97 protein-coding genes, 2 tRNA genes, 1 other RNA gene and 1 pseudogene (2 of these 101 only partly in view) are annotated in these 114,360 nt (G+C 73.0%); 57 read left to right on the forward strand and 44 right to left on the reverse strand.

Features of this window, described 5'->3' with window-relative positions; translation table 11 throughout:
• Positions 1-73 carry the end of a transglycosylase domain-containing protein gene (locus tag ACIGG8_RS02470; RefSeq protein WP_396545010.1) on the forward strand. The gene continues 2,276 nt to the left of window position 1, outside the view, so 73 of the gene's 2,349 nt are visible here — the last part of the coding sequence; its start codon lies off the left edge, out of view; it ends in the stop codon at positions 71-73.
• A 186-nt stretch (positions 74-259) separates the two neighbouring features.
• Here the strand turns inward: ACIGG8_RS02470 and ACIGG8_RS02475 are convergent, their stop codons facing one another.
• Positions 260-712 (reverse strand): GatB/YqeY domain-containing protein, encoded by a 453-nt coding sequence (locus tag ACIGG8_RS02475; RefSeq protein WP_350519790.1) that lies wholly within the window; start codon positions 710-712, stop codon positions 260-262.
• A gap of 610 nt (positions 713-1,322) precedes the next feature.
• On the opposite strand from ACIGG8_RS02475, the gene ACIGG8_RS02480 reads away from it, so the two are divergent.
• The 3 genes from ACIGG8_RS02480 (at position 1,323) to ACIGG8_RS02490 (ending at position 5,049) form a co-directional block, all read left to right on the forward strand.
• A complete protein-coding gene (locus ACIGG8_RS02480) occupies positions 1,323-2,585 on the forward strand; it encodes a helix-turn-helix domain-containing protein (RefSeq protein ID WP_396545236.1) in 1,263 nt (420 codons plus the stop codon).
• 213 nt (positions 2,586-2,798) lie between these two features.
• A complete protein-coding gene (locus tag ACIGG8_RS02485; RefSeq protein ID WP_350519788.1) occupies positions 2,799-3,968 on the forward strand; it encodes a class I SAM-dependent methyltransferase in 1,170 nt (389 codons plus the stop codon).
• 67 nt (positions 3,969-4,035) lie between these two features.
• Positions 4,036-5,049, forward strand: coding sequence for a class I SAM-dependent methyltransferase (locus tag ACIGG8_RS02490; protein ID WP_396545013.1), 1,014 nt, complete (start codon positions 4,036-4,038; stop codon positions 5,047-5,049).
• 91 nt (positions 5,050-5,140) lie between these two features.
• Here ACIGG8_RS02490 and ACIGG8_RS02495 read toward each other — a convergent pair whose 3' ends face one another.
• The gene (locus ACIGG8_RS02495) at positions 5,141-5,716 is read right to left on the reverse strand and encodes a hypothetical protein (protein WP_396545015.1); all 576 of its coding nucleotides are present in this window, start codon (positions 5,714-5,716) and stop codon (positions 5,141-5,143) included.
• 303 nt (positions 5,717-6,019) lie between these two features.
• Between ACIGG8_RS02495 and ACIGG8_RS02500 the strand changes: the two genes are divergently transcribed.
• Entirely contained in the window at positions 6,020-6,355 is a 336-nt protein-coding gene (locus tag ACIGG8_RS02500) for an acyl carrier protein (RefSeq protein ID WP_396545017.1), read from the forward strand.
• 205 nt (positions 6,356-6,560) lie between these two features.
• On the opposite strand, the gene ACIGG8_RS02505 is transcribed toward ACIGG8_RS02500, so the two are convergent.
• On the reverse strand, positions 6,561-7,820 hold the full coding sequence (locus ACIGG8_RS02505; protein WP_396545019.1) for a beta-ketoacyl-[acyl-carrier-protein] synthase family protein: 1,260 nt from the start codon (positions 7,818-7,820) through the stop codon (positions 6,561-6,563).
• A gap of 44 nt (positions 7,821-7,864) precedes the next feature.
• On the reverse strand, positions 7,865-8,881 hold the full coding sequence (locus ACIGG8_RS02510; protein WP_350519783.1) for a ferritin-like domain-containing protein: 1,017 nt from the start codon (positions 8,879-8,881) through the stop codon (positions 7,865-7,867).
• Positions 8,882-9,083: 202 nt separating this feature from the next.
• Here ACIGG8_RS02510 and ACIGG8_RS02515 point away from each other — a divergent pair, with 202 nt between their 5' ends.
• Entirely contained in the window at positions 9,084-10,820 is a 1,737-nt protein-coding gene (locus ACIGG8_RS02515; protein ID WP_396545022.1) for an acyl-CoA dehydrogenase family protein, read from the forward strand.
• Between the two features lie 100 nt (positions 10,821-10,920).
• Here ACIGG8_RS02515 and ACIGG8_RS02520 read toward each other — a convergent pair whose 3' ends face one another.
• The 4 genes from ACIGG8_RS02520 to ACIGG8_RS02535 form a co-directional block, all read right to left on the reverse strand.
• Positions 10,921-11,697, reverse strand: coding sequence for an SDR family NAD(P)-dependent oxidoreductase (locus ACIGG8_RS02520; protein WP_396545024.1), 777 nt, complete (start codon positions 11,695-11,697; stop codon positions 10,921-10,923).
• A gap of 146 nt (positions 11,698-11,843) precedes the next feature.
• The gene (gntD, locus tag ACIGG8_RS02525; RefSeq protein ID WP_396545026.1) at positions 11,844-12,902 is read right to left on the reverse strand and encodes a guanitoxin biosynthesis L-enduracididine beta-hydroxylase GntD; all 1,059 of its coding nucleotides are present in this window, start codon (positions 12,900-12,902) and stop codon (positions 11,844-11,846) included.
• Positions 12,903-13,045: 143 nt separating this feature from the next.
• A complete protein-coding gene (locus tag ACIGG8_RS02530; protein WP_396545028.1) occupies positions 13,046-19,507 on the reverse strand; it encodes an amino acid adenylation domain-containing protein in 6,462 nt (2,153 codons plus the stop codon).
• On the reverse strand, positions 19,504-25,824 hold the full coding sequence (locus ACIGG8_RS02535; RefSeq protein ID WP_396545030.1) for an amino acid adenylation domain-containing protein: 6,321 nt from the start codon (positions 25,822-25,824) through the stop codon (positions 19,504-19,506). Before ACIGG8_RS02535 ends, ACIGG8_RS02530 begins: the two co-directional genes overlap by 4 nt.
• Positions 25,825-26,100: 276 nt before the next feature.
• Between ACIGG8_RS02535 and ACIGG8_RS02540 the strand changes: the two genes are divergently transcribed.
• Complete coding sequence (locus ACIGG8_RS02540; protein WP_396545032.1) at positions 26,101-27,720, forward strand: AMP-binding protein; 1,620 nt, start codon at positions 26,101-26,103, stop codon at positions 27,718-27,720.
• Positions 27,721-27,773: 53 nt separating this feature from the next.
• On the opposite strand, the gene ACIGG8_RS02545 is transcribed toward ACIGG8_RS02540, so the two are convergent.
• Positions 27,774-28,166: a hypothetical protein gene (locus tag ACIGG8_RS02545; protein ID WP_396545034.1), complete on the reverse strand. Its 393-nt coding sequence runs from the start codon at positions 28,164-28,166 to the stop codon at positions 27,774-27,776.
• A 491-nt stretch (positions 28,167-28,657) separates the two neighbouring features.
• On the opposite strand from ACIGG8_RS02545, the gene ACIGG8_RS02550 reads away from it, so the two are divergent.
• From ACIGG8_RS02550 to ACIGG8_RS02575, 6 genes are all read left to right on the forward strand, one after another.
• Positions 28,658-35,164 (forward strand): amino acid adenylation domain-containing protein, encoded by a 6,507-nt coding sequence (locus tag ACIGG8_RS02550; protein ID WP_396545036.1) that lies wholly within the window; start codon positions 28,658-28,660, stop codon positions 35,162-35,164.
• A gap of 161 nt (positions 35,165-35,325) precedes the next feature.
• A complete protein-coding gene (locus ACIGG8_RS02555; protein ID WP_396545038.1) occupies positions 35,326-35,544 on the forward strand; it encodes an MbtH family protein in 219 nt (72 codons plus the stop codon).
• A complete protein-coding gene (locus tag ACIGG8_RS02560; RefSeq protein WP_396545040.1) occupies positions 35,541-36,800 on the forward strand; it encodes a beta-ketoacyl-[acyl-carrier-protein] synthase family protein in 1,260 nt (419 codons plus the stop codon). Before ACIGG8_RS02555 ends, ACIGG8_RS02560 begins: the two co-directional genes overlap by 4 nt.
• A 145-nt stretch (positions 36,801-36,945) precedes the next feature.
• A complete protein-coding gene (panD, locus tag ACIGG8_RS02565; protein WP_350519772.1) occupies positions 36,946-37,317 on the forward strand; it encodes an aspartate 1-decarboxylase in 372 nt (123 codons plus the stop codon).
• A gap of 310 nt (positions 37,318-37,627) precedes the next feature.
• The gene (locus tag ACIGG8_RS02570) at positions 37,628-38,572 is read left to right on the forward strand and encodes a metallophosphoesterase (RefSeq protein ID WP_396545042.1); all 945 of its coding nucleotides are present in this window, start codon (positions 37,628-37,630) and stop codon (positions 38,570-38,572) included.
• Positions 38,573-38,672: 100 nt separating this feature from the next.
• Positions 38,673-38,746 (forward strand) — tRNA-Pro (locus tag ACIGG8_RS02575).
• Positions 38,747-39,190: 444 nt separating this feature from the next.
• Here ACIGG8_RS02575 and ACIGG8_RS02580 read toward each other — a convergent pair.
• The gene (locus tag ACIGG8_RS02580) at positions 39,191-42,043 is read right to left on the reverse strand and encodes an ATP-binding protein (RefSeq protein ID WP_396545044.1); all 2,853 of its coding nucleotides are present in this window, start codon (positions 42,041-42,043) and stop codon (positions 39,191-39,193) included.
• Positions 42,044-42,282: 239 nt separating this feature from the next.
• On the opposite strand from ACIGG8_RS02580, the gene ACIGG8_RS02585 reads away from it, so the two are divergent.
• The 4 genes from ACIGG8_RS02585 to ACIGG8_RS02600 all read left to right on the forward strand — a co-directional run bounded on the left by ACIGG8_RS02585 (position 42,283) and on the right by ACIGG8_RS02600 (position 47,165).
• Positions 42,283-42,660 carry a nuclear transport factor 2 family protein gene (locus tag ACIGG8_RS02585; protein ID WP_350519769.1) on the forward strand — a complete coding sequence of 126 codons (378 nt, stop codon included), beginning with the start codon at positions 42,283-42,285 and terminating at the stop codon, positions 42,658-42,660.
• Between the two features lie 140 nt (positions 42,661-42,800).
• Positions 42,801-44,360 carry an MFS transporter gene (locus ACIGG8_RS02590; protein ID WP_396545047.1) on the forward strand — a complete coding sequence of 520 codons (1,560 nt, stop codon included), beginning with the start codon at positions 42,801-42,803 and terminating at the stop codon, positions 44,358-44,360.
• Positions 44,361-44,616: 256 nt separating this feature from the next.
• Positions 44,617-46,479, forward strand: coding sequence for a S9 family peptidase (locus tag ACIGG8_RS02595; RefSeq protein ID WP_396545049.1), 1,863 nt, complete (start codon positions 44,617-44,619; stop codon positions 46,477-46,479).
• Entirely contained in the window at positions 46,476-47,165 is a 690-nt protein-coding gene (locus tag ACIGG8_RS02600; protein ID WP_396545050.1) for a hypothetical protein, read from the forward strand. The genes ACIGG8_RS02595 and ACIGG8_RS02600 overlap by 4 nt, the downstream gene beginning before the upstream one ends.
• A 67-nt stretch (positions 47,166-47,232) precedes the next feature.
• Here ACIGG8_RS02600 and ACIGG8_RS02605 read toward each other — a convergent pair whose 3' ends face one another.
• From ACIGG8_RS02605 to ffs, 10 genes are all read right to left on the reverse strand, one after another.
• Positions 47,233-48,045, reverse strand: coding sequence for an SURF1 family protein (locus ACIGG8_RS02605; RefSeq protein ID WP_396545052.1), 813 nt, complete (start codon positions 48,043-48,045; stop codon positions 47,233-47,235).
• Between the two features lie 128 nt (positions 48,046-48,173).
• Positions 48,174-49,490: a hypothetical protein gene (locus tag ACIGG8_RS02610; protein WP_396545054.1), complete on the reverse strand. Its 1,317-nt coding sequence runs from the start codon at positions 49,488-49,490 to the stop codon at positions 48,174-48,176.
• Positions 49,483-50,028: a SigE family RNA polymerase sigma factor gene (locus tag ACIGG8_RS02615; RefSeq protein WP_350519763.1), complete on the reverse strand. Its 546-nt coding sequence runs from the start codon at positions 50,026-50,028 to the stop codon at positions 49,483-49,485. Before ACIGG8_RS02615 ends, ACIGG8_RS02610 begins: the two co-directional genes overlap by 8 nt.
• 277 nt (positions 50,029-50,305) lie before the next feature.
• Positions 50,306-51,376 (reverse strand): aspartate-semialdehyde dehydrogenase, encoded by a 1,071-nt coding sequence (locus ACIGG8_RS02620; protein ID WP_396545057.1) that lies wholly within the window; start codon positions 51,374-51,376, stop codon positions 50,306-50,308.
• A 28-nt stretch (positions 51,377-51,404) separates the two neighbouring features.
• Entirely contained in the window at positions 51,405-52,685 is a 1,281-nt protein-coding gene (locus ACIGG8_RS02625) for an aspartate kinase (RefSeq protein WP_350519761.1), read from the reverse strand.
• Positions 52,686-53,077: 392 nt separating this feature from the next.
• Complete coding sequence (locus ACIGG8_RS02630; protein WP_350519760.1) at positions 53,078-53,740, reverse strand: DUF5063 domain-containing protein; 663 nt, start codon at positions 53,738-53,740, stop codon at positions 53,078-53,080.
• On the reverse strand, positions 53,733-54,332 hold the full coding sequence (recR, locus tag ACIGG8_RS02635) for a recombination mediator RecR (protein ID WP_350575393.1): 600 nt from the start codon (positions 54,330-54,332) through the stop codon (positions 53,733-53,735). Before recR ends, ACIGG8_RS02630 begins: the two co-directional genes overlap by 8 nt.
• Positions 54,333-54,561: 229 nt before the next feature.
• Positions 54,562-54,900, reverse strand: coding sequence for a YbaB/EbfC family nucleoid-associated protein (locus ACIGG8_RS02640; RefSeq protein WP_148644036.1), 339 nt, complete (start codon positions 54,898-54,900; stop codon positions 54,562-54,564).
• A gap of 173 nt (positions 54,901-55,073) precedes the next feature.
• A complete protein-coding gene (locus tag ACIGG8_RS02645) occupies positions 55,074-57,266 on the reverse strand; it encodes a DNA polymerase III subunit gamma and tau (RefSeq protein WP_396545061.1) in 2,193 nt (730 codons plus the stop codon).
• A gap of 81 nt (positions 57,267-57,347) precedes the next feature.
• Positions 57,348-57,438: signal recognition particle sRNA small type (ffs, locus tag ACIGG8_RS02650), an RNA gene on the reverse strand.
• 110 nt (positions 57,439-57,548) lie between these two features.
• Between ffs and ACIGG8_RS02655 the strand changes: the two genes are divergently transcribed.
• Positions 57,549-57,633 (forward strand) — tRNA-Ser (locus tag ACIGG8_RS02655).
• 144 nt (positions 57,634-57,777) lie between these two features.
• Here ACIGG8_RS02655 and ACIGG8_RS02660 read toward each other — a convergent pair.
• A complete protein-coding gene (locus tag ACIGG8_RS02660) occupies positions 57,778-58,284 on the reverse strand; it encodes an ArsI/CadI family heavy metal resistance metalloenzyme (protein ID WP_396545063.1) in 507 nt (168 codons plus the stop codon).
• A gap of 88 nt (positions 58,285-58,372) precedes the next feature.
• Between ACIGG8_RS02660 and ACIGG8_RS02665 the strand changes: the two genes are divergently transcribed.
• Genes ACIGG8_RS02665 through ACIGG8_RS02680 form a run of 4 tightly spaced genes read left to right on the forward strand, consistent with a single transcriptional unit; the run spans position 58,373 to position 60,443 of the window.
• Positions 58,373-58,753: an ArsR/SmtB family transcription factor gene (locus tag ACIGG8_RS02665; protein WP_396545065.1), complete on the forward strand. Its 381-nt coding sequence runs from the start codon at positions 58,373-58,375 to the stop codon at positions 58,751-58,753.
• Positions 58,750-59,496 (forward strand): aquaporin, encoded by a 747-nt coding sequence (locus ACIGG8_RS02670; protein ID WP_396545067.1) that lies wholly within the window; start codon positions 58,750-58,752, stop codon positions 59,494-59,496. Before ACIGG8_RS02665 ends, ACIGG8_RS02670 begins: the two co-directional genes overlap by 4 nt.
• A 30-nt stretch (positions 59,497-59,526) precedes the next feature.
• Positions 59,527-59,946 carry an arsenate reductase ArsC gene (locus tag ACIGG8_RS02675; protein ID WP_396545069.1) on the forward strand — a complete coding sequence of 140 codons (420 nt, stop codon included), beginning with the start codon at positions 59,527-59,529 and terminating at the stop codon, positions 59,944-59,946.
• A complete protein-coding gene (locus ACIGG8_RS02680) occupies positions 59,943-60,443 on the forward strand; it encodes a GNAT family N-acetyltransferase (protein ID WP_396545071.1) in 501 nt (166 codons plus the stop codon). Before ACIGG8_RS02675 ends, ACIGG8_RS02680 begins: the two co-directional genes overlap by 4 nt.
• An 86-nt stretch (positions 60,444-60,529) precedes the next feature.
• Here ACIGG8_RS02680 and ACIGG8_RS02685 read toward each other — a convergent pair whose 3' ends face one another.
• From ACIGG8_RS02685 to ACIGG8_RS02695, 3 genes are all read right to left on the reverse strand, one after another.
• Complete coding sequence (locus tag ACIGG8_RS02685; RefSeq protein ID WP_396545074.1) at positions 60,530-61,774, reverse strand: tyrosine-type recombinase/integrase; 1,245 nt, start codon at positions 61,772-61,774, stop codon at positions 60,530-60,532.
• Between the two features lie 14 nt (positions 61,775-61,788).
• Positions 61,789-61,998, reverse strand: coding sequence for a helix-turn-helix domain-containing protein (locus ACIGG8_RS02690; RefSeq protein WP_396545076.1), 210 nt, complete (start codon positions 61,996-61,998; stop codon positions 61,789-61,791).
• 544 nt (positions 61,999-62,542) lie between these two features.
• The gene (locus ACIGG8_RS02695; RefSeq protein WP_396545078.1) at positions 62,543-63,052 is read right to left on the reverse strand and encodes a helix-turn-helix domain-containing protein; all 510 of its coding nucleotides are present in this window, start codon (positions 63,050-63,052) and stop codon (positions 62,543-62,545) included.
• Positions 63,053-63,460: 408 nt separating this feature from the next.
• Here ACIGG8_RS02695 and ACIGG8_RS02700 point away from each other — a divergent pair, with 408 nt between their 5' ends.
• The 5 genes from ACIGG8_RS02700 to ACIGG8_RS02720 all read left to right on the forward strand — a co-directional run bounded on the left by ACIGG8_RS02700 (position 63,461) and on the right by ACIGG8_RS02720 (position 69,406).
• The gene (locus ACIGG8_RS02700) at positions 63,461-64,783 is read left to right on the forward strand and encodes a DUF3631 domain-containing protein (protein ID WP_396545080.1); all 1,323 of its coding nucleotides are present in this window, start codon (positions 63,461-63,463) and stop codon (positions 64,781-64,783) included.
• Positions 64,784-65,251: 468 nt separating this feature from the next.
• Positions 65,252-66,055, forward strand: coding sequence for a DUF2637 domain-containing protein (locus ACIGG8_RS02705; RefSeq protein ID WP_396545082.1), 804 nt, complete (start codon positions 65,252-65,254; stop codon positions 66,053-66,055).
• Positions 66,056-66,305: 250 nt separating this feature from the next.
• Positions 66,306-67,190, forward strand: coding sequence for a hypothetical protein (locus ACIGG8_RS02710; protein WP_396545085.1), 885 nt, complete (start codon positions 66,306-66,308; stop codon positions 67,188-67,190).
• Positions 67,180-68,928: a relaxase/mobilization nuclease domain-containing protein gene (locus tag ACIGG8_RS02715; RefSeq protein WP_396545087.1), complete on the forward strand. Its 1,749-nt coding sequence runs from the start codon at positions 67,180-67,182 to the stop codon at positions 68,926-68,928. The genes ACIGG8_RS02710 and ACIGG8_RS02715 overlap by 11 nt, the downstream gene beginning before the upstream one ends.
• 151 nt (positions 68,929-69,079) lie before the next feature.
• Complete coding sequence (locus ACIGG8_RS02720) at positions 69,080-69,406, forward strand: hypothetical protein (protein ID WP_396545089.1); 327 nt, start codon at positions 69,080-69,082, stop codon at positions 69,404-69,406.
• Between the two features lie 203 nt (positions 69,407-69,609).
• Here ACIGG8_RS02720 and ACIGG8_RS02725 read toward each other — a convergent pair whose 3' ends face one another.
• Positions 69,610-70,752, reverse strand: a complete 1,143-nt coding sequence (locus tag ACIGG8_RS02725) for an alkene reductase (protein WP_396545091.1) — start codon at positions 70,750-70,752, stop codon at positions 69,610-69,612.
• Positions 70,753-70,908: 156 nt separating this feature from the next.
• On the opposite strand from ACIGG8_RS02725, the gene ACIGG8_RS02730 reads away from it, so the two are divergent.
• From ACIGG8_RS02730 to ACIGG8_RS02790, 13 genes are all read left to right on the forward strand, one after another.
• Positions 70,909-71,475 (forward strand): TetR/AcrR family transcriptional regulator, encoded by a 567-nt coding sequence (locus tag ACIGG8_RS02730; RefSeq protein ID WP_396545093.1) that lies wholly within the window; start codon positions 70,909-70,911, stop codon positions 71,473-71,475.
• A gap of 9 nt (positions 71,476-71,484) precedes the next feature.
• The gene (locus tag ACIGG8_RS02735; protein WP_396545095.1) at positions 71,485-71,769 is read left to right on the forward strand and encodes a YciI family protein; all 285 of its coding nucleotides are present in this window, start codon (positions 71,485-71,487) and stop codon (positions 71,767-71,769) included.
• Positions 71,766-72,413, forward strand: coding sequence for a DNA-3-methyladenine glycosylase I (locus tag ACIGG8_RS02740; protein ID WP_396545097.1), 648 nt, complete (start codon positions 71,766-71,768; stop codon positions 72,411-72,413). Before ACIGG8_RS02735 ends, ACIGG8_RS02740 begins: the two co-directional genes overlap by 4 nt.
• A gap of 289 nt (positions 72,414-72,702) precedes the next feature.
• Positions 72,703-74,082 (forward strand): helix-turn-helix domain-containing protein, encoded by a 1,380-nt coding sequence (locus ACIGG8_RS02745; RefSeq protein WP_396545099.1) that lies wholly within the window; start codon positions 72,703-72,705, stop codon positions 74,080-74,082.
• Positions 74,083-74,461: 379 nt separating this feature from the next.
• The gene (locus ACIGG8_RS02750) at positions 74,462-75,202 is read left to right on the forward strand and encodes a hypothetical protein (protein WP_396545101.1); all 741 of its coding nucleotides are present in this window, start codon (positions 74,462-74,464) and stop codon (positions 75,200-75,202) included.
• 2 nt (positions 75,203-75,204) lie between these two features.
• Entirely contained in the window at positions 75,205-76,509 is a 1,305-nt protein-coding gene (locus ACIGG8_RS02755) for a UDP-N-acetylglucosamine 1-carboxyvinyltransferase (RefSeq protein WP_396545104.1), read from the forward strand.
• 2 nt (positions 76,510-76,511) lie between these two features.
• A complete protein-coding gene (locus ACIGG8_RS02760; protein ID WP_396545106.1) occupies positions 76,512-77,555 on the forward strand; it encodes a serine hydrolase domain-containing protein in 1,044 nt (347 codons plus the stop codon).
• Between the two features lie 11 nt (positions 77,556-77,566).
• Complete coding sequence (locus ACIGG8_RS02765; protein WP_396545108.1) at positions 77,567-78,601, forward strand: UDP-N-acetylmuramate dehydrogenase; 1,035 nt, start codon at positions 77,567-77,569, stop codon at positions 78,599-78,601.
• Positions 78,602-79,395: 794 nt separating this feature from the next.
• Positions 79,396-79,752: a MarR family transcriptional regulator gene (locus ACIGG8_RS02770; protein WP_396545110.1), complete on the forward strand. Its 357-nt coding sequence runs from the start codon at positions 79,396-79,398 to the stop codon at positions 79,750-79,752.
• A 91-nt stretch (positions 79,753-79,843) separates the two neighbouring features.
• On the forward strand, positions 79,844-80,257 hold the full coding sequence (locus tag ACIGG8_RS02775; RefSeq protein ID WP_396545112.1) for an STAS domain-containing protein: 414 nt from the start codon (positions 79,844-79,846) through the stop codon (positions 80,255-80,257).
• Between the two features lie 137 nt (positions 80,258-80,394).
• On the forward strand, positions 80,395-80,529 hold the full coding sequence (locus ACIGG8_RS02780; protein ID WP_396545114.1) for a hypothetical protein: 135 nt from the start codon (positions 80,395-80,397) through the stop codon (positions 80,527-80,529).
• Between the two features lie 114 nt (positions 80,530-80,643).
• Positions 80,644-81,948: an ATP-binding protein gene (locus ACIGG8_RS02785; protein WP_396545238.1), complete on the forward strand. Its 1,305-nt coding sequence runs from the start codon at positions 80,644-80,646 to the stop codon at positions 81,946-81,948.
• A 209-nt stretch (positions 81,949-82,157) separates the two neighbouring features.
• Positions 82,158-82,499 (forward strand): DUF5994 family protein, encoded by a 342-nt coding sequence (locus ACIGG8_RS02790; protein WP_396545116.1) that lies wholly within the window; start codon positions 82,158-82,160, stop codon positions 82,497-82,499.
• 40 nt (positions 82,500-82,539) lie between these two features.
• On the opposite strand, the gene ACIGG8_RS02795 is transcribed toward ACIGG8_RS02790, so the two are convergent.
• Positions 82,540-82,791 (reverse strand): hypothetical protein, encoded by a 252-nt coding sequence (locus ACIGG8_RS02795; protein WP_396545118.1) that lies wholly within the window; start codon positions 82,789-82,791, stop codon positions 82,540-82,542.
• A 394-nt stretch (positions 82,792-83,185) separates the two neighbouring features.
• On the opposite strand from ACIGG8_RS02795, the gene ACIGG8_RS02800 reads away from it, so the two are divergent.
• Positions 83,186-83,662: an STAS domain-containing protein gene (locus ACIGG8_RS02800; protein WP_396545120.1), complete on the forward strand. Its 477-nt coding sequence runs from the start codon at positions 83,186-83,188 to the stop codon at positions 83,660-83,662.
• An 88-nt stretch (positions 83,663-83,750) separates the two neighbouring features.
• On the opposite strand, the gene ACIGG8_RS02805 is transcribed toward ACIGG8_RS02800, so the two are convergent.
• Positions 83,751-84,959: a PP2C family protein-serine/threonine phosphatase gene (locus tag ACIGG8_RS02805; RefSeq protein ID WP_396545123.1), complete on the reverse strand. Its 1,209-nt coding sequence runs from the start codon at positions 84,957-84,959 to the stop codon at positions 83,751-83,753.
• 105 nt (positions 84,960-85,064) lie between these two features.
• Between ACIGG8_RS02805 and ACIGG8_RS02810 the strand changes: the two genes are divergently transcribed.
• Positions 85,065-85,499 carry an ATP-binding protein gene (locus ACIGG8_RS02810; RefSeq protein WP_396545125.1) on the forward strand — a complete coding sequence of 145 codons (435 nt, stop codon included), beginning with the start codon at positions 85,065-85,067 and terminating at the stop codon, positions 85,497-85,499.
• Between the two features lie 24 nt (positions 85,500-85,523).
• On the opposite strand, the gene ACIGG8_RS02815 is transcribed toward ACIGG8_RS02810, so the two are convergent.
• Entirely contained in the window at positions 85,524-85,949 is a 426-nt protein-coding gene (locus ACIGG8_RS02815; protein ID WP_396545127.1) for a CBS domain-containing protein, read from the reverse strand.
• A gap of 254 nt (positions 85,950-86,203) precedes the next feature.
• Between ACIGG8_RS02815 and ACIGG8_RS02820 the strand changes: the two genes are divergently transcribed.
• Positions 86,204-86,650, forward strand: a complete 447-nt coding sequence (locus tag ACIGG8_RS02820) for a DUF5994 family protein (protein ID WP_396545240.1) — start codon at positions 86,204-86,206, stop codon at positions 86,648-86,650.
• Positions 86,651-87,008: 358 nt separating this feature from the next.
• Positions 87,009-87,602 (forward strand): DUF5994 family protein, encoded by a 594-nt coding sequence (locus ACIGG8_RS02825; protein WP_396545242.1) that lies wholly within the window; start codon positions 87,009-87,011, stop codon positions 87,600-87,602.
• A 45-nt stretch (positions 87,603-87,647) separates the two neighbouring features.
• On the opposite strand, the gene ACIGG8_RS02830 is transcribed toward ACIGG8_RS02825, so the two are convergent.
• The 4 genes from ACIGG8_RS02830 to ACIGG8_RS02845 all read right to left on the reverse strand — a co-directional run bounded on the left by ACIGG8_RS02830 (position 87,648) and on the right by ACIGG8_RS02845 (position 90,097).
• Complete coding sequence (locus ACIGG8_RS02830) at positions 87,648-87,893, reverse strand: hypothetical protein (RefSeq protein WP_396545129.1); 246 nt, start codon at positions 87,891-87,893, stop codon at positions 87,648-87,650.
• A gap of 58 nt (positions 87,894-87,951) precedes the next feature.
• Entirely contained in the window at positions 87,952-88,443 is a 492-nt protein-coding gene (locus tag ACIGG8_RS02835; protein ID WP_396545131.1) for a DUF5994 family protein, read from the reverse strand.
• Between the two features lie 621 nt (positions 88,444-89,064).
• Positions 89,065-89,631 (reverse strand): putative toxin-antitoxin system toxin component, PIN family, encoded by a 567-nt coding sequence (locus ACIGG8_RS02840; RefSeq protein WP_396545133.1) that lies wholly within the window; start codon positions 89,629-89,631, stop codon positions 89,065-89,067.
• A 1-nt stretch (position 89,632) separates the two neighbouring features.
• Positions 89,633-90,097: an excisionase family DNA-binding protein gene (locus ACIGG8_RS02845; protein ID WP_350519757.1), complete on the reverse strand. Its 465-nt coding sequence runs from the start codon at positions 90,095-90,097 to the stop codon at positions 89,633-89,635.
• A gap of 454 nt (positions 90,098-90,551) precedes the next feature.
• On the opposite strand from ACIGG8_RS02845, the gene ACIGG8_RS02850 reads away from it, so the two are divergent.
• Positions 90,552-90,830, forward strand: coding sequence for a type II toxin-antitoxin system prevent-host-death family antitoxin (locus ACIGG8_RS02850; RefSeq protein ID WP_355201984.1), 279 nt, complete (start codon positions 90,552-90,554; stop codon positions 90,828-90,830).
• Positions 90,827-91,093, forward strand: a complete 267-nt coding sequence (locus tag ACIGG8_RS02855) for a Txe/YoeB family addiction module toxin (RefSeq protein ID WP_380369816.1) — start codon at positions 90,827-90,829, stop codon at positions 91,091-91,093. Before ACIGG8_RS02850 ends, ACIGG8_RS02855 begins: the two co-directional genes overlap by 4 nt.
• Before the next feature lie 349 nt (positions 91,094-91,442).
• On the opposite strand, the gene ACIGG8_RS02860 is transcribed toward ACIGG8_RS02855, so the two are convergent.
• Entirely contained in the window at positions 91,443-92,105 is a 663-nt protein-coding gene (locus tag ACIGG8_RS02860; RefSeq protein WP_396545136.1) for a hypothetical protein, read from the reverse strand.
• Positions 92,106-92,216: 111 nt separating this feature from the next.
• On the opposite strand from ACIGG8_RS02860, the gene ACIGG8_RS02865 reads away from it, so the two are divergent.
• On the forward strand, positions 92,217-92,846 hold the full coding sequence (locus tag ACIGG8_RS02865) for a TetR/AcrR family transcriptional regulator (RefSeq protein ID WP_396545138.1): 630 nt from the start codon (positions 92,217-92,219) through the stop codon (positions 92,844-92,846).
• Between the two features lie 88 nt (positions 92,847-92,934).
• Complete coding sequence (locus ACIGG8_RS02870) at positions 92,935-94,488, forward strand: serine hydrolase domain-containing protein (RefSeq protein WP_396545140.1); 1,554 nt, start codon at positions 92,935-92,937, stop codon at positions 94,486-94,488.
• 177 nt (positions 94,489-94,665) lie between these two features.
• Here ACIGG8_RS02870 and ACIGG8_RS02875 read toward each other — a convergent pair whose 3' ends face one another.
• Positions 94,666-95,049, reverse strand: a complete 384-nt coding sequence (locus ACIGG8_RS02875; RefSeq protein ID WP_396545141.1) for a MerR family transcriptional regulator — start codon at positions 95,047-95,049, stop codon at positions 94,666-94,668.
• Positions 95,050-95,190: 141 nt separating this feature from the next.
• Between ACIGG8_RS02875 and ACIGG8_RS02880 the strand changes: the two genes are divergently transcribed.
• Both ACIGG8_RS02880 and ACIGG8_RS02885 read left to right on the forward strand, forming a co-directional pair.
• Positions 95,191-95,856: a class II aldolase/adducin family protein gene (locus tag ACIGG8_RS02880; RefSeq protein ID WP_350519752.1), complete on the forward strand. Its 666-nt coding sequence runs from the start codon at positions 95,191-95,193 to the stop codon at positions 95,854-95,856.
• A complete protein-coding gene (locus ACIGG8_RS02885) occupies positions 95,853-96,257 on the forward strand; it encodes a carboxymuconolactone decarboxylase family protein (protein WP_396545143.1) in 405 nt (134 codons plus the stop codon). Before ACIGG8_RS02880 ends, ACIGG8_RS02885 begins: the two co-directional genes overlap by 4 nt.
• A 256-nt stretch (positions 96,258-96,513) precedes the next feature.
• Here ACIGG8_RS02885 and ACIGG8_RS02890 read toward each other — a convergent pair.
• Positions 96,514-96,696, reverse strand: a pseudogene (locus ACIGG8_RS02890) (AraC family transcriptional regulator); the annotation flags it as partial.
• A gap of 242 nt (positions 96,697-96,938) precedes the next feature.
• Here ACIGG8_RS02890 and ACIGG8_RS02895 point away from each other — a divergent pair.
• From ACIGG8_RS02895 to ACIGG8_RS02905, 3 genes are all read left to right on the forward strand, one after another.
• Positions 96,939-97,868, forward strand: coding sequence for an NAD-dependent epimerase/dehydratase family protein (locus tag ACIGG8_RS02895; RefSeq protein ID WP_396545145.1), 930 nt, complete (start codon positions 96,939-96,941; stop codon positions 97,866-97,868).
• 97 nt (positions 97,869-97,965) lie between these two features.
• The gene (locus ACIGG8_RS02900) at positions 97,966-99,171 is read left to right on the forward strand and encodes a hypothetical protein (protein ID WP_396545147.1); all 1,206 of its coding nucleotides are present in this window, start codon (positions 97,966-97,968) and stop codon (positions 99,169-99,171) included.
• Between the two features lie 243 nt (positions 99,172-99,414).
• A complete protein-coding gene (locus tag ACIGG8_RS02905) occupies positions 99,415-99,729 on the forward strand; it encodes a hypothetical protein (protein ID WP_396545149.1) in 315 nt (104 codons plus the stop codon).
• 471 nt (positions 99,730-100,200) lie between these two features.
• On the opposite strand, the gene ACIGG8_RS02910 is transcribed toward ACIGG8_RS02905, so the two are convergent.
• On the reverse strand, positions 100,201-101,739 hold the full coding sequence (locus ACIGG8_RS02910; RefSeq protein WP_396545151.1) for an MFS transporter: 1,539 nt from the start codon (positions 101,737-101,739) through the stop codon (positions 100,201-100,203).
• Positions 101,740-102,028: 289 nt separating this feature from the next.
• Here ACIGG8_RS02910 and ACIGG8_RS02915 point away from each other — a divergent pair, with 289 nt between their 5' ends.
• Positions 102,029-102,814, forward strand: coding sequence for a TetR/AcrR family transcriptional regulator (locus ACIGG8_RS02915; RefSeq protein WP_396545154.1), 786 nt, complete (start codon positions 102,029-102,031; stop codon positions 102,812-102,814).
• Between the two features lie 58 nt (positions 102,815-102,872).
• Here ACIGG8_RS02915 and ACIGG8_RS02920 read toward each other — a convergent pair whose 3' ends face one another.
• Together ACIGG8_RS02920 and ACIGG8_RS02925 are read right to left on the reverse strand one after the other, a co-directional pair.
• Entirely contained in the window at positions 102,873-103,667 is a 795-nt protein-coding gene (locus tag ACIGG8_RS02920) for an isocitrate lyase/phosphoenolpyruvate mutase family protein (protein ID WP_396545156.1), read from the reverse strand.
• 89 nt (positions 103,668-103,756) lie between these two features.
• Positions 103,757-105,223, reverse strand: coding sequence for a hypothetical protein (locus tag ACIGG8_RS02925; RefSeq protein WP_396545158.1), 1,467 nt, complete (start codon positions 105,221-105,223; stop codon positions 103,757-103,759).
• A 64-nt stretch (positions 105,224-105,287) separates the two neighbouring features.
• Between ACIGG8_RS02925 and ACIGG8_RS02930 the strand changes: the two genes are divergently transcribed.
• Positions 105,288-106,052 (forward strand): winged helix-turn-helix domain-containing protein, encoded by a 765-nt coding sequence (locus tag ACIGG8_RS02930; protein ID WP_350519740.1) that lies wholly within the window; start codon positions 105,288-105,290, stop codon positions 106,050-106,052.
• Positions 106,053-106,156: 104 nt separating this feature from the next.
• Here ACIGG8_RS02930 and ACIGG8_RS02935 read toward each other — a convergent pair whose 3' ends face one another.
• The 4 genes from ACIGG8_RS02935 to ACIGG8_RS02950 form a co-directional block, all read right to left on the reverse strand.
• Complete coding sequence (locus tag ACIGG8_RS02935; RefSeq protein WP_396545160.1) at positions 106,157-106,669, reverse strand: DinB family protein; 513 nt, start codon at positions 106,667-106,669, stop codon at positions 106,157-106,159.
• An 88-nt stretch (positions 106,670-106,757) separates the two neighbouring features.
• Positions 106,758-107,555, reverse strand: coding sequence for a VOC family protein (locus ACIGG8_RS02940; protein ID WP_396545162.1), 798 nt, complete (start codon positions 107,553-107,555; stop codon positions 106,758-106,760).
• Positions 107,556-107,700: 145 nt separating this feature from the next.
• Complete coding sequence (locus ACIGG8_RS02945; protein ID WP_396545164.1) at positions 107,701-110,106, reverse strand: germacradienol/geosmin synthase; 2,406 nt, start codon at positions 110,104-110,106, stop codon at positions 107,701-107,703.
• Between the two features lie 318 nt (positions 110,107-110,424).
• The gene (locus ACIGG8_RS02950) at positions 110,425-110,772 is read right to left on the reverse strand and encodes a DoxX family protein (protein ID WP_396545166.1); all 348 of its coding nucleotides are present in this window, start codon (positions 110,770-110,772) and stop codon (positions 110,425-110,427) included.
• A 263-nt stretch (positions 110,773-111,035) separates the two neighbouring features.
• On the opposite strand from ACIGG8_RS02950, the gene ACIGG8_RS02955 reads away from it, so the two are divergent.
• Positions 111,036-111,680, forward strand: coding sequence for an HhH-GPD-type base excision DNA repair protein (locus ACIGG8_RS02955; RefSeq protein ID WP_350519735.1), 645 nt, complete (start codon positions 111,036-111,038; stop codon positions 111,678-111,680).
• Positions 111,681-111,851: 171 nt separating this feature from the next.
• Here the strand turns inward: ACIGG8_RS02955 and ACIGG8_RS02960 are convergent, their stop codons facing one another.
• Positions 111,852-112,073, reverse strand: coding sequence for a KTSC domain-containing protein (locus ACIGG8_RS02960; protein ID WP_396545168.1), 222 nt, complete (start codon positions 112,071-112,073; stop codon positions 111,852-111,854).
• Between the two features lie 106 nt (positions 112,074-112,179).
• Positions 112,180-113,658 carry an MFS transporter gene (locus ACIGG8_RS02965; RefSeq protein ID WP_396545170.1) on the reverse strand — a complete coding sequence of 493 codons (1,479 nt, stop codon included), beginning with the start codon at positions 113,656-113,658 and terminating at the stop codon, positions 112,180-112,182.
• Between the two features lie 111 nt (positions 113,659-113,769).
• Here ACIGG8_RS02965 and ACIGG8_RS02970 point away from each other — a divergent pair, with 111 nt between their 5' ends.
• Positions 113,770-114,360, forward strand: the 5' portion of a protein-coding gene (locus ACIGG8_RS02970) for a helix-turn-helix transcriptional regulator (RefSeq protein WP_396545172.1). 387 nt of this gene lie beyond the right edge of the window; the window shows 591 of its 978 coding nt (coding positions 1-591); it begins with the start codon at positions 113,770-113,772; the stop codon falls past the right edge of the window.

A 114,360-nucleotide genomic window follows, 5' to 3' on the forward strand; every position in this document is an offset into this window, starting at 1 on the left:
GTTCACCTTCCCGCCCGGGATGATCGGCGGCGGGAACGGCGGCCGGCACGGCGGCGGCAACGGCAACGGCTGACCGCGCCACCCGGCACGAGCCGCGCAGCAGTGACGAAGGGGCGCCCTCCGGTTCGGAGGGCGCCCCTTCGACGTCGTGTTGCCGGGTGACGGGTCGTCGGGGCCGCGGGAGCCCCTCGCGGGCCCTACAGGGCCGCTCGATTCCGGCCAGAGCCGGCTTGACCCGACGGACCCGGGCGGTCCGCGGTCAGGACAGCGCGGCCTTCACGGCGGCGGCGACCCGGCCGCCCTCGGCCAGGCCGTCGACCTTGGGCTTCACCAGCTTCATCACGGCGCCCATCGCCTGCGGGCCGGTCGCGCCGCTCTCGGCCACGGCGTCCGCCACGATCGCGGCGAGCTCCTCGTCGGAGAGCTGCTTGGGCAGGTAGGTCGCCAGCACCTCACCCTCGGCCCGCTCCCGGGCGGCCTGGTCGGTGCGACCCGCCCCGTCGAAGGCCTCGGCGGCCTCCCGGCGCTTCTTCGCCTCGCGGCCGATCACCTTCAGCACGTCGGCGTCGGACAGCTCGCGCTTCTGCTTGCCCGCCACCTCCTCGCTGGTGACGGCGGCCAGCGTGAGCCGAATGGTGGACGCGCGAAGCTCGTCCCGGACCCTGATGGCAGCCGTGAGGTCCTCCTGCAGCTGCTCCTTGAGCGTTGTCATTTCCTCTTCTTATCCTTCGGCTGTGGGCGGTCTCAACCAGGTTTCCACCGGGTATCCACTGCGGTCTGCGCAGGTGAACGAGTATGCCGTGTCAAGAGCGGGCGGTCGTCGCCTGACGCCCCGCCGGCCCGACGGTCGATCACGGCCGGGAAGGGGCAGTGTGATCCGGCCAACCTGGCCGACAATGCCTGCATACTCTCGGCAGAACAGCCGGATATTGCCGGGGGCACCGGGGAGTTGCCGGTGTCAAAAGGGGCAAATCGAACGTAGCGGCAGGTTCGCAGAAATAGTCCGCGTAGTACACTCGTTCACATGTAGCTTGAGTAGCCTAACGGGCTGTGGTCACCTCACCCTCAAAGGCCGCTCCCGAGCAGCAGCGGAACGTCCTCGACTCATTTTTCCACGGTTCTGACACATCACGACCCACGCTCGGCGCGGGCGCTCTCGCATGCGCTCCGCCATGACCGCGCGGCACGTAATGATCGTCCTGGAGTGATTGGCGCCGCAAGTCGGCGTGTTAAGTTCTGACTTGAATTCTGCTCACAACAGCAGGAAGCGCGGGGGAATGGACAACAATCAGCTTCGCTCCATGTTAGTAACCCAACGGAAGATGGTCGGCTGGAGCCAAGAGCAGTTAGCCGAGCATTCCAATGTCAGTGTGCGGACCATTAGGAATCTGGAAACCGGGGCCATCAAGAATCCGCGGCGCAGCTCCGTGGAACTCCTGGTCGGCGCCCTGCTGTCCGCGGCGACCAGCCAGGACACGCTGATGTCCCACGTGGCCCGTCCGGGCACCCCGACCGGCATGCTCTCCTCCCGCCTGGAGCCCGGTCTGCTGACCAACGTCGTCGAGGTCCCGGACAATGCCCGGTGGCAGGGGCTGCGCCCCAAGACGGACATCACCGTCGGACGCCAGGCCGACCTGCTGCACGTGGTGACCACCCTCCGGCCGGGCCGGCCGCTGGTGCTCACCGGCCCGGCCGGCGTGGGCAAGACCCGGCTGGCCCTGGACTCCGCCGCGCACCTGCTCGACCGCTTCCGGGACGGCGTGGTGGTGCTCGAACTCGGCTCGGTGACCCCCGAGAGCGTCGACGCCGCCGCGGCCTCGGCGGAGGTGCAGCGCTCGCTCGACACCCTGCTGCACGGCTACGAACGGGACCCGAGGACCAACCCCGAACTGCAGATGATGGTCGTCATCGACAACGCCGAGCACGTCATCGGCGCGGTGACCAGGCAGGTCAGGATGATGCTGGAGCGGCATCCCGCGCTCCACATCCTGATCACCTCGCTGCGGGCGCCCGCCTCCATCCCGGCGGACCTGTGGGAGGTGTCGCCCCTGTCCGTCGACTACCCCGAGGGCAGCTACGGCTGCCCGCCCGCCGCCGAGCTGTTCTGCCGCCGGGTGCACTCCGTCGTCCCGACGCTGGACCTCGGCGACCAGATGCCGCAGGTGGTCGAGCTCTGCCGCCGGCTGGGCGGTCTCGCGCTCGCCATCGAGAACGCCGCCTTCCGGATGCGCTCGGTGCCCCTGCACGTCCTGGTGGACGAGTGCCAGGTGCTGCCGATCCTGGGTCAGGACGAGGTGGGCGGGCTGTCCCACCACCGCTCGCTGCACCGCAGCCTCGCCTGGGCCTACGGACTCCTCGACGACCGGCAGCGCCGGGCCCTCAGACAACTCTCCCGCTTTCCCGATGAATTCTCCATCGACGATGTCCGGCAGGAACCGGTCGACGGCGGCCGGGAGCCCTCCCGCAATATCGATGTGCTGGCCGATCTCGTGGACTTCTCCGTCGTCCAGGTGAAACGTGGCCACCAGTACGCGTACCGGGTCCCCCGGATGATGCGCGAGTACGTCAACGCCATTCCGGCCTGAGGCCGGCCCGCACGCACACCGTCCGCTCGTCGGGGCGTTCTCCGTCGCGTCGGCCGCACTGTCGTGCCCGGAATCGGTTCCGGGTGCGACCCGGCCGACGGGCGATCGAATTCGATCGAATCGACGGGTTAATTTCTCCGGTCCATTCGGGAAACTCCTCCGCGGGTCATTCAGCACTGCCCGGCTTAATGCCTTGAGCGCAAATGGGGATCGATGACCACGATAGACGCCTCCGTCCACGACGACAGAACCGGCGAAACGTCGGACGAGAACACTCCGCTGCCGGACACCGGTGTGGCGCCCCTGGTGGACGGTTCGAAACTGATCGGCGATCCCCGGGACGGCGCCGTCGTCCGGGCCTCGCATCGCGTCTACGAACACCTGATCGCGATGTTCGCGCCCGGCATGATCGAGGCCGCGTTCGACCTCGGCGTCTTCGTCGCCCTGGCGGACGGACCGGCCACCCCGGCCGACCTCGCCGCCCGGCTGGACGCCGACGCCCACGGCCTGCGGGTGCTGCTCGACGGCCTGTACTGCTACGAGATCGTCCAGCGGGTGCGCACCGAGGACGGTCAGGACGTCTACCGGCTGGTGGACGGCATGGCCGAGTGCCTGCTGCCCGGCGGCCTCTACAGCCTGGCCGGCCGGATCGGCTACGACCGGGCGATCGGCTGGGACGTGTGGCGCAACCTCGCCGACCACGTCAAGCGGCCCGCCCGCGGCGCGGACGGCGACTACCAGGCCAACCAGCTGTCCGCCGAGGACTACGAGCAGGTCGCCCGCGGGATCAACTTCTGGGCCCCGCCGATCGTCGAATCGCTCGCCAACCTCCTTGCGGAAGAGGAGGGTTGGAAGGGCGAGGCGGACCGTTCGATGCTCGACGTCGGCTGCGGCACCGGCATCTACAGCCAGCTGCTCCTGCAGCGCTTCCGGGGGCTGCGGGCCACCGGCCTGGACCACCCGCGGATCGTGCCCATCGCCCGCGGACAGGCGGAACGGCTGGGCGTGCAGGACCGGTTCGAACCGGTGGAGCGCAACTTCTTCACCGAGGAGTGGAACACCGGTCAGGACCTCGTCCTCCTGGTGAACATCTTCCACCTGCAGACCGCCGAGGGCTCCGAGGAGCTCATGCGACGGGCGGCGCAGGCGGTGCGCGAGGGCGGTGTGGTCGCCGTCGTCGACCACATCGTGGACGACGAGACCGACGCCCAGTCGATCCAGAACCGCTTCTTCCGACTGTTCGCCGCGTCGATGCTCGTCACCGGCGGCGGAGACTCCTTCTCCCTGGCGGACTACGACCAATGGCTCGACCGGGCCGGCCTGGTGAGGACGGCGCTGGTCGACACCCCGATGCACCGGATCCTGCTCGCCCGGCGCCCGTGATCACCACCAGCCCGGCCGGACCTCCCGTCCGGCCTGCCGGATTCCATTCCTCAGAGGGGACCAGGACGTGACCGACAACCTCGTGCTCGGAGCGGCGAGAATGACCGCCGCCGACATCTTCAACGCCACCGTCGCCTCCTCGGCGATCGGTGCCGCCTGGGAGGCCGGGGCGCTCGAAGAGCTGGCGGACCAGGACAAACTGGACGTCGCCGAGTTCTCCGAACGCAACGGCCTCGACCAGTACGCGGTCGAGGGGATGTTCCAGGCCCTGGCCAGCGTCCGCGTCGTCCAGCGGCAGGGCACCCTGATCACCACCGATGTGAACTTCGCCGAGGTGTACCGCGCCAAGGCCTTCTACCACTGGCTGTCCCGCGGTTGCGCGGCGCTCTTCGCCGACATGCCCGCCGTACTGAAGAACGAGAACCGGGTCGGCAGCTTCTACCGCCGTGACTCCGCCGCCATCGCGATCGCCTGCCGCGACATCAACGCCAACTTCTTCGACCCGGTGTTCAAGAAGGCCCTCGGCTCGGTCGGCGGGTTCCGCAAGATCGCCGACCTCGGCTGCGGCAGCGGCGAGCGCATCATCAGCGTGCTGCGGCAGAACCCGGACGCGACCGGCCTCGGCATCGACATCGCCGAGGGCGCGCTGGGCGTGGCCCGGGCCTCGACCAAGGAGGCCGGCTTCGAGGGCAAGGTGTCCTTCGTCAAGGACGACGCCACCAACCCCCAGCCGCACCCGGAGTTCGCCGACGTCGACCTCCTGACCTCCTTTCTGATGGGCCACGACTTCTGGCCGCGGGAGAACTGCGTCACCTCCCTGCGCGGGCTGCGCGAGGCGTTCCCCAACGTCAAGCGCTTCCTGCTCGGCGACACCGCGATGACCACCGACATCCCGGACTCCGAGATCCCGGTCTTCACCCTGGGCTTCGAGGTCGCGCACCGCATGATGGGTGCCTACCTGCCGACCCTCCAGGAGTGGAACGGGGTGTTCGAGGAGGGCGGCTGGCGCCTGGTCGAGGCGCACCGCGTGGTGACCCCGGCGGACAGCGCGATCTTCGAGCTCGAACCGCTCGCCGACTGACGACACGGAAAGTGCTCCGGGGCCGTGGGCCTCGGAGCACTTCTCGCTACGCGCGGTGAATCGGCCCGCGGCCGGCCGGTACGGCCCGCGGTCAGTTCGTCCGGACGTCGGGCTGCTCGACCGCGGGCACGGTGCGGCCCGGACCGGTGGGCCGGACCTCGGTGATGCCGGGAGCGCGGCGCATCATCACGGCCTGCTGGACGGCCAGCGTCACACCGACCCCGAGCCAGACCCCGTTGCCGTTGAACCGGCCGTGGAAGAACACCGCTTCGACACCGCCGACGACCAGGCGCTCGGCCAGGTTCGCCACCCACAGCTTGGCGGTGGTCCGGCCGCCCTTGCGCAGCAGCCGGCCGGTCTGGTCCCGCCACATGGGCATCGTCAGACCGCGGTAGTAGCCGAAGACCAGTGAGAACGCCAGGCCGATGACCAGGAAGACGACGCTGGTCGCCGTCGCCTCGGCGGGGCCCGGCGGCAGGAAGCCGCGCAGCACGAGCATCGCGACCCACAGGAAGGTCTGGGCCCTGACGTCGCGGACGCTGAACTGGGAGACGAGGACGATCGCCGTGATGAGGACGATGAACGCCACGTTGATCACGGCGAAGAGCGTGTCGTCCGCGGGCGAGGGCTGAGCGGCCAGGGATCCCCAGGATGCCAACAGCGTCATAGAGCCACCTCGGTGGTGTCAGGGGTGATGGTCGGGCCACGTGCCGTGCGGCAGGCGGACCCCCCGCAGTCGCCGCCGCCGAGCCCCAACCGGGTTGACCGTCAAGACTGTTGACGGTGACTCAGAGAGCGCACGGATGCCCATGCTCCGAGCATAGGGGGCCGACCCGGCCGGTCCCCAGGCAAACCGGCGGCAATCCGGTCACCCGCCGGGTCGGCGCGGTCACCCAAGGTGCGATCTTGCCGAGTCGTTGCCGGAGGCGATGCCTGGAATGTCGGACCCCCGCGCGGCGACGATCCCTGTATGACCGACATCGCCTCCGACCAGATCCCTGATGTGATCAGCCAGCTGGTCCTCCTCATCGCGCCGACCAAGAAGGACCCGATCGGTCCGGACACCAAGCTCGTCAGCGAACTGGGCTACCACTCGCTCGCGATGGTCCAGTTGGGCCTCACCATCGAGGACGTCTTCGAGTTCGACGGCCTGCCCCAGGAGCGGGCCTCCTCGCTGGAGACCGTCCACGAGCTCGTCGAGCTCGTCCGGGAGCTGCTGGACGAGGGCGAGGGCGCGCTGCCGACCGTCGACCACCTGGAGTCCATCGTCGTCCCGCTCGGCGGCGACTGGCCTCCGGCGTCCTGACCGCGGGACAGCCCGGGAACACCGCACGCACCCGCCCGCCCCGCACCGCACCGCACCCACCCGCACGCCCCGCCACCGCCCCCGGGCCAGGAGAGCCGACCTGGCCGGGGGCGGACTCATGCCCGGTACGGGCGCACGTCCGGTAGCGGGCGCACGTCCGCTACGGGCGCACGCCCCTTGCCGCCTCGCGCGCGGTGCGGGGGGCTCACGCCCCGGCGCGGAAGGCCAGCACGGTGTTGTGCCCGCCGAAGCCCGCGCTCTGGGTGAGCGCCGCCAGCGGACCGGCGGGCAGCGGGCGGGGCGCGACTCGGACCACGTCCAGGTCGATCGCGTCGTCCAGGTCGTCCAGGTTGATGGTGGGCGGCGCGGTGCGGTGGTGCAGGGCCAGCACGGTGGTCAGCGCGGCCAGTGCGCCGGAGGCGCCGATCAGGTGCCCGGCGGACGACTTGACCGCCGACACGGCCGGCCGCACGCCGTCCAGCGCGGTCCGGATCGCCAGCGCCTCCGCCGCGTCGCCCACCGACGTGGAGGAGGCGTGCGCGCTGACGTGGCCGACCTCGGCCGGCTCCACCCCGCCGTCCGCGAGCGCGCGCCGGATGGCCCGCGCCATCCCCTCGCCCTCCGGGTGCGGACGGGTGATGTGGTGCGCGTCGGCGCTCGCCCCGGCCCCGGCGAACCCGGCGTAGACCCGGGCCCCGCGCCGCCGGGCGTGCTCGGCGGACTCCAGCACCAGCACCGCCGCGCCCTCGCCCAGGACGAAGCCGTCCCGCTTCTTGTCGAAGGGCCGGGAGGCACAGGCCGGGGCGTCGTTGTTGCGGGACAGCGCCTTCATCGCCGCGAAGGCGGTGATCGCCATCGGGTTGATGACCGCCTCGGTACCGCCGGCCACCACCACGTCGGCCCGGCCCAGGCGGATGAGGTCCAGCCCCGCCGCGAGGGCGTCGGCGCCGGCCGCGCAGGCCGTCGAGGGCGCGTGGGCCACCGCCGTGGCGTTCAGCTCCAGCGCGCACAGCGCGGCCGCGGCGTTGTTCATCAGCATCGGCAGGGTGAACGGCGAGACCCGGCGGGTGTCCCCGGCCCGGATCAGGTCGTGCGCCGGCAGCAGGGTGCTCAGGCCGCCGATGCCGCTGCCGACGACCACCGCGAGCCGGTCCGGTTCGGGGTGCCCCGGTGCGCCCGCGGCGGCGCTGAAGCCCGCGTCCTGCCAGGCCTCCCGCTGCGCCAGCAGCGCGAACTGCGCGGAACGGTCGGTGCGCCGGGCCTGGACCCGGTCGATCAGCGGGCCCGGCTCCACGGCGGCCGGGGCGGCGATCCGCACCGGCAGTCCCTCGGCCCAGGGCTCGGTGATCGCGACCGCCGCCGAGACCCCGTCGAGCAGTGCCGTCCAGGTGGACCGGGCGTCGCCGCCCAGCGGCGTGGTGGCGCCGAGCCCGGTGATGACGACGTCGTCGCGCTGCGCAGGCACGCGGCTCCTCCGATTCGTTCTCGTCCTCGTTCTCGTCGTCCGGGTCAGTTGACGCCGACGAAGGCTTCCGGCTTGGCCAGCTGCTCGCTCAGGAACAGGTCGCGCAGCTTCGGGCTGAGCAGGCCGACCTGCCGCAGGATGTGGATCACCTGCTGGAACAGCAGCTGGCGGTAGCCGAACATCATCGGGTCGTTCATCGCGAAGGTGATGCCGGCCTCGACGTCCAGCTCCATGCGCTCCCACACCTCGCGCAGCAGGAACCGGCGGGACATCAGGAAGATCGACTCCAGCAGGAACTCCTCCCGCTCCGCGCGCTCCTTGCTGTTCATCTGCTCGTACATTCCGGTGAGCGAGACCACGCCGAAACCGATGTGCCGCGCCTCGTCGCGGGCGATCATCCGGGTGATCTGGGTGATGATCGGCTCGCCGAATCCGGTGCCCGCCAGTCGGGTCGCGGCCAGGGCGAGGCCTTCGACGATCACCTGCATGCCGAGGTAGACGATGTCCCAGTCGGATTCCGAGAGCAGGTCGCGCAGCAGCGACTTGAGCCCCGGATTGATCGGGTAGCAGTTGCCCAGTTTCTCGTCGATGTACTTGGCGTACGCCTCGACGTGCCGCGCCTCGTCGGCGACCTGGGCGGCCGCGTAGATCTTGGCCTCCATGTCGGGCACGGTCTCCACCAGCCGGGCGGTGGTCACCAGCGCGCCCTGTTCACCGTGCAGGAACTGGCTGATCATCCAGGACAGGTACTCCCAGCGGAACTGGTTGATCAGCTCCTCGGGCACCGGGCTGCCCGGCCCGCGGAAGTTCTGCAGACCGGTGCTCTGGCCCTCGTCCAGGAGCGCACCGAACCGGACCTCGTGGTTCCAGTCGATGTCGGTCGCGGCATTCCACTGCGCGATCTTGCTCTTCTCGTACAGCGCCCACAGCCGGTTGTTGCGCTCGCCGTAGTTCCAGTTGAGATTGGCCTTGAACGCGGCGTCGACCTCCATCAGACTCTCCCTGGTCCGGTCCAGGGTGAACAGCACGGTTTCCCGTTCGTCGTGGAATTCGGTGTTCATCGCCGCCGGGCTCCTTCGGATTGACGTACTGCCACACCGGATACTCTCGGACGGACAACCCGCAGAACCTAGGCACTCACTGGGCAACTTGCAGGCATGACGAGTTGCCTGCGCCGCTGCCTGGAAATGCGGAAGACCTCCTGACGACACTGCACCGGAACACGCTGGGCGTTCCGTATTCCCGTGCACAGGAGCCAGTCGTATGGAACCGAATTCCGTTCCCCGCCCGACCCGTCGGCTGACCGCGGAGCTGGAGGGGCTGCTGGGCGACCCGCTGGCCGCGTCCGGCCCGTTCGCCTTCGCCGAGGTCGTGGAGCACGAGGAACTCGGTGAAGTCCCGCCCGGCGCCGAGCAGTTGCTCCTGGACTGGGGCCTGCCGGAGCGCCTCGTCCCGGCGGTGGCCGGCGGGCGGATGCTCAACCTCGAATCGGTGCTCGCGGTGACCCGCTCGCTGGCCCGGCGGAACCTGACCACGGCGGTGATGTTCGGCTCCAGCATGCTCGGCTGCCAGCCGGTCTGGCTGTGGGGAACGCCCGACCAGCAGAAGCGGATCGCCGAGGCGGTGACCGCCGGGGACAAACTGTGCTTCGCCGTCTCCGAGGCGGAGGTCGGCAGCGACCTCACCACCACGGCCACCACCGCCGTGCCCGACGGCGAGGACTACGTGCTGGACGGCGAGAAGTGGCCGGTAGGCAACGGCAACCGGGCCCGCTTCTACACCGTGCTGGCCCAGGGCCCGCGCGGACCGGTGCTGCTGCTCGTCGACCGGCGGGAGCTGGACCCGGACAGCGTCGAGCCGAAGCCGATCGTCCGCGCCCTCGGCCTGCGCGGCCACGACGTGAGCGGCATCCGGTTCACCGGCTCCCGGGTGCCCGCGGCCGGCGCGGTCATCGGCCGGCCCGGCCGCGCACTGATCGACACCGTGCGCACCCTGCAGATCACCCGCACCGCGATCGGCGGCATGTCCCTCGGCAGCATGGACGCCGTGCTGCGGATCGGGCTGGACTACGCGCACGAGCGCCGGCTCTACGGCGCCGCGATCCACCGCCTCCCGGTGGTCCGCCGGCACCTCGTCGACGCGCACCTGGACCTGCTGGTCGCCGACTGCGTGACGATCCCGGTGGCCCGGGCGCTGACCCTCGCCCCGGCACGGCTGGCGCTCTGGTCCTCGGTGGTGAAGTACCTGGTGCCGGTGATCGGCGAGGAGACCATGGAGCAGATGTCCAAGGTCCTCGCGGCACGCGGCTACCTGCGCGAGCTGGTCGCCTCCGGCGCCTTCCAGAAGATCCGCCGGGACCACTGCATCACCTCGATCTTCGAGGGCACCACGCACGTCAACCTGTTCAACATCGCGACCCAACTGGCGGCGCTGGCCCCGCTCGTGGAACGGGCCGCCGAGGGCTCCGAGGAGCTGCTGGAGCGGCTGTTCGACCTGTCCGTCGAGGCCCCGGTCTGGGAGCCGGACGGCAACAGGCTGGCCCTGGCGACCAACGGGCAGGACGAGATCACCCGGGGCTGGCGCACCGCGGTGGAGCGGCTGGACCGGGTGGCCGCGGCCGAGTGCGCCCCCGGGCAGGCCCGCGACCTGGCCGAGGCGGTCGCCGAGCTGGACCGCCGCCGGGCCGCGCTCTACGGCCGCGTCGCCGAGCACGGCATCGACGCGGCCTCGGTGGCCGGCTCGCGCACCGCGGAGGACCACTGCGTCTTCCACGCCGCCGCCTCCTGCGTGCACGTCTGGCTGCACAACCGTGGCTCCGCTCCGGACGCGGGCTGGCTCGTCCTGGTGCTCCGGCGACTGCTGCAGCGGCTGGACCGGGACGTGGTGCTGGACGAGCAGGAGGCGTACCTGCCGGGGCTGGAGGCCGTCATGGAGGAGTGCCGGGTCAGCCGGCGGTACTTCGGCCTGGAGGCCGTGCTGGAGCACGGCGCGCGGGTCTGAGCAGGGCCGGCGGGCCGGGCCGGAACGGCGGGAAGGACAACAGCAGGACGGCGGAGGGCGGTGCCGGGGTCGGCACCGCCCTCCGCCGTGGTGGACGTCCCTAGACCTGCGCCGAGCCGGGCGCGAGGGGGCCGGGGAAGAACGCGGTGGTGGCGCCGGCCGTCTCGCCGCCGTCCACCACGAACTCCTGGCCGGTGACGAACTTCGCCCGGTCGGAGGCGAGGAAGTGGAAGACCTCGGCGATCTCCTCCGGGGAGGCGTGCCGGCGCGCCGGGATGCGCTCGTTGACCTCGTCCAGCATGGCGTCGGTGTACTCGGCGCGCTGCATCGGGGTCAGCACCGCGCCGGGGGTGACGCACGCGGTGCGCACCAGCGGGCTGAGCTCCATGGCGAAGGTCTGGCAGAGCGAGGCCACACCGGCTTTGGTGGCGTTGTACGGCGCGTAGAGCGGGTAGCCGCGGCTGCCGTTGACCGAGGCGGTGGCGAGCAGCACGCCGTGGCCCTGGCCGAGCAGGTACGGGGCCGAGTGCCGCCACAGGGCCAGCACGCCGACCAGGTTGACGTCGACGGCGCGGCGCACGTCGGCCTCGGTCAGTTCGAGCACGCCGCTGCGGATGCTGATGCCGGCGTTGGCGATCACCACGTCCAGGCCGCCCCGGGCGGCGTGCACGGTGTCGACGGCCTCCTTGACGGCCTGCCAGTCGGCGACGTCGACCTCCAGGAAACTCACCGACCCCGGGCCGCCGTCCAGGCCCGCCGCCGGGGCCGCGGGCTCGGTGATGTCGAGGTTCACCACGTGGTCGCCGGAGGCGGCGAACCGCTCGGCGGTGGCCTTCCCGATGCCGCTGGAGGCGCCGGAGACGATGACTGTGCGCATGGACGGGGGCCTTTCGGAGGACGCCGGGCCCGGCCGCCGGAGCGGCCGGGTCCCGGCTGGGTGTGCGGGTGCGGAGCGGGTGCGGAGCGGGCGGCGGGTGCGGAGCGGGTGCGGAGCGGGCGGCGGGTGGGGGCCCGCTGCCCGGATCAGACGATGACCCGGTGCCGGTCGGGGGCGTAACCGGCCATGTTGCGGCGGAGGTTGCGACTGACGGTGATCTTCTTCAGCCAGCGGTCGGTGCCGTCGTACCGGGCCTTGAAGGAGCGCCGCCCGTGCGCGGCCTGGTAGTTGTCCACGACCAGCAGGGTGCCGGGGCCGACCACCACCTCCTGCTGGACCCGGGTCAGCTCCGCCATCAGCCGGTCCAGGGCCTCGACGGCCTCCGGGTCGTCCCCGACGCAGCGCATGAACGGCAGGTCGATGCGCAGGTACGGGGAGAGGCCGTCGCCGAACAGCGCGCTGGTCGGCGTGGGGTCGTCGGCCATCCGGCGGAGCTTGGCGAGCGCCGGGTGGTCCGGGTCGGAGGTCTCCAACTGCCGGATGTGCTCGGTGTCCGGGAGGATGTGGAAGCGGTCCTGGGCGAGCACCTCCCGGGTGCGGTCGTCGAGTTCGACGTCCCGGACGGAGGCGACGATGGTCGGCACGCGGTCGGCGTTGCGCAGGCCGAGCAGGATCAGGTAGTCGCAGCGGTTGGGGTGGAAGCCGTCCTCGGTGTGGAACTCCAGCAGGGCCTCGCTGCCGTAGCCGCTCTGCCGGTCCTCGTCGCCGCGGATCGGCAGGACGTTCTGGATGATGCTGCCCTCCTGGAGGGTGGCCCAGCCGAAGGGCTCGCCCAGTGCCAGGCCGACCAGCGCCAGCATGGCCTCCTGGGTGCGGGCCGTCTCCGCCGCGATGGCGTCGCGCCAGTGCGCCGGGGTCGGGCCGAGCTCGACGTCGTCCACTGGGAGGCCGTGCACCAGGCAGGCGGCGGCGGGCTCGCGGCGGCGGAAGTCGGCCAGGAAGGACTGCAGGCCGACCGGCAGCATCCGGTCGAACTGCCAGGCGCGGTCGTAGAACTCCTCGTCCAGCGGGTTGCCGCAGTCGTCGGCGATCTTGTGGGCGGCCCGGGCGAGCTCGGCGGCCTCGTCCGGGCTCAGGGCGTACTCGGCCAGGCGGCCCTCGAACGGGGTCGGAGCGGTGGCAGTGGACGGTTCTTGACGGAGCATCAGGCGTTCCTTTGCTGTTCTCCGACCGGTTCGGCCGGGTGGGCGGGCGGATGGTCCTGTGCCGTCGGCGCGGGGCGGGCGGCGGGCGGTGTCACGGGCGGAGGGCCGAGCAGGGTCCCGGCTGGCTCCTCCGCCCGGGTCGGTCAGTCCTCGTCGGCGAACCTGGCGACGAACTCGTCGAGTTCGTCCCGGTCGAGGTCGACGAGCGGCTCCTCGGCCTCCTCGGCTGCCCCGTCGGCCTCCGGCGCCGATTCGCCGGCCACGGCGGCCAGTTCGGCGACGGTCTTGTGGGTGAAGACGTCCCGCGGGGAGATCTCCAGCCCGGCCTGGCGCGCCGCGGTGACCAGCTTGATCGACATGATCGAGTCGCCGCCGAGCGCGAAGAAGCTGTCGTCGATGCCGATCCGCTCGACCCGGAGCACGTCCACGAAGAGCTGCCGCAGCAGCTCCTCGCGCGGGGTGCGCGGCTCCCGGCCGCCCTCGGCGCCGGCGAAGCGGGGGGCGGGCAGCGCGGCGCGGTCCAGCTTGCCGTGCGGGGTGGTGGGCAGCTCGGGGATCTCGACCACGGCGGCCGGCACCATGTACTCGGGCAGGTGGGCGGCGACCAGCTCGCGCAGCGCGGCGGGGTCGGTGCCGTCCGGCCCGGCCGGGACGACGTACGCGACCAGCTGCCGCGCGCCGGGGGTGTCCTCGCGCAGCTGCACGGTGGCGTGCCGCACGCCCGGGTCGGTGGCCAGCACGGCCTCGATCTCGCCCGGCTCGATCCGGAAGCCGCGCAGCTTCACCTGGTCGTCGGCCCGGCGCACGTAGTCGAGGCGGCCGTCCGGCAGCCAGCGGGCGATGTCGCCGGTGCGGTACATCCGGGCGCCGGGCCCGCCGAAGGGGTCTGCGACGTAGCGGCTCGCGGTGAGGTCGGCGCGGTGCAGGTAGCCCCGGGCCAGGCCGGCTCCGGAGATGTACACCTCGCCGGACACCCCGGCGGGCAGCGGGCGCAGGCAGTGGTCCAGGACCCGGATCCGGGCGCCGACGACCGGGGCGCCGATCGACACGGCGACGCCGGGCTCCAGCGGGCCGCCGACCGTCGCGATGATCGTCGTCTCGGTCGGGCCGTAGATGTTCAGCATCCGCCGGCCCGGGGCCCAGCGGGCCACCAGCTCGGGCGGCAGGACCTCGCCGCCGGTGACGATCGTGATCCCCTCCGGCAGGCTGCCGTCGGCCATCGCGGCCAGCGAGGACGGCGGGACGGTCAGGGTCTGCACCCCGGTCCGGGCCACCCAGTCGGCCAGCGGCTGCCCGGGGAGCATCTCCTCGTAGCTGCCGACGACCACGCAGGAGCCGCTCAGCAGCGCGGTGTTGAGCTCGCCCATGGCGCCGTCGAAGCTGGGCGAGGCGAACCACAGCACCTTGCGGCCGGGGCCGAGGTCCAGGTGCCGGCGCTGGGTCGCCAGGAAGCTCGCCAGGCCGGCGTGGGTGACCAGGACGCCCTTGGGGCGGCCGGTGGAGCCCGAGGTGAAGATGACGTACGCGCCGCAGCCGGGCAGCAGCGGGCGGCCGCGCTCGGCGTCGGTCACCTCGCCGGAGGGGGTGTCCGCCGGGGCGGCGAGCCGGTCGGTGGTGACGACCCGGTCGCGCAGTCCGGCCGGGATCTTCGCGACGGCGTCGGGCGCGGCCAGGATCAGGTCCGGCCGGGCGTCGCTGAGCATGAACTCGATCCGGTCGGCCGGGTAGTCGGTGTCCACCGGCATGTGGACGGAACCGCTCTTCCAGATCGCCAGGATGGTGGTGACCAGCTCGGCACTGCGGGGAAGCAGGACCGCGACGATGCGCTCCGGGCCGGCCCCGTGCGACAGCAGGACGCGCGCCGTCCGGTTGGCCCGGGCGTCGAGTTCGGCGTAGCTCAGCTCCTCGGTGCCGGTGAGCACGGCCGGTGCCCCGGGGTGCTCGGCGACCCGCCGGGCGAACAGCGCCGGGATGGTGGCCGCGGGCGCGGCGGGGGCGGTCGCGGCCCACCGTTCCAGGACGGTCTCCCGGGTGGTCGCGGACAGCAGGTCCAGTGCGGCGAGCGGGGTCCGCGGCGCCTCGGCGAAGGTCTCCAGCACCCGCAGCACCGAGGCCAGCAGGTCGCCCGCCTCGGCCTCGCCGTAGAGGTCGGTGCGGTAGTGGAGCTTGAGGTCCAGGTGCTCGCCCGGGCGTGCCAGCAGCCGCAGCGGGTAGTGCGCGGAGCCGGGGACGGACGGCTCGCGCAGCCCGATGTCCAGTCCGGGCACCGGCCGGCGCGCCTCGGGGTGGTGGATCCCGGCGTTCTCGAAGCCGACGATGGTGTCGAAGAGTTCGCCGAGGCCGACGGCCCGCTGGATCTCCGGCAGCCCGAGGTGGTGGTGGGCGATCAGCTCGGACTGCTCGGTCTGCATCCGGACCAGGGCGTCGGACAGCGGCTCCGCCGGATCGAGCACGGCCCGGAACGGCACGGTGTTCATGACCAGGCCGATCGTGTCCTCGACGCCGGGCAGCTCGGGCGTGCGCCCGGACACCGCGGCGCCGAAGACGACGTCGCCGCGGCCGGTCAGCCGCTCCAGGGCGATCGCCCAGGCGCCGTTCACCAGGGTGTTCACGGTGATCCCGGCGGCGCGGGCCGCGGCGGTGATCCGGGCGGAGGCCTCCGCGTCCAGGACCTGGTGGACGGTGCCCTGCCCGGCCAGCACCGACAGGTCGGCGTGCGGGGCGACCAGCGTGGGCTCGTCCAGGCCGGCCAGGGCACCGGCCCAGGCCGTGCCGGCCGCCGCGCCGTCCCGGCCGGAGAGCCAGGCGAGCACCCGGCGGAACGGCACCGGCTCCGGCAGCCCCTCCGCGGAGCCGCCGGCGGCGTACGCGGCGAAGACCTCGCGGAAGAACAGCGGCACCGACCAGCCGTCCAGCAGGATGTGGTGGTCCGTCACGACCAGCACGTGGCGGTCGTCGGCGAGCCTGACCAGCAGCGCCCGCAGCAGCGGGGCGGAGCCCGGCGGGAACGGGCGGTCGTGCTCCTCGGCCACCAGCTCCTCGACCCGGCGGGCCTGCTCCGGGGCGGCCTGGCCGCCGAGGTCGACCTCCTGCCACGGCACCCCGACCCGCTCGGGGATCACCTGCACGGCCCGGCCGGAGCGCAGCCGCACGAAGCGGGCCCGCAGGTTGGCGTGCCGGGCGAGGACGGCGTCGAGGGCGGCGCGCAGGACGGCGGGCGTCACCTCGCCGTCCAGGTCGAAGACCTGCTGGGTGACGTACGGGTCGACCCGGTCGGGCGCGAGCAGGGCGTGGAAGCTCATGCCCTGCTGGAGCGGGGTCAGCGGCCACACGTCGACGGCGTCGGGGTGGGCGGCCTCGATCTCGGCGCGCTCCTCGGCGGTCAGGTCGAGCAGCGGGCCCTCGGGCAGCGGCTCGCCGGCGGCACCGGCGGCGGCGGTGACGTCGCCGGACTCCGGGTCGGTGTCCCGGGCGGCGGCGACCAGGGCCGCCACCGTGCGGTGCAGGAAGACGTCCCGGGGGCTCAGCGCCAGCCCGGCCCGGCGGGCCAGCGCGGAGAGCCGCATCGACAGCAGCGAGTCGCCGCCCAGGTTGAAGAAGTTGTCGTGGATGCCGATCCGCTCGACCCGCAGCACCTCGGCGAACAGCCCGCGGAGCAGTTCCTCCTGCTCGTCGCGCGGCTCGCCGCCCTCGCCGCCGCCGTCGAAGCGGACCGCGGGCAGCGCCGCCTTGTCCACCTTGCCGTTGACGGTCACCGGCAGCTCGTCCAGCACGACCACGGCGGACGGCACCATGTAGCCGGGCAGCACCTCGGCAGCCCGGGCGCGCAGCGCCGCGCCGTCCGCGGTGGCGCCGGGCGCGGCGACCACGTAGGCGACCAGCATCGGGGAGCCGGGGCCGTCCTCGCGGGCCACCGCGACGGCGTGCCGCACGGCCGGGTCGGCGGCCAGCACGGCCTCGACCTCGCCGGGCTCGACCCGGAAGCCGCGGATCTTGATCTGGTCGTCGGTGCGGCCGAGGAAGACCAGGGTGCCGTCGTCGTCCCGCTGGGCGCGGTCGCCGGTGCGGTACATCCGGGCGCCCGGCTCGCCGAACGGGTCGGCGACGAAGCGCTCGGCGGTGAGCACCCGCTGTCCGAGGTAGCCGCGGGCGAGGCCGGCGCCGGCCAGGTACAGCTCGCCGGTGACGCCGGGCGGGACGGGCCGCAGCGCGTCGTCCAACAGGTGGGCGCGCAGGTTGTCGGCCGGGCCGCCGATCACCGGGTGCTCGTGCGCCGCGAGGCGGGCGTACATCGGGTCGACGGTGCACTCGGCCGGGCCGTACAGGTTGTACGCGGACAGGCCCTCGGCGGCGCGCAGCCGCTGCCACAGCGGCTCGTCGACGGCCTCGCCGCCGAGCGCGAGCACGCGGACCGTACGGCCCTCGTCCAGCAGTCCCTCGGCGATCAGCTGGCGGGCGAAGCTCGGCGTGGTGTCGAGCACCTCGATGCCGTGCCGGGTGACGTGGTCGAGCAGGGCGTGCGGGTCGGCCCGCAGCTCCTCCTCGATCATGTGCAGCTCGTGCCCGCCGACCATCCACAGCAGCTGGCTCCACGAGGCGTCGAACACCAGCGAGTTGGTCAGCGCGGCGCGCAGCGGCCGGCCGGCCGCGGCCTGCTCGGGCTCGAACAGGTGGTTGCGGTGGCTGTGGAACATGTTGGCCAGCGACCGGTGCTCGACCGCCACGCCCTTGGGGCGGCCGGTCGAGCCGGAGGTGTGGATGGTGTACGCCAGGTTCTCCGGGCGCAGCGGGGCGATCCGCTCGTCGTCGGTGAGGGCGGTGCCGTTGGGCTCGTGCGGCAGTTCGTCCAGCAGCACCCGCTCGGTCCCCCCGGGCAGCCGGGCGGCGGACGCACCGGTGGTGACCACGAGGTGCGGGCGCAGTTCGGCGAAGACGGCGGCGATCCGCTCGGCCGGCTGTTCGAGGTCCACCGGGACGTACACCGCGCCGGACTTGAGGATCGCCAGCAGGGTGACGACGGCCCGGGCGGTGCGCGGCAGGGCCATCACCACGGGCCGCTCGGGGGCGGCGCCGCGGGCGACCAGCTGCCGGGCCAGCCGGTTGGCGGCGGTGTCGAGCTCGGCGAAGGTGAGCCGCTCGGTGCCGCAGCCGACCGCGGGCGCGTCCGGGGTGCGGGCGGCCTGCTGCTCGAACAGCTCGACCAGGGTGCCGGGCGGTGTGGCGACCGGGGCCGGAGCGGCGGCGCGCTCGATGCGGCGCCGCTCCTCCCCGGTGAGCAGCGGGAGCCGGCCGACCGGGGTGTCCGGCCGCTCGACGGCGTGCCCGACCAGCAGGCCCAGGCGTTCCAACAGCGCCTCGGCCCGCGCCCTCGGGTACAGGTCGGCGCGGTAGTTGAGCTCGAAGACGGTGGTCGGGCCGGGGAAGACGGCGAGGCTGAGCGGGTAGTGGGTGCCCTCCGGCACCTCGTCGACGGCGTCACCGGCGAGCGCGAGGCGCAGGCCGGCGACCTCGACGCCGCGGGCGGAAGCCGGCAGCGGGAAGTTCTCGAAGGCGAGGGTGGTGTCGAAGAGGCTGTCGTGCCCGCTGATCCGGTGGATGTCGGCCAGGCCGAGCCAGGAGTGCTCGGCGAGGGCGGCCTGCTCGTCCTGGACGCGGTCGAGCAGTGCGCCGAACGGCTCGGTGCGGTCGATCCGCACGCGGGCCGGGACGGTGTTGATCAGCAGGCCGACGACCCGGTCGACGCCGGGGACGGCGGCCGGGCGGTCGGCCACGGTGCAGCCGAAGACCACGTCGTCGCTGCCGGTCATCACCGCGAGCAGCAGCGACCAGGCGCCCTGGATCACGGTGTTGACGGTGAGGTTGCGGCCGCGGGCGGCCTCGGCCAGCGCGCGGGAGCGCTCCTCGTCCAGCTCCAGGCGGATCCGGTGCTGGGCGACGTCGCCGCCGGCGAGTTCGGCGCCGCGGCCGAGCAGGGTGGGGCCCTCCAGGCCGGCCAGGGCCTTGCCCCAGGCGGCCTCGGTGGCGTCGCGGTTGCGGGTGCTCAGCCAGCCGAGGTAGTCGCCGACGGAGACCGCGGGGTCCAGGGCGGTGGCGTCGCCGCCGTGGTGGAGGATCCGGAACAGGTCCTCGACGACCACCGGCATCGACCAACCGTCCATCAGGATGTGGTGGTTGGTGAGGACGAGGACGTGCCGGTCGGCGGCCAGCGCGACCAGGGTGAAGCGCAGCAGCGGGGGCTGGGTCATCTCGAAGCGGCGGTGGCGCTCCCCGGTGAGCACCTCCCGCAGCCGGCGCTGCTGCTCGGCGGGGTCGAGGCCGGTGAGGGGGACCTCGGCCCACGGCAGCTCCACCCGGGACGCCACGGCCTGGAACGGTTCGCCGGAGCGGCGCTGGAGGAACCCGACGCGCAGCGCGGGGTGCCGGGCCACGACCAGTTCGCAGGCGCGGCGCAGCGCGTCCCGGTCCAGCGCTCCGGTGAGCTCGATCGGGAGCTGCATGTTGTAGTGGTCGACGCCGTCCTGCCCGCCGTCGTACAGGGCGTGGAAGAGCATGCCCTCCTGCAGCGGTGTCAACGGCCAGATCGCGTCGAACGAGGTCGGCTTCATTTCCCACTTCTCCAGTGCGCTTCGAGTTCGGCGAGCTCGTCGGCGTCGAGTTCGAGCTGCGGCGCCGCGGGCGGGGCGACGGCCGCCTCGGGCTCGATCCCGGTGGCGACCTCCGCCAGGGCCGCCACGGTGCGGTGACGGAACACGTCCCGTGGGGTGAGGGACAGGCCGGCGATCCGGGCCCGCCCGGCCAGCCGGGTGGAGGCGATGGAGTCGCCGCCCAGGTCGAAGAAGTTGTCGTCGATGCCCACCTGCTGTCCGTCGAGCACCTCGGTGAAGAGGCGGCACAGCAGGCGCTCGCGGTCGGTGCGCGGCTCGCGCCGCTCCCGCCGGCCGGCCTGCGGGGCGGGCAGCGCGGTCCGGTCGAGCTTGCCGTTGGGGGTGCGCGGCAGGGCGGTCAGCGACACGATCGCGGACGGGACCATGTACGCGGGCAGTTGTTCCGCGACCTGCTTGCGGGCGGTCTCCAGATCGGGCAGCGCCCCGGGGTCGGGCACCGCGTACGAGACGATCCGCGGGCTGCCGGGGACGTCCTCGCGGACGACCGTGGCGACCTGCCGGATGCCGTCCACCGCGGACAGTGCCGAGTCGATCTCGCCGAGCTCGATCCGGTGGCCGCGGATCTTCACCTGGTGGTCGGCGCGGTCGAGGTAGCGCACGGCGCCGTCGGGGCGGCGCAGGCCGAGGTCGCCGGTGCGGTACATCCGGGTGCCGGGCGGGCCGAAGGGGTCGGGGACGAACCGTTCGGCGGTCAGCAGCGGCCGGCGGGTGTAGCCGTCGGTCACGCCGGTGCCGGCGATGTAGATCTCTCCGGGCGTGCCGACCGGGACGGGGCGCAGCGCGCCGTCCAGCAGGTACACCCGCAGGTTGTCGGCCGGGCTGCCGACGGGGACGTCGGCGGTGCCGGTCTCCGACCCGGCCTGCCAGCTGGTGGTGTAGATCGAGACCTCGGTCGGGCCGTACAGGTTGTGCAGGTCGGCGTCGCTGGCCTTGCGGAAACGTTCCACCAGACCGGCGGTCATCTTCTCGCCGCCGCAGAACACCTGGCGCAGGCTGTCGCACGCGGCGGCGCCGGGCTCCAGCAGGAACAGCTCCAGGGTGGACGGCACGAACTGCGCGGTGTGGATGCGCTCGGTGCGGATCAGTTCCGGCAGGTAGCCGGGGTGCTGGTCGGCCTCCGGCAGCGCGACCACCATCGTCGCGCCGACGTGCAGGGTCCAGAAGATCTCCCACACCGACGGGTCGAAGCTGATCGAGGTGCGCTGCAGCACCCGGTCGCCGGGCGTCAGCGGGAAGCGGCGCTGCATCCAGCGCAGGTAGTTCACGATGCCGCGGTGGGCGACCACGATGCCCTTGGGGCGGCCGGTGGACCCGGAGGTGAAGATCACGTACGCGGTGTGCACCGGGTCGACCGCGCGGTCCGGCGCCGGGCCCGGGGCCTCGCGCGCCGACAGCTCGGCGAAGCTCCGCTCGTCCAGGGTGAGCGCCGGGCGGGCGTCCTCGGTCATCGCCCGGACCCGCTCCGGCGGGTACTCCGGGTCCAGCGGGAGGTAGGCGGCGCCGGTGCGCAGCACCGCGAGCAGCGCCACGACCAGGTCCGCGCCGCGCGGCAGCGCCACCGCGACCACGTCGCCGGGGCCGATCCCTTCGGCCGCCAGGGTGGCTGCCAACTCCCCGGAGAGCGCGTCGAGTTCGGCGTAGCTGACCCGGCGCTCGCCGTACACCACGGCCTCGGCGTCCGGGGTGCGGCGAGCCTGTGCGGTGAACAGGCCGTGCAGGGTGCCCCCCTCGTGCGGCACGGCCGTCGAGCCGCCGTCCCCGACCAGCGCGCGGAGCTCCTCGTCGTCGACCAACCCGACGCGCCCGAGCGGCAGTTCGGGCGAGTCGACGAAGGCCTGCAGATACCGCTCCAGCCGGCCCAGCAGCGCCTCGGCCTGCTCGCCGGAGTACAGGTCGGGGCGGTGGGTCAGCTCCAGGCGCAGCTGCGGACCGGGGTGGACGATCAGGCTGAGCGGGTAGTGGGTGACACCGGTGCGGTCGGACTCGGCGACGGCGATCTCCACCCCCGGCAGGGCGCGGCGGATCGCCTCGCGGTCGGCCGGCGCGTTCTCGAACACCATGGTGGTGTCGAAGAGTTCGCCCAGTCCGAGGCCGCGCTGGATGTCGGCCAGGCCCAGGTGGTGGTGCGCGCCGAGCGCGGCCTGCTCGGCCTGCACCTCGGTGAGCAGCTCGGCCAGGGTCCGCTCGGCGGAGAGCCGGACCCGCACCGGGACGGTGTTCATCACCAGGCCGACCAGGTCCTGCATCCCGGCCAGCTGCGGCGGCCGGGCGGAGACCGAGGTGCCGAAGACCACGTCGTCCCGGCCGGTCAGCTGCCCGAGCAGGGCCGCCCAGGCGCCCTGGAGGACGGTGTTGACGGTCAGGCCGGCCGTCCGGGCGGTGCGGGCCAGGTCCGCGGAGAGCTTCCCGGACAGCGCCCGGCGGGTCAGCGCGGGCATCCCGGTGGTCAGCGCGGCCCCGGGGGCGACCAGGCAGGGCTGCTCGACCCCGGCCAGCGCGCGCTTCCAGGCGTCCGCGGCGGTCTCCTTCGGCTGGCGGTCCTGCCAGCGCAGGTAGGCCGCGAAGGACACCTGCTCGGACGGCTCCAAGACCTCGGAGTAGGCCGCGAACAGGTCCTTCAGCATGATCCCGACGGACCAGCCGTCGAAGAGCACGTGGTGGCTGGTGAAGACCAGCAGGTGCCGGTCGTCGGCGGTGCTGACCACCGCGAACCGCAGCAGCGGCGGCCGGGCCAGGTCGAAGCGGGTCGCCTTGTCGGCGGCCAGCAGCTCGGCCGTGCGGGTGCGCTGCTCCTCGGCGTCCAGCCCGCGCAGGTCGTGCTCGGCCCACGGCACCGTGACCCGGGCCGGAACGCTCTGCCGGGCCTCGCCCAGCTCGTCGAGGTCGAAGCGGGCGCGCAGCGCGTCGTGCCGGGCGACCAGGGCGTCGCAGGCGGCGTGCAGCCGGTCGAGCGCGACCTCGCCGGTCAGGTCGAACACCATCTGGCCGATGTACGGGTCGGCGCCGGTGTCGTCGGCGTACAGCGAGTGGAACAGCATGCCGCGCTGCAGCGGGGTCAGCGGCAGCCCCTCCGCCGGGCCGCCGGCGTCGGTCAGCAGCGACCGGTCGAGGTCCGCGGCGCGGCCGCCGTCGGCGACCGCGGCCATGGTGGCGGCCGTGCGGTAGGTCAGGACGTCCTGCGGGGTGAGCGCGAGCCCGGAGTCGACCGCCCGGGCGGCGAGCTGGACGGCGGTGATGGAGTCGCCGCCCAGGTCGAAGAAGCCGTCGTCGATACCGATCTCCTCCGCGCCGAGCACCTCGTGCAGCAGCTCGCACAGCAGGGTCTCGGTGCGGGTGCGCGGCGGCCGGCGGGTGGCACCGCCGCGGATGTCGGGCTCCGGCAGCGCCTCCCGGTCGATCTTGTTGTTGGAGGTGAGCGGGAACGCGTCCAGCACGACGACCGCCGCGGGCACCATGTGCTCCGGCAGGGTCCGGCCGACCCAGGCCCGCAGCTCGGCGGGCTCGACGGCGGCGCCCGGCGCGGGCACCACGTAGGCGACCAGGCGGCGCGCACTGCCCTGCGCGGCCCGGGCCACCACGGCGGCCCGGGCGACCGAGGGGTGCGCGGTGAGTCTGCTCTCCACCTCGCCGAGCTCGACCCGGAAGCCGCGGATCTTCACCTGGTGGTCGCTGCGGCCGACGAAGTGCAGCTTGCCGTCCGGCCCCCAGGAGCCGTTGTCGCCCGTGCGGTACATCCGGCTGCCGGGCGGGCCCCACGGGTCGGCGACGAAGCGCTGCGCGGTGAGGTCGGGCCGGCGGTGGTAGCCGACCGAGACGCCGGGGCCGGCCAGGTGGATCTCGCCGGTGACACCGGGCGGCACCGGGCGCAGCAGCGCGTCCAGCACGTACACCCGGGCGTTGTGCAGCGGCGAGCCGATCGACGGCGTGCCGGGCCCGCTCAGCGGCCCGGTCATGGTGGTGAACACGGTGCTCTCGGTGGCGCCGTACACGTTGTGCAGCCGGTGCGCGCCGCCCCAGCGGCGGACCAGCTCGGCGGGCAGCGCCTCCGCCCCGACCGCGATGATCAGGTCGTCCGGCAGCGAGCCGGGCGGGAACGCGGCCAGCACCGACGGCACGGTGCCCACGCAGCCGACCCGGTGCTCGGCGATGAACTCGGCCAGCTGCGGGCCGGGCATCAGCTTCGGCGGGGCGATCACCGCGCAGCCGCCGCTCATCAGCCAGACCGACAGCTCCCACATCGACGGGTCGAAGCTGGGCGAGCTGATCATCAGCACCCGCTCGCCCGGGCGCAGCGCCAGCACGCCGGGCTGGGACTCGGCGAAGTCGGCCAGGCCGGTGTGCGGCACCAGCACGCCCTTGGGGCGGCCGGTGGAGCCCGAGGTGTAGATCATGTACGCGATGTCGGCCGGGGTCGGCGCGGTCGGGGGCGCCGGCTCGGCGGGGTCGGCGGCGTCCAGCCCGGCGGCCACCGCGGGGTCGTCGAGGTGCACCGCGGCCAGGCCGTCGCGGGCCGGGAGGCCGTCGGCGTGCCGGGTGACCATCAGGTCGGGCCGGGCGTCGGAGAGCATCCTGTCGACCCGGTCCGCCGGGTAGCCCGGGTCCACCGGGAAGTAGACGGCGCCGGCCTTCATCACCGCGAGCAGCGCCACCAGGTTGTCCAGGCCGCGCGGCAGGGCGACGGCGACGAAACCGCCGCGGTGCACCCCGCGTTCGAGCAGCATCCGCGCCAGGCGGTTCACCCGGGCGTCGAGCTCCCGGTAGGTGAGGGTGCGCCCCTCGAAGTCCACCGCGTCGGCGTCCGGGGTGCGGGCGGCCTGGCGCTCGAACAGCGCCGGCAGGGTGATCCGCTCGGTCGGCCACTCGGTGTCGTTGAAGTCGTTCAGCACCCGGTCCTGCTCGACGGCCGTCGCCAGCTGCAGCCGGGCCAGCGGGGTGTCCGGGTCGGCCTCGGACAGGCGGTGCAGGAAGGCCAGCAGCCGGACGGTGTGGGCGTCCAGTTCCGCCTGGTCGTAGCGGGCCTCGTTGCCCTCCAGGCGGACGTGCTGCCCGCCGGCCGGGTCGGGGAACAGGGTGAGCACCAGGTCGGGGACCTGGCCGGCGTTGAGGCCGGTCACGGTGGCCGGGAAGCCGGCCAGCTCGGTGCGGTCGCCGGTGGGCACCAGGTTGAGCGCCGCGTGGAACAGCCGGTCGCCCGCGTCCCGCATGCCCAGCTCGCGGCGGATGTGCTCGTGCGGGAAGCGCTGGTGGGTGAGCAGCTCGCCGAGCCGCGCGGAGGTGTGGTCGATCAGCTCGCCCACCGTCATGTCCGGCTCCAGCCGGACGCGCAGCGGGAGTTCGTTGGCGAGCATGCCCGGGGTCGCGCGGGCCGTGTCGGTGCGCCGGACGGTCGCCGTCAGGCCGAGGACCAGGTCCTGGTGGCCGCTCAGACCGCCGAGGTAGGCGGCGACCCCGGCCGCGACCACCGCCGTCCAGTCGGTGCGCCGGCGCCGGCCCAGCTTGCGCAGGGCGGTCGCGTGGGTCGAGGTCAGCAGGGTCTGCGCGCGCAGCACGTCGCCCACCCAGTCGGCGGCGCGCGGGGCCACGGTGACCGGCTCGGGCCGGTCGGCCATCCGCTCCAGCCAGTACGCGCGGTCCGCCTCGTACTGCTCCGAGGCCAGGTAGGCGGCCTCCTCCAGGGGCAGCAGCAGGGAGGACGGCAGCGGGCGGCCGCCCGGCTCGGTGCCGGCCGCCATCGCCTTGTAGAGCCCGTTGATCCGCTCGGTGAGGATGGCCAGGCCCTGGATGTCGGTCAGCACGTGGTGGTAGCTGCTGTACCAGAACCAGTGGCCGGCCCCGAGGCGGAGCAGCACGTCCTCGCCCACCGGGCCGCGCCGCAGGTCGTAGGTGGTGCTCATCCGGTCGGCGATCCAGCGGTGGGCGGCCAGCTCGGGGTCGGCCCGGTCGGAGAGGTCGACGACGTCCCAGCCGGCGTTCGAGCGGCCCAGGTGCTCCTGGTACGGGCCGTCGGCGTCCTCGTCCAGGCGCACCTCGAAGACCTGGCTCTCCGCGTGCGCCTGCCGGATCGCCCGGTGCCACAGCTCGGGGTCGAGCGGGCCGCGGATCTCGAAGCGGCGCACCAGGTTGAACCTCGGCGAGTCCGGCGCGAACTGCTGGGCGAGCCACAGCGCCCGGCCGGCGGCGGTCAGCGGCGTGCGGTTCCCGGCCCCGCGGGTCGACGAGTGCGAACCGGATCCTTCTCGATCGCTTGCCCGGTACACACCTGGCTCCTCTCCACGGCGGTCGGCCGGCGGCGCGGGCGGCCCCCCGGCCGCTGCCCGGGGACCGCTCTGACGGTTCTCGCCGCCGATGCTTGCGCGCGCGCACTGATCCGACCAGGAAACTGACCGGCAATCGGCCTTGCTGGTACCGGCCGTGCGGCGGACCGGAGTTGCCCGCTCGATTCCTGGCCTCCCGCCCGTACGAACCGGAGGATGCGGCCGTGGGCGGCAGCCACGTTGCTCCGACGAACGCAAGGATCTGGGAGGAATCGGTCAATGAGCATCCCCGACAGGGCCCTGCTGGACTGGGTCGAGGAGGCCTCGGAGGAGCGCGGCCTGCACTTCGCCGGTCCGGGTGACTCCTGGGAGTTCCACAGCTACGCCGAGCTGGCCGACAAGGTGCTGCGCACGGCCGAGGCGCTGCGCGCCGCCGGCGCGCAGGACGGCGACGTGGTCGCGGTCGTCCAGCGCTGCAGCCCCGGCTTCGTGGCGACGTTCTTCGGCGCCATCGCGGCCGGCTGCACGCCGTGCTCGATCGCGCCGCCGTTCGCGTTCCAGCGCGGCAGCGAGTACGCCGAGCACGCGCGGGCCCTCTTCGACACCGCGCAGCCCCGGGTGATCGTCTGCGACGAGGAGTCGCAGGCGCCGGTGCGCACCGTCACCGAAGGCCTCGACCTGCCCGCGCCGGTGGTCTTCGACGCGTTCATCGACGGCGTCGAGCCGGCCGCGAAGCCGTACCCCCCGGCCGAGTTCGCGCTGCTGCAGTTCACCTCCGGGTCCAGCGGCCGCTCCCGCGGCGTGCTGGTCGGCCACGAGGCGCTGACCAACGACGTGAACGCGATGCACCGCTGGCTGGAGTGGTACCCGGAGTACTCGGGCATCTCCTGGCTGCCGGTCCACCACGACATGGGCCTGATCGGCTGCATGGTCAACTTCGTGACGATGAGCTGCGACGGCTGGATGATGCAGCCGGAGGACTTCATCCGCTCCCCGCTGCGCTACCTGCGCTGCATCAGCGACAACGCGGTCGGCCTCACCGCCATGCCCAACTTCGGCCTGGCGTACATCCTGCACCGGGTGAAGCCGGCCCAGCTGGAGGGCCTGGACTTCTCGTCCTTCCGCTCGCTGATCCTCGGCGCCGAGCGGATCGACCCGCAGGTGCTGGAGGGCTTCGAGGCGCTGCTCGGCCCGCACGGCTTCGACCGGCGCGCGCTGCTGCCCGCGTACGGCGGCGCGGAGGCCACCCTGGCGGTCACCGGCCTGCCGATCGGCGAGGGCTGGAGCGAGGTCACCCTGGAGGGCGACCAGGCCGGACGCTTCGTCGGCTGCGGCCGCCCGCTGCGCGGCGTCACGGTCACCGTGGTGGACGACGAGGGCACCGAGGTGCCGGACCGCGTGGTCGGCGAGGTGCTGGTGAGCGGGAACACCCTGGGCACCCGCTACCAGGGCGCCGCCGGCACCGCCTCCGGCACGGTGCTCGACGGCGGGGTGCTGCACACCGGCGACGCCGGCTTCCTGCACGAGGGCCAGCTCTACGTGGTCGGCCGCCTCGGCGACGGCGTCAAGGTCCGCGGCAAGATGGTCTTCGCCGAGAGCCTGGAGGCCAAGCTGCACGAACTCGGCATCCCCCAGCGGCGGGTGGCGGTCCTGCTGGGCCACCGCGAGGACCGCGTGACCGGCGTGGTGGTGCTGGAGAAGCCCGACCCGCAGTGGCAGGCCGCGGCGCACACGGTGCTCTCCGAGGCCCTGGGCGCCGAGGCCGACCTGCTCGCGGTCGAGGTGCCGCGCGGCGGCCTCGCCGTCACCTCCAGCGGCAAGCCGCGCCGCCGGGTGATGTGGGCGGCGCTGACCGCCGGCGAACTGGGCGGCGACGTCCGGAGCCTCACGCCGGCCTGACCGGCCGGCCCCGGGGCGGCCTCACCGGCCGGCCCGGGGCGCCGCCCGCCGCCTCAGGCCGGCGAGCCGGCGGGGAGCCGCTTGCGGGACCGGACGGTCACAACCAGCGTGCGCGCCAGGAGCATTGCGCCGAACGAGATGGCCAGGAAGCCGAACCCGGTCTCGATGCCCTGGTTCTTCCCGACCTTGTAGAAGGCCGTCCGGGAGACCAGCAGGCCCGCCCAGACCGCCACGGCGTACAGGCCCCCCTTGAACACGGTGTGCCCGGCCTCGTCCCGGCTGATCGGCAGCAGCGCGCCGTACGCCACGCCGAGCACCAGACCGACCCCGGTGATCGCGGCGCCGAGCCCGATCGAGGCGCCGCTCCTGTCGTGGTCGATCAGGTCGTCCTGGAGGGCTCCGACCACGATCGGAATCACCGGAAGCAGCCACGGCGCGAGGGTCAATCTCTGATCCCTGAACTCACGGAGAAGTCCGAGCACCAGAACGGCTGCGGTCAGAATCTCGACCATGTTGTCTTTCGCGGGGAATTCCCATCGTGTGTGAGGCGCCCGCATCGGCACCGGCGCCGTGAACACGGGCGCGGCCTCGTCAGATCGGCGATCGGAGCGGTGGTCAGAACGGCGGTCGGAACGGCGCAGAGGCACCCTACTGCAGCCCCCGCCGGTGGAATAGGGACGCCTTGCGGAAGTCTTCCGGACGTCTCCGCAGAACCGAATTCCCCTGGTGGAGACCGTTACACCCGATCGGCAGCTGGAATGCAATTTCGATTGCCGGGCACTTGCCTGGCCGGGCCGTGCGGCAGCCGGAAGCATGGCCGACGCGGGCCGGCCGGACGGCCCCGCAGCTCCCGTCCCCCCGGCGATCCCGGCCGGTCCGCGCCGGACGTCGCCCGCGGACCGTGCGACCGCAACCCGCCCCGGTTGGAGATCACCCAGTGCCTGCCCACGACTCACCGCTGGAAGCGGTCCTTCCGCTCGCACCCCTGCAGGAGGGGCTGTTCTTCCACTCGCTGCTCGGCCAGGACGGCATCGACGAGTACGTCAGCCAGGCCGCGCTGCGCCTGGACGGACCGCTCGACCGCGAGCGGCTGCGCGCCGCCTGCCGGGCCGTGGTCCGCCGGCACACCGCACTGCGCGCCTCCTTCCAGCAGCGGAAGAACGGGCAGGGCGTGCAGCTGGTGCACCGCAAGGTCACCGTGCCCATCACCGAACTCGACCTGGCCGGCGGGACGGAGACCGCACCCGACCCGGCCGGCGGGACGGACGCCGCACCCGACCCGGCCGGCGGGACGGACGCCGCACCCGACCCGGCCGGCGGGACGGAGACCGCACCCGACCCGGCCGGTGGGACGGACGCCGGACTGGCCCGGCACCTCGCCGAGGAGCGAATGCGCGGCTTCGACCTCGGCGCCCCGCCGCTGGTCCGCTTCTCGATCGTCCGGACGGCCCCCGAGTCGCACGTCCTGGTGCTGACACACCATCACATCCTGCTCGACGGATGGTCGTTGTCGACCGTCCTGCGCGACCTGGTGGCGATCTACGCGGCCGGCGGCGAGGACACCGCCCTGCCGAAGGCCGTCCCGCCCACCGGCTACCTGGCCTGGCTCGCCAAGCGCGACGCCCGGGTGTCCGAGCAGGCGTGGCGGCAGGCCCTCGCCGGGCTCGACGCGCCCACCCTGACCGGCCCCGAGCACACCGGCGCGGCCGAGGACCTCCCCGACCTGGTCGCCGCCGAACTCCCCGCCGAGCTCACCGCGGCCGTCCGGGACACCGCCCGCGCCCGCGGCCTGACCCTCAACACCGTCGCCCAGACCGCCTGGGCGCTCGCCCTCGCCTCGCTGACCGGGAAGACCGACGTCGTCTTCGGGCAGACCGTCTCGGTGCGCTCGGCCGCCGCCCCGCGGGTCGAGGAGATGGTCGGACTGCTCATCAACTCGGTCCCGGTACGGGTGCGCCTGGACCCGGCCGAGCCGCTGCACGCCCTCCTGGACCGGGTGCAGCGCGAGCAGTCCGCGCTCACCGACCACCACCACCTCCCGCTGCCCGAGATCCAGCGGTCCGCCGGGCACGGCACCCTCTTCGACACCTTCCTGGCCCTCGCCGACCCGGGCAGCGGCGACGACGCGGCCGCCCGGCCCCTGGCCGGCCTGCGGATCTCCCCGCTCACCGACGACCCGGCGGCCGCCGACCCGGACGGCGCCCGCGGCTCCACCCACTACCCGCTCAGCCTGGTGGTCGTCCCCGGCGACCGGCTGGTCCTCGAACTCACCCACCGCCGCGAGGTGTTCGACGCCGAGACGGCCCGCGGCGTGCTGCGCCGGCTGGAGGCCGCGCTCACCGCCTTCGCCACCGCCCCGGACACCGCGGTGGCCGCCCTCGACCTGCTCGACGACGCCGCCCGGGCCGCCCTGCCGGTCCCCGGTGTCCCGGCCCGCGGCCCGGTGCCCGAGACCACCGTGCCCGCACTGTTCGAGGCCCGGGTCGACCGGGCGCCGGACGCCGTCGCGCTCTCCGACCGGCACCGCGCGCTCAGCTACCGGGACGCCAACGCGGCCGCCAACCGGATCGCCCGTGCCCTGATCGCCCGCGGCATCGGCCCCGAGTCCGTGGTCGCCGTCCTGCTGCCGCACGACGCCGAGCTGGTCGTCGCGCTGCTCGGCGTGCTGAAGTCCGGTGCCGCCTACCTGCCGATCGACCCGGCGCTCCCGGCGGAGCGGGTCGCCTTCATGCTCCGGGACGCCCGGCCCGCCGCGCTGCTCACCGACCGCGACCCCGCCCTCCCGGCCGAGGCGCCCCGGCCCGCCGACCCGACGGCGGCCGGCCCTTCGCCCACCGACCCGCTCGGCGTCGGTGACGTCGCCGGCCCGGCGCCGGCCCACCTGCGGCCCGCCGACCTGCTGGCCGAGCCGCACCCGGACGCCAACGTCACCGACGCCGAGCGCGTCCGCCCGCTGCGCCCCGGCAACGGCGCCTACCTGATCTACACCTCCGGCTCCACCGGCCGCCCCAAGGGCGTCCAGGTCGAGCACCGCTCCGTCGGCGTCTACCTGGACTTCGCCCGGCACACCTACCCGGGCCTGGCCGGGACGGCGATCGTGCAGTCACCGATCTCCTTCGACTTCACCGTCACCGGCGTCTGGGGCGGTCTCACCGCCGGCGGCCGGGTGCACATGGCGGAGCTCACCGAAGCAGCACCCACCGGCCTCGGCCCGGCCACCTTCGCCAAGGTGACGCCCAGCCAGATGCCGCTGCTCGCCGACACCCACGCCTGGCTGTCGCCCACCCGCGACCTGGTGGTCGGCGGCGAGCAGCTGTCCGGCGCGATGCTGCGCACCTGGCGGGCCGGCAACCCGACCGCCACCGCCGTCAACGAGTACGGCCCGACCGAGGCCACCGTCGGCTGCATGGAGTTCCGCAGCGGGCCCGACGACGGGATCGCCCCCGGCGCCGTCCCGATCGGCAGGGCGATCCCGGGCGCCGCGATGCACGTCCTCGACACCTGGCTGCGCCCCGTCCCGGTCGGCGTGCCCGGCGAGGTCTACATCGCCGGGCCGAGCCTGGCCCGCGGCTACGTCCGCCGCCCCGGTGTGACCGCCGAGCGCTTCGTCGCCAGCCCCTTCGGCGCGCCGGGCGAGCGGATGTACCGCACCGGCGACATCGCCCGGTGGGGCGCCGACGGCGAACTCGTCTACCTCGGCCGCGCGGACGACCAGGTCAAGATCCGCGGCCAGCGGGTGGAACCCGCCGAGATCGAGGCGGAGCTCTGCCGGCACCCGGCGGTGCGGCACTGCGTGGTCGTCGTCCGGAGCGGCCCGCAGGCCGACCGGCTGGTCGCCTACCTCGTCCTGGACGGCGCACCGGGGGCCGAGGAGCTGCGCGAGCACGTCGCCGCCCGGCTGCCCGCCGCCATGGTGCCGGACGCCTTCGTCCCCGTCCCGGAGATCCCGCTCACGCCCAACGGCAAGCTGGACCGCGCCGCGCTGCCGCCCGTGCCCGACCCGGCCGAGGAACGCACCACCGGCCGCGCGCCGCGCAACCCGGTCGAGAAGCTGCTGGTCAAGCTGTTCGGCGAGGTGCTGAAGCGCGACGTGCGCTCCGTCCACGACGGCTTCTTCGAGCTCGGCGGCGACTCCATCACCTCCCTGCAGCTGGTCGCCAAGGCGCGCGGCGCGGGCCTCGACCTCACCGCCAAGCAGGTCTTCGAGCACCGTACGGCGGCCGCGCTCGCCACGCTGTCCGGCACCACGGCCGGCACGGCGGCCCCGGTCACCCACGACGACGGCGTGGGCGACTTCCCGGCGCCGCCCATCGTCCACCGGCTGCGCGAACTCGGCGGCCCCGTCGACTCGTTCAACCAGTCCACGCTGCTCACCGTCCCGGCCGGGCTCGGCCTGGAGCGACTGACCGGCGCGGTGCAGGCCCTGCTCGACCGGCACGGCGCGCTGCGCATGCGCCTGACCGAGGACTGGTCGCTGACCGTCCCGGCCGTCGGTACCAGCGGCGGTACCGGTACCAGCGGCAGCGCTGAGGGCGCCGGCAGCGGTACCGCCGCCGGCCGCGTCCGCCGGGTCGACGTCGCCGGGCTCGCCCCCGACGCCCTGGCCTCGGCCGTCACCGAGCACGCCGCCGACGCCTCCGGCCGGCTGGACCCGCGCCGCGGGAACCTGCTCCAGGCGGTCTGGTTCGACGCCGGCACCGCCCCCGGCCGCCTCCTCGTCGTCGTCCACCACCTGGCCGTGGACGCCGTCTCCTGGCGCGTCCTGCTCCCCGACCTGCACGCCGCCTGGCTGGCCGCCGGCACCGGCGCCCCGGCCCGGCTCGCCCCGGTGCCGACCTCGCTCCGGCGCTGGTACGAGACGCTTGCCGACGCCTCCGGACGCCCGCACGTCGCGGCGCAGCTGGAGCACTGGCGGCGCACCCTCGCCGAGGCCGGCCCCCAGCTCACCGACCGCGCCGCCGACCCGGCCCGCGACGTGCACGGCGCCGCCCGGAGCCTGACCGTCGAGCTCACCCCCGCCGAGACCGAAGCGCTGCTCACCACGCTGCCCACGGCCTTCCGGGCCGGCCCCGACGAGGTGCTGCTGACCGCCCTGGCGCTGGCCGCCGCCCGCACGCGCGGCACCGGCGGGCTGCTGGTCGACCTGGAGGGCCACGGCCGCCGCGACCTCGACGGGCTGGACCTCACCCGGACGGTCGGCTGGCTCACCACCCTGCACCCCGTGCTGCTCGCCCCCGGCACCGCCGCGCGCGACGACGCGGCACTCGACGACACGGCACTCGACGACACGACACTCGACGACGCGGCACTCGACGACGCGGTGCTGGCCCGCGCCCTGAAGGCGGTCAAGGAACAGCTGCGCACCGTGCCCGACCACGGCCTCGGCTACGGGCTGCTGCGCTACCTGGACGATCGGGGCCGCGCCACCCTCGGCGGCCTCCCCCACCCACAGGTCGCCTTCAACTACCTCGGCCGGTTCACCGCCGGCCCCGAAGCGGACTGGCGCCCGGCCGGCGAGACCGCCGCCCCGCCCGTCCACCCCGACCAGCCGATGGCCCACCCGCTGGAGGTCAACGCGGTGGCCGAGGACGGCGGCGACGGCCTGCGGCTGACCGCCACCTGGTCCTGGGCCCCCGGCCTGCTGACCGAACCCGAAGTCCGGGCGCTGGCCGAGGAGTGGGCCACCGCACTGCGCGCCCTGGCCGCCTTCGCCGGCCGGCCCGCCGCGCACGGGATCACCCCCTCGGACGTACCGCTGGTCCGGATCACCCAGGACGAGCTGGACGCCCTCGCCCAGGACGGCCCGGTCACGGACGTCCTCCCGCTCACCCCCACCCAGCAGGGCCTGCTGTTCCACGCCCGCTACGAGCACGGCGCCCCCGACCTGCACACCGTCCAGACCGTGCTGGAACTCGACGGCGAGCTGGACGCCGACCGGATGCGCACCGCGTTCCGGGCCGTGGTGCGGCGCCACGAGGCACTGCGCGCCCGGTTCGAGCTGCTGCCCTCCGGCGAGCCCGTGCAGGTCCTGGACGAGCACGCCGAGGCCCCCTGGCGCGCACTCGACCTGCGCCGCGCCGACGCGGCCCGACGGCGGGAGGTGCTCGCCGGGGAGCGCCAGGAACCGTTCGACCCGGCCCGCTCCCCCCTGGTCCGCGGCCTGCTGGTGCGCCTCGGCAAACGCCGCCACCAGCTGGTGCTGACGCTCCACCACATCCTGCTCGACGGCCGGTCCAGCGCGATCCTGCTGCGGGACCTGGCGCACCTGTACCGGCACCGCGGCGACGACGCGGGCCTGCCCGACACCGTCCCCTACCGGCGGCACTTCGGCTGGCTGGAGCGGCAGGACGGCGAGGCCGCGCGCGCCGCCTGGCAGAAGGCCCTGTCCGGTGCCGAACCGACCCTGCTGGCGCCCGACGCCGACGCCGCACGGGTGCACGCCCGGCCACTGCGGCGCACCGCGGAACTCCCCGAGGAGACCACCGAGGCGCTCCGCCGGGCGGCCCGCGACCACGGCGTCACCCTCAACACCGTGGTCCAGGCGGCCTGGGCGCTCACCCTGCACCGGCTCACCGGCTCCCGCCGGCCGGTCTTCGGCGCCACCGGGTCGATCCGCACCCCGGAACTGCCCGGCCACGAGGACCTGGTCGGCCTGCTCGTCAACACCGTGCCGGTCCCGGTACGGCTGGACCCGGACGTCGGACTGGACGCCCTGCTGCGCGACCTCCACCGGGAACAGACCGAGCTGGCCCCGCACCGGCACCTGGCGCTCGGCGAGATCCTGCGCGCCGCCGGTCGCGCCGGGCAGCGCGAACTCTTCGACAGCTGCCTGGTGTTCGAGAACTACGCGGCCGCCGAGCCGGTCGGGCCGGGGGCCGGTGGGCCGGGGGCCGGTGGGCCGGGGGCCGGTGGGGCGGCGGGGTCCTCGGGTGGTCTGCGGATCACCGACACCCACGGCCATGACCCGTACCACTACCCGGTCCGACTGACCGTCACCCCGGAGCAGCGGCTGCACCTCGCACTCAGCCACCGGCCGGAGCTGGTCCCGACCGCGCTCGCGGAACGGGCCGGCGACCTGCTGCTCGCACTGCTGCACGCCGTCGCGCAGCGGCCGACGGCGAAGGTCGGCGAGCTGCTGCCGGACCCCGACGCCCTGCGGGCCGCCCGGGACACCCTGGCGGCGCTGGCGGCCGAGGCCATCGGGGCCGCGGCCGGCCCGACCGCCGACGTCGAGCCGCTGGACGCGGACGACGACTTCTTCGCCCGCGGCGGCGACTCACTGGCGGCGCTACGGCTGTCCGGCCGGATCGAGGCCGCGTTCGGCCGCCCGGTCGACATCCGCGCGGTCTTCCAGCAGCGCACCCCGCGCCGCCTGGCCGCCCTGTGCGTCCCGAGCGCCGCCGCCCCCGGTTCCCCCGGCTTCACGGACCCCGACACCGACTGACCACACCGCCACCCGGCCGCACCCCCGGCCGGCCCCACCCTCCCGACCTAGACAAGCCCCGCAGAGCGACAAGACCCGCACCGCGACAAGACCCGCACCGCGACAAGACCCGCACCGCGACAAACCCCGCAGAGCGACCCGCAACGAAAGGCACGAGTCTGATGCAGAACCCCTTCGACAACCCGGACGGCACGTTCCTGGTCCTGCGCAACGCGGAGGGGCAGCACTCCCTCTGGCCGGCGTTCGCCGAGGTCCCGGCGGGCTGGACGGTGGCCCACGAGAAGGCCGGGCGCCAGGAGTCCCTGGACTACATCGAGCGCAACTGGACCGACATCCGGCCGCAGAGCCTGGTCGCCGCCATGGAGTCCGAGCCGGCATGACGGACGACCGCAGCGGTGACGCCGTGGTGGTGACCGGACTCGGCGCGGTCACCCCCCTCGGAGCGACGGCCAAGGACACCTGGCCGGCGCTGCTCGCCGGGCGCGTAGCCGTTGCGGCCCTGGACGACCCCTGGGCGGCCGAGCTCCCGGTCCGGATCGCGGCGCGGGCCGCGGCCGAACCCGGGGAGCTGCTGGACCGGGTGCTCGCCCGCCGGGTGGACCGGGTCGGCGCCTTCGGCCTGGCCGCCGTCCGCGAGGCCTGGGCGGACGCCGGCTACGCCGGACCGGCCGGCACCCCCGGCGCCCCGGACCCGGAGCGGGTCGCGGTGGTGCTCGGCACCGGCATCGGCGGCGTGCACACCGTCGTGAACAACCACGAGGAGCTGCGCACCCGCGGGGCGCGCCGGGTCTCGCCGCACGCCGTGGCGATGCTGATGGGCAATCACACCTCCGCGCTGGCCGCCCTCCACGTCAACGCCCGGGCACAGGCATCGGCCCCGGCCACCGCCTGCGCGGCCGGCGCCGACGCCATCGCCACCGCCCTGGACCTGATCCGGCTCGGCCGCGCCGACGTCGTGGTGGCCGGCGGTGCGGACTCGGGCGTCCACCCGCTGGTCGCCGCGGCCTTCGCCGCCATGCGCGCACTCTCCGGCCGCAACGACGAGCCGCACCGCGCCTCCCGGCCGTTCGACCGGGACCGGGACGGCTTCGTCCTCGGCGAGGGCGCGGGCGTCCTGGTGCTGGAGCGCGAGCGCCACGCCCGGGCCCGCGGGGCGCACCGGTACGGCGTCCTCGCGGGCGCCGGCCTGGCCTCCGAGGCGCACCACCCCACCGGCCCGCGCCCGGACGGCGGCGGCCTCGCCGCCGCACTGCGCCGGGCCCTGGCCGACGCCCGGCTCGACCCGGCCGAGGTCCGGCACGTCCAGGCGCACGCCACCTCCACCCCGGCCGGCGACGCGGCCGAGGCCGCGGCACTGCGCACGGTGTTCGGGCCGGGCGCCGTCCCGGTCTCGGCGATCAAGTCGATGACCGGCCACCTGCTGGGCGCCGCGGGCGGGCTCGCGGCGGTCGCGGCCGTCCTGTCCCTGTCCGACGGCGTCGTCCCGCCGACAGTCAACGCGGAGCACCCGGAGGAGGGCCTCGACCTGGACCTGGTCCGGGACACCCCACGCGAGCTGCCCGCCGGCCCCGCGGCCGTCCTCTGCAACGCCTCCGGCTTCGGCGGTCACAACGTGTCGCTCGCCTTCACCCGCTGAGACCCGCCCGCACCCCGGCCCGCCGTACCCGCTCCGCTGCCCGCCGTACCGCCCTGCCCCACCCCGCCAGCCGTACCGCCCCTCCCCACCCCGCCCGCCGTACCGCCCCTCCCCTGTCGAAAACCACACCTGTGAGGTTGAGAACGTGCGACGCACCATGCTGAAGTCGAAGATCCACCGCGCCACCGTGACCCAGGCCGAGCTCCACTACGTCGGCTCGCTGACCCTGGACCCGGTCCTGATGGAGAACGCCGACCTGCTGCCCGGCGAGCTGGTCCACGTGGTGGACGTCGACAACGGCGCCCGCCTGGAGACCTACGTCATCGAGGGCGAGCGCGGCTCGGGCGTGGTCTGCATCAACGGCGCCGCGGCCCGCCTGGTCCACCCGGGCGACACCGTGATCATCATCGCCTACGCCTCGATCGAGAACGACGAGGCCGCGGACCTGAAGCCGGCCGTCGTCTTCGTGGACAAGTCCAACGCGGTGGTGAAGGTCGGCGTCGACCCGGCGTCCTGACCGCCGCCCCACCCCCGGGTGCCCGCCGCGCACGAGCCGGCGGGCACCCCTGTATCTCCCCTCGTTCCCCTGTCACTCCCCCTCGCCCCCCGGATGCCGTAACCCGCCTCCCGGGTTCGGCCCCGGCGGCCGTCCCGATCACCGCCCCCTCACCCGCCCCAGCCCGTCCCCACCGGTCCCCACCCGCCCCCCGACGGCACCACCGCCCCACTACCCCACTGCCCGCCGACGGCTCCCGGCCGGTCTCCGCGCCCGCCGCCGCCCCGGCCGGACGTTCACCGGCTGATCGACCGTCTGAGAGCATGGGCTGATGCGACCGCTGTACTCCGTTCCCCTCGGCATCGCCGCCACCGGCGCCGCCTGCCTCGCCTACTCCGCCGGGTACGAGGTCCGGGCCTTCCGCCTCCGCCGGGTCGAGGTCCCCGTCCTCCCCCGCGGCGCCCGCCCCCTCCGGATCCTGCAGGTGTCCGACATCCACATGGTGAGCGGCCAGGGCAAGAAGCAGCGCTGGCTGAAGAGCCTGGCCGCGCTGCGCCCCGACCTCGTGGTCAACACCGGCGACAACCTCTCCGACCCGCTCGGCGTCCCCGCCACCCTCGACGCGCTCGGGCCGCTGATGGAGTTCCCTGGCGTCTACGTCTTCGGCTCCAACGACTACTACGGTCCGGCCCGCAAGAACCCGGCGCGCTACCTCCAGGCCATGCGCAGCGGCATCCACGGCATGAACAACCCCGACGGCACCGCCGGCCGCGGCATCAGCGGCGCCGTCCACAACCCGTGGGAGAAGCTCCGCGACGGCTTCGACGCCGCCGGCTGGCTCGACCTGACCAACACCCGCGGCCGCCTCACCGTGAACGGCCTCGACCTCGAATTCACCGGCCTCGACGACCCGCACATCCGCCGCGACCGCTACAGCGCGGTCTCCGGCGGCCCCTCCCCCGACGCCGACCTCTCCCTCGCCGTCGTCCACGCCCCCTACCTGCGCGTCCTCGACGCCTTCACCGCCGACCGCTACCCGCTGATCCTGGCCGGCCACACCCACGGCGGCCAGCTCTGCATCCCCTTCTACGGCGCACTCGTCACCAACTGCGACATCGACACCCGCCGCGTGAAGGGCCTCTCCACCCACACCGCCGGCGGCCACCGCTCCCACCTCCACGTCTCCGCCGGCTGCGGCACCAACCGCTACACCCCCGTCCGCTTCGCCTGCCCCCCCGAAGCCACCCTGCTCACCCTCACCCCGGCCCCCCGCTGACCCCCACCGGACGCCCGCCCGAAACCGGATTTCGTGTCTCGGCGAGCGTCCGGTAGAGTTCTACTCGTCGCGAAGGAGACGGAGCGACAAACCGCAAGACCGGGGTGTGGCGCAGCTTGGTAGCGCGCTTCGTTCGGGACGAAGAGGCCGTGGGTTCAAATCCCGCCACCCCGACCCAGCACAGAGGCCCTGCCGGAGAAATCCGGCAGGGCCTCTGTCGTTTTGCATACCTGCCGGGGTGACTGAGCCTCAGGCTCCTGGGTCGACGACAGAGCCGTGACGCGGCTCACGCGCTGCCCGTTCGGTGGCACTCGTTCCCCGGCCGCGGCCCGTCGCGGCACGGATCACTCGGCGGGACTTCTTCCGGTACGTACCCGTCCGGCTCCGGGCGTGGCAGTGGCGGACGGTCTCGAAGCCGCACCACATCGCACACTTCGCGGGCAGCCAGGCCGTACGGCTCCCCGTTCGGACCCGGAGCTCTCCAGGCGCGGGAAGCCGTCGCGGTTGACGCCCCCTCCGGCCGTCCCCCACCCCGACCACGGTCGGCGTGCCGACGCCCCGATCGGCAGGAACCCCCGTAGAAGCAGTAGGCCGGACCGTTCGGCCACGGGCCGGGGCTCAGAGGACCGTGGTGAGTTCGGTGCGGGAGGTGATGTTGAGCTTCGGGTAGGCCTTGTAGAGGTGGTGGGCGACGGTGCGGGGGCTGAGGAAGAGCTGGGCGGCGATGTCGCGGTTGGTGAGGCCCTGGGCGGCGAGGCGGGCGATCTGGAGCTCCTGGGGGGTGAGGGGGGACTGGGCGGTGCCTGCGGGGGTGGGGGCGGGGGTGCCGGTGGCGGAGAGTTCGGTGCGGGCGCGGGCGGCCCAGGGGTGGGCGGCGAGGCGGTCGAAGGTTTCGAGGGCGGCGCGCAGGTGGGGGCGGGCGTCGGTGCGGCGGCGGGTGCGGCGCAGCCATTCGCCGTAGAGGAGGGCGGTGCGGGCCTGTTCGAAGGGGCGGTGGCCGGGTTCGTGGAGGTCGAGGGCGGCGCGGTAGGCGGATTCGGCGAGTTCGTCGGGGCCGAGGAGGGCTTGGCAGCGCAGTCGGAGGGCTTCGGCCCAGGGGCGGTCGGCGGCGGCGGCCCAGCGGGCGTAGCGCTCGTACGGTTCGGCGGCGCGGTCGGGGGTGCCGAGGCGGACGGCGGCCTCGACCAGGTCGGGGACGGCCCTGGTGGCGCTGACGTGGTGCCGGTGGGGGCCGGTGGTGAGGGTGTGCAGGCGGTCGGCGGCGTCGCCGGCGCGGCCCTGGCCGAGGTCCAGGAGGGCGAGCGCCCACTGGGCCCAGGGGAGGCCGGCCGCGGGGGCGGCGCTCTGCGGGCCGGTGGTGGCGAGGGCGGTGGCGGCGAGGTCGGTGCAGTGGTCGGTGCGGCCGCCGAGTGCGGCCAGGTAGGCGAGCAGCGCGGTGAGTTGGCTGACCCACTGGTGCTGGCCGGTGTCGCGGGCGAGGCCGAGGGCCTCGGTGGCGGTGAGTTCGGCGTCGCGGTGGCGGCCGTGGAAGAGCTCGGCTTCGGCGAGGAAGAACTGCAGGGTGGGCAGCACGCCGACGGTGCCCTTGGCGCGGGCTTCGGCGATCAGTTCGGCGCCGAGTTCGGCGGTTTCGTCGTCGCGGCCGAGGATGAGGGTGGCGCCGCACAGTTGGACGAGGTCGACCGGGCTCTCGGCGCCGGCCCGGCGGGCGGCCTCGGCGGCCTCCCGGACGGGTGGGGGCGGTGCGACGGGCCGGCCGAGGGCGGGGAGGACGGCGGCTGGCAGGTGGCGGGCGAGCGGCGCGAGGGGGTCGCCGTCGGCCAGGGGGAGGGCGGCGAGGCGGTCGAGGACGGCGGTCACCGGTTCCTCCCCGGCGTACCAGGCGGTGTGGAAGGCCTGGAACAGCATCCGGGCGGCGTGCTGCGGGTCGATGTCGGTGCCGGCGGCGTCGAGCAGCAGCCGGTAGGCGGTGGGGTAGGAGCCGCGCCAGAAGTGCGCGGTGGCCCGGACCTGGTCGAGCAGGGCGTGGGCCAGCACGCTGTCGGTACGGCCGGCGGCCTCGTCGGCGAGCGCTTCGGCACGGGCCAACTCGCCTTCCTCGGTGGCTGCTTCGGCGGCCAGGACGAGGCGGCGGGTGGCGCCGTCGCGGTCCGGGGTGAGCCGGGCGGCGCGCTCGTACGCGGCGGCGCCGCCGTGTCCGCCGCGGCGCTCGGCGCGGACGGCGGCGCGTTCCAGGGCGTCGGCGAGGTCGGTGTCGGGGGCGGTGGCGGCGAGGGCGAGGTGCCAGGTGCGGCGGTCGCCGTCCGGGAGCGCGTCGGCCAGTGCCCGGTGCACGGTCAACTTCTGGTGGTGCGGCGCGCGTTGGAGGATGGCGGAGCGTAGCAGCGGATGCCGGAAGGCGATCCGGCGGTCGGCGGTGACCGTCACCAGGCCCGCCTCTTCGGCGGGGGTCAGGTGTTCGGCGGTGACGCCGAGCGCGACCGCGGCGGGCAGGATGACGTCGAGTTCACCGCGCTCCTCGGCGCCGGCGACCAGGAGCAGCGTCTGGGTGGCCGCGGGCAGCCCGGTGACCTGCCCGTGGAAGGCGATCAGCAGCCTGCTGGTGAGCGGCAGGCCGCCCGGTGCGTGCGCCTGCGGGCCTGCGGCGACGGGGAGTTCGGTGAGCGCGAGCGGATTGCCGGCGGCCTCGGCGAGCAGCCGCTCGCGGGCGGCTGCGGGCAGGTCGGGGCCGGTCCGCCGGGCCAGCAGCCGGGTGGCGTCGGCCGCGGCCAAGGCGGTCACCTCCAGCTCCGGGAGGCCGAGCCGGCGCTCCGACGAGATGTCGGGGCCGGCTCCGACACCGGCCACGGCGGAAGCCCCGGCAGCGACCCCGGCAGCGGCCCCGGCGCCGGCTCCACCGCCGGTACGGGAGGCGAGCAGCAGGGCCACCCCCTCGGCCTGGAACCGTCGCGCGGCCAGCAGCAGTGCGTCCAGCGAGGCCCGGTCCAGCCACTGCACATCGTCCAGGACGCACAACAGTGGCTGATCGGAGGCTAGTTCGGCGAGCAGGGCGAGCGTGGCGAGCCCGACCAGCAACCGGTCGGTCGGCCGTTCGGTCGACTGGTCGCCCGCCTGGTCGACAGCCTGCCCGGACGCTTCCGCCGCCCCGCCCGCCTCGGCCGCCCCGTCGTCGGCCAGCCCGAACGCCGCTTCCAGGGCACGCCGTTGCGGCCCCGGCAAGGCGTCCAGCCGGTCGAGGCCGGGCGCGAGCAGCAGGCTCAGCCCGGCGTACGGCAGCTCGGCCTCGTACTCGACGCCCGCTGCCCGGATCACCCGGAACTTCTCCCCCGCCCGCGCGACGGCGTCGTCCAGCAGCGCGGTCTTGCCGATGCCGGCCTCGCCGCGGAGCAGCAGGACGCCGCTGCGGCCGGCCCGTGCCGCGTCCAACAGTCCGTCCACGACGGCTTGTTCGTGTTCCCTCCCGTACAGCATGCCCTCGACCCTACCCATCCGGCCCCCACCACCCCAGCGCGGAACCACGGCGGGCGGGGACACCGGCGCCCCCGGCACGGGCACCCCGGCGCCCCGGTACGTCGGGTACGTCGGTACGGACCACGGACCTACGTACCCCCATGCCTATACGTGACTGATTCGCCGCCGCGCGCCGCTCCCTACCTTTGTGAGCACCGGGAACGACCGGCCAACACCCCACCGGAACACAGGAGATGACAATGACCGAGATCACCACCGCCGCCCTCCAGCAGCTCGCCGAGCGCTACCTCGCGGTGTGGAACGAGACGGACCCGGCGGCCCGCCGCAAGCTGATCGACGAGGTGTGGGCGGAGGACGGCCGCTACACCGACCCGCTGGCCGCGGTCACCGGCCGGGACGCGATCGACGCGCTGATCGGCGCGGCCCAGGCGCAGTTCCCGGGGCTGGAGTTCACCCTCGGCCCGGTGGACGCGCACCACGACATCGCCCGCTTCACCTGGAACCTCGGTCCGGCCGGCGCGGAGCCGGTGGTGATCGGCTTCGACGTGCTGACGGCCACCCCGGACGGTCGGATCGGCGCGGTGTACGGCTTCCTCGACCGCGTGCCGGGCGCCTGAGCGACCGCTCCCCGCTTGCGCGAGGGGCGGGCCCCTTCCCCCTCGGCCCGCCCCTCGCCGGCCCGCTGCCCCAAGCCCACCGCCGTCCCGAACCGGCCTCCGGCCCGCCGCCCCCACCGACCCCTTGAGGAGAGCCCGAGATGAGCACCGCCCTGGACGCCCGGCGGCCCGCCACGGCCCCACCCGCCACGGCCCCGACCACCGCAGCCCCGACCACTGCAGCCCCGAACACGCCGGCCACGCCCCCCAGGGGCCTGCTGCCGGTCGTCCTGACCGCCACCTTCATGACCGCCCTCGACGTCTTCGTCGTCAACGTCGCCCTCCCCTCCCTCCAGGCCGACCTGGGCGCCGGCCCGGCCGCCGTCCAGTGGGTGATGGCCGGCTTCAGCCTGGCCCTCGCGGCCGGCCTGGTCACCGCGGGGCGGCTCGGCGACCGCTACGGCCGCCGCCGGGTGTTCGGCCTCGGCCTGGCCCTCTTCACCCTGGCCTCCGCGGGCTGCGGCTTCGCCCCCACCGCCGCCGCGCTGGTCGGTGCCCGGGTGGTGCAGGGCCTGTCGGCGGCGTTGATGGGACCGCAGGTGCTGGCGATCCTGCGGACCGCGTTCAGCGGCGCGGCGCAGGCACGAGCCTTCGCCCGGTACGGGCTGACGATGGGCGTCGGCGCGGTGTTCGGGCAGCTGATCGGCGGGCTGCTGATCCGGGCTGACCTCTTCGGCCTGGGCTGGCGCAGCTGCTTCCTGATCAACCTGCCGATCGGCCTGGTCGCCCTGGCGATGGTCCGCCGCTCCCTGCCGGAGTCCCGCGCCCAGCAGCGGCCCGGGCTGGACCCGGTCGGCGTGCTGCTCGTCTCCACCGCGATGACCGCCCTGGTGCTCCCGCTCATCCAGGGACCCCAGCTGGGCTGGCCGCTGTGGACGGTGCTCTGCCTCGGTGCCTCGCTCGTCCTGCTGGCCGCGTTCGCCGTGCACCAGCACCGCGCCACCCCGCGCGACACCACCACCGCTGCCAACGCCGCCAACGCCACCAGCGCCACCACCGCTGCCAACGCCGCCAACGCCACCACTGCCGCCACCGCCGGCACCGGCAACACCACCCCGCTGGTCGACACCCGCCTCTTCCACAGCCGCGCCTTCAGCGCCGGTGTGCTCGCTCAACTCGCCTTCTGGCTCGGCCAGGGCTCCTTCTTCCTGGTGCTCGCCCTGCACCTGCAGTTCGGCCGCGGCCTGGACGCGCTCGGCGCCGGGCTGGTCTTCACCGCGATCGGCCTCGGCTACCTGATCACCTCCAACACCACCCACCGGGTCACCGCCCGCCTCGGCGGCCGCCGCACGATCACCTTCGGCGGGCTGCTGATGACCGCCGGGCTGGGCCTGCTCGCCCTCGCCGCGTACGACGTCGCGGACGGCAGCGTCTGGTGGCTGGCCCCCGGCCTGTTCGTGGACGGCCTCGGCATGGGTCTGGTGATCGCCCCGGTCACCGCCGTCGTCCTGGAGGGCGTCGAGCCGCGGCTGGCCGGCTCCGCCGCCGGGGTGGTGTCCACCGTGCAGCAGGTCGGCGGGGCGCTCGGGATCGCACTGATCGGCCTCGTCTACTACGGCGCCGGCGACCCGACCGCCGCCTTCGGCCGCAGCGTGCTGGTGCTGGCGGTGCTGGAGCTGGTGCTCGTGGGCCTGGTCCGACTGCTGCCCCGCCGGACCTGAAGCCCGGCACGACCGGAAGCCCGGCGGGCCGCTCCGCAGAAACCGAACCACCCCGCAGGAACCGCCCCGCGGACCGACCCCGCAGGAACCGCCCCGCGGACCGACCCCGCAGGCACCGCCCGGCACCCGGCACCCCGGGGACCGGGCGGGCACGAACGGGCGCGACCCTCGTGAACACCCCCGAACCACCCGGCGGGTGGGCCTCAGGCCCACCCGCCCGTTCCATTCCCTCCCCCCGATCGGGTTGGATGGTCGGATGAGCGAGGAGAAGAGCGCCGTCCCGGCGTGGGAGCAGCGGTTCAGGGCGGCCCGGGTGTCACTGCCCGACTGGGCCGAGGACGCCCCCGACCGGGCGCTGTACGTGTCCAACGCGACCGGCACCTACGAGGTCTACGCCTGGGACCGCGCCACCGGCGCCCACCGCCGGGTCACCGACCGCCCGAACGGCACCACCGACGCCGAGCTGTCCCCCGACGGCGGCTGGGTCTGGTGGTTCGACGACCACGACGGCGACGAGTTCGGCGTCTGGCGCCGCCAGCCGTTCGCGGGCGGCCCGGACGAGGACGCCGTGCCCGGCCTCGCCCCCTCCTACTCGGCCGGCCTGGCCCTCGGCCGCAACGGCACCGTGGTCGTCGGCCGTTCCACCGACGAGGACGGCACGACCCTGCACCTGCGCCTCCCCGGTGCCTCCGAGCCGGTCGAGATCTACCGGCACGCGGAGTACGGCGGCGTCGGCGACCTCAGCCACGACGGCACCCTGCTGGCCGTCGACCACACCGAGCACGGCGACGCGATGCACTCCGCGATCCGGGTCGTCCGCATCGGCGGCACCGGCACCGTCGAGACCGTCGCCGAACTGGACGAGGTCACCGGCCGGGACGAGCCGCGCGGCGTGGCCTGCCTCGGCTTCGCCCCGGTCGAGGGCGACACCCGTCTGCTGGTCGCGCACCAGCGCACCGGCCGCTGGGAGCCGATGATCTGGGACGTGGCCACCGGTGCCGAGACCGCGCTGCCGCTGCGCGACGAGCAGGGCCGTGAACTGCCCGGCGACGTCTCCGCGCAGTGGCGCCCCGGCGCCGGTGAGCTGCTGGTCGAGCACGAGTACGAGGCGCGCAGCGAGCTGTTCTCGTACGCGCTCGCCGACGGCCGGCTCACCCGCCTCGACACCCCGCGCGGCACCGTCGGCGGCGCCACCGCCCGTCCGGACGGCACCGTCGAGTACCTGTGGTCCTCCGCCGCCGAGCCGTCGGCGGTCCGTTCCACCGCGGGGACGGTCGTGCTGCGGGCGCCCGGCGCGGTGCCGCCCGGGTCGGTCCCGGTCGAGGACGTCTGGGTGGACGGGCCCGGCGGCCGGGTGCACGCCCTCGTGCAGCGGCCGGCCGGGAGCAGCCCCGAGGACGGCCCCCTCCCGACCGTGTTCGAGGTCCACGGCGGCCCGACCCACCACGACAGCGACTCCTTCGCCGCCGGCCCGGCCGCCTGGCTGGACCACGGCTTCGCGGTGGTCCGGGTCAACTACCGCGGCTCGACCGGCTACGGCCAGGCCTGGACCGACGCCCTGCACGAGCGGGTCGGTCTGATCGAGCTGGAGGACATCGCGGCGGTCCGGGAGTGGGCGGTCGACAGCGGCCTCGCCGATCCGCGCCGGCTGGTGCTCACCGGCGGCAGCTGGGGCGGCTACCTGACCCTGCTCGGCCTCGGTGTCCAGCCCGACGTCTGGGCGCTCGGCGTCGCCGCCGTGCCGGTCGCGGACTACCACACCGCGTACGCCGACGAGATGGAGGCGCTCAAGTCGCTGGACCGCACGCTCTTCGGCGGCACGCCGGATGAGGTCCCGGACCGCTTCACCGCCTCCTCGCCGCTGACCTACGTCGAGCAGGTGCGGGTGCCGGTGTACATCAGCGCCGGGGTCAACGACCCGCGCTGCCCGATCCGGCAGATCGACAACTACGTCGAGCGGCTGGAGCAGCTCGGCAAGCCGCACGAGGTGTACCGGTACGACGCCGGACACGGGTCGCTGGTCGTGGAGGAGCGGATCAAGCAGCTGCGGCTGGAGATCGACTTCGTCCGACGGCACCTGGCCCCGGCCGGGCGCGACGGGGACGGGGAGTCGGCGTGAGACGTGTGCTGATGCTCGCGGGGGCGGTGGTGGCCGGGGCGCTGGTGCTCACCGGCTGCTCCGGTTCGCGCAGCGACAGTGCGGCCTGCCCGCCCCCGGCCGTGCCGGGCGCACCCACCACCGCGCCCGCGGTCCCGGCCGCGCCACCGGCCGCACCACCCGCCACGCCGCTCGCCACGGCGACCCGGGCGAGCGCGGTCGGAGCGGGCGCCTCGACCTCCGTGGTACCGGCGGCGTACACGGCGTACCAGGCGTACGAGCCGTACGGGCTGTACGGGCTGTACGACGCCGGGGCCGCCCGCACCGCGCACGAGCCGGCCGACGGGGAGGGCACGGTCCAGCTGGCCAAGGGCTCGAAGGGCAAGAGCGGTTCCAAGGGCTCGTCGGGCTCGTCGGGCTCGTCGGGCTCGTCCGGCTCGTCGGGCTCGTCCGGCTCGTCCGGCTCGTCCGGCTCCAAGGGCTCGAAGACCGGGCGCACCGTGCACCACCACATCGACCACTACGACTCGGACGACAACACCGGCAGCAACCACAGCCGCTGCTTCGGCAACCCGACGCCGGTACCGACCGCCTCGACCGCACCGACCCAACCGCTGATACCGACGCCGGCCCCGACGGCACCGGCGCTGCCGACCCTGCCGCCCGTCAAGCCGACGGTGGCGCCGCCGCTGCCGACCAAGCGCTGAGGCCGGGGGCCGGCCGGGAGGTCGTCCCCCGGCCGGCCCGCAGCCGTCAGCCGTCAGCCGTCAGCCGCTACTCCAGGACCGGGTCCAGCCCCAGGGCCCGGTCCTGTTCCGCCTCCGCCTCACGGCGCATCAGGCGGTACCACATGAAGACGACGAAGCCGCCGAAGACGAACCACTCCAGCGTGTAGCCCAGGTTCTGGAACGCGCGGAGGGTGAGACCGTCCCCGCCCTGCGGCTGCACGGTCGGTACGGGGGTCAGCCCGGCGGGCGCCTCGTCGGCGGCCACCCAGCCGTCGTACCAGCCGTCGTACTCCAGCACGTTCAGCAGCGAGGCCCGGTTGATCATGCCGAGCTGCCCGGCCGGCAGGCCGCCGGCCACCGCACCGTTGCTGCCCACGGCCTCGTTGGCCTGCAGCCGCCCGGACACCGTCACCGATCCGTCCGGCGGCGGCCCGACGGCGGTCGCCCCGGCGCTCGCCCCGGCGGCCCCCGTGCCCGGCGCCCCGGGCGCCCACCCGCGCACCACGGCCACGGCGTGCCCGTCGGCCGTGCGCAGCGGGGTGAGCACGTAGTAGCCCTGCTTGCCGTCCACCACCCGGTTGGGGACGAGGAGCTGGTGTTCGGTGTCGTAGCTGCCGGTGACGGTGACGGACTTGCCGACGGTCTCCGTGGTCACCTGCGGCGTCACCTGGTTGAGCAGGGCGTCGATCGGCCTGGCGTCACCCGATGCGGCGAGCGCCTGCTTGGTCTCGTTGTGCGTGGACACCCGGTCCTCGAACCGACCGAGCTGCCAGGAGCCCAGCCACACGCACACCGCCACGGCCGCCACGGCCAGAGCAGTGCCGCCCAGCCAGCGCGGAGTCAGGAGGAACCGGTACACACCCCCCACGGTAACCACTCCTCACACCCGTCCGGCTCCCGGGCCCGGCCCTGGCCCCGTCGGCCCACCCCGTCGGCCCGCCCCTTCGCCCTGCCCCGGCACGCCGGCTCGGCGGGGCCGAAGGCCCGTCACCCCGCCGAAGGCGAACCCGACGGCTGCGGCACCGCACCCGGCACCGCCTGCACACCGCCCCGGTACAGCGTCCCGCTGCAGGCCAGCGGCAGCGTCGCCGTGGCGGCGGTGGGGCTGCCCGGGGCGGGGGTGTGGGCGATGGTGGCGGTGGGGGCCGGACCGGTGGGGTCGGTGGTCGGGGTGGCGGTGGGGCTGGGGGCCGAGGTGGGGCCCGCCGAGGGGGACGAGGTGGCCTGCGGGTTGGAGCTGGGGGCGGCGGAGGCGCCGGAGGCCGGCCCGCCCGAGGTCGCGGGGACCTGCGTGGTCAGGGACACCCGGTTGGCGCCGGTCGGGGCGCTGGTGGCGCTGCCCGCCACGGTGCAGCTCGGGTCGGGGATCCAGGCGAACGGCAGCCGGTAGCCGCCCTGCGGAGCGAGCACTGGCGGTTCGGCGTCCATGGCGGTCAGGCCGCCGGCCGGATCGCCCGGGGAGTGGTCGGCGGTGCGGATGCGGTTGCGGTCGCCGCCGCTGACGCCGGTGACGGCGACCGCACCGGGCCCGCCGAGGCGGCAGCTGTGCCCGGAGACGTTGTAGACGGTGAACGAGCCGAAGATCCGTCCCGCCGCGTCGGCCGAACCGACCTGCGCGGCGCCGTCGCCGAGGTCGGTGCGGGTGCAGAGCGGGATGATGCCGCCGTCGCCGGCCCCGGAGGTCCCGGTGGGCGAGACGGTGCCGTCGGTGCGCGTGGCCCCGGCGCCGGGGGTGCGGGAGGCGGCGGCCGTGCCGGCGGCGGGCGAGGCGTCCCCGGTGCCGCTCGGGCCGGTACGCGGAGCGGTGCCGGTGCCGGTGGCGCCGATGACGGCGCCGCTGGGGGCGGTGGCGGCCGGGCTCTTGGCGTCGGCCGAGCCGGGGCCGCCGGAGAGTCCGAGGTGCTCTCCCTCGTGCAGGACGGGCAGGGCGATCGCGACGGCGAACGCGAGGGCGGCTGCACCGGTCCAGGCTCCGCGCCGGGCGGTCCGCCGACGGGGTACGGCCCGGCGGATCCGGGGCAGTCCGGCGGCCGAGGGTTGGATCCCGGCGACGGCGTGGTGCATCAGTTCCCGCACCGCCCGCTCGTCGGGCGACAGCTCGACCGGTCCCGAGAGTTCCGCGGCCCGTCCCGAGGCCCCTGCGGCCCGTCCTGAGAGCTCCGCGACCGCCGAGGTCACCGACGCCGCCGGGGAAACCGACGCCGGGGCGGCCTGAGCGGCCGGGAAGGCCTCCATTGCGCCCGGGCCCTCGGGCGGTACGCCGTCCGCCCCCCGTCGCCCGCCGCCCGCCGCCGCCTCAGCCATGACCGGCCTCCATCTGCGCGCGCAGGGCGGCGAGTCCGCGCGATCCGTAGGCCTTCACCGAGCCGAGCGAGATGCCCAGGGTGTCGGCGACCTGCGCCTCCGTCATGTCCACGAAGTAACGCAGCACCAGAACCTCCCGCTGACGGCGTTGCAGACCACGCAGCGCGGCCTTCAACTGGTCGCGCTCCAGGGCATCGTAGGCACCTTCTTCTGCACTGGCCATGTCAGGCATGGGCTTCTGCAGCAGTCTCAGACCGAGGATCCGGCGGCGCAGTGTGGAGCGGGACAGGTTGACGACCGTCTGCCGCAGGTAGGCCAGGGTCTTCTCGGGCTCGCGGACCCGGCGCCGGGCGGCGTGCACCCGGATGAACGCCTCCTGGACGACGTCCTCGCAGGTCGAGAGGTCGTCCAGGAGTAGCGCGGCGAGCCGCAGCAGCGAGCGGTAGTGCGCCTGGTAGGTCTCGGTGAGCAGGTCCTCGCTGGTACCCGCGTCGGTACCGGCGCCGGAGTCCGCCGCACCGGGTGCGGCCGCCGTCATCTGGTCGTCTTCCGGCCTACTCGCAGGCCACGGGGCGCGCGAGGGGAACGACACCGCGGCCCTCGCCGGGATGCCCGCCCTTGCCCCCACCATCACGTTCGCCACGCCCGTTGGACACTCGATCCCCTGTCATGGTTGCCCAGCCCGGGGCCCATTCTTCCGCATGGGCGGAAGAGGCCTCCAGGGGATTCCCTCGGGATTCCGGACAGATTGTGTCGAGGAGCGGACACAGGTATGGACACAGGTGCGTCCATAAGCGGGCAGATCGGAAGCGGCGTCAGGGTCCGACGTCCTGCTCCACCGTCAGTTCACCCGCCACCAACTCGGCGATCTGGACCAGGTTGAGCGCCGCCCCCTTGCGCAGGTTGTCCGCGCAGAGGAACAGGTCCAGCGCGTCCGGCTCGTCCAGGGCCCGGCGCACCCGCCCGACCCAGACCGGGTCGGTCCCGACCACGTCGTTCGGCGTCGGGAACTCGCCCGCGGCCGGGTCGTCGTAGAGGACCACGCCGGGCGCGTCCCGCAGGATCTCCTGCGCGTGCTCCTGGGTGACTTCCCGTTCGAACCGCGCGTGCACGGCCAGCGCGTGAGTGCGGACGACGGGGATGTGGACGCAGGTCGCGGAGACCTTCAGGGCGGGCAGGCCGAGGATCTTGCGGGACTCGTCGCGGATGCCCAGCTCCTCGGCGGCCCAGCCGCCCTCGCGCAGTCCGCCGGTCCAGGGCACGGCGTTGAGCGCGAGCGGGGCGGCGAACGGCCCGTGGTCGGCGATCACCGCGCGCAGGTCGCCGGTCTGCCGGCCGACGTCCGTGCCCGCCACCAGCGCGGTCTGCTCCCGCAGGGCCGCCTCCCCGGCGCGGCCCTCGCCGTCGGCGGCCTGGTAGGAGGCGACCACGAGCTGTGCCAGCCCGTACTCGGCGTGCAGCGCGCCGACCGCCGCGATCATCGCCAGGGTCGTGCTGGCCGGGCTGGCGACGATGCCGCGCGGGCGGATCCGCAGGGCGGCCGCGTTGACCTCGGGGACGACCAGCGGCACGTCCTCGGCGGTGCGGAAGGCAGCGGAGTCGTCGACCACCACGATGCCCTTGGCCGCCGCGATCGGCGCCCACTGGGCGGAGACCGCGTCCGGGACGGCGAACACGGCGACGTCGATCCCGCTGAAGGCCTCCTCGGTCAGCGGGACGACCTCGACGGCCTCGCCGCGCACGACCGGCTTGCGGCCGGCCGAGCGCGGGGAGGCGACGAGTCGGACCTCGCCCCAGACGTCCTGACGGAGCGAGAGCAGGCCGAGCAGCACCTCGCCGACCGCGCCGGTGGCGCCGACGACGGCGAGGTTCGGCCGCCGGGTCATCGCCCGGTGCTCCCGCTCCGCTCCCGGGTCATCGCCCGGTGCCGCCGTAGACGACGGCCTCGTCCGTCTCGCTGTCCAGGCCGAAGGCGCTGTGCACGGCGCGGACGGCCTCCGGCACGTCATCGGCGCGGGTGACCACCGAGATGCGGATCTCCGAGGTGGAGATCAGCTCGATGTTGACGCCCGCGGCGGACAGCGCCTCGAAGAAGGTCGCGGTGACGCCCGGGTTGGAGCGCATGCCGGCGCCGACGAGCGAGATCTTGCCGATCGCGTCGTCGTAGCGCAGCGACTCGTAGCCGATGCCCTCCTTGACCCGGCCGAGCGCGTCGATGGCCTTCTGGCCCTCGGTCTTGGGCAGGGTGAAGGAGATGTCGGTCAGGCCGGTCGACGCGGCGGAGACGTTCTGCACCACCATGTCGATGTTGACCTCGGCGTCGGCGATGGCGCGGAAGATCCGGGCGGCCTCGCCCGGCTTGTCGGGCACGCCGACGACGGTGACCTTGGCCTCGGAGGTGTCGTGGGCGACTCCGGAGATGATGGCCTGCTCCATCTCGCCCCCTTCGGGCTTGTTCGGGTTGTCGTTGCTGACGATCGTCCCGGGGAGACCCGAGAAGGACGAGCGTACGTGAATCGGGATGTTGTAGCGCCGGGCGTACTCCACACAGCGGTCGAGCAGCACCTTGGAGCCGGAGGACGCCAGCTCCAGCATGTCCTCGTAGGCGATCCAGTCGATCTTGCGGGCCTTCTTCACCACGCGCGGGTCGGCGGTGAACACGCCGTCCACGTCGGTGTAGATCTCGCAGACCTCGGCCTTGAGGGCGGCGGCGAGAGCGACGGCGGTCGTGTCCGAGCCGCCCCGGCCCAGCGTGGTGATGTCCTTGCTGGACTGGGACACGCCCTGGAAGCCGGCCACGATCGCGATGTTGCCCTGGTCCAGGGCGGTGCGGATGCGGCCCGGCGTCACGTCGATGATGCGCGCCTTGTTGTGGACGGAGTCGGTGATGACGCCGGCCTGACTGCCCGTGAAGGACTGGGCCTCGTGACCCAGGGATTTGATCGCCATGGCCAGCAGCGCCATGGAGATGCGCTCCCCGGCGGTCAGCAGCATGTCGAACTCGCGGCCGGCAGGGATCGGTGACACCTGCTCCGCGAGTTCGATGAGCTCGTCCGTCGTGTCGCCCATCGCGGACACCACGACGACGACCTCATGGCCGGCCTTCTTGGCGTCAACGATTCGACGGGCCACGCGCTTGATGCCCTCGGCATCCGCAACGGATGAGCCGCCGTACTTCTGCACGACAAGGCCCACGTGCGCTCCTCGACTCGTGTCGTCTTCCGGGGGCTCCGGGCCCCCGCACCCCCCGGGGGAGGGGGGTGTGCGGTCGGCGCCAGTCTACCGAGCAGGGGTGCTCCGACCGGCGCATTCCATATGATGAGACACCTGTTTCAGCAGGTGATCGGCGGGGTGGGTGGCCGGACAGGCAGGTCTGCGGGCGATTCGGTACGGGCCCGGAGAAACGGCGGATCCGCGGACGGCGATCCGGCCGGATTTCCTTTCCGGGCGGATCGCTGAGGCATTCGTCACAGTCGACGCCGCACGCCCCGGCAGGGCCCTTCCGTCCGCTCGGCTCGCGGCCGCACCGCTGCACCTCCTCGGCGCCGCGCGTCGTCCGTGCCTCACCGGTTCAGCGCCTCACCGGTTCAGCGCTGGAGCCCCAGCTCGGCCGCCATCAGGTCGCCCGCCTGCTGCTCCAGCTGCTCGTCGGTGAGCCCGTCGTCGTCGGTGTCCGCGCCGTCGAGCGCGGCGCCCATCGGGCTGTCCAGCCGGACGTGCGCGATCAACGACTGCAGCGCCCGCAGCACCGCGGTGCAGGTCGTGCCCCAGTTGGAGAGGTACGAGAACTGCCACCACCACAGCGCCTCGCTGACCCGGCCCTCGCGGTAGTGCGTCAGCCCGTGCTGGAGCTCGCTGACCACACCGGCCAGGTCGTCCGAGATCCGGAAGGCGTTGGGCTTCTCCGGCGGGCCGTACGGGTCGAAGACCTCGTGGTAGACGTCGATCGGCGCGAGCAGCTCGGCCAGCCGCTCGCGCAGCTGCTCGCCGTCCGGCTCCGGACCGGCGTCGGGCTCGAAGCGGTCCTCCGGGACGACGTCCTCGATGGCGCCCAGCCGGCCGCCGGCCAGCAGCAGCTGCGAGACCTCCAGGAGCAGCAGCGAGACCGCGCTGCCCGGCTCGTCGCCCTTGGCGACCTCGGTGACGGCGAGCACGAAGCTCTCCACCGAGTCGGCGATCTGCACGGCGAAGTCGTCCGGCTCCGAGCCGTGGGCGTGGGTGTGCTGCTGGTTGATCGTCCGGTCAGACATCGAGCAGTCGTCTCCCTTCGAAGGCGCGGCCGAGGGTGACCTCGTCCGCGTACTCCAGATCCCCGCCGACGGGCAGGCCGCTCGCCAGACGGGTCACCTTCAGGCCCATCGGCTTGCAGAGCCGGGCCAGGTAGGTGGCGGTCGCCTCCCCCTCCAGGTTGGGGTCGGTGGCCAGGATCAGCTCGGTGACCGTGCCGTCCGCGAGGCGCGACAGCAGCTCGCGGATGCGCAGGTCGTCCGGGCCGACGCCCTCGATGGGGCTGATCGCGCCGCCCAGCACGTGGTAGCGGCCGCGGAACTCACGGGTGCGCTCGATGGCGACGACGTCCTTGGGCTCCTCGACCACGCAGATGACGGCGAGGTCGCGGCGGGGGTCCAGACAGACCCGGCACTGCTCGGCCTCCGCGACGTTGCCGCAGACCACGCAGAAGCGGACCTTGTCCTTGACCTCCAGCAGCGCGTGCGCGAGTCGGCGCACGTCCGTCGGGTCGGCCTGCAGCACGTGGAAGGCGATCCGCTGGGCGCTCTTGGGCCCGACGCCGGGCAGCCTGCCCAGTTCGTCGATCAGGTCCTGAACCACGCCCTCGTACAACGTCGCGCCTTCCTTCGGATGGTCGGTGGTGCTCCGGTGCCATCATCCAACGAATCGGGCGTCGGACACAGCGCCCGACGCCCGACTCCCACATAAATCACATGGGTCTGTCGTCTGAACTTCAGACCCTTCCGGCCCGGTCACTCAGAGCAGCGGGGCCGGAACGGCGGGCTCGGAGCGGTGAGCCCGAAGCGGTGAGCCCGGAGTCCGCGGGCTCGGAGCAGTGGGCTCAGAACGGCAGACCGGGGATGCCGCCGCCGAGGCCCTGGGTCAGCGGGCCCATGCGCTCGGCCTGCATCTTCTGCGCCGTCTGGTTCGCGTCCCGGACCGCAGCCAGGATCAGGTCGGCCAGGGTCTCGGTGTCCTCCGGGTCGACCGCGGCCGGGGCGATGGTCAGCGCCACCAGCTCACCGGCGCCGGTCACCGTCGCCTCGACCAGGCCGCCGCCCGCCGAACCGTTCACCTTCGCCTCGGCCAGCTCCTGCTGGGCCTTCGCGAGATCCTGCTGCATCTTCTGCGCCTGCTTCAGCAGCTGCTGCATGTTGGGCTGGCCACCACCGGGGAACACGGCTCTCTCCTTGCTGTCACGGCTGTCTACGGTGAGTCGTACGTCACCGCCGAGCCTACGTGCTGCGTCCGGCTCGGGTGCCCCGACGGCTCGGCTGCCCCCGCGGCCCGGCTGCTTCGGCGGCTCAGCCGTCTCGGCGGCCCGGGTGCCCGGGTGCCCGGGTGCCCGGCGGCTCAGCCGCCCCGGTGGTGGATCTCCTCCAGCACCGTCGCACCCAGCTCGCGGATGATCAGCTCCTGGCCGGAGAACGCCTCCTCGTTGAGGTCCGGGTCGTCCTCCTCCGGAATGTCGTCCTCCGGGGCCACCGACTGCACCGGGCGGGTCGGCGGAGCCGCGGCGGGCGGCGGGGCCTGCACGGGAGCCGACTGCACGGGCGGAGCCTGCACCGGCGCGGGCGCCACCACGGGCGCCGGAGCGGGCGCGGGCGCCGTCAGGGCCGGCACGGCGGCGGCCGGACGGGCCGGGGCTCCCCAGCCCCCACCGCCCTGGGCGCCCCCGGGAGCACCACCGCTCGGGGCGGCGCCGGCGCCGCCGGACGGGTCGACGATGCACTCGATCCGCCAGTCCACGCCGAGCGCGTCGGCCAGCGCGGCGCGCAGCACGTCATCGCTGTTGCTGCCGACGAAGCTGTCCCGGGCGCCGGCGTTGATGAACGACACCTGGAGCACACTGCCGTCGAACCCGGCCACCTGGCCGTTCTGGCTGAGCAGGATCCAGGTGAAGCGGCGGCGGTTCTTCACCGCCTCCAGGATCTGCGGCCACAATTGCCGGACCTGCGCCGCGCCCTGCTGCGCGGAGGCCGACGGCTGCCCGCCGGGAACCGCCGCCGCGGGGGCGGGGACCGGCGCGGGCACCGGAGCAGCGGCCGGAGCCGGGACCGGCGCGGCCTGCGGCTGCGGCGCGGCGGGAGCCACCGGCGCGGCGGGCGCCTGGGCGGGGGCGCCGCCACCGGCGGGCGGGAAGCTTCGCGGGATCGGCCACGCCCCCGGCGCGGGCCCGGCGGGGGCGGCGGGTACGGCGGGCGCGGGCGCGGGCGCGGGCGCGGGCGGCGGAGCCTGCACCGGCGCCGCCACGGGCGCGGCCTGCACGGGAGCCGCCACCGGCGCCTCCATCGCGGGGGCGGCAGCGGGTACAACCGCCGGCACGCCCGGCGGAGCCGCCCCGGCTACCGCTCCCGGTACCGCCATCGGCGCGGCGAACCCGCCCGCCGTCGCCCGCCGCTCCAGCTTGTCCAGGCGCGCCTGCAGCGACAGCTCGTCGCTGTACGCGCCGGGCAGCATCACCCGGGCGCAGATCAGCTCCAGCTGCAGCCTCGGCGCCGCGTTGCCGCGCATCTCGGTGAGCCCGGTGTTGACGATGTCCGCGGCCCGGCTCAGCTCGGCCGCGCCGAACGCGTCGGCCTGCGCCTGCATCACCGCGACCCGGTCGGCCGGGGCGTCGATCAGCCCCTTCTCCCCGGCATCCGGCACGGTGGCCAGGATCACCAGGTCGCGCAGCCGCTCCAGCAGGTCGGTGACGAAGCGGCGCGGGTCGTGCCCGCCCTCGACCACCCGGTCGATCACCTGGAACACCGTCGCCCCGTCGTGCGCGGCGAAGGCATCCACCACCTCGTCCAGCAGCGCGGAGTCGGTGTAGCCGAGCAGTGCGGTCGCCATCTGGTACGTCACGCCGCCCTCGGCGGCCCCGGCCAGCAGCTGGTCCATGACCGACATCGAGTCACGCACCGAGCCCGCCCCGGCCCGGACCACCAGCGGGAACACCGAGTCCTCGACCTGGATGCCCTCGCGGCCGCAGACCTCCGCGAGGTAGTCGCGCAGCGTGCCGGGCGGGACCAGCCGGAACGGGTAGTGGTGCGTCCGGGACCGGATCGTCCCGATGACCTTCTCCGGCTCCGTGGTCGCGAAGATGAACTTGAGGTGCTCCGGCGGCTCCTCGACCACCTTGAGCAGCGCGTTGAACCCGGCCGAGGTCACCATGTGCGCCTCGTCCAGGATGAAGATCTTGTACCGGCTGTGCACCGGCGCGAAGAAGGCCCGCTCGCGCAGCTCTCGCGCGTCGTCCACACCACCGTGCGAGGCGGCGTCGATCTCGATCACGTCGATCGAGCCGGGCCCGCCGGTCGCGAGGTCCCGGCAGGACTGGCACTCCCCGCAGGGCGTGGGCGTCGGCCCCTGCTCGCAGTTGAGACAGCGGGCCAGGATGCGCGCACTCGTCGTCTTGCCACAGCCTCGCGGCCCGCTGAACAGGTACGCGTGATTGACCCTGTTGTTGCGCAGGGCCTGCTGGAGCGGAGCGGTCACGTGCTCCTGCCCGATGACCTCCGCGAAGGTCTCGGGGCGGTAGCGGCGGTACAGGGCTAGGGACACACCACCGACGATATCGGGACGGACCGACAAACGCGTCGCCCCGCACCCCACGGCCCCCGCGCCCGCCGGCCCCGGGAACGCAAAGACCCCCCGTGCACCCGCCAGAGCCCTCCTACCCTTGCTGCCTTCCGGCCCTGGGGGGGTTCAGAGAGATGACGCCACACGAGGGGCTGACCCCCACAGTACCGGATTCCGGCCCCGACGATCCACAGGCCACCCCCGCCCCCGGCCTGCGGGATAGGTGGTCGCGACCACCCCGAAACATGTACTAAGCTCTCCCTCGGAGGATTCGCCTAGAGGCCTAGGGCGCACGCTTGGAAAGCGTGTTGGGGGCAACCCCTCACGAGTTCGAATCTCGTATCCTCCGCCTTTGCCTACCAAGGCAGTTGAAGGCCCCGACCGGGTTCCCGGTCGGGGCCTTCTTCGTGCCCTGGTCTCAGTTTTGGTCTCAGTTCCGATTTTTGGGCCTCAGCGGCGACTACCGGGCCGCCGCCTGCGCCCCGGAGCGAGATCAGCTCCCGCAGGAGCACCCTGCAGCGGCCTTCGCCTCGGCCGGGCTCTGGGTCGCATCCAGAGCCTGCTCATCGGGGGTGCAGCAGGCGGTAGTGCCACAGCAGGCGTCCGGCGCGCCAGTCGCCTTGTCGAGGGTGTCGGCGTCGGCCTTGACGACGTACACCTCCCAGGGTTCCTTGCCCGGGCCATGCACCCAGACCTTGTCCTGGAGCGCGTAGCAGCAGGAGGTGTCGCTCTCCTCGAAGGTCGCCAGACCGGCGTCCTTGAGGCGGGTGGTGGCAGCTGCGACCTGGTCGGTGGTCCCGACCTCGACGCCGAGGTGGTCGAGGCGGGTGTCCTCATCGGCCTCGCCCTCGATGAGGACAAGCTTGAGCGGGGGCTCGGCGATGGCGAAGTTCGCGTAGCCGGGGCGACGCTTGGCCGGCTCGGCGCCGAACAGCTTGGAGTAGAAGGCGATGGAGCCTTCGAGGTCGGCGACGCGCAGGGCAAGCTGAACACGGGACATGGCGGTCTCCCCGATCCGGATTCTTGTTTCGACGGCTGTCGATACAGGCGAGCTTGCCACCGGATTAGATGAGCGTCAACATAGACACATGTCGAATCTGGAGCTGAAGGTGCTCGACCAGGACGAGGCGGCGGTCGCGTGCTGCTCGCCGATGGTCCGCGAGCCGCTGGGTGAAGAGGCCGCCGTCGACCTGGCGAAGATGTTCAAGGCGCTGTCGGACCCGGTGCGACTGCGGCTGCTGTCGCTGATCGCCTCGCACGAGGGCGGCGAGGCGTGCGTCTGCGACCTGACCGGCCCGTTCGACGTCTCCCAGCCGACCATCTCCCACCACCTCAAGGTGCTGCGCGAAGCCGGCCTGGTCGGCTCCGAACGGCGCGGCACCTGGGTCTACTACTGGGTACTGCCGGCCGCCCTGGCCAAGCTGTCCTCCCTGCTCCAGGCCCCGGCCGCCACCGGAGAGTCCAGATGACCGAGATGGCTCCGCTGGGCCGCCGGGCGGCCGTCGAGTTCGTCGGCACCGGCGCATTGGTCGCCGTCGTGGTCGGCTCCGGCATCCAGGCCACCAAGCTCTCCCAGGACGTCGGCCTGCAGTTGCTCGCCAACTCGCTCGCCACCGTGTTCGGCCTCGGCGTGCTGATCCTGCTGCTCGGCCCGGTCTCCGGCGCCCACTTCAACCCGGTCGTCACCCTGGCCGCCTGGTGGACCGGCCGACGCGACGCCGAGGGCCCGGACCTGCGGGAGGTCGCGGCCTACGTCCCCGCCCAGGTCGCCGGGGCGATCGGCGGCGCTGTGCTCGCGGACGCGATGTTCGCCGAACCGCTCGCGCGCTGGTCGACGCACGACCGCTGGGCGCCGCACCTGTGGCTGGGCGAGGTCGTCGCGACCGCCGGCCTGGTCCTGCTGATCTTCGGCCTGGCGCGCATCGCCCGGGCGCACTTCGCCCCGGCCGCGGTCGCCTGCTACATCGGCGCCGCCTACTGGTTCACCTCCTCGACCAGCTTCGCCAACCCGGCGGTGACGATCGGCCGCGCGTTCACCGACACCTTCGCCGGCATCGCCCCCGCCTCCGTCCTGCCGTTCATCGCCGCCCAGCTCGTCGGCCTGGCCGCCGGTGTCGCCCTGGTCGCCGTGCTGTTCGGCCGACCGACCCCAGCCGCCGAGGACGTCGTCATCCCGCATGGCGACCACCGCCCGGCCGAAGCCGCCCACTGACCCGCCTCCCGAAGACCGAAGGACCCTTTCGTGAGCACTCCCGCCGTCCCGTCCGTGCTGTTCGTCTGCGTGCACAACGCCGGACGCTCCCAGATGGCCGCCGCCTTCCTCACCCGCCTCGGCGGCGACCGGGTCGAGGTCCGCTCGGCCGGCTCCGCACCCGCCGGCACCGTGAACTCGGCCGTGGTCGAGGCCCTGGCCGAGGTCGGGATCAACATCTCCGCCGAGACCCCGAAGGTGCTCACCACCGAGGCCGTCCAGGCGTCCGACGTGGTGATCACCATGGGCTGCGGCGACGCCTGCCCGTACTTCCCCGGCAAGCAGTACCTGGACTGGAAGCTCGACGACCCGGCCGGCCAGGGCGTCGACGCCGTCCGCCCGATCCGCGACGAGATCGAGCAGCGCGTCCGCGGCCTGCTCGCCGACCTCGGCGTCGAGACCGCCGAATGAGCGGGGCCGTGCGCATCGCCGCCATGGCCCCCGAGCACGCCGACCAGGTCCTGGCCATCTACCAAGACGGCATCGACGAGGGCAACGCCACCTTCGAGACCACCGCCCCGACCTGGGCCGCCTTCGACGCCGCCAAGCTCCCCGAGCACCGCCTGGTCGCCCTCGACACCGACAACCAGGTCCTCGGCTGGGCCGCCGTCACCGCCGTCTCCGACCGGTGCTCGTACGCGGGCGTCGTCGAGCACTCCGTCTACGTCCACCCCGGCGCGCGCGGGCGAGGAGTCGGCGCCGCGCTCCTCGACGCACTGATCGCCTCGACCGAGGCCGCCGGGATCTGGACCATCCAGTCCGGCATCTTCCCCGAGAACACCGCCAGCCTGGCCCTCCACGCCCACGCCGGCTTCCGCGTCATCGGCACCCGCGAACGCATCGGCCGCCACCACGGCACCTGGCGCGACGTCACCCTCGTTGAGCGCCGCAGCCCCAGCATCGACTGAGCAGGGCACCGCCGTTCACCCGCCGAGGGCCCGACCGCATCGCAGGTCGGGCCCTCGGGCATCAGGCGATCTGCGCCGACGCTCGCTCAGGCCGCGTCTTCCTCGGGCTCGTCCGGGCCGGATCCAACCTCGCCCCACAGAGCCGCGCCGATCTTCTTGCCGACGTCGTTCAGCATCGGCTCGGTGACGTGCTGGTAGCGCTGGGCCATCGAGGTCGAGGACCAGCCCATGATCGCCATGACGATCCGCTCCGGCACGCCGAGCAGGAGGAGGACGGTCGAGGCGGTGTGGCGGGCGTCGTGGAGGCGGCCGTCGCGGATGCCGGCCTCGCGCAGGAGCCGCTTCCAGTGGTGGTAATCGGTGCTGGGGTTGAGCGGCTCGCCGGTCTCCGAGGTGAAGACGTAGCCCTTGTCCGTCCAGAGGTCGCGGGCGAGGGCCCGCTCGCGGTCCTGCTCCTCCTTGTGCAGCCGGAGGATCGCGACGAGCTGCTCGGGCAGCGGCACCGCGCGTCGCCCGGCTCGGGACTTGGTGTCCTTGGTCTCGCGTCGGATCGGCTCCTTCTTCGGACAGAAGCCGGGCTTGCGCCCGCAGCGGTCGCCGCAGCCGTGCCGGTACTTGGGCCGCAGTCGGCCGCGCTTGACCCAGGCGACGCCTCGGGCGAAGTCGACGTCCTTCCACTGGAGCCCGAGCACCTCGCCCTGACGCAGACCGAGGGCGAGCGCGAAGATCCAGCGGGCGGAGTTGCGGCGCTTGCGCGCCGTGTCCATGAGCGTCTGGACCTCCTCGATCTCGAACGGCTCGACCTCCTCCTCTTCGAGCTTCGGGGCCTTGGCGATCGTGGCCACATTGCGGGTGAGATGTTGGCGCCGAACCGCCTCGCCGAGGGCTACCCGGACCGTACGGTGGGCCTGGTGGGCAGTACCGGCGGCGCTGCCGCTGGCCTGCATCTTCTTGTAGAAGCGCTCCAGGTGCTCGGGCTCCAGCTTCTCCAGGCGGTGCGCGCCGAGGCCGGGAACGAGGTGCACGCGGACAGCGACCTCGTATCCGGCGTACGTGTTCTCGCCGACAGTGCCCGGCACGATCTCCTTGATCCAGTGGGTCAGCCACTTGCCGACCGTCCACTTCTGGCCGGCCTTGGGCACGGCGCCGTCGTCACGCAGCTTCTCCAGCTTGCGGACCTTGGCCGTGACCTCGGGGCGGGTCTTGGCGCTGACGTGGCGGCGGTCGGGAGAGCCGTCGTCCTTGACGCCGACCGTGACACGACCGTGCCAGCGGCCGTCGCTGCCCTCGTAGATCGAGGAGTCGCCGTTGGGCTTGCGGGTGTTCGTCATTCGGTTTCCCCCGCTCAGGCCGCGAGCGCGACGGTCGAAGGGGCAGCCTGCGTACGGGCGGCCACGTACTCCTTGAGCGCCTCGGCGGGCACTCGGCGGAGACGGCCGATCGTCACGGACGGGACTTCGCCGGAGGCGACCAGGGCGTACATGGTCGTCCGGCCGACGCCGAGACGACGGGCGGCTTCCTCCACGGTGAGGGCGACGAGCGTCGGGTCCGGCACCGCTGTGCCGCAGCTGGCGACGAGGGCAAGGAGCTGGTGCTCCGTGAGGCCGATTGCGCCGGCAAGGCGCGCGAGAGACAGAGGCGTTTCAGGCATAGGTGTTCCTCCCGGCGGCGCGGGGCAACGCGCCGCCGTGGCGACTGTTGGGATGGGCGGTGGATTGGCGGGTTGCCGGGCGGCCCTCGACGTTCGTAGCACCGGGGGTCGGGCAGCGGGGTAGGTGGTGGGCGGGGCGGGCACACTACGGCGGTCTCGGCTCGGAACCTAAAACGATCTTGGCCGCATGGGCCGGGTCGGGCGTTTTAGGTCGCGAGCCGGGTCGCGGCGATGATGCTCCGTGAGGCCGTCGATCCCCGAGCTGGCGCGGCCCTCAGCGTTCGTAGCGCCGAGGGTCGGGCAGCGGGGTGGTGGGCGGGACGGGCACACTACGACGGCCCCGGCCGGAAACGAAAAAAGATCTTGGGCGCGTGCGCCAGAGCGACCTTTTTAGGTTTCCGGCCGGATCGCGGCAATGACGCCCAGGCGGCGAGCCGGGCGGGCTCGCTTACCGGTCAGCCGAGGGGTCCTTGCGGAGCGGGTCCCACTGGGAGTTGGGGGCCGGGTGCCACGTGGGCTCGGCACCGGAGGGCCCGAGGTCGACGCCTTGGGCTTCGAGCCGTTCGGCGATCTCCTCGTACGTGCGCAGGGCCTCGTCGTACCGGGCCTTGGCGGCCTGTTCGAGGTCGTGGGCGGTTCTCCACTCCTGCTCGGCCTTCTCGACGGCGAAGCCTGCTTCCTGCAGCTCGTAGTCCGGTTCGTCCGGGCCAGCCACGGCTTCGGTCATGAAGTTCGCTGGCGGGACGCTGAGTGCCTTGGCCAGGCCGATGACCTCGTCGAAGCGGACCGGGCGGGTTCCGTTCTCGATCTTGGCGACCTGGGTCTGGTGGAACTTGAAGCCGAGCCGGGTCATGCGTTCGGCCACGTCCTCCTGGGAGAGGCGGGCGGCCTTGCGCAAGACCTTCAGGTTGTGGGCCACGAGGGCCTCGCCCTCCAGGGCTTTGTACCGATGCACCATGGGGTTGACCATACCAACCTCCTTCCGATTGCGAGCAGGCGCAACGCGACGACAGGAGCGACTGTAGCAGCATGAAATGCCCAACCGCCAAGCGGTTGAGTGGACCTTCACGACACCTCCACGAATCGGTTCAGCCAGCGCAAATGCCGAGAGAGGTTGAGATCGTCATGCGCGAATCGCTTGACAGTGGCCCGATGCCCCGCTACGTTCGACCATGACAGCATGAAATGTCCAACCGAGAGGAGGTTAAGCCGGGCCGGGCGCCAGCCCGAATGCCCCCAGGAAAACGCGAAGCCCCCGGCGCTACGAACACCGGGGGCTGATCGAAAACCTCGCCACCGCCCATCCCAGGACAGTCGACCTACGGCGGACCGGGTTGCCCCCCGGAGCCGCCGAGTGAGGATCTCCATGACCGAGGTTACTGCCTCCCAGCCCCACGCCACACCCCTCGCAGCGGACAAGCCCGCTGTCGCATGGCCGCCCGTGGCCAAGGCCGGCGAGCCCGGCACCTACCTGCCCGCCCAGCAGGCCCTCGCGTCCACAGCCTGTGGACGCGACGCCGAGGCGGCACCTGCCGAGCCCACCGTCCCGGACGGGACCGACCTGATGCCCGACACCGAGGCGACCGAGGGCGCCGACCTGCTCGCGCAGCTGAGGGCCCAGATCGCGAAGTTCGTGATCCTTCCCTCCGACCAGGCCCTGGACGCCACCACGTTGTGGGTCGCGGCGACCCACCTGCAGTGCTCGTGGCAGCACGCCCCGCGCCTGGCCGTGGTCGGCCCGGCCAAGCGCTGCGGCAAGTCCCGCCTGCTCGACGTGCTCGCCGAGACGGTCCATCAGCCGATGCTGACGGTGAACTCTTCTCCGGCCGCCATCTTCCGCACGATCAGCGAGGAGCCGCCCACCCTGCTGGTGGACGAGGCGGACACGATCTTCGGCAGTCCAAAGGCGGCGGAAAAGAACGAGGAGATGCGCGGCCTGCTCAACGCCGGGCACCAGCGCGACCGCTACGTGCTGCGGGTCGTCGGCAACGACCACACCCCGCGCAAGTTCCCCACCTTCGCCATGGCGGCCATCGCCGGAATCGGCGACCTCCCCGACACGATCATGGACCGCTCGATCGTGATCCGCATGCGCCGCCGAGCCGAGGGCGAGCGCGTCGCCCCGTACCGCACCCAGCGGGACCGGCCCGCCCTGCACGCGATCCGCGACAAGATCGCCCGCTGGACGGCACCGCTCGCTGACCGGGCCCTGCGCCTGGAGCCCGCCATGCCGGTCGAGGACCGCGCCGCCGACACCTGGGAACCCCTGGTGATCATCGCCGACCTCGCCGGAGGACCCTGGCCCCGCCTGGCCCGCCAGGCGTGCAAGCGCATGGTCGACGCCGAGGTCCAGACCGAGGAGGACAACCCCGGCGGCGCGCGGATCCTCGCGGACATCCGGCGGATCTTCCACGCCGCCGGTGAGCCGGACAGCATCGCCACCGACCAACTGCTGTTCAACCTCAACGGCGACCCCGAGGCCCCCTGGGCCGAGACCAGCCGAGGCGGGCTGACCCCGCGCGGCCTCGGCGCGATGCTCCGCGAGTTCGGCATCTCCTCCGGCAACGTCCGCATGCCCGATGGAACCCAGCGCAAGGGCTACCTGCGCAACAAGTTCCTCGACGCCTGGCGGCGCTACTGCCCCGCAGTCCACCCCGTGAACACCACCGCAGCGGGCAGCAGAGGCTGACCACCCTCCCCGAAATGCCGTCCCTGCCGTCCCAGCCGTAACACCGCAGGTCACCACACCTGCCGCCAAGACGGAACGGCACCCCAAGACGGCAACGCCATCCGCACCAAGACGGATCAGGCCCACGCCAAGACGGCAGCCGTCCACTCCCACCAGCGGCCCGCCGCCGCCCCCGTCCGGGGCGCGAGCGGCGGGCCCTGGCCGGGACGGGAAACACATCCGTCTTGTGCCGTCCCAGCCGTCCCTGCCGTAAAACAGCAGGTCAAAGGCCATGCCTTCGGGACGGATACGAGCCCCAAGACGGATACCGCACCGTCCCGAACCCGAACTCCGCCGTGTCCACGGCACCACCCGGGCAGCCGGGCCCGCCCCAGCCCAGAGACCGTCCCGCAGCACCAAGACGGCAAGACGGCAAAGACGGCAATCCCACAAACCACCACCGCCCGACCCGCGAGGACCACCTTCCGCATGACCGCCACCACCCCAACGCGGCGTCTGCCCCGCCCGGACGCCGTCCTCATACAGGCCGCCATCGCAGGCGCCCTGTCCTTCGCCCACCTCCACGACATCGCCGAAGCCGCCGGACAACACGGCTGGAAAGCCTGGGCCTACCCCGTCTCGGTCGACCTGCTGCTCGTCGCCGCCTGGCACCGCATGCGAACCCTGCGCGCCATCGGACACCCCGCCGGCACCGCCTGGACCTGGTTCGCCATCGCCCTGACCGCCTCCCTCGGCGCCAACGTCGCCACCGCCGGGCTCCTCGACCTCGCCCACGTCCCCGCCTGGCTACGGATCCTCGTCGCCGGATGGCCCGCCCTCGCCTTCTTCGGCGGCACCCTCCTCGCCCACAACACCACCGCGACCGCGACCGCCATCGACCCGAAGCGCGCCGAGGGCGAACTCCCGCTCCGCGAAAACCCCGAGCCTGCACCGGCAACCGAGTCCGCACCGGTGACGGACGCGGAGCAGTACGACCTACCCGCCGACGAACCGGTGCTCGAGCCCGACCACGACGTCCGGCCCGACAGCCGGAAACCGGTGGTGGGCACCAAGCGCACCGGCCGCAAGCCCGCCGCCTCGATGGACGAGCTGGCCGAGATCGTCCGGCCCGCCGTCCAGGAGCACGGCCCCACCCAGGCCGTGATCAGGACAGTCCTGCGCGAAGCCGGCATACCCATCGCCAGCGACCGCCTCGGCAAGCTGACCCAGCGCTTCAAGGACGAACAGGCCAGCCAGCAGGCCGACGCGCAAGCCAGCGCCTCGGCGGCCTGAGGCCCCCACCGCTCGCCCGAGCGCCGGCCCGCTTCCGGACCGGGCGAGCGGCCCCTCACCGACGCTGACCGACGCTCACCGGAACTCCCCCCGCGCCCATCCGGAGACCCCGGAAGTCCTGACCCGGCGACGTCTACACCGGAACTCCGGCACCGCCAAACCCCTCTTCCGCCGGACCATCACCCCGCATCCGGCGAACGCCCCACGAACCGACAACCACCTGCCCTCACAGAAGAACCGGAAGATCCCCGTGCCCGACCAGCAGCACCACCTCGTCCCTGCTTCCGCCACGCCCGAGCAGGAAGCCCAGCACCGCGGAACCGGTAGCGACAAGCCCGGACGTGGTGGCATATTCGCCCGCGTCAAGCACGCGCTGCCCTGGACCAATGACGGTCACGACAACGACGGAGCAAGCTGGGGCAAAGTCCACATCGCCGTTGGCGACGCGGACTTTGCGCTTGACCCCGCCCCAGGGGTGGCGGGGCAGGACCGGCGCAAGGGCGCGCCGGACCAGGAGGTCGCGACCGAGGGCGGCCACGACCAGGACGAGCTCTCCGAGCCCAGCGCCGAGCCGCTCCCGAGCAGCGACGCCGAGCCCGCCGACGTACGTGTCGTGCGTGAAGCGCCGACCGTGACCACAGCCGAGTTCCTCCACGAGCGCGTTCCAGTACTCGACCGGCCGCCGCTTCCGGAAGACGAGCGCATCGCTGCGATTGCCAAGCGGATGTACCAGCCGCGTTCCGGAACCAAGCGCGACGACCAGCTCACCTGCTCCGTGGAACCGACCGAGAAGGTCATGATCGACCTCGCCGCCGCCAAGCTCGAACTCTCACGCTCCGCGTTCCTGGCGAACTCCGGCATGAGCGTCGCCCTGGAGGTCGTGAAGACCGGCCGCCCCGACGGCTTCGTCCCCCTGCCCGACCGCAAGGCCGTCGACCAGCTCACCCAAGCGATCGGCACCCACCAGCGGGCGATCGACCGCGCCGGCAATAACCTCAACCAGCTCATGGTCGAGATCTACCGGGGCGAGCTCCCCGAGCGCGCCATGCAGGTCCTGGATGCCCTCCACGCCTGCGCGACCGAGGCCCGCCTCGCCTACCAGCGCATCCTGGCGGGAGGCCGCCATGGTGCCTGACGTCTCCACCGGCTCGCGCACCCGCGGCCTGCTCTCCTACCTCTTCGGCCCCGGCCGGCGCGACGAGCACACCGACCCGCACATCGTCGCAGCGTTCGCCATGCCCGGCCTGCCCGACCCCGGCCGCGCACCCCTCGACCAGCACCATGACCTGCTGACCGACCTGGCCGACTACCTCGACCAGCCCGTCCGCGCCCGCGAGATGCGCCTGGGCGCCAAGATCCCGCAGCACGTGTGGCACTGCCCCGTCCGCACCGCGCCCGGCGACCGCTACCTCACCGACGCCGAATGGGCCGAGGTCGCCCGCCGCATCGTCCACGCCACCGGCATCGCCCCCGACGGAGACGACAAGGGCTGCCGGTGGATCGCCGTACGCCACGCCGACGACCACATCCACATCATGGCCACCAGCGTCCGCGAGGACGGCCGCCGCCCCCGCAACAAGCGCGACGGCCAACGCGCCCAGGCCGAGTGCCGCAAGGTCGAGAAAGAACTCGGCCTGCGCCAGCTCAACTCCGGCGACCACACCGCCGCCCCGATGCCCACAAGCGCCGAGCAGGCCAAGGCCCAGCGCACCGGCCATGAGCAGACCGCCAAGGAGTGGCTGCAGGAACAGGCCCAGGCCGTCGCCGCCGCCGTCCGCGATGAGGAGGAGTACTTCTCCACCCTCACCGCCCTCGGCATCCAGGTCCGCTACCGCATCGGCCCCGAGAGCGGCGACGTCATCGGCTACAGCCTCGCCCGCCCTGGCGACGTCAACGCCCAAGGCGAACCCGTCTACTTCGGCGGCTCCAAGCTCTCCCCCGACCTGTCCATCAACCGCCTGCGCGAACGCCTCGCCGCCCAGCAGCCCACCACACCCGCACGGGGCACGGCCGAACCGGACCGCTGGCGACAGGCCGAGACCACCCTGCGGGAGACCGCCCGCTTCGCCTACCAGGACCAACACCACCCCGACGTGCCCGACGTCGACGCGTTCGACACCGTCGTCCAGGCCCAGGCCGCTGCTTTTGGCGAACTCCTCCACACCGCCGCCCTCACCGCACCCGCCCACACCCGCGCCGAACTACGAGCCGCCGCAACCGCGTTCAACCGCGCCACCCGATCCAAGGTCCGTGCCGAACACCAGCAGGCCGCAGCCCTCCGCACCGCCGCCAAGCAACTCCTGCACACCGCCGGCTCCGGCGAGGACGGCGCCACCGCCGCCGCCCTGCTGTCCACCGCCGTCTTCGTCGTGATCGCCATTGCCCGCTGGCACCAGACCCGAGGCCACCAGCAGCAAGCCCACGCCGCCCAGCAGTCCCTCGTCCACCTGCGAACCGCCTACCGGCAGACGGCTGAGCCGGTCATCGCCGACCTCACCCGCCGCACCCCCACCCCCAAGACCACCGACCGCCTCGCCGCCCAGGTCCAGGCCGCCGTCCCCGACCACGCCCAGCGCATCCTCGCCGACCCATCCTGGCCCGCCCTGGCCACCGCGCTCGCCCAGGCCGAATCCTCCGGCCAACCACCCCGCCGAGCCCTCACCGAGGCCGCCCAGCAACGGGAGCTCACCACCGCCGACCGACCCGCCGAAGTCCTCCTCTGGCGCCTGCGCAACGCCACCAGCGACCGCATCGACCAGCGCACCCAGGCCGCACGCGCCCGCACCGGCAGCACCACCGCGAAGGCCGCGCCCACCACACCCGCCGTGCCGACCGGCCCCAAGGCCGCCAGTGATCCCACTCGCCGACGCTGATCATCTCACCGAGGGCTCACGCGCCCCCAAGCCACACGAACGCCCGTGCCATAGATGTCAGTTCGATGTCTTCTCCGGCGGCCGGGAACCATCCCGGCCGCCGTGCGTCTTGTGTGCTTGCCAACCGTCACCCGACACCGAAGGGCACCACTTGACCAACCCCAGCACCGACCGCGACGGCCACCACAGAGCCGTCATCCGCGCCGTCCCCCATGCCGGCGAACTCGACGCCCGCGGCATCCCCATCACCTGCCCCAACTGCCGCGCCCACCGCGACTGGCTCCTCCTTAACGTCCGCCAGCAGGTCTTCGTCCGCTGCCGCTGCGCGGCCGAGTGGCACGAGCCTGACCTCACCCGCGCCTACTTCGACCTGCACTTCACCGCCCCCGAACACGAGTGGGACGAGTGGGACGACTACGACACCGCCATGCGGGCACTCGCCTTCGACGGCCTGCTCGCCGGCACCACCTGGTCATAACGAGCGGCGTCGCATCGGGTATGACACTCGGCATGGCCGGTAAAGCCCGTTGACCTGCTGATTCCGAGGGACCGACTCCCGGGTCGGTCCCCTCGTCCAGTGCCAGGACTGGGGACGTAGTCGATGCAACGACGTTGCGGTAGATGCAACGTGCAGGTAGATCGTGGTGCCGATGACTTGGGGTGCGGTCGGGACGGTGGCCGTTAAGCTCCGGCCAGGGCTGAGTGCGGCGAGTTGCCGTGCCGGGCACCGGCCACGGGGTCGTGTGCGGCTTCGGCGTCTTGATGGAACGGGTAGTCCGTGTAGCCGACCTCCCCGCCGCCGTAGAACGTGGCCGGGTCGGCTGCGGCCAGCGGCAGATTCGCCCGATAGCGGCGGACGAGGTCCGGGTTGGCGATGAACGGCGTACCGAAGGCGACCAGGTCGGCATGCCCGGCGTGCACCGCTGCTCGGGCACGGTTGAGGTCGTAGCCGTTGTTGGCGATGTACGTGCCGGCGAACCGCTCCCGCAGGGCGCGGTAGTCGAGGGAGACGGCCGTCGTCGCCATGCCGCCCTCCAGGACGTGCGCGTACGCCAGGCCGCGCGGGCTCAACTGCCCAAGGAAGTACTCGAAGTGGCCCTGGGGGTCGGAGTCCGCCATCGAGTTGAAGCCGTTCTCCGGCGTCAGCCGTACCCCGACCCGGTGGGCGGGCCACTGCTCGCACACGGCGTCGAGGACCTCATTTAGCAAGCGCATGCGGTTGGCCGCGCTCCCGCCGTAGGCGTCCGTGCGGTGGTTGGTGCCGTCGCGCAGGAACTGGTCGATCAGGTAGCCGTTGCCGGCATGGACCTCGATCCCGTCGAAGCCTGCCTGCTTCGCCAGCTCGGCGGCGCGGCGGAACTGCTCGGCGACGCCCGGCAGCTCGCCGCTGTCGAGGACGCGGGGCGTCACGAAGTCCTGCGGGCCGGTGTAGGTGACGGCCTGGCCGGCGGGTGCGAGCGCTGAGGGGGCGACGGGCGCCTGCCCGTCCAGCAGGCTCGGGTGGGAGACGCGGCCGCAGTGCTGCAGCTGGACGAAGATGCGCCCGCCCTCCGCGTGGACCGCATCGGTCAGACGCCGCCAGCTCTCCGCCTGGGCGGCGGTGTGCAGTCCGGGCGTGAAGGGGTAGCCGACCGCCTGCGGGGAGACGGTGGTGGACTCCGCGACGATCAGGCCCGCGGTGGCGCGCTGCCGGTAGTGGTCGACCATCAGCGAGGGAACGCAGCCGTCGGTGTCGGCGCGGTTGCGGGTCATCGGCGCCATCACCATCCGGTTGGCGAGCGTCAGGCCGCCCAGGTCGAACGGCGTGAACAGGTCGAGGGGCATGCGGAACTCCAGCCGTGGAATCGTAGGACAGTCGTCCTAGAGCGCCGTCACGCTAGGTCGCTGGTCTCGGCGGTGTCAATGGCTTGACGATCTAGGACGCCTGACCTACGTTGTGGCTCTAGGTCGACTGTCCTACGACATCGGAAGGGGCTCACCATGCCTGCTGTGGCGACCCGCGAACAGATCGTCGCGGCGGCCGACCGGCTCTTCTACCACCACGGCTACGAGCACACCTCGTTCGCGGACATCGCCGGAGCCGTCGGCCTGTCGAGGGGCAACTTCTACTACCACTTCAAGTCCAAGGACGCGATCCTGGACGCGGTGATCGACGCCCGCCTCGCCGATACCCGGCGGATGCTGGAGCAGTGGGAGGCCGAAGCGCCGACCCCGGCCGGCCGGATCATGCGGTACGTCGAAATCGTGCTGACCAACCGCGCCGACATCCAGGACTACGGCTGCCCCGTGGGCACCCTCACCACCGAGCTGGCCAAGCTGGAGCACGCCATGCTCGGCCAGGCCGGCCGCCTGTTCACCCTGTTCCGCACCTGGCTGCGCGAGCAGTTCGCACTCCTCGGGCACGCCGAGCAAGCCGACGAGCTGGCGATGCACGTCCTCGCCTTCAGCCAGGGCGTCGCCGTCATGGCCAACGCCGTCCACGACGAAGCGTTCATCCAGCGCGAAGTCGACCGGATGCGCGAGTGGCTGCACACCTACGAGAGATGAGTGATAAGCATGTTCGTGGTCCTGCTCCGCTTCTCGGACAACAAGGCTGGCGCCGCACAGCACATGGCCGGCCACCAGGAGTGGATCCAGCGTGGCCTGGACGACGGGGTCTTCCTGCTGGTCGGCAGCATCCAGCCGGGCCTGGGTGGCGCGGTCCTCGCCCACAACACCTCTCCCGAGGAACTGCGCAAGCGCGTGGACGAGGACCCGTTCGTCGCCCAGGACGTCGTCACGCCGGAGGTCATCGAGATCGCGCCGGGGATGGCGGACGAGCGGCTGAGCTTCCTGCTGTGACGACACCGTTCCTCGGACCCGACGGTGGGCCGCGCTGCACCTGGAGCGGCGCCGCCCCGGAGTTCCTCGCTTACCACGACACCGAGTGGGGCTTTCCCGTCGGTGACGACCAGCGCCTGTTCGAGAAGCTGAGCCTGGAGGGCTTCCAGTCCGGGCTTAGCTGGCGCACGATCCTGGCCAAGCGCGAGAACTTCCGCTCCGCCTTCGCGGCCTTCGAGATCCCGGCCGTCGCCCGCTTCGACCAGCACGACGTCGAGCGCCTCCTGGGCGACGCCGGCATCGTCCGGCACCGCGGCAAGATCGAGGCGGTGATCAACAACGCCCGCCGGGCCGAGAACCTGATCGAGCGTGAGGGGTCGCTGGCGGCGTTCGTCTGGCGCTACGAACCCGACACGGGCGATCTGGCCGAACCGCAGACCGCCTCGACGTCACCCGCCTCGGTCGCCTTGTCGAAGGATCTGAAGAAGCGCGGCTGGAAGTTCGTCGGGCCCACCACCGTGTTCGCGTTCATGCAGGCCATGGGACTGATCAACGACCACGCCCGCGACTGCACGATCCGGCCCGAGGTCCAGCAGAGCCGCAAAGAATTCCACCGCCCTGGGCAGGCCGCCCCCGGGCCCGACCGGACCGGACCTCGGCAGTAGGGGCCAGCCGGGCTACTCCGGCCGCACCACCTGCGCAGCACGGCCGACGTCCTCTCCGCACTCTCCAACCTCGGCCTTCAGCGAACCGACTGCAGGAAGGACGCACCTGATGGGTGATGGCAGGAATACGGCACGTCAGGGATAAGTGATCTCCGCCGGTATGACCCACAGCCTGAGGTTCGCCTACCCGGCGGGCCTCATGCGTTCCAGGGCCAGCCCACGAACCAGCAGCGCCACCCCTTCCCGAACAACGCGGTCAATGCCAGCTCCGGTCCGAAAGCACTACACCGTGGCCCCCAGCATCGGTACGGTAGCGATCCGTAGTGGCTTCAACACGGCACCGGGGGCCAGCGTGGGGGGCAACGGCATCACGTTCGGCAAGTTCATCGCGCTCCGTCGCGCCGAGATGGAGTGGACTCAGCTCCGCCTCGCCACTGAGCTCGACCGCAGCGAGGTCTGGATGTCGCTGGTCGAACGGGACTTACAGCAGGTGAAAGACCTGACCTTGCTCCGGCGCCTCGCGGAGGTACTGAGCTGCGAGCTCAACGAGCTGATGGCCTTACCGCAACCAGCCGCAGACCGGCCGAGGTCCCGCCCCCGCAAGTCCACCTCGGCTACGCTGACGAGCAGTTCCGCTGCCGAGGAGGACGATGTGCGACGCCGCCCGTTCCTGACCCTGGCGGCTGCCGCCCTGTTCACCCCGGTTGCCGGCCAGCAGGCCGCGCACGCCGAGGCAGCCTCACCGCTGGCCGGCCTGGAGGACCTGCTGCTCTACGGGACAAGGCGGGTTCCGGCGCCCCGCAGCGAGCCCACCCACGAGACCGTCGCTGCCTCCCTCCTGACGTCCCGTCGTGAGTTCAAGGCAGCCAAGTACGACGCGCTCGCTGAGGCGCTACCGAGCCGGATCGCTGCCGCCCAGATGGTCGGCAGCACCGAAGAGCGGGCTCGCAACGTCGCCCGGCTCTACAACCTCGCGGTCCGACTGTGCATCAAGATCGGCGACAACAATCTGGTGGCCATCACCGCCGACCGCGCGCTCACCGCCGCCCGGGACGGCGGCGACCCGCTGGTGGTCGCGGAGGCACAGCGAATGGTCTCCAGCGCCTGGCGACGCCAGGGCAGCCTGGCTCGGGCAACCGACATCGTGGTGGTTGCCGCCGAAGACCTCCTCGCCGACACCACGGTGCCCGAGTCCGCCCGCCTGGCCGCCCGCGGCGACCTGTACGCCACTGCGGCCTACACCGCCGCGAAGACCGGCGACCGCGCCTACGCGCACTCGCTGATCCGTGAGGCTGCCGACAGCGCCGCAGCCGCTGGCCGGGCTTCCGGCTTGGTCGACGGCATCCAGGGCGTCGCCCTGCACGAGTTGTCGGTGCATTACGAGCTCGGCGACGCTGGCCGGGCGATCGAGCTGGCCTCCACGATCGACCCCACCGCGCTGCCGACCGCCGAGCGTCAAGCCCGCTTCTTCACCGATGTGGCCCGTGCGTTCGACCAGTGGAACAAGCCCGAACAGTGCTACCGGGCTCTGCTTGCCGCCGAGGAGGCGGCCCCGCAGGAGATCCGCCGGGGTGCCGTCCGTGACCTCGTCACCCCCCTGCTTCGGCACGACCGCAAGCTGCCCGGCGTACGGGACTTCGCCGCCCGAGCAGGCGTTCAGATCGTCTGACCCGTAGCCGGACTACGGGCCGTAGTCCGGCTACGGATCCAGCATTCTGCCCGGCAGTTCACTGGGGAACGTCCACTTCTCCCCCTGCTGCCGAAGGCCCTCCCATGCCAACGCCCAGCACCTCCCCGCCGCCCGCCAACCGGCGGCACGCCGCCCCGGCGGATCGTGACCGGCTCGGCGCCTTTCTCACCGCATCCTGGGCCGCCTTGCACCTTCCCGTGCTCGCCCTGCTTGGCCTGGCTGTTCATAACCAGCCGACCGAGGCCAGCCCCCAGATTGCGGCGACCGCGCCCGACCTGCCTGCCTCCTGAGGCACCCGGAGGCCGTCGCGACGGCCCCTCCCTTTCTTCCACTCGCTCGTCCGAGAGGAGATCCAGCCATGCACCGGCTGACCGACGCGCCTGCGCTGCACGCCGAGATGGAGCGCATCGACTACCGCACCACGCCTGCGTACTACTTCGACACCGAGCGCGTCACCGACCCGGTCGTGCTGCACCTGCTGAACTGCTGCCCGACCGTGTTCGGCCTCAAGAAGGCCATCACCGACCTGCTGGCCGGCAACCTGGACGTCCCCCTGCCGGAGGCGACCGGGACCATCGAGCCCGGCGCCACCGTTCGGGGCCACGTGATCGTCGCGCCCGGGGCCGTCATCGCCGAAGGCGCTTTCGTCACCGGCCCGGTGCTGGTCTGCCCCGGCGCCGTGATCGAGGCCGGCGCCCGGGTTCGCGACAACACCGTCGTCGGCCCCGGCTGCCAGATCGGCTTCGGCGCCGAGGTCACCCGCTCCTTGCTGACCGGTGGCGTCTTCATGAAGCACACCAGCTTCGTCGGGGACTCCGTGCTCGGCCTCGGCGTCAACATCGGCGCGTTCGTGTCCACCACCGGCCTGCGGTGCACCTCCGGCCCGGTCACCGAACCGGCCACCGAAGAGGTCTGCGCACACCTGGACGGCCGGCGCATTGCCACTGGCCAGACCAAGTTCGGCGCGGTGATCGGCGACAGCGTGATCGTCCCGGCAGGCACCGTCCTGCAACCCGCCACCCTGATCGGAGCCCACACCGTGCTCTACCCGAAGACCCAGGTCGGGGGCTTCTTCCCGGCCGGAAGCCAGGGAAGGTGACCATGCCCACCACCGACACCACCCGGACGACCGACCAGCGGGCCGTACGGATCACCGGAGGCCGCCGCCTGGCCGGCACCGCCACCGTCCAGGGCAGCAAGAACGTCGCCCTGCACCTGTACGCCGCCGCGATCCTCGCCGACGACCCGCTTACCCTGGTCGGTGCACCCGAGATCCTGGACACCCTGGTCGTCGCAGACATCCTGCACCGCACCGGCAGCCGCGCCACCGTGACCGGCGACGAGTTCGCCACCCGACCGGCCGACTCCTACTTCCCTGTCATCCCGGACGACCTCGGACGGCGCATCCGCACCACCGCGGTGATGGGCGGAGCTCTGCTGGCCCGCGCCGGCAAGGTCACCTTCCCCACCCCTGGTGGGGATGCCTTCTGCGCCCGCTACATCGACCGGCACCTGGCCGCGATGGAAGCCGCCGGGGCCGAGGTCGAGGTGAACCGGGGCCGGGTACGGGCCCGCCTCACCGGCAAGCGGCTGCCGTTCATCACCGACGCCGAGACCCGCTCATGGGGGCCGAGCCTGGGTGCGACAGTCACCGCGATGCTGCTGGCCGCCCGCACCCCGGGCACCTCCGCGATCCTCAACCCCAGCGTGGAACCCGAGGTCACCCATACCGCCGCCCTGCTCTCACAGGCAGGCGTCGGCATCGAGTGGCGCGGCAGGAAGGCCCTGAACGTCACCGGCACCGACCACATCCGGGGCGGGGTGTTCACCGTGCCACCGGACCGGCTGGAGGCCGCCACCCTCGCGCTGGCCGCCGCCATCACCGGCGGCACCGTCCACCTGGACGGCTTCCCGCCGGCCGCGTTCCCGGACGGGCTGGTGTCTGTGTTCGCCGACGCCGGAATCCAGCTCGACCCGCTGGACGGCGGAACGGCGGTCAGCACCCCGGCCCGGCCGCGGCCGGTACAGATGGCCACCGGCCCGCACCCCGGGTTCCCGACCGACGTGCAGCCGCAGCTGACCGCCTACCTCACCCAGGCCGAGGGCAACTCCCGCATCGACGAGCGGATCTACACCCAGCGCGACACACACCTTCCCGCTCTCGCCGCGTTCGGCGCCAGCGTCAACGCGAGCGGATCGGTGATCACCGTCCGGGGCCGATCACTGCTCAAGCCCGCCGACGTGGTCGGGGACGACATCCGGGCGGTGACCGCTCTGGTGATCGCCGCCTTGGCCGCCGAGGGCACCTCTACGATCCGAGGGATGTACCACCTGCGGCGCGGATACGGCAGCCTGCTGCCGAAGTTGGCCGCGCTCGGTGCCGACCTGACGATCGACCAGGAGTAGCCGTGACCCTCACCGTGCCGTGGACCCCGAACGCGCTCGCCGACCTGCGCGAGTGCCTGGACTTGATGACCGCTGACGGCACCGTGCCCGGCGGGGTCATCGTCTACGGCACCTTCGACACCGAGCCCGGCTACCTGGCCTCCGGCGTCGTCGCCCCCGAGTGCGGCGACGCCCGGCCGGGGCCGGACACTGTGTACGACGTGGCCTCGCTGACCAAGGTCCTCGCCACCTGGCCGCTGGTCGGCACCTCCCTCATGGACGGCTTCACCCTGGACACCCCAATGCGCGAACTGCTGACCGGCATCCCGGCCGAGGCGCCCGGAGGCAAGGTGACGGTTCGCCAGGTCCTGGCCCACACCTCCGGCCTGCGGGCCGACACCCGCCTCGACCAGTACCGCAACCGCACCGAACCGCTGGCCGAACTGATCTGCGGCGAAGATCTGATCGCTGAGCCCGGAGCCGGTCACCGCTACATCAACCGCGGTTTCATCCTCCTCGGCCTGGCCCTGGCCCACTACCGCTGCCAGCGCCTGGACGAGCTAGCAGCCGAGCTCTGGCAACACCTCGGCATGGCCAGCACGACCTACGGACCGGTGCCCCGCTCCGCTCAGGTCGCCCCGACCGAGCAGCGGCTGCCCGGCGGGCCCCGGCTGTGGGGCATGCCGCACGACGACAACGCCGCCCTGCTCGGCGGAGTCGCCGGCCATGCCGGGGTATTCACCACCCCAGCCGACCTCGCCACCTTCGCCACCCACCTGCTGACCTCGCACGCCACCGATGGGCCCCTGGGCCGCTGGCTCGCCCACAGCATGCAGCCGCAGGCCGAGATCGAGGCGGGCCTCGACCGTGGCCTGGCCTGGATCCTCGCCGACGAGGGCAGGGTCGCCTACCACCACGGCTTCACCGGAACCAGCCTCTACCTCGCCCCGGCCACCGGCCGCTACCTGACCATCTGCACCAACGCCGTCTACCACCACCAGGACAACCGCACCCGCCTCGCCCCGTTGCGGACCCTCGCTCTCAAGGCGATCACCGACGAACCCTAGGAGGGCCTACCGTGCCCAGCACCACGCTCGCGTCCCTCACCACCCTGCGACTCGGGGGCCCCGCCGAGCACGTTCTGACGATCTCCACCCCCGCCGACTGGGCCGACGCCGTCAGGACGATCGGGCAGCGCCGCGAACAGGCACCCGTGGTGCTGGGCCACGGCAGCAACGTCATCGCCTCCGACGCTGGCCACCCCGGCACCGTCGTGGTCATGAACACCCGCGGCATCACCGCCACCCGCGTCGACGACACCACGGTCGACGTCACCGTTCAGGCCGGACACCCGCTCACCGACCTCACCGCCTGGGCCGCCGCCGAGCACCTGGCCGGGATCGAGTGCCTGGCCGGGATACCCGGCACCACCGGGGCGGCCCCCGTTCAGAACGCCGGCGCTTACGGTCAGCAGATCTCCGACACCCTCGACCACCTGACGGTGTGGGACTGGGAGATGGGCCGTATGCGGACCCTGCCCGCAGAGGCATGCCGCCTGCGCCACCGTGACAGCAGGTTCAAGAGCAACCCCGACCGCTGGACCGTCCTCACGGCGACGTTCCACCTCTACCGCTCACCGGCCGCCCCCGTCACCTACCGGCCACTCGCGGACGAACTCGGCACATCCATCGGCACCCGGCCGCCTGTCGCCGAGGTGACGGCCGCCGTTCTCGCCAACCGCCACCGCCGCGGACTTCTCCTCGACCCGCACGGCCCCGCCGCCCGCCAGGCCGGATCGGTCTTCCTCAACCCGCCCGTCACCGCCGCCCAGGCCACCCGCCTGTCCGCCGCCGGATGCCCCACCCACACCGACAGCGACGGGCATCTCCGAGCCAGCGCCGGCTGGCTGCTGGAACACATCGGCTACCGCCCCGGCTACAAGATCGCAGACGGCATCCGTTGCTCAGAACGCCGGACCCTCACGCTCACCACCCACGACGGAGCGACCGCGACGGGCTTCGCCCAGGCCCTCACCGAGCTTTCGGCCCAGGTCGAGATCGCGACCGGGATCGCACTGCAGCCCGAGCCGGCGATGGTCGGCGCCTGGCCGTGAGGCCCAGGGCTGGTCTCAGTTTTGGTCTCATTCACCCCCGTCCAGCCGGGTTCGGCCGCCACTCAGTGGTTCGCTCCGTTGCAGGTCAGGACGGGTGTGAACCCCGGCGGACGGGGTTCGGGAGAATTGGAAAGCGTGTTGGGGGCAACCCCTCACGAGTTCGAATCTCGTATCCTCCGCCTTCGCCCGCCAGGGCAAGTGATGGCCCCGACCGCCTAGCGGTCGGGGCCATCGCCGTCTCGTGGTCTCAGTTCCGGCCTCAGTCCGTCGGCGCGGAGTGAGGCCGGCTGCTCCGGGCCACTCCGGTGGCGCCGAAGCCCGCGAGAACCCGACCGCGCCACGCGCATGGTCCCGGCCCGAACGGGTGCCGCTCGGTTCGAGGAGCTGCAACGGGAAGCAGGCAAACCGCCGTGAAGAGCCACCTCGGCCCAGCAGCAGTCCACCACCACTGCCATCCGGATGGCTCCGACGAAAGCGGCAGCTCAGCGCCTGCGGCCGTGGCCGAGCTGCGGAAGCTGGTCGACGAGACCGACCGCGCGCAGTTCACGATCGGCGGCTACGCGCTGGGGGTCGAGCCGACGCGCGGGCCGGGCGGCTCGGCGCCGGCCGAGGCTTTCGTCAAGGAGGCGGGGTGGACTGCCTCTTGCCGACCGGCCGCGTGTCGGCCCTCGGACCGCCGAGGCCCGGATTCGCGGGCGCAAACCCGACACGCCTCTCCATCGGTCCGATGCGGCCCGTCAGCGGATCCTTGGATCAGGCATTGCAAAAGCGGAATCCTGGTTCATACTTGCGGTATGTCGGATGAGCGGGAGCCACGGACAAGCTGGACGTTCCTGACGCAGCACGCGCGCGTGCTGTTGATGATCTCGCGGGACGCGGACGTCCGCCTGCGGGACCTGGCCGCGATGTGCGGCATGACCGAACGGGCCGCGCGGGCGATCGTCACTGACCTGGAGAAGGCCGGCTACCTGACCCACACCCGACACGGACGCCGCAACCGCTACCAGGTGGTCCGCGGCACGCGCTTCCGTCATCCCGCCGAGGGCCACTACGAGATCGCCGGGCTGCTGGCCCTGTTCACCGGTCTCGCCCCCGACGCCGGCCACCAGCCTGCGACCACCACCGGTGATCATCATGATGAGCATCCGTGAACCCGCGCCAACCCGTCTCCCGCACCCCGCCGCACCTTGTGCGCACCCCGGCCGCGCTGCCACCACCCCTCTCGTTGAGGTGGTGAGTCCAGTGCCCGACCCCGTCGGATCCACCCGGCACGACTGCCCCGCCCCCCTGCGCGTTCTCACCCCGCACCTGCGGATCACCACCACGAAGCTCCCCGGGACGGCCGTGATCGTCCGCCTCGACGGCGAAGCGGACCAGGAAGACCGCTGCAGGCTGGACAACGCCCTCTCCCGCGCTCTCCAGGACCGCCCGCCCCGCCTGGTCATCGACCTGGCCGACCAGACCTTCTGCTACTCCGTGTGCCTTAATGCCCTGCTCGTCGCCCGCCTGGACGCGAAGGCCGCAGGGGTGGAGATGGTACTGGCCGCCCCACCGCCGCAGACCATGCGGCTGCTGGAGGTCACCGGCACCGACGAGGTCTTCACCGTCCGCAGCAGCGTGCGCACCGCCCTGGCAGGCGCCAGGGAGATCGGGTGAGGAGACGGCCCGACTGCTTGCCGAGCCGGCCGGACAGGGACGGCACACCTGCCTGCACGCCACCCCGCTGTCCTGACCTCGACGCAGTTCCGCTCCTGGCATGGCCCCTTCGTCGGCCAGGCGAACGGGCCGCGCGGGTGAGTGGTTTCCAGGACCACTTCCCGCTGCTGGTGGTACCGCCCGGCACCGACCCGGCAACAGCCGCCTCGGCCATGGCCGGCGCCTCGGCGACCGGGAACCACACCCCGGCCGCGGAACTCCTGTTCGGCTGAGCGGTCCGGGCAGGCGGGGGGGTAGGGGGAACCTGTCACCTGTGCCGGACCTCCGACGTCAAGCGGCCGCCGCCGCCCGTCCGGGCAGGCGGCCGCACCGGGGTCGGCCCGATGATGGATCGTAGGGGCGCGCGACGTTCGAGGCGGCGTATGGCTGTGTGGCATGTCCGGGACTTCACGCCGGACGACCTCGAAGCGGTGGTCCGGATCGACGCCGAGAGCACCACGACGGACCGGGCCGCCGTCTTCCGGCTCGCCGACGTGGTCGCCGCTCTGCAGGCACGGAATCCGAGCGTCGTCGTGGTGGCCGACGGGCATCTCGTGGGGGCGGCGGTGGGCCGGGTGGACGGGGACCGCGCATGGGTGCTGCGCATCGCCCTGCACCCCGCCTGGCGGAACCTGGGCATCGGTTCCGCCTTGCTGTCAGCGCTGGAGCACCGTCTGCGGGACGCCGGTGCCAGGATCGTCGCGGCGCTGCTGCCCGACGAGGAGACCGGAGCCACCGCACTGGCCAACTCCGGATTCCACCCTCACCGGGGGCTCACGTACTTCGAGAAGTCGGAGGTCGTGAGTGCTCAGGGCGCGACGGTCCTGGCGACGCTCGGCGCGGTCATGCCCGAAGCCCGCCTTTGGGAGCAGCTCACGGGCATGGCCGACGAGAAACGGCTCATCGAACGTCGCCTGGTGCTGCCCCTGGCAAATCCCGAGCTGGCGGACGCCCACGGGGTGGAACCGCCCCGCGCGGTGGTGCTGTTCGGTCCGCCGGGCACGGGGAAGAGCACGTTCGCCAAGGCCGTGGCCGGCCGGTTGGGCTGGCCGTTCGTCGAGCTCTTCCCCTCCCGACTCGCGTCCGAGGACGGGCTGGCCACCGGTCTCGGCCGCCGTTTCGAGGAGGTGGCGCAGCTCGACCACGTGCTGCTCTTCATCGACGAGGTCGAGGAGGTCGCCGGTACGCGCAGCCTCGCCGACCCCGCGTCGGTCGGCGTGGTCAACGAACTCCTCAAGTCGATCGTGCGGTTCCGCGACCGCGACGGCCGGCTGCTCGTCTGCGCCACCAATTCGGTGACCAGCCTGGACCCGGCGTTCCTGCGTCACGGCCGGTTCGACTACGTCCTGCCGGTCGGGCCACCCGACCCCGTGGCCCGCGACGTGCTGTGGGCCGGCTACACGGCGAAAACGGGTACCGCCGCCGACACCGCGGTCCTCGCCGAGGCCAGTGAGGGCTTCACTCCCGCCGACATCAGGCAGGTCGCCATGGCGGTCGCCCAGAGCGCGTTCGAGCGCACGCTCGACACGGGGGAGCGGACCCAGCCCAGTACCCAGGACTATCTGGACGCCATCCACCGCACCCGTCCGACCGTTTCCGACGAGATGGCCCGGGAGTTCGCCGACCAGGCGGTCCGCTACGGGCGCGTCTGATGGACACCTCGCCGGTGCGGAGTGTCCGTCCGAAGCTGCCGGGCATCGGACCCGACCACCGCGACGACGCCGCGCCGGGGCCGAACCCGGAGTAGCTTGGACATCACCGCAGGCACTTCGCATGCCGGTACCGGATATTGGCGTCGTCTCCGGCGAACGGCAATGCCGGACCCGACCTCTCGGCCGGGCCCGGGGACAGGTCCTTGATCATGACCACGACCCTCGATCGTGCGACGACGCCCGCCGCCACGGATTCCACGGCTCGGCTCTCCCTCACGCCCGGCGGCGTGCGGCCCGGCCGGCTGGACGGAGCCTGGTGGCCACGCTCACGCGATCTTCTTCTCGAACTCCCCGCCCTGGCCGCCGATCCCGCGAACACGAGGACCGCGAGCGAACTGCTCGCTGCGGAGCCGAGCGCCGGTGCGACCGCGCCGGACACCCGTTCAGACTTCCTGCCGTCGCCCGCCACACCCTCCCCCGGGCTTGGCGAGGCCGAGAGGCGGGCCGATCTCGCCCGGAGCCGGGCCGCCTCCTGGCCGACATCCGTATAGGCGGCAGGCGGGAGCCGCCCGGGCCGAGGCCGACCCTGCATCACTCGCGTGACCACTCGGTCTCGGCCCGGGGTTCGCCGTCGATATCGGTCCCTTCCCAGAGTCGGACCCTGACCGCCCTGGGGCCCGGCGCCGGTCGGGAAAGGCTGCGAACGAACACGTCCCGGAGGTGGTTGGCCGCCCGCTGCGGCGGACCGTCGTACTCCAGCGGATTCGGCATCGTCGTGTCGTCCTGCCGGGACCAGCGGCCGTCATCGCCCTCGGTCTCCAGAATCCACCGGTAGCGCCGCATCGTGGCCTCCTGTGACAACGTTCCTGCCCCGACCACGACCGTACGAGGCGGGCGGACGGAGGGCGACCCGGGGATGTCGGCGGGGGGGCTCCGGCGCCACGACGGAACCAGGGGCGGAGGAGGTGGCCGATCTTCGAGGCAGGCGACATCCGGGAGGGGCCGTGGCGGATCGCGCGCGGGGTGGCCGGGCGGCGAGGACCATTGACGATCCTGGACTCGGGCATCCCGAAACAGGAATCCAAGAGCATAATCGTGGTATGCGGGAGGACGAACAGGGGCCTCGGACGAGGTGGACGTTCCTGACGCATCAGGCCTGCCGGAACTGCTCGGCGGGCCCGGTCTCCGTCCCGACTCCGGCCACCAACAGGCGCTTCGCTTCCTACCGGTGATCATCATGGTGAGCATCCGTGAGACCGCGCCCGACCGCCTCCAGCACCTCACACCGCGGCTGCGAACCACCACCACGGTGGTCGACGGACAGGCGGTGATCGTCCGCCTCGACGGCGAGGTGGACCTGGAGGACCGCCAGCCCCTGCAGCAAGCCCTCGCACGGGTGGTGCAGACCCGCCCGCCCCGGCTGATCGTCGATCTGACCGGCCTGACCTTCTGCCACTCGGTATGCCTCAACGCCCTCCTCGCCGCCCGCCGGCGCGCGGCGGCCGCCGGCGTGGAGATGGTGCTCGCCGCCCCGCCGCCTCCGACCAGACGAGTGCTGGAGATCACCGGCGCCGACGAGGTCTTCACGATCTGCTCGAACGTCCGCACCGCCCTGGCGGACGCCTGCGCCGCCAGCCGCTCGATACCGTCATCCGCGACATCCGCGCCACCGTCTTCGACCTCCAGCACTCCGGCCCGGGGCCGGAGGCCCTGACCTGCGGCGAACCGCTGATCACCGCCGACGGGTCGTGCCCGGCCGTCCGGTGGGCGGTCGCCCGTCCGTCGCAGGGGGCGCCGACGGCTCAGCGCCATTCGATCGCGAACAGGGTGGCATCGTCGCTCGTGCGCCCGCCCCGCTCCTCCTTGAGGATGTGGGAGAGCATGCGCACCGTGGTCCGGAGTCCGGAGTCGGAGCGCTCGACGCGGTTGACCCAGTCGATGAGCTGGCGCTCGCCGAACTGATCCCCGCCGGGCGCGCGTTCCTCGACCAGGCCGTCGGTGAAGCACAGCACCCGGTCCCCGTGCCGCAGGAGCCGCTCACTGATCACGGGCTGCTCGCCGCCGAACCCGACCGGCAGGGTGGTGGCGCTCTCCAGCCGCTCGACGACGCGACGGCCGCGGATCAGCAGTGGCGCCGGATGACCGGCGTTGACCCACTGCAGGTGGCCGGTAGCGGTGTCCAGGCGCATCATCTGCGCGGTGACGAAGTGGTCCGGCCCGAACTGCTCGGCGATGGCCCGGTCCATGAACGCGTAGATCTCGGCCAGTCCGATGTCGGCGCGCCGCGCGTGCCGGTACGCACCGATGGCGACGGTCGCCATGGTGGCGGCATCCAGTCCGTGGCCCATGGCATCGATGGTCGCCACGTGCAGGAGGTCGTCGTTGAGCGCGTAGTCGAAGCTGTCCCCGGCCACGTGGTAGGCCGGTTCGAGGATGCCCGCCACGACGACCAAGGGGGCCGTCATCGAGAGCGGCGGCAGGAGCGACCATTGGATCTCTGCGGCCACGCTCATCGGCTGGAGGCGCCGGGCCTGGAAGATCCGGTCGGTGAAGGCGTTCTTCGTGACCAGCAGATCGGCGACCAGGGCGCAGAAAACCCGCAGCAGCCGGCGGTCGTCCTCGTCGACGGTGTCCAAGGTCAGGGCCAGCACCCCCACCTCGTCGCCGCCGTCCGGCAGGGGCAGGTACAGCCGCACGCCGTCCTCCTGCGGTTCCTCGACCGGAACACCGCGCAGGAACGCCTCGCCTGCGGGCGAGGCGTCGATCGGCATCGGCTCTCCGGCCGTCAGCCCCCGCCCATGCAGGGGCGCCAGGACCAGCTGTCCGTAGTCCTGGAGCAGGAGGACCGGGTCGCGACCGCCGAACCGGCGCACCGCGTCGGCGACCAGTGGAGCGATCATCCGGGGCGGAAGTTCCTGGGTCCGGTCCAGCAGCGGGCCCCACAGCAGGCGTTCGCCGGTACCGTGCGTCCGGCCAGGTTCCGGCGGGGCGGACGGCCGGTCACCGCTCATCCTCGTTCACCGCCGTCTTGCTCCCGTCGTCGGGTCAGGCACTGCTGTCGCCGAGCCGAACGCCCCGCGTCCGTGAACCGAGGCAACTCCTTCCATTACGCCCCAGTGACGGGCGATGCGCTCTCCAGCCGGTCGCAGAGAGCGGAGCCTCCCCCGGTACGCGTAGGGCGGGCGTTCACCCGCCACGCCCTCGCCGATTGGCGCCCGGATTCCTCCACCACCGGCGACGACGCCCGACTGGTCGCATCAGAACTGCTCGCCAACGCCGTCCGGCACACGGCAGGTCCCCTCGCCATGGACCTGGACGATGACCGCTCGCGCCTGCGCATCACCGTCACCGATCCGCGGGCCGACATCACCCCACCCGATCCCGGCAGCCACCAGCCTGCCCGGATCGGCGGCCACGGACTGTTCATCGTCGACCGCCTCGCCCTGCACTGGGGCGCCTTCCCCGAAGGCTGCGGCAAGACCGTCCGGGCCGACCTCCTCCTGCCAGGTCGGGCAACCGACCCGGCCGCCGCGAGACCACGGTCGTCATGACGAAGGCACGACGGACGCGACGGTTCAAGCGGACGGAGCGGCGAGCAGGGCGGCGGCGCGGCCCGCGGTGAGGACGCCGAGGAGGTAGCCGTCCGCGTCGACGACGGGCCAGACGGCCAGGTGCTTGATCCGCATCGCGACCGCGGCCAAGGCCAGGCCCATGCTCGGCCACGTGAACGGGCCCCGTTGATGCGCCGTGGAGCTGATCGCGGTCCGATCGGTGTACCAGGAGCGGGTCAGGAACGGGTGGAGCCCGGCCCGGGTGACCAGCCCCGCGCACCGGCCGTCGTGGCCGCGGACGACCAGGTACTCGACGTGGGCGCTGAGGAAGATGTCGTTGGCCTGGTCGACGGTGCTGTCGTCGGCTATCTGGTAGTCGCACGGATCCATGGCGTCGGCAACCGTGAGGCCGCTGCCGGGCCATGCCGGATGCGGGGAAGAAATGGTCACGGCGCTCACCGTTACCCGATCTCCGGCTGCCTGCCGGCAGCCGGGACTGTGTCCATCCAGAACGAAGCCGGAAGGGGTACCGGGATGCGGAAAGCCCTGGATACTGTGAAGCCTACTCCGGCGGTCCCCTCCGACGCGGGCGCCCGCGGAGTACCGTGGGTGGCAACCGAGGACATTCCGCACACCGGCATTCGCGCTGATGTCGCCCTGGGTCATGACAGGTCCCCCGCGGACCGGACGGGCGGCCCCGGATGATGCCGATCCCCCTCCCCACTCCTTCCTCGCCCGGGCCGTGGTCGGTGCCCGGTGTCCCGCTCCTGCCACGCCTGGTGCTGGAGCCGACGATGGCGCGGGACGGAATCTTCGACGGGGCATGGTGGCCCCGCTCCGGGCACGTCCTGGCCGAGCTGCCGGACCTGATCACCGCGCTCGGCGCCCATCTGGGCCGCATCGTCAGGGTGGGCCTCGACTCTGCGGCCTGGGACGAAGTGCCCCGGTCGGTCGTGATCAACGGCTGCACCGTCAAGATCAACTGGCTCGCCGCGAGCGACGCGACGATCAGCATCACCCGGGGGTTCCAGGACCACTTCCTCCTGCTGGTGGTACCGCCCCACACCAGTCGGCAGACGGCGTCCTCGGCGATGGTGGGGGCCTCGACAACCGGCAACCACACCCCGGCCGCCGAACTCCTGCTCGGGTGAACGCTCCGGCACGGCGTGCCGGAGCGCTCAGGCAGCGGGATCACTGCATCCGTCGCTCAGTCGCTGGTCCGCTGTCGGTTGCCCGGTCCACAAGGACAGCGACGGGCGGCTGCGGGCCGGCGCCGGCCGGCTGCCGGAGCACACCGGCTACCGCTCCCGCCACAAGAACGCAGACGCCATCCCCTGCTCGGCACCGATCCAAGAACCGCTGACCACCACGCCGGGTCCGGGCCGGACGGGGAGTAGCCTGGACATCACCGAAGGCACCTCGCATGCCGGCACCGGACACTGGCGTCGTCTCCGGCGAACGGCAATCCCGGACGTGGCACCGGTCAGGTCCGGAGACAGGTCCTTGACCGTGACTGTTATCGACGGCGCGACGCTTGCCACTCCCGAACCCGCCCTGCGGTTCTGCCTGGCACCGGACGGCCCGCGAACCGGACGGCTGGACGGGGCATGGTGGCCCCGGTCGCACGATCTTCCTTTCGAACTCCCCGTCCTGGCCGCCGAACTGCACAAGCGGTGGGGCCGGGTCGCCAGAATCACCGTGAACCCCGCCCAGTGGTTGACCGTCCCCCGACAGATCCCGGTCGCGGGCCGCACCGTCCACGTGACCCACACCGTCCACGCGGACGGGTGCACCACCGTGCAGGACCGGCACACGATCTCGGTCCGTTCACACCTTCCCCGCCGGCTGACTCTGCTGGTCGTCCCGCCCCGGACGGAAGCCGCCGCTGCCGCCCGGATCATGGCCGAGGCCGCCGATCCCGCGAACACCAGGACCGCGAGCGAGCTGCTCGCCGACGAGCCGTCCGCGAGGGTGTCCGACCGGCGAGGGATCGTCTGGCCGGTACGCGACCCCTCGATCTCGGCCTGGAGCTCCGCCCGGTGGGGCGGGCCGTCGTCCTCCTCCCGGGCGCTCCGCCCCGGGCCCGCGGGCGACCGGCGGTGACACCGCCGCCCGATCCTTCGCTCTCACGCTCCCGGCGGATCGCCGTCAGTACTCGGAGCCACTTCGCAGATAGGTGCCCGCGACTTGGAGCCACGCTCCGGGGCTGAAGCACGCCTCGACCCGGTGCGGGGTGTCCTCGAAGACCCGCAGGACACGAAGCGCCCCGCTGGGGTGCAGGTCGTACTCGAAGGCGACGCCGTCCGTACCGTCCTCGTACTGCAGGTCCAGCGGCCCGCTCGACGGCTCCGCCGGCGCCCGGGCCTCGGGCGAGAGTTTCACGTAGACGGACATCCCACCGACCTGCCTCTCCTGTCTTTCCGAAGGGCCCAGCCTGCGATGCCGGCCCTGATCAGACCGCCTCGATCGGTGGCGCGGAGCCGGCGCCGGTCGAGACGAGGATCTGCCGTGCCGAGTCGGTTCCACCGGCCTCGACCGCACGTGCCATCGCGGCCAGGGCTGCCTCCTGAGCCGCCTGCGGGGGAACGACGAGCAGGCTGAAGTGATCGCGGTCACCCCGCGTGACGATCACCGTGTCATCGCCGACCGGGTACCGATCGATGTGCACCGGCCGCCCGTCGATGACCAGCCTGGGCGGCACGTCGTCCCAGGCGTCCGCGTCCAACCCCACGCTCACCACGGGGCCCAGGTGTTCGGTCAACGCCCTGACCAGACCGGGCAACTCGGCGCCGACGTCCCGTGAACGCGGCCACCAGGCGCCGTCCAGCGCGCCCTCCCGCGACCGCGTGGTCGCCAGGCGCAGCAGGACCGTCCCCGGCTTCGCGGCCTGCCGGAGCCGCTCCGGAAGGAGGCCGTGGTGCGAGGGACCGGATTCATCGGGCATGGCACGCCACCCATCCGCGGACACACGCCCCGTCCGCCACCGCAGAGGCGGTCCTCCGTCGCTGCCGGTCGAGCCGTTCCGACATTCCCACGGTACTCCGCCCCCTCGGCCCCGGGCCGGTCCGTCCGTCGTGACCCGTGCACCTGCGACGGGGGAAGGTCCACGCCCACGAGTGATGCGAACGAGACGTCATCTCCAGCGCGCGGGAGAGGCCGGATGCGACCGGTTCTGATTGCAGTTCTGGTTGCATTCACCCCCGTCCGCTGCCGTTCAGAGACCAGTCGGCGGATCACTCCACCGCAGGTCGGAACCCCTACTGCCGTCCCCGGACAGCCGGACGAACAGTTGGAAAGCGTGTTGGGAGCAATCCCTCACGAGTTCGAATCTCGCATCCTCCGCCTTCACGAAGGCCCGGACTGCTTCAGCGGTCCGGGCCTTCGTCGTTTCCCCTTCCCCCGCAGCCGCCCCTCGACCATCTCGGCGGCCCACCGGGGCAACGGCGTGGTGCGCGACATGGAGCTTGTCCCCCAGAGTTGCCAAGCATCGCCCCGCCCCTGTGTGAGTGAGTGTGGGAAGGCCCCGGCCAGCATCTGCTGGCCGGGGGCCCGTGGACTTGGCTCGTCAGGTGCTCTCGACAGGTCCGCTTCGGAGCATGCTCACTGATCCGATCAGTTGGGATCTCTCCAACTGACCCAGCACATCGTCGAACGTGACCGGCTCCCGTCGCCGACTACCCGCAATCTCCATGACACAGCCGTAGACCACACGGTCGTCCAGGTCGATCAAGTCCATGACGAAGTCGTCGGCGGTCTTCTGCTCGATGCCCCACTCCGCCAAGTACTCGGACGGGAAGTCCGTGCTGTTGTCGGTGACGATCACTTGCGCGCCGGCCCTGATCGCCGCCGCGAGGACGTGACGGTCGTCCGGATCGGGGAGCTTGAGCCCGTCGATCAGAGGCTCGTAGCCGGTGACGATGCAGTCCCGCACAGCTGCGTTCATGCGGCGCCGCAGCTCCGCACGCTTCTCGTCGTCTCCGATCCCGTTGCGGCGGAGTGCAGCTTCCACCTCGTCGAGGATCTGCTCGGTCCACTTGGCTTGGACGATCCCGTGCCGAGCCAGACGGATGAGCAGATCCCGCACGGTGTTCGGGTAGAGCACGTTCGAGTCGTACAGAACGATGAAGGCCATGTCAGAGCAGCCCCAGCTCCTCGTCGAGGGCCGTGAGCGAGTCGGCTGCGTCCTTACGTTCGCGGTCGTCTCTCCGCTTGTACTCCATAACATCGTTGAACTTGATGCGCCGATGGCGCCCGACCCGGTCGAAGGGGATATCTCCCTTCTCCAGGAGACCGATCAGGTAGGGCCTGGAAACGTTGAGCATGTCGGCGGCGACCTGGGTGGACACGATGGCATTGACTGGCATGATCTGCACGCCTTGCCCGTTCGCCAGGGCAGCGAGCATGGCGGCGAACATCTCGACCGTGGGGCGCGGCAGCACGAGAGGATCGTCGGAGCCGACCTCACCGACGATGGTGATGTCTGCGGTGGCGTCCGTGTTGTGCGCGAGGTAGTCACGAACCCTACGCAGCGCCCGTTCGGCGCTTTGCGCGTCGACGGTGCCCGGCGCGATCTTCCGGCCTTCTGTGGCGGTTGCCATAGTCGAACCTCCTAGCTTCCCAGCGTAGTCGCAGTATCCGAAGTATTCGAAATATTCGCAACACTTCCCCGGGTAACGATTCGGCGAACCGCTGGCTACTGTCGGTTCACTCGATCAGGGGAGCGATGGCTACCCCCGGGCCACGCCCATCTGGTCCGGCTGCAGCCGGACCAGATGGCCGGACCGATGCCGGCGACAGGGCGGACGCTCCCCAAGGGCCGCCCGCACGCTTGGTCTCAGTTCTGGTCTCGTTCACCCCCGTCCAGCCGGGTCCAGCCACTGCCCAGCGGTTCACTCCGACGCGGGTCAGGACAGCCACGAACCCCGGCGGACACCGCTGGAGGCACTTGGAAAGCGTGTTGGGAGCAATCCCTCACGAGTTCGAATCTCGCATCCTCCGCCTTCGTCGTTCACTCTCTGGCCCGCTCAATCGATGTACGTTATTCTGTACAACATGAAGACGATGAGTGCCACCGAGCTCCGCGGCAATCTCGCCGCCGCGCTCGACGCCGTCGAGAGCGACGCCGAAGAGCTCGTCATCACACGCGCCGGCCATGAGCCGCTGGTCGTCGTCTCGCTGGCCGAGTACGCCTCGCTCCGCGAGACCGACTACCTGCTGCGCTCCCCGGCCAACGCCGACCACCTTCGCCGCTCCCTGCAGGAGTACCGGGAGGGCCGTGCGGTGGCGCGCGAACTGATTGACCCCGAGGACCTCACCGAGCAGAGCGCGTGAAGGTCCAGTTCACCGAGCGCGGCTGGAGCGACTACCTGTCTTGGCAGGCCGATGATCGCCGCCTCCTCAAGCGCGTCAATCTGCTGATCGATGACATCCGCCGAAACGGCAACGAGGGCATCGGCAAACCCGAACCCTTGCGGCACGAGCTCGCCGGGGCCTGGTCCCGCCGGATCGATCAGGAACACCGCCTCGTCTACATCCTTGACGAGCAGGCCGACACCCTGTGCGTCATCGCATGCCGTTACCACTACGGCAAGTAGAGCCCGAGACCGCCAGATCGACGCGCTCCGGTCTCAGTTCCGGTCTCATTCACCCTCGTCCAACCGGGTTCAGCCGCCACTCAGCGGTTCGCTCCGCTGCAGGTCAGGACGGGTGCGAACCCGGGCGAACGGCGTCCGGGAGAATTGGAGAGCGTGTCGGGGGCAACCCCTCACGAGTTCGAATCTCGCATCCTTCGCCTTCGACGAAGGCCCCGACCGGTTCGCCGGTCGGGGCCTTCGTCGTGTTCGGGGATGCCGTCCGCCGGGGGCTCCGAGGCCGCCCGGCGATCCGGGACGGGAAACCGGTCGGGGTTTCCCGTCGTGTCGCGGGCGGCCGCGGCGGTGCGGGTCAGGCTGCCTGTCCGGCGGGGCGGACCAGGCGGCGGGCCGCCCAGACCGCTCCGCCGAGGGCGAATCCGTAGACGGAGACGAGCCCGTGGCCGTTGTCCTGGGCGATCCACATCGCGAGGCCGAGCGCCGGGACGCCGGCCGCCAGGGCGATCTCCTTGGGCAGGCGGGTGCGGGTGAGGAAGGCGAGGGCGAGGGTGGCGCCGAGGAAGTAGGTGGCGCCGGAGCTGCCGGCGAAGTTGCGGGGGTCGGTGCTGGGGCCGTCGCCGAGGCCGAGCAGGGTGTCGAGGCGCCCGGGCAGCAGGATGCCCGTGAGGAAGAAGGCGAGGGTGAGCGGGCCGCCCCAGTACCACTGGGCGAGTGCGGCGACGGCGGCGAGGGTGACGAGGTTCCACAGGCCGCCGAAGAGGCCGCCGTTCTGCATGAACACCGAGGTGAACTCGCGCCACCAGCCGGACTTGGCGGGGTCGGCGTCCAGCGCGTCCATGGCACCGGACCAGACCAGCTGGAGCAGCACGCCGCCGACGGCGACCGCGGTCAGGGCGATCGCCGCCCACGGGAGCGGCCGTCCGCGCAGGGTGTCGCGGCCGACCACGCCGAGCCCGCAGTTGACCATCATGACCATCAGCGCGGCCGTGGTCACGTTGAAGACGATCGCCCCCATGTCGGCCCCTCCCCCCGGTTGCGGCGCTTTCCAACGCCGTTCGAAAACCTGATGGCGCAAAGCTAGCACAGTTTTCGAACAGTGTTGGAAAAGCGTTGTACGGTGGATCGCATGAAGCTCACCAAGGACCGCATCGTCGACGCGGGCATGGCCGTCTTCGCCGAGGTCGGCTACCAGAACCTGTCCATGCGCCAGGTCGCCGACCGCCTCGACGCCCACGCGGGCAGCCTCTACTACCACGTGCGCAGCAAGGACGAGCTGCTCGCCCTGATGGCCGACCGCGTCTGCCGCCGGGCCCACGACACCGGCACCGAAGCCCTCGCCGCCCTCCCGCCCGACGCCACCTGGCAGGACCGCATCGAGGCCCAGGCCACCGCGCTGCGCCTGAGCATCAAGCAGCACGCCGGCGGCGCGCAACTTCTCGCCGAGAGCCCGGGCATGCTCAGCACCGGCGCCCTGTCCCTGATGGAGCGTCTCCTGCGCACCCTCCTCGACGCCGGCCTGCCCGCCGAAAACTGCGGCATCGCCGCCGACACCCTGCTCAGCCACGTCACCGGCTTCGTCCTCCAGGAGCAGAACCAGCCCGCCACCCCGCCGACCGTCACCGCCGAGCTCTACGCCGAGCTGTGCGAGCAGTTCCCGCTGATCATGGGCCCGCTGATCCCGCGCCTGAGCCAGGACGAGAAGTTCGCGCAGAGCGTCCACCTGCTCAGCGCCGGCTTCGCGGCCGTCCTCGAATGACGGGAACCGGGATCACTTCGAGATCGTTGCAAACGATGTTCGAAAAGGTGGGGCACCATCGCGCCACCTGTCACCGGGGAGGGAAACCGTGTCGAAGGACGTGTACAAGGAGTTCTCGGACAACGTCGACCGCGAGGTCGCGAAGCTCGTGGACCGCACCAACCGGGAGGCCGCGCGGGCCGTCGACCGGGCACTGGGCAGGACGGGTGTCGCGCGGGCGTTCGACACCGCCCGCTGGCAGCGCCGGCTCGACGAACTGCTCGCCACCCACCGCATCCCCGGCGCCGCGCTGGCCGTCCTCGCCGACGGCGAGATCCACGAGCTGGCCGGCGGCATCCTGCACACCGGCACCGGGGTCGAGACCACCACCGACTCCGTCTTCCAGATCGGCTCGGTCAGCAAGGGCTACACCGCCGCTCTGATCCTGGCCCTCGCCGACGCCGGCAAGCTCGACCTGGACCGGCCGGTCGTCACCGTCCTGCCGGAATTCGCGCTCGCCGACGCCGAGGCCGCCCGCACCATCACGCCGCGTCAACTGCTCAACCACACCAGCGGGATCGAGGGCGACTACGTCAGCGACACGGGCCGCGGCGACGACTGCCTGGCCCGCTACGTCGACGGCACGCGCGACGTCGGCCTCACCAACCCGCCCGGCGCCACCATGTCCTACTCCAGCACCGCCTACAACGTCCTCGGCCGGATCGTGGAGGTGATCACCGGCCTGACCTGGGACGAGGCGCTCAGGGAGCTCATCTGCGAGCCGCTCGGGCTCCGGCACACCATGACGCTGCCCGAGGAGGTGCTGCGCTTCCGCGCCGCGATGGGGCACATGGGCGAGCCCGGCGAGGACCCGGTGCCCACCCCGCTGTGGAACATGCTGCCGCGCTCCGCCGGACCGTACGGCGGCATCAGCGCCACGGCGGCCGACGTGGTCCGCTTCGCCCGGATGTTCATCGACGGCGGAACCGCGCCCGACGGCACCCGGGTGCTCTCCGCCGCGGCGGTGGAGGCGATGCTCACGCGTGAGGTCGAGATGCCCGACCAGTGGTTCCTCGGCGCCCACTGGGGCCTCGGCTGGGGCCTGTTCGAGTGGGACGGCGCCCGCGGCTTCGGCCACGACGGCAGCACCTTCGGCCAGCTCGCCTACCTGCGGGCCATCCCCGAGAAGGGCCTCGCCATCGCCCTGCTCACCAACGGCGGAGGCGCCGCACCGAAGGTCCACGAGGCCCTCTGCCGCGAACTGAGCGCCGAACTCGCCGGAGTCGCGATGCCCGCGTTCGGGCCGGGCGACAACCCCCCGACCGTCGACACCGAGCCCTTCATCGGCCGTTACAAGCGCGAGGGCTTCCTCATGACGATCACCGCCCCTGCCGGCGACAACAGCGGCGACAGCAACGACAGCAACGACAGCAACGACAGCAACGGCGTACTGAACCTGCGCTACGAAGGTGTCGAAGGCCTCGCCGGCACCTTCGACCCGCTCGTCTGGCACCTCACCCCCGTCTCCGACACCCCCGCCAAGACCGTCTTCGCCGGCCGCCGCAACGACAAGGACGCCTGGATCCCCGTCGTCTTCTACGCCCTCCCCGACGGCACCCGCTACGTCCACTTCGGCGTCCGCGCCACCGCCAGGACGGCCTGACCCCACGCGCCCTCCGCGATGATCGAAGGCCCGGACCGTCTCGGGCGGTCCGGGCCTTCGCCGTCCCGCCCCACCCGTCGAGGAGCAGCCGGCCGCCGGGCGGCCTTGCACGCCCCTCCGGCCCACCGCCCCGGACAACCGGAGCAGGCGCCGATGCGCCCGGTGCCGTCGACGACGTCAGCCGGACGGGCTCCACGTCGCCATCTGCCCCCGGAAGGTCGGGCAGCTGACGATGTCCGTCTCGCCGCACTGGAGGGCGTGGGTCAGGAGCTGGTGGGCGTGGTCGAGATCGACCATGCGCTGCTCGATCTCGGCGACCTTGGCGCGGATCATCGCCTGCCTGCGCGGCTGGTCCTGCTGGAACTCCCTGACCTCGGCCAGGCTCAGCCCGGCCTGCTGGAACTTGCGCAGCAGCACGATCCGCTCCGCAGCCTGCGGCGGATAGCGCCGCTGCCCGCTCTCGCGCTCGGGCGCCGGCAGCAGGCCGTGGCGTTCCCAGAACCGGATGGCCGACGCCGGAACGTCGGTCATCTCGGCGAGCCGGCCGATCGTCATGCGCATGCTCCGCCGCTCCTCTCCCCTGTCGTCGTCCCGTCGTGCCGGGCCGAGGCTTGACGTGAACCTTAGTTCAAGTCACAGAGTGGGCGACACGTGCAGCGGCGGCGAACCGGCTGCCGCCGACAGGGAATTGGAGATGCCGAGATGACAGACGCGCCCGAAGTGAAGAGCCTGGCCCACCAGCTCGTCGAAGCCGCCCGGCAGCTCTTCGTGGCCGGGGTGATGTCACACTCCGGGCACGCCAACCTGAGTGTCCGGCTCGACGCCGACCGCTTCCTGCTGACCCCGGGGTTCGTCCGCGACCTGGAGCCCCACCAGCTGGCGACCATCGGTCTCGACGGGCAGGTCCTGGAGGGAGAACTGCGCTCCGTCAGCGCCGAGATCATCACCATGCACAGCGCCGTCTACCGCGCCCGCCCGCACGTGGGCGCGATCATCCACACCCATTCGCCCTCCGCGACCGCCTTCGCGGTGGCCCACCGGCCGCTGCCGTGCCGCACCGAGCCGATGCTCCGCTTCGGACAGCCCGAGGAAGTACCGGTGGTGCCCTGGGGGCCACGCGGGTCGGACGTGTCGGTCCGGGGCATCGCCGACGTCCTGGAGCGACGCCCGACGACGTCCGCGGTCCTCCTGGCCAACCACGGGCTGCTGGTGTTCGGCCCGGACGCGGCGGCCGCGGGCCACCTCGTGGTGGCGATCGAGGAGAGCGCCGAGGCCGAGATCGCCGCTGCCGCGATCGGCGGGGCCGTGGACTTCCCCGAGGGCGCCCTGGAGGCCGTCCGGGCCTCGATCGCACGGGTCTCGTCATGACCGACCACACCTTCGCCGAGCGTTCCGAAGCCCTGCGGGAGCGCTACCGCACAACCCTCGGAGCCGTCCCTCCCGCGGTGGAGGACCGTCTGCGGGTGGCCCAGGCCTTCGGGCGGCTCTCCACCGAGGAGGCGTTCACGGCCCTGCGCCACATCGTGCTGGCCGACAGTCCACTCGGCGGTCGAGTGCAACAGCTGGTCCACTTCGGGCAGTTGCTGGCCCTCGGCCGGGCGGAACCGGCCCGGATCCACGCCCGGGGAGCACTCCACGCGGGCGCCGGGATCGCCGACCTCATCGGAGTCGCGGAGACCGCACTCATCACCTCGGGCACGCCGGCCTACGCGCTCGGCATCGAGATCATCGTCGAGCTCCTGCCGGACGACCACGGCCAGGACGGCTGACCACCGCACACGGGCGACGAGGGACGCGTGAACTCCCCGCCCGCAGGCCGGAGCTGGTGGCGCGTCTGCCGATGAGCCGGTACGAACCTCGCATCCGCGTCCTCCCGAAGGCCCCGACCGGTTCGCCGATCGGGGCCCTCGTCATCGTCCGGCCCGGCTCTCCCGCTCGGCTCTCCGGCTCCGTTGTCGGCCGCCTTGTCGGCCGCCTTGTCGGCCGCGTTGTCGGCCGCGTTGTCGGCCGCGGCCGGATCGGGGCTCAGCCCGGGCTCGGGGCACCACCTCGGCGGGGGCCGTGGGTGAAGGCGGCGCGGTAGGCGGTGGGGGTCAGACCGGTGCGCCGGAACACGTGGTGACGCAGGGAGTCGGGGGTGGCGAGGCCGCTGAGCCGGGCAACCCGATCCATCGGCAGGTCGGTCGTCTCCAGGAGTTCCTGGGCCCGGGTGCAGACCGGACCCGGTAGCCGGGGCGGCCGTCGACGACCGTCTCGCCGAGGACCAGCTCGGGGATGGACAGGTCGAAGGTGGTGGCAGGGGGGACAGCGATGACGGCGACGCGGTGCACGGCCCGAACCTCCGGATGTTTGGCATTCGGGCCACTACTTTACGAATCGCCCGCGGTGGAGGGTGGAGCAGCCGGGGCGGTCCGCCCCTTCTCTTGGACCATCGACCAGGGAGTGCCAGCGTGTCCTTGAACGTCATCGTGGGAGCCGGAGCCACCGGAGCGGCCGCGGCGCAGCTGTTGGCGGACGCCGGTGAGCGGGTCCGGCTCGTCACCCGCCGGGGCGGCGGGCCGCTGCACGAGCGGATCGAACGAGTGGCCGCGGATGCCACCGACACCGGCCGGCTGGCCGAGCTGACCTGCGGGGCGGCGGTCCTGTTCAACTGCGCCATGCCAGCCTACGACCGCTGGCCGTCCGAATTCCCGCCGCTGGCCGCCTCGTTGCTGGCGGCTGCGGAACGCACCGGGTCGGACTACGTGATGCTCGGCAACACCTACGGCTACGGGCCGGTCGACGGACCCGTCACGGAAGAGCTGCCGATGGAGCCCAGCAGCGTCAAGGGCCGCGTCAGGGCGCACATGTGGCACGACGCACTCGCCGCGTACGAGGCCGGCCGGGTGCGGGTGACCGAGGTCCGGGCGAGCGACTACCTCGGTGCGGGTGCCTACTCGCCGTTCACCCTCATGGTGGGGGCGCAGGTGCTGAGCGGCGCCCCCGTCGCCTACCCGGGGGATCTCGACGTCCCGCACAGCTGGACCTACACCGGTGACGCCGCGCGCACGCTGATCGCGGCGGCCCGGAGCGAGGAGTCGTGGGGCCGGGCCTGGCACACGCCGTCCACCTCCCAGGCCCCGGTCCGTGAGCTGGCCGCGTCCCTGGCACTGGCGGCTGGTGCGCCCGCTCCCGATCTGACCCGCATGACCGGGGCCGAGCTGGAGGAGATCGGCCGGACGGATTCCGTCATGGCCGAGTTCCCGGAGATGCTGTACCTGTACGACCGCCCCAACCTCGTCGACGCGGCGAACACGTCGGCGGTCCTGAACCTGACTCCCACACCGATCCACGCTGTCCTGGACGAGATGGCCGCCGAGCACCGACGCACCGCCCGCTGAGGCCGGAGCCCACCGTTCACCGGGTGTTGCGGACATGCTCAATGCGTGCCTAGCGTGAATGATCCCTTGATCCGTTCACCTGGAGAGGCACACTTTGATGTTGCGTCACGTCAGGACCGCCGCGCGGGCGTTACTCGCGGCCGGCCTGCTCGTCAGCGGGACCCTCGCGGGCGCGTCGCCGGCGTCGGCCGCTGCGGCGCCGACGGCCCTGCCCGCGTCCGACTACACCCTCACCGCGGACTACCACCGTTACGACGCGCTGAACTCGGCGCTCGTCACGACGCTGGGGACCTCCGCCGTGCACACGGTGATGGAGAACGCGAACCACCAGCGGCAGGCACTCCCCTCGTCCTTCTCCGTCGCCGGCCTGTCCACCGGCTTCCGGTTCGACGACGGCGACGACTCCGACTGCCAGAGCTTCCCGCAGGGCATCACGACGAGCCGGGACGCCGTGGGGACCGCGAACAGCGGCAACTACGACGGCCACCAGCTCGTCCTGGTGAGCTGGTACACCAAGGACGGCTGCAACGGCGCCCAGCAGCGCAGCCGGATCACCCTGGCCGACTGGGACGCCACCTACCCCAACACCTACCGGAAGATCCTCCTGGTGGAGCCGACCGGCACCGCCGCGGCGCCGGACTTCAAGGACATCCCGATCCACGCCGGCGGCGTCTCGTGGTACGGCGACTACCTCTACGTCGCCGACACCGGGCGCGGCATGCGCGTCTTCGACATGCGGAAGATCCTCAACACCGACTCCGGCGGCACCGCCGACCAGATCGGCCGCCAGTCCGGCACGGTCTACTACGCCCACAACTACGCCTACGCGCTGCCCCAGGTCGGCACGATCACCTCGCACACGCCCCCCGGCAAGGACCTGGTGTGGTCGTCGGTCTCCCTCGACCGGGTGAGCAAGTCGATCGTGATGACGGAGTACACCTGCCAGGCGGACTGCACCGACTACCCCAACCGCCCGCCGAGGGCGGTGCGCTTCCCGTTCGCGGCCGGGGCGACGACGTTCGCGGCGACGACGACCGCCGGTCAGGCCCTCCAACTGCCCTGGTACAACCTCAACGGCGTGGCGTCCCACAACGGCCGGTGGTGGTTCAACTCCTCGGGGCAGAAGAAGCTCTACTACTGGACCCCGACCGCGGGCCCGGCGACCTTCGCCTGGGTCAGCGGCGGCGAGAGCCTCTCCTACTGGGAGGACACCACCAACCCCGACCTGCTCTGGTCGCTGCAGGAGCCCGCGGGCGGACGCAACGTCTTCGCGGTCACCCAGGCCACCTACGGCGGCGGCTGAGCACCGGACCCGGACCAGCGCCCGCGCCCGGGGCGGGGCAACGGCAACGGCAACGGCAACGGCAACGGCCACCATGACGACGAGGCTCCGGCTCCACACGGCCGGGGCCTCGTCCCGCACATGGGCCTGGGCGGCCAACTGTGCTTTCAGGGAGGGCAGTTAGCCGAGTCACGGACGAGGAGTGCGCCGCCTCCGGGCGCCTGAAGGCCAGTCTGATAGGTTGCCCGACACAAGGAGTTGATCATGTTTTCTTCCCGTGAGACCCACGTGGTCGTCCTGCGCGAGCTGGACGACGCCCGCACCGCGCTGCGTGAGGCCATGACCGCCGCCACCGCCGAGGAGCGTCCCGGCCTGGAGCGCGCCCTGTCGATCCTCGACGGCCTGGGCGGCAACGAGCAGCAGCTGAAGGCGAAGTGGGTCACCGGCCTGCTGGAGCAGGCCGGCGTCGACCCGCGCACCAAGGAGGTCGTCGCGATCCGCGAACTGCGCCGCGCGGTTCCCGGCCTCAGCCTCGCGGCCGCAGTCGACCTGGTCAAGCAGGTCAACGCGGCCGCCTGACCCAACACGTGAGCGCCGGGCCCGATCGAGCACCGATCGGGCCCGGCGCCCTTTGCACCTCCGGCCGTCCACCATCCGCTCGTTCCACCCGGCCTGCTCGTGCGCGGGGACGCCGAGCAGCGCGGGTGCTGCGCCGGGGCGGAAGCGCACGCCCGCCGACGGGCCGCGCAGCCCAGGGCCGGGGCGGAAGGCCGTGGTGTCCGCGCCGGCACCCGTACCCCTGACGAGGGCCTGCTTCGTCCACACGACCGCGCCGGGCAGCCGGGACGCGCGCTCCGCGTACTCGGGGGCCATGGGGGCGAAGGCTACGCCTCCGCGCCGGGGGGCGCCCCGAACGGCCGCCCGGACGGCCGGACGGCCGGCCGGCCGACGGACCGCACGCCGACGGCCCCGGCCGCACGAGGCAGCCTGGGCCGTCGAGGCCGTCAGGGCGGACAGGGCGCCCAGGCACCCACGCAGGGCGCCGAAGGCTCAGCCGACCGCTTCGGCCGCCTCAGCCGCCGGCTCCGCAGCCGCCCCGGCGGAAGCAGCGGCCCCGGTGGAATCGGCCGCCCCGCTGCCCCCGCGCATCAGCACCAGGGTGAGCGCCGCGGCCGCCACCACCGCGATGCCGCCCGCCGTGAAGGTGGTGGAGGTTGCGGTGTTGAACGCCTCGCGGGCGACCGCCGCCAGCCCGGTGTCCCCCGTGGAGCCCGCGACGGCCAGCGCCCCGGTGATGTCGTGGCGCGCGGCGGCGGGGGCGGCGTCGGGCATCGCGCCGGTGTAGGTGCTGGAGAGCACGGTTCCGAGGACGGCGACGCCGAGCGCGGCGCCGGACTGCTGGATGGTGTCGTTGAGCGCGGAGCCGACGCCCGCGTGCTCACCGGGGATCGCGCTCATCAGCGCGTTGGCGGCGGCCGGCATGCCGAGGCCGGAGCCGACGCCCAGCACCAGCATCGCCAGGGCGACCTTGGTGAAGCTGTCGCCGACGGACAGGGTGGCCAGCAGGCCGAACCCGCCCGCGATGACCAGCATGCCGACCGCCGTCAGCACCCGCGCGGGGACCTTCTTGCCGAGCGCGGCGCCGATCCCGTTGAACACCAGCGAGGCGACGGCCAGCGGGATGAAGGCCAGACCGGTGTCGGTGGGCGAGAACTCCAGCACGAACTGCAGGTACTGGGTGAGCACCAGCATCAGTCCGCCGGTGGCGAAGGTCAGCAGGACGAGCGAGAGGCTGGCGCCGGTGAACACCCGGTTGCGGAACAGCTTGAGCGGGACCATCGGCGCGTCGGTGCGGACCTGTCGGACGGCGAACCCGGCCAGCGCGGCCACGGCGACGACGAGCGCGCCGAGTGTGCCCGGACTGCTGAGGCCGTCGCGGGGCAGCACGATGATCGACCAGACCAGCGCCGTCATACCGACCATGGACAGCACCATGCCCGGCAGGTCGGGCCGGCGCCACGGCCCCTTGGACTCCGGCATCAGCAGCACCGCCGCGAGGATCGCGACGGCCGCGACCGGCACGTTGAGCAGGAAGACCGCGCCCCACCAGAAGTGCGCGATCAGCGCGCCGCCGAGCACCGGCCCGCCGACCAGGCCGACCATGGCCACCGCGGTCCAGGCCGCGATCGCCTTCGGCCGCTCGTCGTCGTCGAAGACGGTGATCAGGATGGAGAGCGTGCTCGGCATGACGAGCGCGCCGCCGACGCCCATCAGGACGCGGCCGGCGATCAGCTGGCCGGGGCTGTCGGCGACGGCCGCGACCAGGGAGGCGGCGCCGAACAGTGCCAGTCCGACGATCATCACCTTCCGCCGCCCGAAGCGGTCGGAGAGGCTGCCCGAGGTGAGCAGCAGGCCGGCGAAGACCAGGATGTACGAGTCGATGATCCACTGGATGTCCTGCGCGCCGGCCCCGAGGTCCTCCGCGATGGGCGGGACGGACACCGTGAGCACCATGTTGTCGATCACCAGCACCAGGCTGCTGAGGCAGAGCACGACCAGGATGAACCAGCGCCGCGGATTCCGTTCCACCGCGTTCCCCCTTGAAACTCTCGGACTTCTCGATCGAACAGCTCGGACTTCCCGGGCACGGCCGCGCGGAGTCGGTACGCGGAAGTCGGTGCGCGCGGCGGTCGTGCGGGCGGAAGTCGTGCGGGAACACCGCCCTCCGTCCCCACGGGTACGGTGTGCGCCGCCCCGAACACTGTACGGAGACCGAACACCGTACGCAACGCCGAACACCGTGCGGCGCCACTTATGCTGAACCCCACGGAGCCAGGACGGGCGACGGCGAGCGATGACGAGTGACGAGGAGGGCCCGATGGCGGCCAAGCCGGAGGACGGAACGTCGGGCATCCCGACGCTGTGGACCCGACCCCAGCGACCCCGCCGGGAGCAGCCGGCCCTCAGCCGCGAGCAGATCGTGACCGAGGCCCTCGCCCTCCTGGACAGCGACGGCATCGAGGCACTGAGCATGCGCAAGCTCGGCGCCCGCCTCAACGCCGGCGCGACCTCGCTGTACACCCACGTCGCCAACAAGGAGGAGCTGCTCGCGCTCGCCGTCGACCAGGTCTTCGCCGAGCTCCCGCTGCCGGAGACCACCGCCACCCCCGGGGACGACCCGAAGGTCTGGCGCACGGCCGTCGAGGGGTGCGCCGAGGGCGTGCGCGCGGTCATCCTGCGCCACCCCTGGATGGTCTCGGTGATCGGCGACGTCGGGATGGTCTACTTCGGCCCCAGCTGGATGCGCCTGTCCGAGGCCTTCCTGACGCTGCTGGAGACGTCCGGTCTCGACCTCGCCGACGCCAACGAGGCGATGGGTGTCGTCATCGGCTACACCATCGGCGCGGCCACCGTGGAGGCCGCCTGGCTGAGCGCGCTCGCCAAGCGCGGCCGGGAGGAGCAGGAGTGGATGGAGCAGCTCCTGCCCGCCGTCATCGAGGCCACCAAGGAGCACCCGCGGCTGCACCGGCTGTACACCACGCAGGTCGACCAGGAGATCGCGGCCGGCCGGGACACCGCCTTCCTCAGCGGGGTCCGGCTGATCCTGGACGGGATCGAGGCCTCCTGGGCGGCCCGGTCCGCCGACCGCACCGGTCGGGCCTGAGGGGCAGCCGGGCTCCGACCGCGCGGCACCGGGGCGCCGATCGCCGACTCCCCAGGGATCAGAGCTCGTTGAGGGCCTGCACCTCCGCGCAGCCCGGCACCGGCCCGACCGGCTCGCCCGCGGCCACGGCAGCCGCCGTGGCCACCGCCGCCGCCAGCGCGGAGCGGTAGAGCAGCGAGCCGAGACTGACCCGGGCCACCCCGAGCTCGGCCAGCTCGGCCAGGCCCGGCCCGTTCGGCGTCCAGAGGATGTTGAGCGGGGCGGCGACGGCACCGACCACCCGGGCGATCGCCGCCGGTTCGGCCAGCCCGGGGACGAACACGCCGTCCGCGCCCGCCCGCCGGTACGCCTCCAGGCGCCGGAGGGTCTCCGGCTCGGGGTCGTCCTGCGCACACCAGTAGGTGTCGGTACGGGCGTTCACGAACAGCTCCGGCACCGCCGCCTTCACCGCCGCGACCTTCGCCGCGTGGACGGCGACCGGCGCCAGCGTGCCGTCCGCCCGACCGTCCTCAAGGTTGATGCCGACCGCCCCCGCCTTCGCCAACTCGACGGCCAGCACGGCGACCTCGCCCGGGTCGTCGCTGAAGCCGGACTCCGCGTCGACGCTGAGCAGGAAACCGTCGCGCCCGAGCCGCCGCGCCAGCCGTACGGTCTCCGCGCGGGTCGCCGCCGCGCCGTCGGGCAGCCCGGCGGCGGCCGCCACACCCAGGCTGGTGGTGCCGATCGCGACGTGGCCCGCGGCGGCGAGGGCGGCGGCGGAGGCGTGGTCCCAGGCGTTCGGGAGCAGCAGGGGGCGGCCGGGGCGGTGGTGCAGGGCGGCGAAGGGGGTCATGGCGTGGTCTCCGTGGTTCATGTGTCCTCCGGTTCTCCGGGGTGCTGTGCGTACGTGCTCATCCGTGCCGGGGTGCTGCGGCGGCCCGGGGTGGTACGGCCGACCCGGGGTCATACCCGCCCCACCGCCTCCGCCGCCGCCGACCGGCCGAGGTCCCCCACCGAGTCCGCGTAGTACCCGGACCCCGCGACGTGGCAGACGATCCGCCGGAAGCTCCAGCCCGTGCCCGGCGAGTCGTCCAGGGCGGCGTCCGGCAGCGCGGCCACCCGGCGGGACCAGATCCCGGCCAGCCGGGTGAGCCGGCTGCGGGCCTCGTCCAGGTCGGCGGCGGTGAACGGAGCGAGGTCGGCCGGGGTGGTGACGCCGGAGGCGTGCCAGTGGTCGGGCTCGGTCGGCTCGCCGGCCAGCCGGGCCTCCAACTCGGCCAGGTGGTCGACGAGATGGTCGGTGACGCGGCGAACCGCCTTGTGCGGCGCGTAGGTCCGGCCGTCCTCGTTCACGATCGGCTGCCCGTCCCAGGCCGTCCAGGTGGCGGCCAGGGCGAGCACCCGGTCGACCATCTCCGGCACCAGCGCGGCGAGTTCGGCCTTGCCGAGGCCCTGCCCGGCCGCCGCTTCGGGGCTCGCGGAGTCGGCGCCCACCAGCTCCGGGTCGGCAGGATCGGAGGCCCCGAACACGATGCCCTCCGCGATGGCCAGTGCGTGCGCCCGGCCCGGGCAGATCCGGGGCGGGGCGCCGAAGGTGAGCAGCACGCCCTCCGGCGCCTGCGCCTGCGCGGCCGCGACGTCCAGCACCACGTGCGTCCCGGCCGGTACGGCGGCCCCGCCGACCTCGGTCGCCCGGGCGGCGAGGCGGCGCATCACCCGCACCGGCGGGTCCTCGCGCAGCCGTGGGTCCTCGCGCAGCCGTGGGTCCTCGCGCAGCCCGCCGACCGGTCCGCCCCCGTTCCGGCGGATGCGCTCGACCAGCGCGGCGGTCGCGTCGCAGGCCTGGACGAGCAGCCCGATCCGGTTGGCGGCCGTCTCCTCGTCCGCGCCGCACACGGCCTCCCCTCCGCACGCGCCCGCCCCGCCGTACGCGCCCTCCGGACCGCACACCGCGCCCGACATCGCGGGCAGCAGCCGGCCCACCGCCGCGCCCGACATCGCGGGCAGCAGCCGGCCCACCGCCGCGTCCGCCTCCGGATCGTCCGGCGCGTCGGCGAAGTACGACCGGGCGACCGTCACGACGTCCCGCGCCACGGCCTCCGGATCGGCCAGGCCCAAGGCCGCCGCCAGCACCCGGACCACCCGCAGCCGTACGTCCGGTTCGAAGCCACCCGCCGCCGCCACCCGCAGCGCGGCCGGGTCCAGCCGCTCCAGGTCGGCGAGCACCAGCGCCCGACGCCGGGCGTGCGGTTCGCCCGAGCTGAACCGGGCGACGGCGGCCCGCAGCCGGGCCACCCCGGCGGGCCCGCCCGGGGCGACGGGCGCCGCGGGCAGCGGGACCAGCGCCGGGTCGGCCAGGGCCGCCGTGACGTCGTCGTGGCGGGAAAAGGTCGTGGTTACGGAGCCGGAGATCACCGTCGGTTCGCTCATGCCGTCATCGTGACCCCGGCTCGTTTCGGCCCCCGCCGAACTGTGCCGGAGCGACCATGGAGGCATGCCCGCGCAACCGCACCCCGCCCCTCCGCCGACCAGCCGCGCGACCCGGCGCTCCGACCACGGCGGCGCGGCGCTCGCCGCCCTCGCCGCCCTGCTCGCCGACCCCACTCGCGCCGCCTTCTGCTCCGCCCTGCTCGACGGCCGCGCCTGGACGGCCGGCGAGCTGGCCCGACACGCGCGCGTCGCGCCGTCCACGACCAGCGAGCACCTGTCGCGGCTGATCGCCGGCGGGCTGCTGGCCGAGGAACGGCAGGGCCGGCACCGCTACGTCCGGCTGGCCACGCCCGCCGTGGCGACGCTGTTGGAGGACCTGACCTCCTTCGCCGAATCCGGCGGCCGCGACACCTCGGCACCCCGCAGCCTGGGCGAGGCCACCCGGCTGAGCGCCGAGGCCCGCGCCCGGACCTGCTACGACCACCTGGCCGGCCGGCTCGGTGTGGCCGTCGCCGACGCGTTGCTGGCGCGCGGCCTGGTCGCCGACGAGGCCGGGCTCGCCGTCACCGAGCGCGGCCGGGACTGGCTGGCCGCGCAGGCGATCGAGCTGCCGGCGCGCGCGGGCCGTCGGGGCGGCCGCCCGGTGGTGCGCAGCTGCCTCGACTGGACGGAGCGCCGCAGCCACCTCGGCGGGGCGCTGGGCGCGGCCCTCTGCCGGACCGCCCTGGACCGCGCCTGGGTCGAGCGGATCGGCTCCGGCCGGGCCCTGCGGGTCACTCCGGACGGCGGCCGGGCGCTGCGTGAACTGCTCGGCGTCGACGTCCCCTGAGCCGACGCATTACTCCGGCCGCTGTGAACCCACCCCGCCGTGAGGCGCTTCTCGATCGCCCCCTCCTGCGGCAGCACGGCGGCACCCTCAGCGCCCTCAGGCCCTCACCCCATCGACTTCGCCCCATCCAGCGACTCCCGGATGATGTCGGCGTGCCCGGCGTGCTGCGCGGTCTCGGCGACCATGTGCAGCAGCACCCGCCGGAGCGACCAGGTCGCTCCCGGCTCGAACCACGGAGCCGGCGGCAGCGGGTGGGCGAGGTCGAGGTCGGGCGCGGTGCGGACCAGCTCGTCCGTCCCGCGCGCCACCCGTTCGTACTCGGCGAGCAGTCCGGCCAGCGTCTCGCCCTCCGCCATCCGGAACTGGTCCGCCCACGCCTCGGCACCGCCGGCCCGGCCCGGGTCCTCGCCTCCGGCCCGCATCGCCTCCGCGCCGCCGGTCATGAAACGCGCCCAGCGCGCCTCGACCGCCGCCACGTGCTTGATCAGACCGCCCAGGCAGAGTTCGCTGGCCGTGGTGCGCTCGGCCGCCTGCGCGTCGGTGAGGTCGCGGACGGTGCGGCGCAGCAGCTCGCGGTGCTTGTCGAGCGTCTCGACGAAGTCCTCGCGCTCGCTCATCCCACGCACCCCGGCGAGCGCTTCACCGGCCGACGCGTCCCCCGTGGGCGCTCCGCCGGCGAGCGCTCCCCCGGCCGGCCCGCCGCCATCAGACGTCCACCGTGTTCGGCTGCTCGCCGCTCGTCCGCCCGAGGTCGATCAGCCCGAACGCCGCGCCCTGCGGGTCGCCGACCGCCGCGAACCGGCCGAACGGGCTGTCCATCGGCCCGAAGTACACCTTGCCGCCGCGCGCCGTCAGCCGCTCGATCGCGGCGTCGGTGTCGTCCACGGCGAAGTAGACGCTGACGTACGAGGGCGCCTCGGGCGGCAGGAAGTCGCCCTCCGCGCCCATCCGGCCGAGCACCGGCCGGCCGCCGACCTGGAACATCCGGTAGTCGAACTCCTCGGAGTCCATCTTCTTCACGCCGTACGGGAAGACCGCCGGGAAGAAGGCGTCCGCCTTCGCGGGCTCGCGGGTCACCAGTTCGGCCCAGCTGTACGCCCCGGGCTCGCCCTGCTTCTCGAAACCCTCGTGGCGCCCGGCCTGCCACACGCCGAACACGACGCCGCCCGGGTCCTTGGCGATCACCATGGTGCCGAAGTCGCCGATCTGCATCGGGCCCATGACGACCTCACCGCCGTTGGCGCGGATCCGCGCGGCGGTGGCTCCGGCGTCCGGCGAGGCGAGGTACAGGCACCAGGCGGACTGGGCCTCCTGGCCGGGCATCGGCGGGACGACCGCGGCGACCGCCTTGCCGTCCGAGTACGCCTGCGTGTAGTTGCCGAACTCCGACGAGCTCTCGCCGAAGGTCCAGCCCAGCACGTCGCCGTAGAAGGCCTTCGCGCCCTCCAGGTCGGTGAACATCGCGTCGGCCCAACAGGGTGTGCCCTCAGGTAGCGCAGCCATATCTCTGCCTCCGTGTGCGGCGAAGAGCGCACGCCGGAAGACGCACGCCGGCCCCCGACTCGCCAGCCTAGCCACGACGCGGCGCACCCGCGCGGGATGGCCCCGCCCGGGTGCAGCCGGATGCCCGCCTGCCGCTACGACCCGCTCAGTGCCCCGGCGCCGCCCCGGTCGGCGACAGCCGCAGCGACGCCGTGCCCAGGCCGGTCGGTCCGAGCGGCACCACGCCGGCCGCCCCGGCCGAGCCCGCCGCCACGGCCGTCTCCGCAGCCCCCGCCGCCGCCCGCCGGGCCTCCGTCGCCGCCACCAGGTCCCGGTCGGCGCCGAAGTGCCGCCGCAGGTCCTCCTCGCCGTAACGACGGCACTCCCGGTGCCAGTTCAGGACGCCCGCGAGCCAGTCCTCCAGCTCCTTCACGTACCCGTCGAGCAGCTTCCGCGCCTCGTCGTCCAGCCCGAAGTCCTCGTACATGACCGGGAGTTCATTCTGCGCGACGTGCTCGAACTGCCCCAGCCGCGAGTGCATCAGGTCGTCGACGATCCGGACCGCCGACGGGTAGTCGCAGTCGAAGAAGTTCTGCACCACCAGGACGAGGTTGTGCAGCTCGCCCTCGTACTCGATCTCCTTCCGGTACGAGAAGAGGTCGTTCACCATGGCCCCGTAGTCCATGGCCGAGTTCTCCAGCGCGCGCATCGAGCCGTGCCGGTGGACGTCGGACGGGATCGCCTTCCCGTGGCCGAGGCGGCTGAGGCTGGTGGTGAGGTCGGAGCCGAAGGTGGCGCGCCGCATCTCCAGGTAGTCCACCGGGTCCGGGATCCGGTTCTGGATGCGGTTGGCGAGCTCCCAGACCCAGCTCGCCGTCATGGACTCGACGGCCGCACGGAACCGGGTCCTCGCCTCGACGGTCATCGGTCCGGCGGTGCGCTCCCAGAGGTCGGCGAGGCCGCGCTCCAGGGCGTTGGCGGGCTCGGGCGCCGGGGTGCCGTCCACCGGCATGAGCAGCGCCAGCCGCGCGTTGGCGCGCTTGGCGCCGGCCAGGTCGCGAGTGGGCCCGAAGACCGCCGGGTAGTAGTCGTCCGCCCAGGTTCCCCAGGCCAACCAGGCCGCGCTGAGGTCGAGTTGTTCGGCAGTGGCCCCCGGATCGATGCCGGCCGAGCAGAGCGCGAGGTCGTGGTCGCGCATCGACGCGGCGTCCCAGATTCCGGATCCGGGGATCGCCGGGTCCGCCGCCAGCAGGCCGATCCGCTCGGCCCACTCGACCACGCGCTCCCGGGCACCGTCCAGGTGCGGGCTCAGCGAGAGGGCGTACGGCAGCCTGAACTCCGGCAGCACGGAGGGGCCGACGGCCTGGAACGGCACGTACCCGTGCGAACGCGCCCGCCGCTCGGCCGGGCGGGCCCCGCCCTTCACCGCACCCGCCGCCGCACCGCTCCGCAGGATGTCCAGCGCCGAGGTGCCGATCCCGCCGATCGCGTACTGGTCCCACCAGTTCCCCGAACCGGGCAGCCCCGGCAGCGCTCCGCCCGACCCCGGCGCCACCCCACCGGCCGAACCCGCCGACGCCCCACCGCCGTTCATGTACCGGCTGGAGCGCATGTGCCACTCGTGCCCGCCGGCCTGCCAGTCCTGCAGGCCCTTGACGTACGCCATGACCTTGGCGACGCCCTCCGGGTCGAGCCCGGTCTCCGCGAACAGCACCGGAAGTTCGGTGAACACGGTGTTCTCGAACTGCTGGAGCCGCGAGGTGAGGAGGTCGTTGACCGCCTCGGCGGCCTCCTGGGTGGTGCACTCCAGGAACCGCTCCAGCACCAGGATGCCGTTGCTCAGCTCGCCCTCGTCCTCCACCTCCCGCTGGTACGAGAAGATGTCGTTGCGCAGGTGCACGCCGTCGGAGAAGGCGTCCATCAGCACCCGCAGCGCACGCGAGCCCGACACCTCCTTCGGCACCTCGGCACCGGCGGCGTACTCGACCAGCTGCGCGGACCACGGCGCACCGCCGACCTTGCGGCGCATCTCGATGTACTCGACGGGGTTGGCCACCCGGCCCGCGTCGATGTTGGCGAGTTCCCAGAGCGACTCGTCGAGCAGGTTGCGGGTGCTCCGGGCGAACCGGATCCGCCAGTCCTCGCCCATCGCCGGCACGGTGCGCCGCCAGAGGTCCGCCAGGCCCGCCTCGACCGGGTTCTGCGGCTCCGGCATCTCCGCGGCCGGGTCGGCCGGCATGAACAGCGGCAGCCGGTCCAGGTGCGCCTTGCCCGCCTCGCGGTCGTTGGTGCGCTTGTACATGTCGAGGAAGTGGTCATCGAAGAAGAAGACCCAGACGTACCAGTCGGTGACCAGCGACAGCGCCTCGGCGGAGGCGTCGGGGTGGGTGTAGGCGCAGAGCAACCCGTAGTCGTGGGCCTCCAGGTCGGCCTGTTCCCAGATGCCGGAACCCTCCAACATGCCCATCTCCCGGGCCCAGCCGGTGGAATGGGCCCGTGCGTCGTCCAGGTGGGGGTTGAGGCGTGCCGGGTGCGGCACGTAGAAGGACGGCAGTTCGAACGGCTGGGTCACGGCGGGCGAGCCTTTCTGGACGCGTCGATTGGACCAAGAATGACCCGCGACCGGGACGCCGCACCGGCACAACAAGAACAGTCATATGAGATGACCAAGCCACTCGAACCCCAGCGCGACCCGCCACCCGAGCAACGGCCCGGCCCTGGATCGTACGTACGGCCCCACCCGACGACTCCGCCCGATCCCACCGGAACCACCCGCCCGGCCGAGCGCACCCCCACCCACCCGCGCCCCCTGCTCCCCATCCGCACCACCCGCCCCAACTCCACGGGGACGGACCGCGATCGACCCGCCCCCGTGGCGCCGCCCCCTCGTTCAGGCCGCCAGCCCCAGGGCCAGCGACGCGGCCGCCGGGGCGAGGTAGACGAGCGGGAAGGGGATGTGGGCGTAGGCGCGGGCGCGGGCGACGGTGAGGACGGCGCCGAGGAAGTAGAGGATCACGCCGACGGCGGCCGCGTAGCCGACGGCCGGGACGGCGAGGCCGACCAGGAGGCCGAGGGCGCCGGCCGCCTTGGCCACGCCGAGCCAGGTCCACCAGGCGCGCGGGACGCCGTAGTCGGCGAGCGGCTTGACGACGTACTCGGCGCCGGCGAAGACCGAGTAGGCCGAGAAGCCGACCATGAGGGCGCCGAGGACGGTGACGACGGTGTAGGCGACGGACATTGAAGTGCTCCCCACTCGATGGCTGTTCGGTTCGACACCCCTCTGACCCGACGCCCCCGACGGATGTGACAGACGCGGGCAAAAAATATTCCGCACCACGCCCCGAAGACCCCCAACAACCGCTCCGCCAACGAACAAAGCAGGCATGCCAAGGCCTGGAACACCAAGACTTCCCACGATACGGGCGTGTTGACCGCCTCCGCCCCCCGCACGTCCACCAGACTGGGCGCCGACCCGACGTCAACTCCGAGGAGGGCAAGCCCATGAACGTCACCGTTCGGCTCGCACAGCAGCCCGAGGCCGACGAACTGCTCGGACGGAGTGCGCTCGCCGCGCTCGTCGGCATGCTGCTGGACCAGCAGGTGCCGATGGAGTGGGCGTTCACCGGCCCGCTGACCATCGCCCAGCGCCTCGGCCGGGACGACCTGGACGCCCACGAGATCGCCACCTACAACCCGGAGGAGTTCGTCGCGCTCCTCTCCGCGAAACCCGCCGTCCATCGCTATCCCGCCGCGATGGCCAAACGCGTCCAACAGCTCTGCCAGTTCCTCGTCGCGCAGTACGACGGCGACGCCGCCGCGCTGTGGAAGAACGTCCGCACCGGGAAGGAGCTGCTCAGCCGCCTCAACGCACTGCCCGGGTTCGGCAAGCAGAAGTCCCAGATCTTCCTCGCCCTGCTCGGCAAGCAGTACGGCGTACGGCCCGAGGGCTGGCGCGAGGCGGCCGGCGCGTACGGCGAGGAGGGCGCGCACCGTTCGGTCGCCGACATCACCGGCCCCGATTCCCTCGTCCTGGTGCGGGAGTTCAAGCAGGAGGTGAAGCGCGCCGCGAAGGAGGCCAAGGCGGCGGCCAAGCCGCGCACCACCACCCGTTCGACGGCCGCGCCCACGCCGACCGGCGCGCGCTGAAACCGGCGGCCCCGACGCGACCGCAGCCGCCACACCGGACCGCCGAACCCACGCCGGGCCGTCGGACCTCCGGACCGCCGGGCCGGCGCCCGATCACCGTCCCCCGCAGGGCAGCCCGCCGGGACCGGCTCCCGGCCCGCCCCTCCGACGTCCGCCCCGGGACGGCAGCAGCTACCGGCCGGTCGCCGACCGCCGGTAGGCGTACCGGCCGCGGATCCGTCGGACGAAGTACCGCCCGTGGCTCTCCGCGGCCGACAGCTCCCGGTGCACCCGGGCCGGTACGCCCGCGTACTCGTACACCGGACCGCCGGTGAACTCCAGCTCCAGCAGCCGCGCCGCCGGGTCGTACCCGACCGAGCGCAGCACCGAGGAGTCCACCGCCGTACGGTCCATGGCCCTCCCAGTGTGCGACGAGGGCCCCGGTCGCGCAGTGCGACCGAGGCCCTCGCTCCGGGTGCGTTCCGTCCGTCGGGTCGGCGGCGGATCAGCCGGCCGGTCCTCAGACCAGGACGGACTCCCGCTCCTCCACCGCGCCCGCGGCGCCGGCGTCGAGCGCCTTGCGCCGCCGCGGCAGCGCGAACATCAGCAGGAACACCACCGCCAGCACGCCCGCGACCCACCACAGCGCGTGCACGAAGGCCCCGCCGAACGCCGTCCCGACCGCCTCCGGCGCGACCACGTCGTCCATCGCCCCGAAGAACGCCACCGAGACCAGGCCGAGCCCGAGCGCGTTGCCCACCTGCTGCACGGTGTTGATCAGCCCGGAGGCCGAGCCGGCGTGCTCGCGCGGCACCTCCGCCAGCACCGCGTCGGTGATCGGCGCGACGATCAGCCCCATGCCGAGGCCCATCACCACCAGCGGCAGTGCCATCTGCCAGGGCGAGATCGCCGTGCCGTACCGGTCGGCCTCCCAGATGTAGGTGAGCACGCCCGCCGCCATCACCAGCGCGCCCGCCTGCAGGACCTTCCGCCCGAACCGCGGCACCAGCTTCTGCACCGACAGCCCGGCCGCGGTGGAGACCGCGAGCGAGAACGGGATGCCGGTCGCACCGGCCTTGAGCGGGCTCCAGCCCAGGCCGACCTGCATGTAGAGCGTCCAGACCAGGAAGAAGATGCCGAGTGCCACGCCGAAGGCCAGCTGCACGCAGATCCCGGCGGCGAAGGACTTCACCCGGAACAGCGCCAGCTCGACCAGCGGCGAGCCGTCCCGCCGCGTCTTGACCTTCTCGTACGCCACGAACAGCGCGAACACCGGCAGGCTGCCGGCCATCGACAGGTACCCCCAGAGCGGCCAGCCGGCCTCCCGCCCGTGCGTCAGCGGGTAGATCAGCATCAGCAGGCCGAGGCTGGCCAGCAGCACGCCCACCAGGTCGAGCTTCAGTGCCTGGTCGGCCTTCGACTCGTCGATGAAGCGGCGGCCGAGCAGCAGACCGGCGATGCCGACCGGCAGGTTGATCAGGAAGATCGGCCGCCAGGCCAGGCCGAACAGGTCCCACTCGGTCAGCAGCGCACCGATCATCGGACCGGAGACGGCGCCCAGTCCCACCACCGCGCCGAACATGCCGAACACCTTGCCGCGCTCCTCCGCCGGGAAGGTCGCGTGGATGATCGACAGCACCTGCGGCACCATCAGGGCCGCCGTCCCACCCTGCAGCAGCCGGGTCGCGACCAGCATCTCCGGCCCGGAGGCCAGCCCGCACAGCGCGGACGCCACGGTGAAGCCGCCGATCCCGATCAGGAACAGCCGCTTGCGGCCGTGGATGTCCCCCAGCCGCCCGCCGGTGATCAGCCCGATCGCGAAGGCCAGCGCGTACCCGCCGGTGACCCACTGCACGGCGCTGAAGGAGGCGCCGGTGTCCGCCTGGATGCTGGGGATGGCGATGTTGACGATGGTGACGTCCACCAGGTCCATGAAGGAGGCCACCATCACGATCGCCAGGGCGATCCACCTCCGCCGATCGGCTCCCGCCGCGCTCATTCCGTACTCCTCGACTCGACTTCTCGCTCTGACCGCTTCTTCTCGACGTCCACGACGGTAACGGCCATGTAGGTCAGGAGCTGTCCCAGTTCATCCGGCATGCTGGACGGCATGACCGACACCCCGGCCCGGCTGCTGAACCTGCTGTCCCTGCTGCAGACCCCGCGCGAGTGGCCCGGCAGCGAACTCGCCGAGCGGCTCGGCGTCAGCCCCCGGACGATCCGGCGCGACATCGACCGGCTGCGCGACCTCGGCTACCCGGTGCAGGCCATCATGGGCGCGGTCGGCGGCTACCGGCTGGTCGCGGGCACGGCGATGCCGCCGCTGCTGCTGGACGACGAGGAGGCGGTGGCCATCGCGGTCGGGCTGCGGGCGGGCGCCGGGCACGCCGTGGTCGGCATCGAGGAGGCCTCGGTCCGGGCCCTCGGCAAGCTGCTCCAGGTGCTGCCGGGCCGGCTGCGGCACCGGGTCGGCACGCTCAACAACGCCACCGTCCCGCTGCTCACCGGGGACGGCCCGACCGTCGACCCCGACGACCTCACCCTGATCGCCGGCGCCGTCACCAACCACGAACGCCTGCGCTTCGCCTACCGCTCCTACGACGGCACCGGCACCAGGCGGCTGGTCGAGCCCGAGCGGCTGGTCTCGGTCGGCCGCCGCTGGTACCTGGTCGGCTACGACCTGGACCGCGAGGACTGGCGG

Source organism: Kitasatospora sp. NPDC085464, assembly GCF_044541955.1.
In the GTDB taxonomy this organism is placed as follows: domain Bacteria; phylum Actinomycetota; class Actinomycetes; order Streptomycetales; family Streptomycetaceae; genus Kitasatospora.

Bases quoted from the DNA above. Each gene is read 5' to 3' on its own strand.
- ACIGG8_RS02475 (WP_350519790.1), bottom strand. From the start codon at position 712: ATGACAACGCTCAAGGAGCAGCTGCAGGAGGACCTCACGGCTGCCATC.
- ACIGG8_RS02480 (WP_396545236.1), top strand. From the start codon at position 1,323: ATGGTCGGCTGGAGCCAAGAGCAGTTAGCCGAGCATTCCAATGTCAGT.
- ACIGG8_RS02485 (WP_350519788.1), top strand. From the start codon at position 2,799: ATGACCACGATAGACGCCTCCGTCCACGACGACAGAACCGGCGAAACG.
- ACIGG8_RS02495 (WP_396545015.1), bottom strand. From the start codon at position 5,716: ATGACGCTGTTGGCATCCTGGGGATCCCTGGCCGCTCAGCCCTCGCCC.
- ACIGG8_RS02500 (WP_396545017.1), top strand. From the start codon at position 6,020: ATGACCGACATCGCCTCCGACCAGATCCCTGATGTGATCAGCCAGCTG.
- ACIGG8_RS02510 (WP_350519783.1), bottom strand. From the start codon at position 8,881: ATGAACACCGAATTCCACGACGAACGGGAAACCGTGCTGTTCACCCTG.
- ACIGG8_RS02515 (WP_396545022.1), top strand. From the start codon at position 9,084: ATGGAACCGAATTCCGTTCCCCGCCCGACCCGTCGGCTGACCGCGGAG.
- ACIGG8_RS02520 (WP_396545024.1), bottom strand. From the start codon at position 11,697: ATGCGCACAGTCATCGTCTCCGGCGCCTCCAGCGGCATCGGGAAGGCC.
- gntD (WP_396545026.1), bottom strand. From the start codon at position 12,902: ATGCTCCGTCAAGAACCGTCCACTGCCACCGCTCCGACCCCGTTCGAG.
- ACIGG8_RS02530 (WP_396545028.1), bottom strand. From the start codon at position 19,507: ATGAAGCCGACCTCGTTCGACGCGATCTGGCCGTTGACACCGCTGCAG.
- ACIGG8_RS02540 (WP_396545032.1), top strand. From the start codon at position 26,101: ATGAGCATCCCCGACAGGGCCCTGCTGGACTGGGTCGAGGAGGCCTCG.
- ACIGG8_RS02555 (WP_396545038.1), top strand. From the start codon at position 35,326: ATGCAGAACCCCTTCGACAACCCGGACGGCACGTTCCTGGTCCTGCGC.
- ACIGG8_RS02560 (WP_396545040.1), top strand. From the start codon at position 35,541: ATGACGGACGACCGCAGCGGTGACGCCGTGGTGGTGACCGGACTCGGC.
- ACIGG8_RS02570 (WP_396545042.1), top strand. From the start codon at position 37,628: ATGCGACCGCTGTACTCCGTTCCCCTCGGCATCGCCGCCACCGGCGCC.
- ACIGG8_RS02580 (WP_396545044.1), bottom strand. From the start codon at position 42,043: ATGCTGTACGGGAGGGAACACGAACAAGCCGTCGTGGACGGACTGTTG.
- ACIGG8_RS02585 (WP_350519769.1), top strand. From the start codon at position 42,283: ATGACCGAGATCACCACCGCCGCCCTCCAGCAGCTCGCCGAGCGCTAC.
- ACIGG8_RS02590 (WP_396545047.1), top strand. From the start codon at position 42,801: ATGAGCACCGCCCTGGACGCCCGGCGGCCCGCCACGGCCCCACCCGCC.
- ACIGG8_RS02595 (WP_396545049.1), top strand. From the start codon at position 44,617: ATGAGCGAGGAGAAGAGCGCCGTCCCGGCGTGGGAGCAGCGGTTCAGG.
- ACIGG8_RS02610 (WP_396545054.1), bottom strand. From the start codon at position 49,490: ATGGCTGAGGCGGCGGCGGGCGGCGGGCGACGGGGGGCGGACGGCGTA.
- ACIGG8_RS02615 (WP_350519763.1), bottom strand. From the start codon at position 50,028: ATGACGGCGGCCGCACCCGGTGCGGCGGACTCCGGCGCCGGTACCGAC.
- ACIGG8_RS02620 (WP_396545057.1), bottom strand. From the start codon at position 51,376: ATGACCCGGCGGCCGAACCTCGCCGTCGTCGGCGCCACCGGCGCGGTC.
- ACIGG8_RS02630 (WP_350519760.1), bottom strand. From the start codon at position 53,740: ATGTCTGACCGGACGATCAACCAGCAGCACACCCACGCCCACGGCTCG.
- ACIGG8_RS02660 (WP_396545063.1), bottom strand. From the start codon at position 58,284: ATGTCCCGTGTTCAGCTTGCCCTGCGCGTCGCCGACCTCGAAGGCTCC.
- ACIGG8_RS02665 (WP_396545065.1), top strand. From the start codon at position 58,373: ATGTCGAATCTGGAGCTGAAGGTGCTCGACCAGGACGAGGCGGCGGTC.
- ACIGG8_RS02670 (WP_396545067.1), top strand. From the start codon at position 58,750: ATGACCGAGATGGCTCCGCTGGGCCGCCGGGCGGCCGTCGAGTTCGTC.
- ACIGG8_RS02680 (WP_396545071.1), top strand. From the start codon at position 59,943: ATGAGCGGGGCCGTGCGCATCGCCGCCATGGCCCCCGAGCACGCCGAC.
- ACIGG8_RS02685 (WP_396545074.1), bottom strand. From the start codon at position 61,774: ATGACGAACACCCGCAAGCCCAACGGCGACTCCTCGATCTACGAGGGC.
- ACIGG8_RS02695 (WP_396545078.1), bottom strand. From the start codon at position 63,052: ATGGTGCATCGGTACAAAGCCCTGGAGGGCGAGGCCCTCGTGGCCCAC.
- ACIGG8_RS02700 (WP_396545080.1), top strand. From the start codon at position 63,461: ATGACCGAGGTTACTGCCTCCCAGCCCCACGCCACACCCCTCGCAGCG.
- ACIGG8_RS02705 (WP_396545082.1), top strand. From the start codon at position 65,252: ATGACCGCCACCACCCCAACGCGGCGTCTGCCCCGCCCGGACGCCGTC.
- ACIGG8_RS02715 (WP_396545087.1), top strand. From the start codon at position 67,180: ATGGTGCCTGACGTCTCCACCGGCTCGCGCACCCGCGGCCTGCTCTCC.
- ACIGG8_RS02725 (WP_396545091.1), bottom strand. From the start codon at position 70,752: ATGCCCCTCGACCTGTTCACGCCGTTCGACCTGGGCGGCCTGACGCTC.
- ACIGG8_RS02730 (WP_396545093.1), top strand. From the start codon at position 70,909: ATGCCTGCTGTGGCGACCCGCGAACAGATCGTCGCGGCGGCCGACCGG.
- ACIGG8_RS02735 (WP_396545095.1), top strand. From the start codon at position 71,485: ATGTTCGTGGTCCTGCTCCGCTTCTCGGACAACAAGGCTGGCGCCGCA.
- ACIGG8_RS02750 (WP_396545101.1), top strand. From the start codon at position 74,462: ATGCACCGGCTGACCGACGCGCCTGCGCTGCACGCCGAGATGGAGCGC.
- ACIGG8_RS02755 (WP_396545104.1), top strand. From the start codon at position 75,205: ATGCCCACCACCGACACCACCCGGACGACCGACCAGCGGGCCGTACGG.
- ACIGG8_RS02770 (WP_396545110.1), top strand. From the start codon at position 79,396: ATGTCGGATGAGCGGGAGCCACGGACAAGCTGGACGTTCCTGACGCAG.
- ACIGG8_RS02785 (WP_396545238.1), top strand. From the start codon at position 80,644: ATGGATCGTAGGGGCGCGCGACGTTCGAGGCGGCGTATGGCTGTGTGG.
- ACIGG8_RS02790 (WP_396545116.1), top strand. From the start codon at position 82,158: ATGACCACGACCCTCGATCGTGCGACGACGCCCGCCGCCACGGATTCC.
- ACIGG8_RS02795 (WP_396545118.1), bottom strand. From the start codon at position 82,791: ATGCGGCGCTACCGGTGGATTCTGGAGACCGAGGGCGATGACGGCCGC.
- ACIGG8_RS02800 (WP_396545120.1), top strand. From the start codon at position 83,186: ATGGTGAGCATCCGTGAGACCGCGCCCGACCGCCTCCAGCACCTCACA.
- ACIGG8_RS02805 (WP_396545123.1), bottom strand. From the start codon at position 84,959: ATGAGCGGTGACCGGCCGTCCGCCCCGCCGGAACCTGGCCGGACGCAC.
- ACIGG8_RS02820 (WP_396545240.1), top strand. From the start codon at position 86,204: ATGCCGATCCCCCTCCCCACTCCTTCCTCGCCCGGGCCGTGGTCGGTG.
- ACIGG8_RS02830 (WP_396545129.1), bottom strand. From the start codon at position 87,893: ATGTCCGTCTACGTGAAACTCTCGCCCGAGGCCCGGGCGCCGGCGGAG.
- ACIGG8_RS02835 (WP_396545131.1), bottom strand. From the start codon at position 88,443: ATGCCCGATGAATCCGGTCCCTCGCACCACGGCCTCCTTCCGGAGCGG.
- ACIGG8_RS02840 (WP_396545133.1), bottom strand. From the start codon at position 89,631: ATGGCCTTCATCGTTCTGTACGACTCGAACGTGCTCTACCCGAACACC.
- ACIGG8_RS02845 (WP_350519757.1), bottom strand. From the start codon at position 90,097: ATGGCAACCGCCACAGAAGGCCGGAAGATCGCGCCGGGCACCGTCGAC.
- ACIGG8_RS02850 (WP_355201984.1), top strand. From the start codon at position 90,552: ATGAAGACGATGAGTGCCACCGAGCTCCGCGGCAATCTCGCCGCCGCG.
- ACIGG8_RS02860 (WP_396545136.1), bottom strand. From the start codon at position 92,105: ATGGGGGCGATCGTCTTCAACGTGACCACGGCCGCGCTGATGGTCATG.
- ACIGG8_RS02865 (WP_396545138.1), top strand. From the start codon at position 92,217: ATGAAGCTCACCAAGGACCGCATCGTCGACGCGGGCATGGCCGTCTTC.
- ACIGG8_RS02875 (WP_396545141.1), bottom strand. From the start codon at position 95,049: ATGCGCATGACGATCGGCCGGCTCGCCGAGATGACCGACGTTCCGGCG.
- ACIGG8_RS02880 (WP_350519752.1), top strand. From the start codon at position 95,191: ATGACAGACGCGCCCGAAGTGAAGAGCCTGGCCCACCAGCTCGTCGAA.
- ACIGG8_RS02885 (WP_396545143.1), top strand. From the start codon at position 95,853: ATGACCGACCACACCTTCGCCGAGCGTTCCGAAGCCCTGCGGGAGCGC.
- ACIGG8_RS02900 (WP_396545147.1), top strand. From the start codon at position 97,966: ATGTTGCGTCACGTCAGGACCGCCGCGCGGGCGTTACTCGCGGCCGGC.
- ACIGG8_RS02905 (WP_396545149.1), top strand. From the start codon at position 99,415: ATGTTTTCTTCCCGTGAGACCCACGTGGTCGTCCTGCGCGAGCTGGAC.
- ACIGG8_RS02915 (WP_396545154.1), top strand. From the start codon at position 102,029: ATGGCGGCCAAGCCGGAGGACGGAACGTCGGGCATCCCGACGCTGTGG.
- ACIGG8_RS02920 (WP_396545156.1), bottom strand. From the start codon at position 103,667: ATGAACCACGGAGACCACGCCATGACCCCCTTCGCCGCCCTGCACCAC.
- ACIGG8_RS02925 (WP_396545158.1), bottom strand. From the start codon at position 105,223: ATGAGCGAACCGACGGTGATCTCCGGCTCCGTAACCACGACCTTTTCC.
- ACIGG8_RS02930 (WP_350519740.1), top strand. From the start codon at position 105,288: ATGCCCGCGCAACCGCACCCCGCCCCTCCGCCGACCAGCCGCGCGACC.
- ACIGG8_RS02935 (WP_396545160.1), bottom strand. From the start codon at position 106,669: ATGAGCGAGCGCGAGGACTTCGTCGAGACGCTCGACAAGCACCGCGAG.
- ACIGG8_RS02940 (WP_396545162.1), bottom strand. From the start codon at position 107,555: ATGGCTGCGCTACCTGAGGGCACACCCTGTTGGGCCGACGCGATGTTC.
- ACIGG8_RS02950 (WP_396545166.1), bottom strand. From the start codon at position 110,772: ATGTCCGTCGCCTACACCGTCGTCACCGTCCTCGGCGCCCTCATGGTC.
- ACIGG8_RS02955 (WP_350519735.1), top strand. From the start codon at position 111,036: ATGAACGTCACCGTTCGGCTCGCACAGCAGCCCGAGGCCGACGAACTG.
- ACIGG8_RS02960 (WP_396545168.1), bottom strand. From the start codon at position 112,073: ATGGACCGTACGGCGGTGGACTCCTCGGTGCTGCGCTCGGTCGGGTAC.
- ACIGG8_RS02965 (WP_396545170.1), bottom strand. From the start codon at position 113,658: ATGAGCGCGGCGGGAGCCGATCGGCGGAGGTGGATCGCCCTGGCGATC.